This is a genomic window from Actinacidiphila yeochonensis CN732 (assembly GCF_000745345.1).
Taxonomy (GTDB): domain Bacteria; phylum Actinomycetota; class Actinomycetes; order Streptomycetales; family Streptomycetaceae; genus Actinacidiphila; species Actinacidiphila yeochonensis.
Genome location: NZ_JQNR01000004.1, coordinates 922,394 through 1,037,736 on the forward strand (window position 1 = coordinate 922,394; position 115,343 = coordinate 1,037,736).

At 73.6% G+C, this 115,343-nt stretch carries 84 protein-coding genes and 5 pseudogenes (1 of these 89 cut by a window edge); 44 read left to right on the plus strand and 45 right to left on the minus strand.

What is annotated here, in order from left to right; all coding sequences use genetic code 11:
• From BS72_RS10510 to BS72_RS40150, 3 genes and pseudogenes are all read right to left on the minus strand, one after another.
• Positions 1-136 carry the start of a discoidin domain-containing protein gene (locus BS72_RS10510; protein WP_037908870.1) on the minus strand. Its footprint begins 3,980 nt before the window's first position, so 136 of the gene's 4,116 nt are visible here — the first part of the coding sequence; the start codon lies at positions 134-136; the stop codon falls past the left edge of the window.
• 809 nt (positions 137-945) lie between these two features.
• Positions 946-1,890, minus strand: a pseudogene (locus BS72_RS38060) (slipin family protein); the annotation flags it as partial.
• A gap of 68 nt (positions 1,891-1,958) precedes the next feature.
• The gene (locus BS72_RS40150; protein WP_456049133.1) at positions 1,959-3,248 is read right to left on the minus strand and encodes an SCO2400 family protein; all 1,290 of its coding nucleotides are present in this window, start codon (positions 3,246-3,248) and stop codon (positions 1,959-1,961) included.
• 330 nt (positions 3,249-3,578) lie between these two features.
• On the opposite strand from BS72_RS40150, the gene BS72_RS10525 reads away from it, so the two are divergent.
• Positions 3,579-3,776 carry a DUF6381 family protein gene (locus tag BS72_RS10525; RefSeq protein ID WP_037909998.1) on the plus strand — a complete coding sequence of 66 codons (198 nt, stop codon included), beginning with the start codon at positions 3,579-3,581 and terminating at the stop codon, positions 3,774-3,776.
• Between the two features lie 584 nt (positions 3,777-4,360).
• Here BS72_RS10525 and BS72_RS10530 read toward each other — a convergent pair.
• Both BS72_RS10530 and BS72_RS39830 read right to left on the minus strand, forming a co-directional pair.
• The gene (locus BS72_RS10530; RefSeq protein ID WP_037908875.1) at positions 4,361-5,491 is read right to left on the minus strand and encodes a peptidoglycan recognition protein family protein; all 1,131 of its coding nucleotides are present in this window, start codon (positions 5,489-5,491) and stop codon (positions 4,361-4,363) included.
• 502 nt (positions 5,492-5,993) lie between these two features.
• A pseudogene (locus BS72_RS39830) lies at positions 5,994-7,052 on the minus strand (MFS transporter); the annotation flags it as partial.
• A gap of 485 nt (positions 7,053-7,537) precedes the next feature.
• On the opposite strand from BS72_RS39830, the gene BS72_RS10555 reads away from it, so the two are divergent.
• The gene (locus BS72_RS10555; RefSeq protein ID WP_037908886.1) at positions 7,538-9,100 is read left to right on the plus strand and encodes a glutamate synthase subunit beta; all 1,563 of its coding nucleotides are present in this window, start codon (positions 7,538-7,540) and stop codon (positions 9,098-9,100) included.
• Positions 9,101-9,205: 105 nt separating this feature from the next.
• On the opposite strand, the gene BS72_RS32175 is transcribed toward BS72_RS10555, so the two are convergent.
• The 4 genes from BS72_RS32175 to BS72_RS10575 all read right to left on the minus strand — a co-directional run bounded on the left by BS72_RS32175 (position 9,206) and on the right by BS72_RS10575 (position 15,805).
• Positions 9,206-11,884 (minus strand): alpha-L-rhamnosidase C-terminal domain-containing protein, encoded by a 2,679-nt coding sequence (locus BS72_RS32175; RefSeq protein ID WP_107498726.1) that lies wholly within the window; start codon positions 11,882-11,884, stop codon positions 9,206-9,208.
• Positions 11,885-12,330: 446 nt separating this feature from the next.
• A complete protein-coding gene (locus BS72_RS10565; RefSeq protein ID WP_037908888.1) occupies positions 12,331-13,275 on the minus strand; it encodes an NAD-dependent epimerase/dehydratase family protein in 945 nt (314 codons plus the stop codon).
• Between the two features lie 160 nt (positions 13,276-13,435).
• Positions 13,436-14,458, minus strand: coding sequence for an aldo/keto reductase (locus BS72_RS10570; protein ID WP_037908890.1), 1,023 nt, complete (start codon positions 14,456-14,458; stop codon positions 13,436-13,438).
• A 756-nt stretch (positions 14,459-15,214) separates the two neighbouring features.
• Positions 15,215-15,805, minus strand: coding sequence for a TetR/AcrR family transcriptional regulator (locus BS72_RS10575; RefSeq protein WP_037908892.1), 591 nt, complete (start codon positions 15,803-15,805; stop codon positions 15,215-15,217).
• A gap of 477 nt (positions 15,806-16,282) precedes the next feature.
• Here BS72_RS10575 and BS72_RS38075 point away from each other — a divergent pair.
• From BS72_RS38075 to BS72_RS10585, 3 genes and pseudogenes are all read left to right on the plus strand, one after another.
• Positions 16,283-17,149, plus strand: a pseudogene (locus BS72_RS38075) (DUF4139 domain-containing protein); the annotation flags it as partial.
• Positions 17,150-17,274: 125 nt separating this feature from the next.
• On the plus strand, positions 17,275-18,444 hold the full coding sequence (locus BS72_RS38080) for a DUF4139 domain-containing protein (protein WP_051950919.1): 1,170 nt from the start codon (positions 17,275-17,277) through the stop codon (positions 18,442-18,444).
• Between the two features lie 112 nt (positions 18,445-18,556).
• A complete protein-coding gene (locus BS72_RS10585; RefSeq protein ID WP_456049134.1) occupies positions 18,557-20,320 on the plus strand; it encodes a DUF4139 domain-containing protein in 1,764 nt (587 codons plus the stop codon).
• Positions 20,321-20,401: 81 nt separating this feature from the next.
• On the opposite strand, the gene BS72_RS38085 is transcribed toward BS72_RS10585, so the two are convergent.
• The 3 genes from BS72_RS38085 to BS72_RS10600 all read right to left on the minus strand — a co-directional run bounded on the left by BS72_RS38085 (position 20,402) and on the right by BS72_RS10600 (position 22,778).
• Positions 20,402-21,184: a PGPGW domain-containing protein gene (locus tag BS72_RS38085; RefSeq protein WP_232792317.1), complete on the minus strand. Its 783-nt coding sequence runs from the start codon at positions 21,182-21,184 to the stop codon at positions 20,402-20,404.
• 101 nt (positions 21,185-21,285) lie between these two features.
• Positions 21,286-22,146, minus strand: a complete 861-nt coding sequence (locus tag BS72_RS10595) for an SURF1 family cytochrome oxidase biogenesis protein (protein WP_037908894.1) — start codon at positions 22,144-22,146, stop codon at positions 21,286-21,288.
• 68 nt (positions 22,147-22,214) lie between these two features.
• Positions 22,215-22,778 carry a helix-turn-helix domain-containing protein gene (locus BS72_RS10600; RefSeq protein ID WP_037908896.1) on the minus strand — a complete coding sequence of 188 codons (564 nt, stop codon included), beginning with the start codon at positions 22,776-22,778 and terminating at the stop codon, positions 22,215-22,217.
• 299 nt (positions 22,779-23,077) lie between these two features.
• Between BS72_RS10600 and BS72_RS10605 the strand changes: the two genes are divergently transcribed.
• A complete protein-coding gene (locus BS72_RS10605) occupies positions 23,078-24,400 on the plus strand; it encodes a benzoate/H(+) symporter BenE family transporter (RefSeq protein WP_078901217.1) in 1,323 nt (440 codons plus the stop codon).
• 1,010 nt (positions 24,401-25,410) lie between these two features.
• Here the strand turns inward: BS72_RS10605 and BS72_RS10610 are convergent.
• The 4 genes from BS72_RS10610 to BS72_RS32195 form a co-directional block, all read right to left on the minus strand.
• Positions 25,411-25,731, minus strand: coding sequence for a hypothetical protein (locus tag BS72_RS10610; protein ID WP_037908899.1), 321 nt, complete (start codon positions 25,729-25,731; stop codon positions 25,411-25,413).
• Between the two features lie 92 nt (positions 25,732-25,823).
• Complete coding sequence (locus BS72_RS10615; RefSeq protein WP_037908901.1) at positions 25,824-26,420, minus strand: AAA family ATPase; 597 nt, start codon at positions 26,418-26,420, stop codon at positions 25,824-25,826.
• Positions 26,414-27,016, minus strand: a complete 603-nt coding sequence (locus BS72_RS10620) for a 3'-5' exonuclease (RefSeq protein ID WP_037908903.1) — start codon at positions 27,014-27,016, stop codon at positions 26,414-26,416. Before BS72_RS10620 ends, BS72_RS10615 begins: the two co-directional genes overlap by 7 nt.
• Positions 27,013-27,423, minus strand: coding sequence for a hypothetical protein (locus BS72_RS32195; protein WP_198545847.1), 411 nt, complete (start codon positions 27,421-27,423; stop codon positions 27,013-27,015). Before BS72_RS32195 ends, BS72_RS10620 begins: the two co-directional genes overlap by 4 nt.
• Positions 27,424-27,579: 156 nt before the next feature.
• On the opposite strand from BS72_RS32195, the gene BS72_RS10630 reads away from it, so the two are divergent.
• A complete protein-coding gene (locus BS72_RS10630) occupies positions 27,580-28,458 on the plus strand; it encodes a hypothetical protein (protein ID WP_232792318.1) in 879 nt (292 codons plus the stop codon).
• Positions 28,459-29,124: 666 nt separating this feature from the next.
• A complete protein-coding gene (locus BS72_RS10640; protein ID WP_232792319.1) occupies positions 29,125-29,631 on the plus strand; it encodes a suppressor of fused domain protein in 507 nt (168 codons plus the stop codon).
• Between the two features lie 1,176 nt (positions 29,632-30,807).
• Here the strand turns inward: BS72_RS10640 and BS72_RS33905 are convergent.
• The 3 genes from BS72_RS33905 to BS72_RS10660 all read right to left on the minus strand — a co-directional run bounded on the left by BS72_RS33905 (position 30,808) and on the right by BS72_RS10660 (position 35,891).
• A complete protein-coding gene (locus BS72_RS33905; protein WP_198545878.1) occupies positions 30,808-31,479 on the minus strand; it encodes a hypothetical protein in 672 nt (223 codons plus the stop codon).
• 48 nt (positions 31,480-31,527) lie between these two features.
• A complete protein-coding gene (locus BS72_RS10650) occupies positions 31,528-31,839 on the minus strand; it encodes a transposase (RefSeq protein ID WP_037908911.1) in 312 nt (103 codons plus the stop codon).
• A gap of 482 nt (positions 31,840-32,321) precedes the next feature.
• Positions 32,322-35,891 carry a choice-of-anchor D domain-containing protein gene (locus BS72_RS10660; RefSeq protein ID WP_037908913.1) on the minus strand — a complete coding sequence of 1,190 codons (3,570 nt, stop codon included), beginning with the start codon at positions 35,889-35,891 and terminating at the stop codon, positions 32,322-32,324.
• 862 nt (positions 35,892-36,753) lie between these two features.
• Between BS72_RS10660 and BS72_RS10665 the strand changes: the two genes are divergently transcribed.
• The 3 genes from BS72_RS10665 (at position 36,754) to BS72_RS10675 (ending at position 40,798) form a co-directional block, all read left to right on the plus strand.
• Complete coding sequence (locus BS72_RS10665) at positions 36,754-38,256, plus strand: SDR family oxidoreductase (protein ID WP_051950922.1); 1,503 nt, start codon at positions 36,754-36,756, stop codon at positions 38,254-38,256.
• 74 nt (positions 38,257-38,330) lie between these two features.
• A complete protein-coding gene (locus tag BS72_RS10670; protein WP_037908915.1) occupies positions 38,331-39,710 on the plus strand; it encodes a cryptochrome/photolyase family protein in 1,380 nt (459 codons plus the stop codon).
• Positions 39,711-39,835: 125 nt separating this feature from the next.
• Complete coding sequence (locus BS72_RS10675) at positions 39,836-40,798, plus strand: SDR family NAD(P)-dependent oxidoreductase (protein ID WP_037908918.1); 963 nt, start codon at positions 39,836-39,838, stop codon at positions 40,796-40,798.
• 106 nt (positions 40,799-40,904) lie between these two features.
• On the opposite strand, the gene BS72_RS10680 is transcribed toward BS72_RS10675, so the two are convergent.
• The 3 genes from BS72_RS10680 to BS72_RS10690 all read right to left on the minus strand — a co-directional run bounded on the left by BS72_RS10680 (position 40,905) and on the right by BS72_RS10690 (position 45,734).
• Complete coding sequence (locus tag BS72_RS10680) at positions 40,905-41,747, minus strand: hypothetical protein (protein WP_232792320.1); 843 nt, start codon at positions 41,745-41,747, stop codon at positions 40,905-40,907.
• Between the two features lie 1,555 nt (positions 41,748-43,302).
• Complete coding sequence (locus BS72_RS10685; RefSeq protein ID WP_037908921.1) at positions 43,303-43,713, minus strand: hypothetical protein; 411 nt, start codon at positions 43,711-43,713, stop codon at positions 43,303-43,305.
• Positions 43,710-45,734, minus strand: a complete 2,025-nt coding sequence (locus BS72_RS10690) for a heavy metal translocating P-type ATPase (RefSeq protein WP_037908923.1) — start codon at positions 45,732-45,734, stop codon at positions 43,710-43,712. Before BS72_RS10690 ends, BS72_RS10685 begins: the two co-directional genes overlap by 4 nt.
• 93 nt (positions 45,735-45,827) lie before the next feature.
• Here BS72_RS10690 and BS72_RS10695 point away from each other — a divergent pair, with 93 nt between their 5' ends.
• On the plus strand, positions 45,828-46,214 hold the full coding sequence (locus BS72_RS10695; RefSeq protein ID WP_037910020.1) for an ArsR/SmtB family transcription factor: 387 nt from the start codon (positions 45,828-45,830) through the stop codon (positions 46,212-46,214).
• A gap of 207 nt (positions 46,215-46,421) precedes the next feature.
• Here BS72_RS10695 and BS72_RS10700 read toward each other — a convergent pair whose 3' ends face one another.
• Positions 46,422-47,699: a DUF4032 domain-containing protein gene (locus BS72_RS10700; RefSeq protein ID WP_037908926.1), complete on the minus strand. Its 1,278-nt coding sequence runs from the start codon at positions 47,697-47,699 to the stop codon at positions 46,422-46,424.
• Positions 47,700-47,934: 235 nt separating this feature from the next.
• Positions 47,935-48,870, minus strand: coding sequence for a LysR family transcriptional regulator (locus BS72_RS10705; RefSeq protein WP_063836023.1), 936 nt, complete (start codon positions 48,868-48,870; stop codon positions 47,935-47,937).
• A gap of 119 nt (positions 48,871-48,989) precedes the next feature.
• Here BS72_RS10705 and BS72_RS10710 point away from each other — a divergent pair, with 119 nt between their 5' ends.
• The 5 genes from BS72_RS10710 to BS72_RS10730 all read left to right on the plus strand — a co-directional run bounded on the left by BS72_RS10710 (position 48,990) and on the right by BS72_RS10730 (position 53,582).
• Entirely contained in the window at positions 48,990-49,787 is a 798-nt protein-coding gene (locus BS72_RS10710) for an amino acid ABC transporter ATP-binding protein (RefSeq protein WP_407638954.1), read from the plus strand.
• A gap of 211 nt (positions 49,788-49,998) precedes the next feature.
• Entirely contained in the window at positions 49,999-50,964 is a 966-nt protein-coding gene (locus BS72_RS10715) for a glutamate ABC transporter substrate-binding protein (RefSeq protein ID WP_037908927.1), read from the plus strand.
• 6 nt (positions 50,965-50,970) lie between these two features.
• On the plus strand, positions 50,971-51,618 hold the full coding sequence (locus BS72_RS10720) for an amino acid ABC transporter permease (RefSeq protein ID WP_037908930.1): 648 nt from the start codon (positions 50,971-50,973) through the stop codon (positions 51,616-51,618).
• A complete protein-coding gene (locus tag BS72_RS10725) occupies positions 51,615-52,559 on the plus strand; it encodes an amino acid ABC transporter permease (RefSeq protein WP_107498728.1) in 945 nt (314 codons plus the stop codon). The genes BS72_RS10720 and BS72_RS10725 overlap by 4 nt, the downstream gene beginning before the upstream one ends.
• Before the next feature lie 270 nt (positions 52,560-52,829).
• Entirely contained in the window at positions 52,830-53,582 is a 753-nt protein-coding gene (locus BS72_RS10730; protein ID WP_051950924.1) for a class II glutamine amidotransferase, read from the plus strand.
• A gap of 49 nt (positions 53,583-53,631) precedes the next feature.
• Here the strand turns inward: BS72_RS10730 and BS72_RS37155 are convergent, their stop codons facing one another.
• The 4 genes from BS72_RS37155 to BS72_RS10750 form a co-directional block, all read right to left on the minus strand.
• Positions 53,632-54,057 (minus strand): helix-turn-helix domain-containing protein, encoded by a 426-nt coding sequence (locus BS72_RS37155; protein WP_037908933.1) that lies wholly within the window; start codon positions 54,055-54,057, stop codon positions 53,632-53,634.
• Positions 54,058-54,154: 97 nt separating this feature from the next.
• The gene (locus BS72_RS10740) at positions 54,155-55,102 is read right to left on the minus strand and encodes an aldo/keto reductase (protein WP_037910026.1); all 948 of its coding nucleotides are present in this window, start codon (positions 55,100-55,102) and stop codon (positions 54,155-54,157) included.
• 235 nt (positions 55,103-55,337) lie between these two features.
• On the minus strand, positions 55,338-56,333 hold the full coding sequence (locus BS72_RS10745) for a L,D-transpeptidase (protein ID WP_037908936.1): 996 nt from the start codon (positions 56,331-56,333) through the stop codon (positions 55,338-55,340).
• 531 nt (positions 56,334-56,864) lie between these two features.
• The gene (locus BS72_RS10750; protein ID WP_157856200.1) at positions 56,865-58,232 is read right to left on the minus strand and encodes a glycosyl hydrolase family 8; all 1,368 of its coding nucleotides are present in this window, start codon (positions 58,230-58,232) and stop codon (positions 56,865-56,867) included.
• Between the two features lie 681 nt (positions 58,233-58,913).
• Between BS72_RS10750 and BS72_RS10755 the strand changes: the two genes are divergently transcribed.
• From BS72_RS10755 to BS72_RS10765, 3 genes are all read left to right on the plus strand, one after another.
• Positions 58,914-59,117 carry a cold-shock protein gene (locus BS72_RS10755; protein ID WP_037908938.1) on the plus strand — a complete coding sequence of 68 codons (204 nt, stop codon included), beginning with the start codon at positions 58,914-58,916 and terminating at the stop codon, positions 59,115-59,117.
• A gap of 577 nt (positions 59,118-59,694) precedes the next feature.
• A complete protein-coding gene (locus tag BS72_RS10760) occupies positions 59,695-61,227 on the plus strand; it encodes a DEAD/DEAH box helicase (RefSeq protein ID WP_051950926.1) in 1,533 nt (510 codons plus the stop codon).
• On the plus strand, positions 61,224-62,267 hold the full coding sequence (locus tag BS72_RS10765; RefSeq protein WP_232792321.1) for a fatty acid desaturase family protein: 1,044 nt from the start codon (positions 61,224-61,226) through the stop codon (positions 62,265-62,267). Before BS72_RS10760 ends, BS72_RS10765 begins: the two co-directional genes overlap by 4 nt.
• Positions 62,268-62,346: 79 nt before the next feature.
• Here BS72_RS10765 and BS72_RS10770 read toward each other — a convergent pair whose 3' ends face one another.
• A complete protein-coding gene (locus BS72_RS10770) occupies positions 62,347-62,718 on the minus strand; it encodes a MerR family transcriptional regulator (RefSeq protein WP_037908941.1) in 372 nt (123 codons plus the stop codon).
• A gap of 83 nt (positions 62,719-62,801) precedes the next feature.
• Between BS72_RS10770 and BS72_RS10775 the strand changes: the two genes are divergently transcribed.
• The 5 genes from BS72_RS10775 to BS72_RS10795 all read left to right on the plus strand — a co-directional run bounded on the left by BS72_RS10775 (position 62,802) and on the right by BS72_RS10795 (position 70,852).
• Entirely contained in the window at positions 62,802-63,458 is a 657-nt protein-coding gene (locus tag BS72_RS10775) for an SDR family NAD(P)-dependent oxidoreductase (RefSeq protein WP_037908944.1), read from the plus strand.
• Between the two features lie 357 nt (positions 63,459-63,815).
• Positions 63,816-65,288 carry a rifampin monooxygenase gene (gene rox / locus BS72_RS10780; RefSeq protein WP_037908947.1) on the plus strand — a complete coding sequence of 491 codons (1,473 nt, stop codon included), beginning with the start codon at positions 63,816-63,818 and terminating at the stop codon, positions 65,286-65,288.
• 488 nt (positions 65,289-65,776) lie between these two features.
• Complete coding sequence (locus BS72_RS10785; protein WP_037908950.1) at positions 65,777-66,715, plus strand: ABC transporter ATP-binding protein; 939 nt, start codon at positions 65,777-65,779, stop codon at positions 66,713-66,715.
• Entirely contained in the window at positions 66,712-68,091 is a 1,380-nt protein-coding gene (locus BS72_RS10790) for an ABC transporter permease (protein WP_037908953.1), read from the plus strand. Before BS72_RS10785 ends, BS72_RS10790 begins: the two co-directional genes overlap by 4 nt.
• Positions 68,092-68,095: 4 nt before the next feature.
• Positions 68,096-70,852: a bifunctional YncE family protein/alkaline phosphatase family protein gene (locus BS72_RS10795; protein WP_037908955.1), complete on the plus strand. Its 2,757-nt coding sequence runs from the start codon at positions 68,096-68,098 to the stop codon at positions 70,850-70,852.
• 216 nt (positions 70,853-71,068) lie between these two features.
• Here BS72_RS10795 and BS72_RS10800 read toward each other — a convergent pair whose 3' ends face one another.
• From BS72_RS10800 to BS72_RS10815, 4 genes are all read right to left on the minus strand, one after another.
• Positions 71,069-71,953, minus strand: coding sequence for a class I SAM-dependent methyltransferase (locus BS72_RS10800; RefSeq protein ID WP_051950927.1), 885 nt, complete (start codon positions 71,951-71,953; stop codon positions 71,069-71,071).
• A gap of 140 nt (positions 71,954-72,093) precedes the next feature.
• Positions 72,094-73,500 carry a Re/Si-specific NAD(P)(+) transhydrogenase subunit beta gene (pntB, locus tag BS72_RS10805; protein WP_037908957.1) on the minus strand — a complete coding sequence of 469 codons (1,407 nt, stop codon included), beginning with the start codon at positions 73,498-73,500 and terminating at the stop codon, positions 72,094-72,096.
• A 7-nt stretch (positions 73,501-73,507) separates the two neighbouring features.
• Positions 73,508-75,076 (minus strand): Re/Si-specific NAD(P)(+) transhydrogenase subunit alpha, encoded by a 1,569-nt coding sequence (locus tag BS72_RS10810; protein WP_037908959.1) that lies wholly within the window; start codon positions 75,074-75,076, stop codon positions 73,508-73,510.
• A gap of 173 nt (positions 75,077-75,249) precedes the next feature.
• Positions 75,250-75,846: a DUF1349 domain-containing protein gene (locus BS72_RS10815; protein ID WP_037908961.1), complete on the minus strand. Its 597-nt coding sequence runs from the start codon at positions 75,844-75,846 to the stop codon at positions 75,250-75,252.
• Between the two features lie 359 nt (positions 75,847-76,205).
• Here BS72_RS10815 and BS72_RS10820 point away from each other — a divergent pair, with 359 nt between their 5' ends.
• The 6 genes and pseudogenes from BS72_RS10820 (at position 76,206) to BS72_RS10850 (ending at position 82,996) form a co-directional block, all read left to right on the plus strand.
• Entirely contained in the window at positions 76,206-78,053 is a 1,848-nt protein-coding gene (locus BS72_RS10820) for a peptide ABC transporter substrate-binding protein (RefSeq protein ID WP_037908963.1), read from the plus strand.
• A gap of 61 nt (positions 78,054-78,114) precedes the next feature.
• Entirely contained in the window at positions 78,115-79,068 is a 954-nt protein-coding gene (locus tag BS72_RS10825; protein ID WP_037908965.1) for an ABC transporter permease, read from the plus strand.
• Positions 79,055-80,005, plus strand: a complete 951-nt coding sequence (locus BS72_RS10830; protein WP_078901221.1) for an ABC transporter permease — start codon at positions 79,055-79,057, stop codon at positions 80,003-80,005. The genes BS72_RS10825 and BS72_RS10830 overlap by 14 nt, the downstream gene beginning before the upstream one ends.
• Positions 80,006-80,211: 206 nt before the next feature.
• Positions 80,212-81,050: pseudogene (locus BS72_RS38090) on the plus strand (ABC transporter ATP-binding protein); the annotation flags it as partial.
• A gap of 279 nt (positions 81,051-81,329) precedes the next feature.
• A complete protein-coding gene (locus BS72_RS38095) occupies positions 81,330-82,451 on the plus strand; it encodes an ABC transporter ATP-binding protein (protein ID WP_232792365.1) in 1,122 nt (373 codons plus the stop codon).
• Between the two features lie 134 nt (positions 82,452-82,585).
• Complete coding sequence (locus BS72_RS10850; RefSeq protein WP_037908970.1) at positions 82,586-82,996, plus strand: cold-shock protein; 411 nt, start codon at positions 82,586-82,588, stop codon at positions 82,994-82,996.
• A 31-nt stretch (positions 82,997-83,027) separates the two neighbouring features.
• On the opposite strand, the gene BS72_RS10855 is transcribed toward BS72_RS10850, so the two are convergent.
• Positions 83,028-83,561: a mycothiol transferase gene (locus BS72_RS10855; protein ID WP_037908972.1), complete on the minus strand. Its 534-nt coding sequence runs from the start codon at positions 83,559-83,561 to the stop codon at positions 83,028-83,030.
• A 777-nt stretch (positions 83,562-84,338) separates the two neighbouring features.
• Here BS72_RS10855 and BS72_RS10860 point away from each other — a divergent pair.
• The 4 genes from BS72_RS10860 (at position 84,339) to araA (ending at position 89,470) form a co-directional block, all read left to right on the plus strand.
• Entirely contained in the window at positions 84,339-85,403 is a 1,065-nt protein-coding gene (locus BS72_RS10860; protein ID WP_037908975.1) for a LacI family DNA-binding transcriptional regulator, read from the plus strand.
• A 97-nt stretch (positions 85,404-85,500) separates the two neighbouring features.
• A complete protein-coding gene (gene araB, locus BS72_RS10865; protein ID WP_037908977.1) occupies positions 85,501-87,162 on the plus strand; it encodes a ribulokinase in 1,662 nt (553 codons plus the stop codon).
• Between the two features lie 87 nt (positions 87,163-87,249).
• Positions 87,250-87,951 carry an L-ribulose-5-phosphate 4-epimerase gene (locus BS72_RS10870; RefSeq protein WP_037910045.1) on the plus strand — a complete coding sequence of 234 codons (702 nt, stop codon included), beginning with the start codon at positions 87,250-87,252 and terminating at the stop codon, positions 87,949-87,951.
• 13 nt (positions 87,952-87,964) lie between these two features.
• Positions 87,965-89,470: an L-arabinose isomerase gene (gene araA, locus BS72_RS10875; RefSeq protein ID WP_037908980.1), complete on the plus strand. Its 1,506-nt coding sequence runs from the start codon at positions 87,965-87,967 to the stop codon at positions 89,468-89,470.
• A 764-nt stretch (positions 89,471-90,234) separates the two neighbouring features.
• Here the strand turns inward: araA and BS72_RS38100 are convergent.
• Positions 90,235-90,414 (minus strand): hypothetical protein, encoded by a 180-nt coding sequence (locus BS72_RS38100; protein WP_232792322.1) that lies wholly within the window; start codon positions 90,412-90,414, stop codon positions 90,235-90,237.
• On the opposite strand from BS72_RS38100, the gene BS72_RS10880 reads away from it, so the two are divergent.
• The 4 genes from BS72_RS10880 (at position 90,404) to BS72_RS10895 (ending at position 95,768) form a co-directional block, all read left to right on the plus strand.
• A complete protein-coding gene (locus BS72_RS10880) occupies positions 90,404-91,402 on the plus strand; it encodes a substrate-binding domain-containing protein (RefSeq protein ID WP_232792323.1) in 999 nt (332 codons plus the stop codon). The two genes, BS72_RS38100 and BS72_RS10880, sit on opposite strands and share 11 nt — an antisense overlap.
• A complete protein-coding gene (locus tag BS72_RS10885) occupies positions 91,399-92,955 on the plus strand; it encodes a sugar ABC transporter ATP-binding protein (protein WP_037908984.1) in 1,557 nt (518 codons plus the stop codon). Before BS72_RS10880 ends, BS72_RS10885 begins: the two co-directional genes overlap by 4 nt.
• Entirely contained in the window at positions 92,952-93,968 is a 1,017-nt protein-coding gene (locus BS72_RS10890) for an ABC transporter permease (protein ID WP_037908987.1), read from the plus strand. The genes BS72_RS10885 and BS72_RS10890 overlap by 4 nt, the downstream gene beginning before the upstream one ends.
• A 234-nt stretch (positions 93,969-94,202) precedes the next feature.
• The gene (locus BS72_RS10895; RefSeq protein WP_407638955.1) at positions 94,203-95,768 is read left to right on the plus strand and encodes an alpha-L-arabinofuranosidase B; all 1,566 of its coding nucleotides are present in this window, start codon (positions 94,203-94,205) and stop codon (positions 95,766-95,768) included.
• Between the two features lie 228 nt (positions 95,769-95,996).
• Here BS72_RS10895 and BS72_RS10900 read toward each other — a convergent pair whose 3' ends face one another.
• Together BS72_RS10900 and BS72_RS10905 are read right to left on the minus strand one after the other, a co-directional pair.
• Positions 95,997-96,830: a M55 family metallopeptidase gene (locus BS72_RS10900; protein WP_037908989.1), complete on the minus strand. Its 834-nt coding sequence runs from the start codon at positions 96,828-96,830 to the stop codon at positions 95,997-95,999.
• Positions 96,827-97,774, minus strand: coding sequence for a N(4)-(beta-N-acetylglucosaminyl)-L-asparaginase (locus BS72_RS10905; protein ID WP_051950928.1), 948 nt, complete (start codon positions 97,772-97,774; stop codon positions 96,827-96,829). The genes BS72_RS10900 and BS72_RS10905 overlap by 4 nt, the downstream gene beginning before the upstream one ends.
• A 296-nt stretch (positions 97,775-98,070) precedes the next feature.
• Between BS72_RS10905 and BS72_RS10910 the strand changes: the two genes are divergently transcribed.
• Positions 98,071-99,765: a galactose-binding domain-containing protein gene (locus BS72_RS10910; protein WP_037908991.1), complete on the plus strand. Its 1,695-nt coding sequence runs from the start codon at positions 98,071-98,073 to the stop codon at positions 99,763-99,765.
• Positions 99,766-99,850: 85 nt separating this feature from the next.
• Here the strand turns inward: BS72_RS10910 and BS72_RS10915 are convergent, their stop codons facing one another.
• Complete coding sequence (locus tag BS72_RS10915) at positions 99,851-102,226, minus strand: GH92 family glycosyl hydrolase (RefSeq protein WP_051950929.1); 2,376 nt, start codon at positions 102,224-102,226, stop codon at positions 99,851-99,853.
• Positions 102,227-102,654: 428 nt separating this feature from the next.
• Between BS72_RS10915 and BS72_RS39835 the strand changes: the two are divergent.
• A pseudogene (locus tag BS72_RS39835) lies at positions 102,655-103,002 on the plus strand (glycoside hydrolase N-terminal domain-containing protein); the annotation flags it as partial.
• A 182-nt stretch (positions 103,003-103,184) separates the two neighbouring features.
• Entirely contained in the window at positions 103,185-104,864 is a 1,680-nt protein-coding gene (locus tag BS72_RS10920) for a glycosyl hydrolase family 95 catalytic domain-containing protein (RefSeq protein WP_407638956.1), read from the plus strand.
• 139 nt (positions 104,865-105,003) lie between these two features.
• Here BS72_RS10920 and BS72_RS10925 read toward each other — a convergent pair whose 3' ends face one another.
• Both BS72_RS10925 and BS72_RS10930 read right to left on the minus strand, forming a co-directional pair.
• Positions 105,004-105,255, minus strand: a complete 252-nt coding sequence (locus BS72_RS10925; RefSeq protein WP_037908993.1) for a DUF6126 family protein — start codon at positions 105,253-105,255, stop codon at positions 105,004-105,006.
• Positions 105,252-105,923, minus strand: a complete 672-nt coding sequence (locus BS72_RS10930) for a helix-turn-helix domain-containing protein (RefSeq protein ID WP_051951029.1) — start codon at positions 105,921-105,923, stop codon at positions 105,252-105,254. Before BS72_RS10930 ends, BS72_RS10925 begins: the two co-directional genes overlap by 4 nt.
• A gap of 181 nt (positions 105,924-106,104) precedes the next feature.
• Between BS72_RS10930 and BS72_RS10935 the strand changes: the two genes are divergently transcribed.
• A complete protein-coding gene (locus BS72_RS10935) occupies positions 106,105-107,025 on the plus strand; it encodes a GNAT family N-acetyltransferase (protein WP_037908996.1) in 921 nt (306 codons plus the stop codon).
• Between the two features lie 213 nt (positions 107,026-107,238).
• Here BS72_RS10935 and BS72_RS10940 read toward each other — a convergent pair whose 3' ends face one another.
• The 4 genes from BS72_RS10940 to BS72_RS10955 form a co-directional block, all read right to left on the minus strand.
• The gene (locus BS72_RS10940) at positions 107,239-108,528 is read right to left on the minus strand and encodes a cation:proton antiporter (RefSeq protein WP_037910057.1); all 1,290 of its coding nucleotides are present in this window, start codon (positions 108,526-108,528) and stop codon (positions 107,239-107,241) included.
• A gap of 177 nt (positions 108,529-108,705) precedes the next feature.
• Positions 108,706-110,172: a cytochrome P450 gene (locus BS72_RS10945; protein WP_037908997.1), complete on the minus strand. Its 1,467-nt coding sequence runs from the start codon at positions 110,170-110,172 to the stop codon at positions 108,706-108,708.
• A 27-nt stretch (positions 110,173-110,199) separates the two neighbouring features.
• Positions 110,200-111,408 (minus strand): alpha-hydroxy acid oxidase, encoded by a 1,209-nt coding sequence (locus BS72_RS10950; RefSeq protein WP_232792324.1) that lies wholly within the window; start codon positions 111,406-111,408, stop codon positions 110,200-110,202.
• A 158-nt stretch (positions 111,409-111,566) separates the two neighbouring features.
• Positions 111,567-113,195 (minus strand): NAD(P)-binding domain-containing protein, encoded by a 1,629-nt coding sequence (locus tag BS72_RS10955; protein WP_037908999.1) that lies wholly within the window; start codon positions 113,193-113,195, stop codon positions 111,567-111,569.
• A 257-nt stretch (positions 113,196-113,452) separates the two neighbouring features.
• On the opposite strand from BS72_RS10955, the gene BS72_RS10960 reads away from it, so the two are divergent.
• Positions 113,453-115,042 (plus strand): class I adenylate-forming enzyme family protein, encoded by a 1,590-nt coding sequence (locus BS72_RS10960; protein WP_107498732.1) that lies wholly within the window; start codon positions 113,453-113,455, stop codon positions 115,040-115,042.
• A 79-nt stretch (positions 115,043-115,121) separates the two neighbouring features.
• On the opposite strand, the gene BS72_RS10965 is transcribed toward BS72_RS10960, so the two are convergent.
• A complete protein-coding gene (locus BS72_RS10965; protein ID WP_037909002.1) occupies positions 115,122-115,319 on the minus strand; it encodes a ferredoxin in 198 nt (65 codons plus the stop codon).
• Positions 115,320-115,343: the final 24 nt, after the last annotated feature.

Below are 115,343 nucleotides of genomic sequence, written 5' to 3' on the forward strand. Positions count from 1 at the left end.
CCGCCCGCCCGCCGGCCGGCGCCGGGGCGGCCTCGGCGGTCGAGGGCAGCAGGGCGCCGAGGCCCAGCCCGGCCAGCAGCGTCGATCCGGTGGTGACGACCGTACGGCGCGACGGCTGCGAGGAATGGTGGTGCATGTGCGCGGAGTCCGTTCCCGAGAAGGTGGCCCGCCAGCCGGACGGGTTGGCGCGCGACGGCTTGACAACGTTGCCAAAGGCTGTAGTTTCAGGCTTGTCGTGTCAAGACCCTCGGCACTTCGTGGGGCGTCCGTCTCCGGTCAGGCGGACGGCGGCCGTCCCACGAAGGACCGGGTGCGCGTGGCGGAGCCCTGGCCGGGCGCCGCCCCGGGTTGGTACCGCTGCAGGCTGCGCACAGCGGGCCCGGCCGGGCTCACCGCGCACCCGCCGCATGCCGGACGGGTCGCGGCACGGCACCGGCGGGCGGTCCGTCCGGGCCTCTCGGGTGCCTGGACGGGCAGTTCGTCCCCGTCCGTGCGGCCGCCCCGGCCGGGGCTTCAGGGAGCCCTCCGACCGGGGCGGCCGGACGGCCGCATGCCGACCCGCCGTTCGGCGGCCGACAAAGGGCCCCGCCGGAACCCGAGGGCGAAGCGGCTCCGGCGGGACCGAGGCGGATCGGTTCAGTGCCTCCCCCCGCTGCCGGCGGAGCTGGGCCAGCGGGCGGCAGTCGCGCCCCCGGACCGGCCGGACGCACGGTCGGCGTCGTCGCTGCGCCGGTCGTCGCGCCGGTCGTCCTTCGACGCCTTCGTCCCCTGCCGCGCCTTTTCGTCCCGCCGCACCTTCGCCGCGGGGCGGTCCGGAGCCCGGACCGAACCCGGACCCGGTCCGTTCCGGGGCGCGGAGTCGGGTACGACCACCGCAGGCGACGGGCCGAGCGAGTCCAGCAGCGAACGGGCGTCGAGCTCGGCGGGTTCGAGGCCGCCGGGCCCCGACCCGGTCCCGGACGCGGTGGGCCCGGCCGCTACCTCCGGCAGCGGCTCCTGGTACGGCGTGGCGCCGGTGCTGCCGGAAGCCTCGTCCGGGGCGCGCGCGGCTCCTGGAGCGGAGCCCTCCGTATGGCCGGAAGGGGTCGGCGCGTGGCCGTCCGCCGGGGCGGTCGGCCTGTCGTTGCCGGGCTGCTGGGCCCGTTCCAGGAAGCGCAGCAGCTCGACCGGGAAGGGCAGGACCAGGGTGGAGTTCTTCTCCGCGGCCACGGCCACCACCGTCTGCAGCAGCCTCAGCTGGAGCGCGGCCGGCTCACGCGCCATCTCGTGCGCGGCCTCGGCCAGCTTCTGGGACGCCTGGAACTCGGCGTCGGCGTTGATCACCCGGGCCCGGCGCTCACGGTCGGCCTCCGCCTGCCGCGCCATCGAGCGCTTCATCGTCTCCGGCAGCGACACGTCCTTGATCTCGACGCGGTCCACCTGCACGCCCCAGCCGACGGCCGGGCTGTCGATCATCAGCTCCAGCCCCTGGTTGAGCTTCTCCCGGTTGGAGAGCAGGTCGTCCAGCTCGCTCTTGCCGATGATGGAACGCAGCGAGGTCTGGGCCATCTGCGAGACGGCGAACTGGTAGTCGGCGACGTCGATCACCGCGCTGGCCGGATCGACCACCTTGAAGTAGACGACCGCGTCCACCCGGACCGTCACGTTGTCCCGGGTGATGCCCTCCTGCGCGGGTATCGGCATCGTGACGATCTGCATGTTGACCTTGCGCAGCCGGTCGAGCAGGGGAACCAGCATCACGAACCCCGGATCTCGGACCACCTTGCGCAGGCGTCCGAGGCGCAGCACCACACCGCGCTCGTACTGCTTCACCACGCGTGCCGACGACGCCACGCCGATGAGGGCCAACGCCAGGAGTACGCACACCACCGTCACGACGACAGCAACCATGACGGCCCCCAATCACCCGAAATACCGCCTGTACGGCGAAATGCCGTACACGTCAAAAGTAGTGCATGTCACACCCGCGCGGACCGGGAGCTCGGAGCCTGTGGACAACTCGTCACGAGGACCGTTCGGCGGCACGCGGGGCGGCGGGTGGCGGGCCGGGGCGGCCGGTGACGGGCTGGGGCGGGCGGGAGCCTGTGGGGCCCTCGGGTGGAGGGAGGCCCCCGCCCGGTCCGTGGTCCTCCGCGCGGCCTCCGGGGCGGGGAAGTCGGCGGAGGGTGCGGGGAGGAGCTTGTGGGGAGCGGCGGGTCAGCGCAGGCAGAGGATGAGAACGCACAGGCCCTGCTGGGAGGGCGGGGTGCTCGGCGAGGCGGTGGCCGTCGGGGCCGAGGTGGCCGTGGCCGACGGGGCGGGGCTGGCGGACGTCGAACCGCTCCCGGCGGACCCGGCGACGGACGAGGTGGAGCCGGCCGGCGCGGTCTGCGCGCCGGTTCCCGAAGCTGTTCCCGCGCCGGTTCCCGAAGCGCTCCCCGAGCTGGCTCCGGCGGTGGAGCCCGTGCCCGTGCCGGTGGCCGCCACGGCGGCCGCGCCGGAGGTCCGCCGCGCCGTCCCGGCGCCTCCGCTGGGCGAGGCCGTCCCGGTGGGCTGGGGAGCGGCAGCCAGCCGCGACGTGACACCGCCGTCGGTGCCGGCCCGGGTGGCGCCGGCGGCGGGCGAGGCCGCCGGGCGGGGCGGGTGGTGCGCGAGTCCGGCGCGGAGCGCGCGGTGCCGTCGCCCGCCGCGGCCGAGCCGCCGGAACCGTCGTCGTCACCGCCTTCGTGCAGTGTGACGGGGGTGACCGTGTCGTAAGAGGAGGCGCTCGTGCCGCGCCCCGAGCCGTGGCCCTGCCAGGACGCCACGGCCACACCGCCGCCGAAGAGCGCGACGGCCGTGGCGACACCCGCGCGGCGCCGGCTCTTGCGCCAGCGAGCCTGCTGGCGGCGGCGCGCTGCCCGGCCCCGGTGCAGCGTGGGCGCGATCGCCGCGGGGCCCAGAGTGGACGCCTCGTCGCCGTCCTCTCGCGGCTCACTCGCCGCGGCCGCGTCGCCGGGCCGGCCGTACGCGGGGAAGGCGCCGTGGCCGAGGTCCGCGCCGGGGACCGGCTCGGGGCCGCCTGGCCAGGGGATGCCCGGGAGGCCGCCGGGTCCGGGCAGGTCGGACCCGGCGGCCTCCCGGACCGGTCGGCCGTCTCCCGTGGGGAGGAGGGTCGACCGCGTCCGGGGGGATACCGCCCACGCGGCGGACTCCGGTGCGCACGCGCCGCAACCCGGGCACACCAGAGCGCCGTTGAGGGTGCGTCGGCACGTGTGGCAGTAGTCCATGCGCGGTCTTTCCGTTGGCGGCGGGGGAGGGAGCGGCCGCGGATGGCCGGTGGCATGTCCACGATCTCCTGGGGCAGCAGGCTCAAGCTAACACCCGTTCCAGGAGAGGTTGCGGGCGACGTGTGAGGCTATTGAAAAGGTCCGTGCCGTCCGCCGCGCGAAGGGCGGGACGCCACCGACGTATCAGCCCGCCCGACTCGTTGAGGCGGCCCAGGCGACCGGTGAGACCGGAGCGGCCAGGTGGGGTCCGGGTGGCAGCGGGCCGAGGGCTCTGCTTCGCTGGAAGGGGGACGGCTGAGCGCACCCGAGTGGGGCTTGATCATGGACGACATGGGCCGGGGAAACGCGGACGGCATGCACGACCGCCTGGAGCGGATGCGGGCCCGCGCACGCGAGCTGGAGGCCGACGCCGAGCAGGCGGGCAGCGCGGAGGAGCGCCGCCGTCTCCAGGGCGAGGTGGAGAAGCTGGAAATGGACAGTGAGCAGGAGAGCATGATGGCGGCGGGCGACATCTACCCCTGCGAGTAGCCCGAGCCGGCCGGCCGGCGGCCCCGCCCGCCCGGCGCCCCGGCCCGACCGCGTCGGTTCCTCGGCGACCGGTGGGGCCGCTGCCGCAGTGGGCGGGCAGGTGATGACCGGTCCGGGAGCCGTGATGGCGGGCGGGGACGACATCCCCGGATGCGTGCCGGAGCCCCGAGGCCGCCGGCGGGTGCCTGACGAAGGTGCGGGGCGGGTGGCCGGCTCGGCGTTCCCCCACCTTCTCCCGGCCCGATGTGCTTCTCCTCGACGCTCACGCCAACGACCTGGAGCTCCTCGGCGTCGGCTGGCTGGGGCGGGCGTCCATCGCCTACCAGGGCGCCCGTCGCCTACCAGGGCGCCCTCGCCGTGGTAGGCCAGGACGAGCGGCCCCTCGCCGGGACCGGGCGGTGCGTCGGCTCCGCCCTGGTGGACGGCGGCCGGCCGCGCGGGGAGGCGGCGCTCCGGACCAGAGGTGACGCGGGGCGGAGGTCATGCTGCGCACCGTGATCCGGGGCATGGGTGATCCGGTGCGGGCGGCCCGGGGCGGCGGGCCCCCATGACCCGCCGCCCCCGGCTCCGGTCCCGGCCGGGTGTCAGCCCTTCAGGGCCTCGCGGACGGTGCCGCCCACCACGGCGCACCACGTGCTGAGGTCGACCTTGCCGTCGGGTGTCAGCCCGTGCAGCCGCTGCATGTCCTGCACGGCCTTCATCGTGGCGTGGTCGAACTCGCCGGTGACCGCCACGTCGCCGTACCCCTTGCGGGAGAGCATGAACTGCACGGCGCTGACCGGCTGGCCGGCGGCGTGCTTGTCCAGCACCGGCGCCAGGGCCTCCCAGGTGGCGGTGTCGAAGGTGCAGTCCGCGGTGACCGGGATGCCGTGGGTGGTCTGGAAGTCGGCCACGGCCGCGTTCATGTCGGTGCCGAAGACGCCGTCCGCCGCCAGGTCGTAGCCGGCGGCGTCGAGCAGGTACTGCGCCACCTGCACCACCGGGCTGTCCACGAACCGCCAGATGTCCGGCCAGCGCCGCTCCGGGGCGTCCGCGGCGCTCTCGCCCAGGGCCTTCAGCACCCGTGTGCGGATCTGCGGGAAGAGGGCGTAGAAGGCGATGCCGGGGCAGTCGGTGACGCGGAAGTCCCAGTGGCCGAAGATGTCCCACGCGTGCAGGCCGAACTGCGTGCACACCGTCGTGCACAGCTCCACCAGGGAGTCCAGCAGCGCCTGTGGCGGGGTCTCCGTTATGTACGTGCCCTCGTTCTCGATGCCGATCGCGTTGCCGTTCTCGCCGGGGCAGTGGGCCGCGATCACCTGGTGTTCGCCGGCCACCAGGGTGTCCAGGCTCTGGTGTCGGCCCTCCAGCACGTAGCCGCCGCGGCTGACGGTGAAGTGCTGGCCGGTGTCCGCCCACCCGTCGGTGTCCATGTGCAGGTTCTGGCAGTCCCGAGCCAGTTGGAGGGCGTGGTCGCGCGAGTAGTCCGTGACGTTCGGGAACGCCATGTGGTGCAGGATGATCTTGTTGGTCGTGTTGCCGGTGATCTGGATCGGGCTGGACGGCGGGCGGGCGCCCCAGGTGTCGCAGTCGATGATCCAGGGGAACTCCGGCGACGGCGCGGCGGAGGCCGGCCCGGCCAGCGCCAGTTCGGTGCCGACGACGGCGGCTACCGCCCCGCCCAGGCCGACCTTGAAGAGCGTGCGGCGGTCGACCTCGTGCTCGTGGATGGCCATTCATGCTCCGGGTGACATGTGGCAGCTTCTTTCCAGCCGCCACTGGCGCGTGAAGGATATTTGCAGAACTGGCGCGGGACCAGAGTGGATTGTCAAATTGACGTATCGTCGGTTTTGCGGGGGTGCGGCGAATATGCCCTGAAGGGCGGCCTGGGCTGTCCGGACCAGCTCGGCAGCCAGGCGCCGTGTCCGTGCCGCGCGGCTCGTTCCCGTCCGAGCGCGTGGTCGAGGCGCGCCCCGCCGGTACGGCCCTTCCCGTCCGAGCGCGCTTCCGCGACGTCCGGCGACCGGCCGGGTGCCTACGGGGTCGGCCGGTCCGGCGGTACGGGGCTGCCCGGCGCGGGCTCCGCGCGGAGGTGGGCCGCGTCGGGGGCCGGGTCGCGGGCGGCTTCGGGGCGCGGCCGGGCTCCGGGGCGGTGCCGCCGGCCACCCGCAGGCTGGCCCGACGGGTGCCCTTCGTGGCGAACTCGGAGTAGCGCGGCACCCACCGCAGCAGCGCGGCCGCGGCCGCGATCCCCACCGCGCCCATCACGCTGATCCCGGCCGCCAGGCTGCCGAGGGAGGCCGCCGCCGACACCACGAGCGGGCCGCCCGCGCTGCCGGAGTCCGCGCACAGCCGCCACACCCCGAGGAACTGTGAGCGGGTGGCGGGCGGGGCCACGTCGGCGCCGAGGGTCATGAGGATGCCGCTGCCGATCCCGTTGCCGAAGCCCATCATCATCGCCACCACCGTCAGTGACGCCAGCCCGTGGGTCAGCGGCAGCACCGCCTGGCCGGCGCCCAGCACCAGCATCGACGGGACGGCGATCCACAGCCGGCCGAAGCGGTCCATGATCTGGCCCGACGGGTAGAACGTCAGCGTGTCGATCAGTCCGGCGACGCCGAAGACGAGGCTGGTCGAGGAGGGGGACTGCCCCAGGTGCTCGGCCCACAGCGGCAGCACCGTCTGGCGGGTGGCCCGGACCGAGCCGACCAGCAGCACCGCCATGCCGAGGGTGAGGAAGACGTGGTGGTGCGAGCGCAGCACCGACCTGACCGAGGCCGCCTGCCGGCCGGGCGGCGGCGCCGGGTCGCCCACGTCCCGCCCGGTGAGCAGCACCACCACCGTCAGGGCCGTACAGCCCAGCGCCAGCCAGTAGACGTCGTGCACCGGCCGCCCGGCCAGCACCGCGGCGCCCAGGAACGGCCCGACGAACGTGCCCACCCGGGTCATCCCGCCCAGCGTGGACAGCGCCCGGGCGCGCAGCCCCGGCGGTACGGCCTCCGTCAGGTACGCCTGCCGGGCGAGCGAGAAGACGGCGTTGGAGGCGCCGGTGACGATCACCGCGAGGGCCAGCATCCACACGCTGCGGGAGAGGGCGCAGGCGCTCAGCGTCACCGCGGTCACACCGGAGGCGACCAGCATCGCCCGCCGGTCGCCGAACCGTGCGGCGAGGGCCCCGGCCGGCACGTCGCCGAGGATCTGCCCGACCCCGAGCAGCGCCAGGACCAGTCCGGCGGTGCCCACCCCCGCGCCCAGCGCCCGCGCGGACAGCGCCAGCACCGGGGCCAGCGCCCCCATCCCCGTCTCGAAGACCAGCACCGGCAGGAAGACGGCCGGGATCAGGCTCCTCAGCGATGTGGGGCGGGAACTCACTACGGCGGTGCCTGACCTTCTCCACGGGCGGCCTGTGGAGCGGGCCCGCCCCTCGCGGTCGCGCGCGGGCGGTGCGCCGGGGCCGGCGGCGCCACAGCGTCGCGCGGGTACCCCCGCGGCGTGGCCCGAACTCCCTGGACGGCCTCCATTGAACCCCACCGCCCGCCGGGCGCAGACGCCGGGGCCGTTCCCCTGCCCGGCCGCCGGGTGTCCGGGCGGGTGCGTTGCGACAGGTACCGGAGGCGTGGCCGGCCTCGGGCACGTCCCGAAGGTCGGGTATGCGGCATATCGGGCGTAAGCTGGCTCAAAGGCTTTATGCCGACCATGAGGTTCGTCCCAACGGCGCCCGGCTCACCGCTCGTCCGCCGCCTGCCGGGCACCGCGCTCCCGTTCCGACGGAAGGCGGCGCCATGACCGATCCGCACGGCTTCCTGAAGACCCCGCGCCGGCCCGTGCCGCGCCGCCCGGTGGAGGAGCGCCTCGGCGACTGGGCGGAGGTGCACGACGGCCAGGCGCTGCTGCCCGTGGTCTCCGAGCAGGCCGGCCGGTGCATGGACTGCGGTATCCCCTTCTGCCACCAGGGCTGCCCGCTGGGCAACCTCATCCCGGAGTGGAACACCTACGCCGCGCACGGCGACTGGCGCACCGCCTGCGAACGCCTGCACGCCACCGACAACTTCCCCGAGTTCACCGGGCGGATCTGCCCCGCGCCCTGCGAGGAGGCGTGCGTGCTGGCGATCAACTCCGACCCGGTGACGATCAGGGACGTCGAGCAGGCCGTCGTCGACGAGGGGTGGCAGCGCGGCTACGTGCGGCCCTGCCCGCCGACGCGGCACACCGGCATGGCGGTCGCCGTGGTGGGCTCCGGCCCGGCCGGTCTGGCCGCCGCCCAGCAGCTCACCCGGGCCGGCCACGCCGTCACCGTCTACGAGCGCGCCGACCGGCTCGGCGGGCTGCTCCGCTACGGCATCCCCGCCTTCAAGCTCGGCAAGGACCAGCTGGAGCGGCGGCTGGACCAGATGCGGGCCGAGGGCACCGAGTTCCGCACCGGCGTCGACGTGGGCCCCGACCTCGACGCGGCCGGACTCGCCCGCGGCCACGACGCGGTGGTGCTCGCCGTGGGGGCCCGGGAACGGCGCGAACTGCCCGTGCCGGGGCGCGGCCTGCGCGGCATCCACCAGGCGATGGAGTACCTGGTGCAGGCCAACCGGGTCGCCGAGGGCGACTACCCGGTGCCGCCGGTCACCGCCGAGGGGCGCCACGTGGTGATCATCGGCGGGGGCGACACCGCGTCGGACTGCATGGGCACCGCGCTGCGCCAGCACGCCGCCTCGGTGGTGCAGCTGGACATCAACCCGCGCCCCGAACCATCCCGCGGCGACGCCCAGCCGTGGCCGGTCTACCCGCGCGTGTACCGGATATCGCACGCCCACGAGGAGGCCGCCGGCTGGGGCGGCCGCGACCCGCGGGTCTTCGCCACCGCCACACTCGGCTTCGAGGGCGGCGAGGACGGCGCGGTCAGCGGGCTGCGGCTCACCGAGGTGGACCCGGCCGCCCGCAGCCCCCGGCCGGGCACCGAACGGGTGCTTCCCGCAGAGCTGGTCCTGCTGGCACTGGGCTTCTCCGGCGCCCAGTGGCACACCCCGCTCGCCCGCCAGCTCCGCCTGGTGCGGGACCCGCACGGCACGATCGCGCGCGACGACTCCTTCGCCGCCCTGGCCGTGGACGCCGCGCCCGCCTCCCCGCCGGAGCCGGGGCCCGCGCCCGGGGGAGGGCCTGAGTCCGGCGGCGTCGCGGAGCAGGGCGGGCCCGAGGGGGTCTTCGTGGCCGGGGACGCCGGGCGCGGCCAGTCCCTCGTGGTGTGGGCCATCGCCGAGGGCCGCGCCGCCGCGGCGGCGGCCGACCGCTACCTGACCGGCGCCACGGAGCTGCCCGCGCCGATCGCCCCCGGGGACCACCCCCTCGCGGTGTGACGCCGCGACCCGGCCGGGAAGCCCCCTCCTGACACGTCTCCGTCGCGTCCACCGGGTGGGGTGCGCCGCCGCGTACCGGACGGCGCGCCCCACCGCCGTGGCGGGTCAGCGCACCGGACCCACCGTGATCGTGTAGGTCCCCGCCCGGTTCACCGTCACGTCCACCACACCCGAGCCGGCGCGGGAGGCGGTTCGCACCGACGCGACCCCGCTCGGGCGGCCGGCGCCCGATCCCGTCGTCCGGACGCTGTGCCCGTTGACGGTCACGGCCGTGCCGCCCGACCTGCCGGCCGGTACGGCGATGGTGCCGCTGGTGCCCTGCGGGACGGTCACGGTGACGCTGAAGCGGCCGCTCGCGCGGGTCCAGTCCACGGCGATCGCGCCGTGCGGGGTCGGGACGCGCCCCTTGGCCCAGGTGAGGCTGCCGGGGGTCGGCTGGACGGTCCAGGTGCGGTATCCGGCGGTCTGCGGACGGACGCCCAGGACGTACGCCGACAGGGCGGAGGTCGGCGCGGTGGACCAGCCGTGCGAGAGGCTCGCCTGCGAGCCCAGCCCCGGCGTGCCGTCGGTGCCGGAGACGTTCTCCCACAGGGTCCCGGTCAGGTCCGGGCCGGGGCTGAGCATGTGGCCCCACTCGGTGTCCATGAGCGCCTCGGCGTCGCCGGTGTCGCCGGTGGCCAGCCGCGCCTGGAGTTCGAAGCCGCTGACGAACGGGCTGACCAGGTCGCGGTAGCCGGTGCCCGCGGAGAACGGCAGCGGGCCGTAGGGGGTGGTCCACAGGCCGGACTTGAGCGCGGCCAGGATGCCCGCCGTCCGGGACGCCGGGGCGACCCCGTACAGCACGGCCAGGGCGTTGGCGTCCTGCGCGATCCCCTGGGTCTGCGTGTCGCTGATGCGGTACAGGCCGGTGGCGGGGTCGAGGAGGCGGTCGTTGACGGCGGTCCGCAGCGCCGCGGCCCGCGAGGTCCAGTCGGTCGCCGTGGCGGCGTCGCCGGTCGCCGTGGCCAGCGCGGCGCCGTCCAGCAGGGTCTTGTAGTAGAGCATGTTGTAGGCGGAGACCTCGCCGCCCTTGTCGCCGTCGTAGAAGTCCCAGTCGGCCCCGTCGACGCCCGGCGTGGTCGCGAACAGGCCGTCGGCGTCCACCTGCGAGGCGTTCCAGGCCAGTTCACGCTGGACGATCGGCCACTCCTGCCGGACGAACGCGGTGTCGCCGGTGTAGAGGTAGTAACTCGCCAGCGCGGTCACGAAGTACATCGAGTACGTCGCCGAGTACAGGCCCGTGCTGCCCGGGATGAGCGGCCCCAGGTGCGGGACCGTCGCCGGGTGCAGGGCCCCGGTGACGAACCCGCTGGACAGCTGGTGGCTGCCCAGCAGCAGGAGGGAGTCCTTGATGTACGCGGGGTTCCCGACGGAGTAGAAGTCGGTCAGACCTTCGGTGTTGACGTCACCGGACCAGATCGCGCGGTCGCGCCGGGCGCCGTCGAGCACGGAGGGGAGGACGTTCGAGCCGGGCGGCGTGAAGCCGTCGACGCTCGACGCGGTCGTCAGGGCGTCGCCGAACAGCCGCGTTCCGGACGGGCCGGTCACCGTCAGGTCCTTGAACTGCGCCTCCTCGCCGTCGTACTCGCGGAAGCCCACGGTGCCCGACGGGTAGGCGACGGCGTCGGCGGGCAGCGATCCGGTGTCCACCGAGGCGACGGGCGCGCCGTCGAGGGAGACGGTGATCGAGCCGTCCGACACGGACGTGGCGACGGTGTGCCAGCTGCCCTCGTCGACGGCGAACGGCAGCGCGGCGGTGCCGAGCGAGGTGTACGCGCCGGCGTGGACGTCGAACTCCTGGAGCGTGTTCGGCGTGCCGGTGGCGTCGCCGCTGTCGTCGAGGATGAACAGGTAGCCGTCCTGCGAGGTCTGCGCGTGGACCAGCCAGCCGGCCTGGTTGTGCGTGATCCGGGTCTGGAAGGTGCTGGTGTAGTCGCCCCAGGAGGTGCCCTGGTCGAGGACGCCGGCGCCGTCGTTCACCGCCGCCCCGCCCGCGTCGAGACCGGCCGCGGAGGCGGTCCAGCTGCCGGGGAGGGTTTGGGCCGGTACGAGGTCGGTCTGGAGGGTGTAGGCCCCGGCGTACCAGATCCTGTTCAACTCGTCGGAGCTGGACTGGAAGTAGCCGGCGTAGTCGTCCGCCTGGGTGCGGTCGGCGATGTAGCGGATGCCGGCCGCGCCGAGCGTCACGGTGCCCGGCGTGGTCAGCGTGATCCGCTCGTAGCGCTCACCGCCCTGGACGTAGCGGTTGGTGACCGTGCCCGGGCCGGTGACCTGGTAGGAGTCCGAGCGGGACGGGTCGCCGTCCGCCCACGGCGGTGAACCGTCACCGGACGGGCCGAGGTACTGCGACCCCTCGCTGTACGCGGCGCCCAGGGTCGGGGAGCCGCTCTCGGCGGACACCGAGAAGTACGGCAGGCCGCCGACCTCCTGCCCGTAGTCCAGCACGACCACGGGGGCCGGACCGCCGAGGGGCATCGTCAGCGTGGCCGAACCCCGCCCGCCGCACAGGAGGTTGGCCGCTCCGGCCACCGTGCCCGAGGTGCTCACCACGGTTCTCGCGCACACGTCCGCGCTGGTCGGGGTCTCGACGTAGTCCCGCCAGTCGGAGAGCGGGTGCGCCGCGGCCCCGGCCGCCAGGGCCGCCGGCTGTGCCAGCGCGGCCATCAGGAGGGCGAGCGCGAGGACCAGGAGGGTCGCGAACGGACCTCCCCTGGCGACGGGTTGAGGTCTGCGACGACGGTGCATGGGTCCTCCGGGGGTGGGAGGCGCCGGCGGCCACCGGGGACCGCACGACGACGGCGCGGCACCGGTCGGGGCCGCGGAGAACAGGGGTGGGGCGGCGGCAGCAGCGATTAAAACGTTTCAATCGGCTGCTGCGACATGCAAGTTAGGGGCGCCCCGACGCGGTGTCAATGCTCCCGGCAGCCTCGGCCCGGACCGGATTCCCCCCCAACCGGCCCTCCGGAGGCGGCGGTTCCCGCCCCGTCCGGAGGCCCCCGCCCCGTCCGGAGGCGCCCCGCCGCCGGTGGCCACGGCCCGGCACCCGGGGGTGGCTCGTCCCCTCCCGGGCCCCGGACCCCGACCCCGCGGCGGCGCTCAGCGCGAACGCCGCCGCGGAGGAACGCGTGGCCTTCCCCGGTGCCCGCCGCCGTCGGGCGGCCGGTCCCGGGCAGGCGCGTCACGCCGGACGGTCAGTCCCTGTTGCCCGCGCGCAGCCACGCGATGTAGTCGGCGGCGGCCCGCTCGGTGTCGTACTCGGGCTGGTAGCCGGTGTCCTCCCTCAGCCGGCTGATGTCGAGGACCATGTGAGCGGCCCCGCCCCTGCTGGGGAGGTCGACCTGGGCGTCGGGGACCACGCTCCTGATCGCCTCGGCGAGCCGGGCGTTGGTCGTGGCCCGGCCGGAGCCGACGTTGTACGTGCGGTGGTTCAGGCGGTCCGCGAGCTGGAGAAGGGCGATCGCCCGCCCGGTGTCCTTCACGTAGGTGAGGTCGAGCCCGTCCTCGGCGAAGACCGGCCCCGCCAGGTGCGAGAGGTCCGGGGCGGTGCCGCGGACCGCGGCGTGGACGAGGGCGGGTGCGGCGAAGAACGGATCGAGGTGGCCGAGCGGGCCCCAGGTGCCGGAGACGCGGTAGTTCACGATGTCGATGCCCGCGGTATCGGCGAGGAATCCGCCCAGCAGCTCGCCGACCTTCTTGAAGGCGGGGATCGAGAACGACGCGCCCATCGACAGCGGAGCGTCCTCGCGGGCCGGTCCCTCGTGCGCCACGCCGAAGTAGACCCCGATGGTGCTGGCGATGCCCAGCCGCCGTACGCCCCACTCCTGGGCCGCCTCCGCGATGTTCAGCAGCCCGTCGAGCGCCTTGCGGGTCGCCTCGACCGGCCCGGCGGGGAAGGGAGGCCAGGGATAGGAACCGGCCAGGTGCACGATGCCCGTGATCTCGTGGCGGCGGCCGATCGCGAGCAGGGCCTCGCGGTCGGTGACGTCGGCCGGCTCCACCGCCACCCGCGCTCCGTCGAGGAAGGCGGGGAGTCCGCGCGCACGGCGCTGGACCACGAGGCACTCCTCGCCCAGGTCGAGCAGTGCCCGCACGGTGTGCGATCCGATGAAGCCGAGGCCTCCGGTGACCAGGATCATTGCTCGCCCTTTCTGTGCCGCTTCGTCTTCTCCGGGACGGCGGCCGCTTCCCGAGGCGTCCGCGCGAGGACGGCGGACCCGGAGCCGGAGGGAGCCGTCGCGACTCCGGACCGCGTCCGGCCGGCGTCCGGGCCGCCGGCCGGACGCGGGGCTCGCCGGGTCACCCGCGCCGTCGCAGCGCGGGGTCGAGCAGGGCCGGCGGCGTGGCGTTCTTCTCGCCCGGGGCGAGGTCGAGGCCGGGCGCCACGATCTCGTCGACGGCGTCGAGCACGTCCGCGGGAAGGACGGTGTCGGCCGCGGCGAGCTGGGAGTCGAGGTGGTCGAGCGTGCGCGGGCCGATGAGCGCGCTGGTGACGGCCGGGTGCGCCGTGACGAAGCCGAGGGCGAGCTGGATCATGCTGAGGCCGGCGCCCTCGGCCACCTTCGCCAGCTTCTCCACCGCGTCGAGCTTCGCGCGGTTGGCGGGGACGCTCGTGTCGAAGCGGGCGGGCATGAAGGCGGAGCGGCTGGTGGTGACCTCGCGGCCCTCGCGGACGGCGCCGGAGAGCCAGCCCGAGGCGAGCGGGCTCCAGACCAGCACGCCGAGCCCGTACTCCTCCGCCACCGGCAGGACGTCGCTCTCGACGCCGCGCTGCAGGATCGAGTAGTTGGGCTGCTCGGTGGCGTACGGGCTCAGGTGGTTGGCGCGGGCGGACCACTGCGCCTGGACGACGCGGTAGGCGGGGAAGGTCGAGGAGCCGAAGGAGCGGATCTTCCCGGCGCGCTGAAGGTCGGTCAGGGCGGCCAGCGTCTCCTCGTCGCTGGTGCGCGGGTCCCAGCGGTGGACCTGGAAGAGGTCGACGTGGTCGACGCCGAGACGGCGCAGGCTGTCCTCCAGGGCGGTGACCAGCCAGCGGCGTGAGGCGCCCTGGCGGTTGCGGTCCTTCCCCATCGGCAGGCTCGCCTTGGTGGCCAGCACGATGTCGTCGCGGCGGCCGGCGATGGCCTTGCCGACCATCGTCTCCGACTCGCCGCCGCTGTAGACGTCCGCGGTGTCGATGAGGTTGACGCCGCTCGCCAGGGCCGCGTCGACGATGGCCGTCACGTCCTCCTGTGTCGTCCGGCCGATCGCGCCGAAGTTCATCGCGCCGAGCGCCAGCGCGCTGACCTGGACACCGGTGCGTCCGAGGGTGCGGTACTGCATGGAGTTCCTCCGTCTGGGGGTGGGCTGCGGCCAGCCGAGGCGCTGGAACCGGCAGGCGGCTCCAGCCGTGAAACCGGAACCGTGCTCCGTAACGTAGCACAATCGGAACTGTGTTCCGGCACTAAACGGAACGTTGCTCCGACGGCTTGGCACCGGTGCGGTGCTGGGAGGGGGTGGAGGCGCGCGTGTCCGCCGGGGGATGCCGAGATGCCCCTGCCGCGGTCGCGACGACGCCTGCGCTGTCTCCGTCGGGGTGTGGTGTCTGCGTATTGGTGGAGGCAGGTGGGTGATCGGCGGGCTGATCTCCGGTCCGGGTGCGGGAAGGGAGCCGCTCCCCGTCCCGTGTTCCGAACTCCTGGCCGGGGCCTGCCGGTGGACCGTCGGGGTCTGTCGCCGCCGGGGTGTGGGGTCCAGGGAGTATCTTAAGCGGAGCTGTGTTCCGTCATGATACGGAACGTTTATCCGGATCGACGATCCCGGTGCCGCGCTCGACCACCACCAGCGCTCCGAGCGTGGAAGGAAGACCGTTCCATGAACGCGTCAGCGGCGGGCGCGAAGATCACGGCAGCCCCGGCCGGCGACGCCTGGGCCGAGGCCGTCGCCGTACCGGCCGCCGCCGCGCGTCCGATCGGCAGGATCGAGTCCAAGGAGCGCGCCGAACGGCGCCGAACGGCGCCGCGCGGGTCCTGCCCGGAACCGGCGGCGCCGGGGAGGCTCACGCGCGGTCGTCCAGGCCGGAGGATCGACCGAGCGCGCTCAGTCGACCGGCGCGCGGAGCCCCGCGATCAGCAGGCCGACCATGCGCCTGGCGTCGTAGCGCGGATCGACACCGATGCACAGGTTGCCGATGCCGCGCATCAACTCGTAGGCGTCCACGTCCGAGCGGATCTCCCCGGCCCGCGCGGCGGCGGCGAGCAACCGCGCGCACACCGGGACCAGGCGGTCGACGAAGTAGGTGTGCAGGGTGGCGAAGTTGTCGTTGCCGGACTGCAGCGCCGCCGGGAGTCCGTGCTTCGTGACGAGGAAGTCGACGAAGAGGTTCACCCAGCGGGACAACGCGGCGTACGGCGTCGCGGCGGCCTCCAGCAGCGTCGACCCCGCCTCCGCGCAGCTCTCGACCTGGTGCCGGTACACGGCGACCACCAGATCCGCCCGGGTCGGGAAGTGGCGGTAGATCGTTCCCACGCCCACGCCGGCCCGAGACGCGATCTCCCGGACCGGTGCCTCGACCCCGGAGACCACGAACGTGGCAGCCGCGGCATCCAGCAGGATCTGCTCGTTGCGCCGCGCGTCCGCCCGCTTCCGCGTCGACGACGAGCCGTCGTTCTTCCCGCCCGTCGCTGTCACGCTCGCTCCTCCCGGGGACGTCGCCGCAGTCACCGCACTCTTCGAAGCCGTTTCTGGAGCGAAGTTCCGTTTTGTTCATGATGCCAGAGCGGAAGCCCGACATCCAAGCCACCCGTCGTCAGCCACCGCGTTCCGTCCGCGTCAGCCACCGCGTTCCGTCCGCGACGGCGAGGCTCCTGCACACCCGCGCCCGCACCGGCGCCCTTCGCCCGCGCCCGGCGCGTCGGCCTCCGGGCTTCGGCCGGGGCGGGGCCGCCACCCCGCACGCGCCGGGGACGGGCGGCCTCGACCGTCACCCGGAGGCGGCCGTGGCACTAGGGTACGGAGGGTTCCGGCGCGGAAGGGCGCACGCCGGAACCGCCGGCAGGGTGGACCGTGAGGGGGAGCGGCGTGAGCGCAGACGCGACGGCGGCGGCCTCGGAGCTGACGTCCGTGGTCGTGTACGCCTCGGGGGCGGTGTGCACGCGGGCCGCCACGGTGGCGCTGCCCGCCGCCGGGCCCGGGTTGGGCGGACCGGCCGCGGTGGTACGGGTGGGCGGGCTGCCGTGGGGCCTCCAACCGGGGTCGCTGCGCGCCCGGGTGGTCTCCGGCTCGGCCGGGCTGCGGGTCGCCGACGTGCGGGCCGAGGCCGCCGCCGTACTGCGCCGGGACGAGGAACTACCGGGCCTGCGGCTCGACATGGAGGACGCCGAGGACCGGCTGGCCCGGTTGCGGGACCGCGCGGAACGGCTCGCCGCGGAGGTCGCCGAGGTCGCCGCCCTGCGGGCCGAACCCCCGCAGCCGCGCCGCGGCGACCCGCCCCGCTGGGCGCCGGTGGAGTCGATCCTCGCCCTCGCCGGGTTCGTCGACGCCCGGCTCGCGGTCCTGCACGCGGCCCAGCGCAGCACCGACGAGGAGCTGGAGAAGGCCGAGTACGAGGCCGACGTGCTGCGCCACCGCCTCGGTGCCGCCTCCACTGCCGACTCCGGCGCCCGCGTGCTGCCGACCCTGACCGCCGTCCTCACTCTCGTCCGCGACGAGCCGCCCGCAGCGGACGGCCCCGACGGCCCCGACGGCCCCGCAGACCCCGGCAACGGCCCCGACGGCTCCTCCGACGGCGCGGCGGTCTCCGCGACGGCTTCCGCCGCCGAGGCGCGGGTCGAGGTGGAGTACCAGGTGGCCGATGCCGGCTGGGCGCCCGTCTACCAGCTGCGGCTGGACGGCGCGGGCGGCACCGGCACCCTCGCCATGCGGGCCTGCGTGGCCCAGCGCGCAGGCGAGGACTGGACGTCCGTCCGGCTCGGCCTGTCCACCGCGGACCTGCTCCGCCGAAGCGACCTGCCGGAGCTGCGGTCCCTGCGCATCGGCCGGGCCCAGCCCCCGCCGCCCGGCACCGGCTGGCGGCAGCCGCCGGCAGGACTGGCCGAGCTGTTCGCCGACTACGACGCCGCCCCCCGGCCGCAGCCCGCCCCGCTGCCGGCCCGCTGCCGTTGCCCGCGCCCGCCGTCCCGGCGCTGCCCGCGCCCTCCGGTGGCCCGCTCCCGCCGCCCGTCCCCACCTCCGGGGTCCTCGCCGAGGCGGCGCCGCAGATCGGCGGCGGCTGGGCGCCGGCCCCCGGCCAGCGGTCCGCCGAGGTCCCGGGCGGCGCCTTCGTCGCCCGGTCGCGCGCCGGCGCCGCCCACCCCCGGTCCGCTCCGGCTCCCGGCGCCGCACCTGTCGGTCCCGGCTCCTACGGCGCGGCCGAGGCAGGCTCCCCCGACGCCCCTGGCCCTGCCGGCCCCGCCATCGCCACGCCGCCCCGGCCCGCCGAAGCCCTGCTGGACTACGCGGCGCTCTCGCTGGCCGGTCCCGACGACGCGGCCCGCGGCACGCTGCGCCCCGGCCCGGGGCAGTCCGGCCCGGGGGAGTCCCGCCCGGGGGAGTCCCGCCCGGGCGGTGCCGGCCGGCGGAAGGAACCCTGGCCCGGCAGACCCGCGCACACCGCCGATGTGCGGACCGCCGCCGGCTCCTTCGACTACCGCTTCGACGCCGCCGCCCCCGTGGACATCGCCTCCGACGGCCGGTGGCACACCGTCCCGGTCGGCGAGGCCGACGTGCGCACCGAGTCCGGCCACGTCTGCGTGCCGGCCCTGGACACCGCCGTCTACGCCACCGTGGACCTCACCAACACCTCCCCGCACGCGCTGCTGGCCGGGCCCGTCGACGTCCTCGTGGACGGCCGGTTCGTGCTCACCGCGCCGCTGCCGACCCTCGCCCCCGGCCAGCGCGAGTCGGTCGGCCTGGGCGTCGCCGAGAGCGTCCAGGCGGTACGGCGCGCCCGGGTCCACGAGTCCACGGCCGGGCTGCGCGGCGGCACCACCGTGCTGGACCACCGGGTGGAGGTCGAGCTCGCCAACCGGCTGCCGTACCCGGTGGTGGTCGAGGTGCGCGAGCGGGTGCCGGTCTCCACCGACAAGGACGTCCGGATCGAGCCGCACCGCGCCGAACCCGCGTGGGAGCAGCCGTCCGAACAGCTGCTCGGCCCCGACGGCACGCCGGTGCTGGGCGCCCGCGTCTGGCGGGTCCCGCTCGAACCCGGCCGTACCGCCGTCCTCAAGGGCGGCTACGAGCTGCGTGTTCCGGCCGCCAAGCAGGTCGACGGCGGCAACCGCAGGACCTGAGGCCCTGCCGTGCCCCGGGCGCCCCGGACCCGTCCGGTACGAACTGCGCGGGCCGGACCGTACGGCGGCGGACGACACACCAGCGCGACGCAGAGGAAGACGAGGAGCAGACGTGATCGCCGACCCGGCCGTGCCCGACACCGTGCCCGCCGCCGTGCCCGTGGACCCCGCCGGCCCGCCGGAACCGGCCGGCCCGGTGCCGCTGCCGCTGCCGGTCACCGCCGTCACCTGCCTGGAGGACCGGGCGCAGGTCGAGCGGACCGCCGTCGTCGAACTCTCGGTAGGCGTCCAGCGGTTGCGGCTCGGCCCGGTCACCCCGCTGGCGGTGGACCGCTCGCTGCGCGCGGAGGCGGTACTCACCGGGCCCGGACCGGCGGGAGAAGTCGGAGCCGCCGCGCAGGCGGGCGCTCACGTGGCGGGCGCTCAGGTGGCGGACGTGCGTGTGGTGGACGCGCGCGTGGTCCGCGCCTACGCACCCGTGCCGCCCGGCGAGCCCGGCCGGGACGCCTCCGTGCCGCGCCGCGAGGTCCACGCGCTGGAACGGGAACAGCGGGAGGCGCGGCAGCAGCGGCAGCGGCTGGAGAGCGCGCTGGCCGTCGTCGAGCAGGCCCGGACGGACCTCTACCGCGACATCCGGCAGGGCGCCGGCGCCGGCGACGCCGACCCCGAGCGGTGGGCCGACCGGCTGGAACGGGTCGGCGAGGCGGCCGAGGCGCGCACCGGCGAGCTGCACCGGCTGCGCCGCCGCCTGCACGACATCGCCGAGGAGCTGGCCGAGGCCCGCGAGGCGCTGGCCGCCGCCGAGAGCGAGCCGCAGGTGCTCACCGCCCACCTCGAACTCGTCGTGGAGGCCGCCGCGGCGGGCCCGGCGGAGCTGCGGGTGGCCCATCTGGTGCCGTGCGCGCTGTGGCGCCCCGCCTACCGGGCCGCGCTCGCCGCAGGAGGGGACGAGGTACGGCTGGAGACCGACGCGTTCGTGTGGCAGGCGACGGGGGAGGACTGGCACGACGTCAGGCTGGCGCTGTCCACCGCCCGGCCCACCCTGGCCGCCGGGCCGCCCGGACTGGAGGACGACGTGCTCACCCTGCGCGAACGTGCCCCCGAGGAGCGGCGCGCCATCGAGGTCGGCCTGCGCGAGGAGGAGATCGCCGCCCTCGGCGGTGACTCGCCGGAGGCCGACGGGGCGCACCCGCCGGCCCCGCCGTCCGCGTCGGAGCTGCCGGGGGTGGACGACGGCGGCACCGTGCGCACCCTGGCCGCCCCCGACCCCGTCTCCGTACCGTCGGACGGCCGCCCGCACCGGGTGGTCCTGTCGGCGTTCACCGCGCCGTGCCGCACCGAGCACACCTGCGCCCCGGAGCTGTCCCCGCTGGTGGTGGCCGCCGCCCGGTTCACCAACCAGGCCGGGCACGTGCTGCTGGCCGGCCCGGTGGACCTGGTGCGCGGCAGCGGCTGCACCGGCCGCGGCCGGCTGGCCTTCCACGGCGCCGGAGAGGAGGTGCGGCTCGCCTTCGGCAGCGAGGACACCTTCCGGGTGGTGCGCGAGGTCGAGGAGACCCGGGACACGGTGGGCCTGGCCGGTATCAACCAGCGCACCGTCGTGGAACGCGAGGTGCGGCTGTTCGTATCCCGGCTGGACGCCCCCGGCGACGGCGCCACCCGCCAGGTCGTGGTCCGCGAGCGCGTGCCGGTCTCCGAGGTGTCGGCGGTCGAGGTGCGGGTCGGCCATGGCCGGGGCCGCTCGGACGCGCCCGGCCCGGACGGTGTGGACGCCGACGGCATCGCCACCTGGACACTGGACCTCGCCCCCGGCGAGCGGCGCGAGCTCTCCCTGCGCTGCACGATCACGGCCTCGGCGGCGGTCACCGGTCTGTGAGGCCGCGGGCTGTCCGGGAGGCGCCCGTGGTCCGTCCGGAAGGCGTCCTTGGTCCGTCCGGGGAGGGCGCGGCGCGACCGGTCAGCCCCGGGGGCGGTGTACCCGGCGGTGGCTCCAGATCAGCAGGGCGATGATCACGCAGCCGGAGAGGATCAGACTCACGCCGGTGCTCCAGCCGAGGAACGGCAGCCAGGACAGCAGGCGCAGCCCCCAGACCAGCCCGGCGCCGACGAGGGCCAGTCCGGCCAGCGCCGTTCCGGTGACCCGCCACCAGGCCGACACACTCGCCGTGGCGGCCTGGAGCGCCTGCTTCCGGACCGGCTCCACCAGATGGGCGACCGCGGGAACGGCGCGGGAGAGCAGGATCAGCCCGGCCAGCACCAGCAGCAGCCCCGGCCCGGGCAGCACCAGCAGGACGACGCCGACGACGATGAGCAGGCCGCCGGCGGCGGCGAGGAGGACCCGCTTGGCCGGGTGCGGCAGGTCCTGCTGGGCGTCCTCGTGCGCGCCGGTGTCCTCCCGCGCGGCGGGACGAGCGGGGGCCGCCGAGCCGGGCGCCGACGGCTCTTCCGGCTCGGACGGTTCTCCCGGGTGCGGCTTTTCCGAGGCGGACGGCTCTCCCGGGCTCGACGGCCTTCCCGGGCTCGACGGCCTTCCCGGGGTCGACGGGTCCTCCTTGCCCGACGGGCCTCCGGGGCGCACGGCATGGGAGCCCGTGCCGGAAGCGGTCCCGGAGCCGTCCCACGGGCCGCTCGTACCGGGGGGCGGGGAGCCCGTCCGGCCGCGGTCGGCCCGGGCGTCCGGCGCGGTGCCGCCCCGTGGCGCCGGGGGTTCGCCGGGGCCCGGCCGGCGGCTTGCGTTCACCTGTCCACCGTAAGGGCGCGGGCGGCCGCGTGCCCGCGCGGCCAGGGCCGTCTCCCCGCGCCTCGGCGCGCCGCGCGCCCGGGCCGCCCGGGGCGGCGGGGTCAGCCGCGCGGCGTGGCGGGCTCGGCCGCGGCGGCCTCGCCCTCGGCCCGCGCCCGCGCCTGGGCGGCCGCCTTCTTCCGCCGTTCCTTGAGGTCCTGCCGCAGCAGCACCACCCAGCCGGCCGGCACCATCAGCGCGAACAGCCACCACTGGACCGCGTACGGCAGGTGGACGCCCTTGCCGACGATCGCCTCGTCGCTGCCGGTCTGGCTGTCGCTGTCCGGGCCGGGGACCAGTTCGGCTGAGTCCGCCTTCGTCAGCGGCGGGCGGGACGACACCAGCTCCAGGTAGCCGCCGAGCACCGGTTCGGCCAGCACCTTCGCCTGCTCGGCGCTGTTGATCAGCATGTACTGCCGGGGCGGCAGCCCGGAGACGTCGCGGATGCCGCTGAGCTTCGAGGTCTCGTCGGGCATCAGCCGGCCGGTGAGGGTGACCGCGCCCGACGGGGTCGAGGGCACCGGCGGGAAGGCCGCGTCGTCGGTCTGGCTCGGTGCCACCCAGCCCCGGTTGACCAGCACCGCCTGGTGGTCGGCGGTGACCAGCGGGGTGACGAGGAAGTAGCCGAGGTTCCCGTCGGAGTCGGTACGGCGGCGCACCACGAACTGGTGCGCGGTGTCGTACCGGCCCGTCACCGTCACCGGCCGGTACCGCTCGGACTCCGGCACCTTCGCGCCCGGCGCGGTCAGCGTCCCGATGGCGACCGGCGCGGTGTGCACGGCCCGCGAGATCCGGTGGTCCTGCCGCTTGGTCTGCTGGTAGCGGTGGAACTGCCACAGGCCGAGCCGGTACATCACGAGGACCAGCGCGACGAAGACCACCGTCAGGATGATCCAGCGGCGGGTGAGCAGAACACGAAGCACAGGTGCGACGGTACCGGTCGGCCGTCGGCGCGCTGACCCCGGGGCCCGTGCCGCCCGGCCCGGGCGGGTCAGCGCGGGCTGCGCGGGTAGCGGATGAAGAGCACGCCCTCCACCTCGCCGTGCGGGGCCTCGTACACGTGCGGGACGTCGGCGGCCCACCGCGCGTGCTCGCCCGGGCCGGCCGTCGTCCCGTCCGCGGGGGCGCCGACGCGCGCGGTACCGCGCAGGACGTAGAGGTGCTCCACGGTGCCGGGCAGGTGGGCGCTGGAGTGCTGGACGGCGCCGGCCCGGACGCGCACCCGGAACACCTCCGTGACCGCGTCCGCGCCCTCGTACCGCTCCAGCAGCACCGCGGTGACCGCGTCGCCGTCGGCGGAGGGCCCCGTCGCGCCGCCGGGCGCGTCCACGGCGGGCGAGGGGGCCGCCGGGTCGGTGAGGACGGTGCTGAGCGGCACCCCGAGCGCGGTCGTCACCGCGTACAGCGTCTCCAGCGTCGGGTTGCGCTGCCCGGCCTCCAGCTCCGACAGGGTCGCCTTGCCGAGCCGGGAGCGGCGGGCCAGCTCCGACAGTGACAGCCGGCGCTCCTCGCGCAGCGTCCTCAGCCGCTGGCCGACCTGCTCGTTGAGCCGCATCGCCGACACTCCGCCCTCTCCGCCGCTCCGGGCGGCGAGCCCGTCTTCGGCGCCTCCCGTTGACGGACGCCCGGCGCCCACCCTACCGTTCCGTATGCGGAACGTTCGGTTTGCGGAACGACGCCGCCCGCCTGTTCGCGCTCACGACCCGGCATCGGCGGCAGGCGCGCCCAGCAGGCCCACGGGCAGGTACACGCGCCTGCGGGGCCTTGTCCATCCGCCGTCCTGCCGCCGTCCTGGCGATCCGCTGCCCTGTACCCCCTACCTCCCCGCCCATCCGCGATTCACCGGGACGAGTGATGAGACCCGCCGTGCTGCTCCGCTCCGCCGCTCCGCTCTCCGCCGTCACCGCCGGGCTCGTCACCGTCCTGGTCGGCGTCACCAGCTCGGCCGCCGTGGTGCTCACCGCGGCTCGCGCGGCCGGCGCCGACCAGGCCGAACTGGCCTCCTGGATGTGCGCCCTCGGCGTCGGCGTCGGGGCCACCGGCATCGGCCTTTCGCTGCGCTACCGAGCCCCGGTGGTGACGGCCTGGTCCACACCGGGCGCCGCGCTCCTGGCCACCGGGCTGGCCGGGGTGCCGATGGGCAAGGCGGTCGGCGCGTTCCTCGTCTCGGCGGTGCTGATCCTGCTGAGCGGGGTCACCGGCTGGTTCGCGCGGGCCATGGCGTCGATACCGGTGTCGCTGGCGTCGGCGCTGCTCGCCGGGGTGCTGCTGGAGTTCGGCACCGGCCTCTTCCGGGAGATGCACGGCGGCTTCGCCGTCACCTTCCCGGTCTTCGCCGCGTACCTCCTCGCCCGGCGGCTGCTGCCCCGCTACGCCGTCCTGGCCGGGCTGCTCGCCGGGATCGTCGCGGCGGCGCTGGCCGGGAGGTTCGACGCCGTGAGCGTCAGCCTGACGCCGGCCGCGCCGGTGTGGACGACGCCGCGGTTCGACCCGCGGATCGCGCTCGGCGTGGGCGTACCGCTGTTCGTGGTGACCATGGCCTCGCAGAACCTGCCGGGTGTCGCCGTGCTGCGCGGCAACGGGTACGACCTGCCGGTCTCGCCGCTGGTCGGCTGGACCGGTGCGGCCAACGCGGTGCTGGCGCCGTTCGGGGCGTTCGGGCTGAACCTCGCCGCGATCACCGCGGCGATCTGCGCCGGCGAGGACGCCCACCCCGACCGGGGCCGCCGCTACGTCGCGGCCGTCTGGGCCGGGTGCGGCTACCTGGTCTGCCTGGGCCTGTTCGGCGGGACACTCGGGACGCTGCTGACGGCCATGCCGCAGGAGCTGGTGCTGGGGGTGGCGGGCGTCGGCCTGCTCAGCACGATCGGGGGCGCCCTGCACAGCGCCCTCGCCGACGACGGCGGCCGGGAGGCGGCCGTCGTCGCCTTCCTCGCCACCGCCTCGGGGGTGACGCTGCTCGGCGTCGGCTCGGCGTTCTGGGGGCTGGCCGCGGGGGCGCTCACCCTGCTGGCGACCCGGGCCCGGCCGGGATGGCCGCGCGGCCGGCGCGGCGCGGGAGGCCATCCCGGTGCGGGAGGTGCGGGAGGCGCGCCGGGGGAAGGTGCGGAGGCGGCCCGGGCGGTGGACGCGGCCGCGCGGCAGCCGCCGACCGAACCGGAGAACCGGGTGCGGTAGTCGCCGGACTGCCGGCCCCGGAAGGATCCGGGGCCGGCGGCGGTGCGGCCGCGGCGGGCGCGGACGCGGTGGGTCACCGTGGCACCGCGCTGTGGCGTGCCGTGGCGCCACGGGGCCGTGGTGCCGTGGTGGTGTGGCGTGTCAGACGTTCCAGAAGAGACCACACGGCCCTCTGACCTGCCGCGATTGGTCCCGAAGCGCCCTGACCTGCATAGATGATCTTTCGGTTGTTTCGGTGCCGTGCAGGCTGATGCAGCCGAAAGTCCCAGAAAAGTCCCAGGGACTCCAACCGAGGGCGGCAGCTCTTTCGGCTCCGTCATGGGGTGCCAGCGGGTGTGCCTGCGCGGGGCGAGGGTAAGCCGGGTTTTGGCATCGCAACTGGGGTAGTACTGCAGTCCGGAGTCTGCAAGGCACGAGCCCATGGGCGCTGACGCATACGCTGTGCTACGGGAGATGGGACGGAGGTGCCACGCTTTAGCAGCCTGGCCCGACGTTGCCGAGACCACTGGTGGCTTCAACAGCAGTCGCCCAGCTGTCGGGAACGCAGCGACTGCTTCGGAACCCCAAGCACGCACGGGACACGCGGATCGCACCCAAGCACAATGCCCGAGTCCTCCTGGTTCGGTAGCTGTGAACTCGCACTCAGGTCTACTTTCGATGCATGCTTGTGCTGCTCAACTGGAGTGGCCGTCGCCTTCCGGGGCGGCGGAGGATCGCAACCGTTTGATCGCGACGTCGGTGATCAGGCCCTGGCCGGGTGGCCGTCGCCTTCCGGGGCGGCGGAGGATCGCAACTTCATCGGCTACGAGCACCAGCGCGCCGACGACCTTGTGGCCGTCGCCTTCCGGGGCGGCGGAGGGGATCGCAGGCGGGACGGTCGGCTCCGCTGCTACAAAGGCCCCGCTCAGCCTGTCACGGGAGCCCTGGGGGGATCGGTGGGCCGGGTTGGTGTCGCCACTCTATGAGCGCGGTTTCTTCCGACTCCAACGCGGCCAATGAGATCCGCGCCCTCATGCCCACGCGGAGGGGGAGCAGGCCCAGCGCTTTCCGGCGGGAACGATCAGCGGGCTGGATCGGCCGTCACGTGGGTTGAGTTCGTCAGCCCTGCCTCGGGTGATCGGGAGCGTGACGAAGGTGTGGACGATGACCTTGCGGCGGGCCAGTTGCCTCTGGTCGGTGAGCGCTGGTCGAAGGATCATGTGGCCGCTGCCTGGCCCTTGCAGGGTCTCCTGGGCGGCTTCCATGGGAGTCTGACCGTCGTGGACCGGGCCGCCGGGCAGCAGCACCGCGTGGCCACCGAAGTCCCGCAGGAGCACGTGATCGGGCTCCACCAGCGTTACCAGAGCCGTCCATACCAGTGGGGGCCGCCAGTTCGTGTAAGGCGCCGGGACTGCCGGGGTTTCTGTCTGCGGCAGCGTGTTCGTCATCTGGGCACCAGCTGCTGGGCGAGTCGCACCGCCGCGTTCACGGCCTGGCTCTCGTTGTGGGGGTCGTGGAGGACCCGGTGGTGCTCGATGCTGTCCTCTGCGAGCAGGCTGTGGACGTGGTGGTCGACGAGCTCGCGGTAGCGCGGGTCGTAGGCGTGCCGTTGGGGTTCGGCCGGCGTGGCCGGGTCGAGGACGGTGGCCAGGAGGAGGTCGTACTTCGCCTGCTGCGTGGCAGCCAGGAGTCGCAGGCGTTCGTCGTCGGCGAGGTCGATGGCCTCGCCGCGGAGCTCCAGGGCGGCGTGCCAGTAGGCCAGGGCGTCGATGACGGCGCGGTCGGCCAGGACGACGTCGGCGCCCTGTGCGGAAGCGGCGATCTCGTCGGCGATGCCTTGGGCGATGATCCATTCGGTGGACTGCGCGGTGTGCTCGTGCATCTTCGGCAGCCCGATGTCGGCGGCCCGGCGGCCGAGACGGCCGGTGCGGGCGACGCGGATGCCCTCGGCGCGCAGTTCCCTCTCGATCCGGCGCAGCAGCACGGTCTTGCCGGTGGAGTGGGCGCCGGTGATGCCGATGCGGATAGGGGTCTTCACCACAGGGTTGGGTCCTCTTCTGGTTGGGGGGAGCCGGGCAGGCCGGGCGGTACGGCGGCCGCGGCGAGCTGGTCCCAAGTCGGGTAGTTCCCGGCCATGTCGAGCAGCATGAGCGCCGTCGCGTAGGCGTCGAAGCGGGCCCGGTGTCGCTGGTCGGGGGCGTTGCCGAGGTCGATCCCGAGGTGGGTGATGAGGCTGTCGAGCCGGTAGGACGGGAGCCCGGGGCAGGCGGCTCGGGCGAGGCGGAGGGTGTCGACGACGCCGACCGGGGTCCAGCCGGGCAGGTGCGCGGACAGCACGCGGTAGTCGACGTGCGCGTTGTGCGCCGCGATCCACGCACCGTCCAGGAGCCGGCGCACCTGCCCGGCGACGTCCGGCCACGGCGGGCTGGAGGTCAGAATCTCGTTCGTCAAGCCGTGCACCCGGGCCGCGAACGGCGTGACCGGCCGGGGCGGGCGGATCAGCCACGCCCCGGCCGTGCTCGTGTCCGGCCTGCCGTCGCGGATGGGCAGCGCGGCGACCTCCACCAGGTCCGGCGGGTTCGCTCCGTTGCCCTCGACGTCGACGACGAGCAGGTGCGGCCAGGTGCTGAAATTCATGGCGTGGTGGGTCCGTTCTGCGTCGGCCAGCCGATCGGGGCCCGGCCGTGCTGGCGGTGGTGGTGGGGCTTGCTCCGGTCGTGGCACTGGAAGCCGTAGCCGTGCTGGAGGAAGTAGCGCGGCGGCTCGTCCAGGCCCTCCACGATGATGGCGCGTTCGCCGATCTCCACGGGGCCGGTCGCGCCCAGCCGGCGCGCCGCCGCGGTCACCTCGTCGATGCCGGGCCGCACCCAGGCTGCCCGGCACCGCTGGACCTGCTCGGCCGGGCAGATGTCGCAGAGCTCCTCGATGCCGATGTGCCCGTTGTAGTCGGCCTCGCCGTGGGCGTAGGCGACCGCGCAGGATGAGTGAACGAGAACACGTCGCTCAACAGCCCGCAGTCCAGGTCGTTCGCGCGCATCGAGCACACCATGTGCAGCCGCCCGTCACGGGGCAGGAAGTGCAGGCCGGCCAGGCACGCCACGTCCGGGTTGTCCTCGACGGCCAGCTCGTCCGCGGAGAACACCGGGATCAGCGCGCGCCTGGTGTAGCGCCGGATCGCGGGTGTGGTGGCGCCAACAGCCGTGCCCGCAGTTGACGGTGGTGCTGCGGGCACGGCTGAACGCTGGACCCGCGTCCTGCACGAGGGCGGCCCGCGCAGCCTGCCTCGCCGAGAGGGAACGGTCCGGCTCTACCTCAACGGAGTCCGCCCGGCCCTGCTGGAGTGGTTGGACCGTTACGACCACCTAGGGGAAGTGACCCGCGACGATGTCCTCACCTGCCTCAAGGCTCTGCACGGGCGCCACAGCCACAGCCAACTCGTCGCCTTTCATTCGCTGTTCGGCTGGGCCAAGCGGAACGGGCTCGTCTTCCGGAACCCCACCAGCCGGATCAAGGTCGGGCAGTACGAGTACGCCGTGCTGCAGCCACTCGTCCCCGAACCGGTCGACCGGGCCGTCGCGGCGGCCAGGACCCCAGCGACACGACTCATCCTCGCCTTCGCCGCGGTCCACGCCGCCCGAGTTGCCCAGATCGGCACCCTCATGCTCAATGGCGTCGACATCGGCAACCGGCGGCTGACCATCGCCGGCCGCGTTCACCCCCTCGACGACCTGACCCTGAAGCTGCTGCTGGACTGGCTGGAGAACCGGCGCACCCGCTGGCCGAACACGGCGAACCTCCACCTGCTGATCAACAACCAGACCGCGAACCGGACCACCCGGCCCAGCAACCACTGCATCGGCGCGGCGATGCGCGGACAGGCCGCAACGCTGGAGCGGCTCCGCGTCGACCGACAGCTCGAAGAGGCCATGGTCCATGGCCTCGACCCGCTCCACCTCGCCGAGGTCTTCGGGCTCGACGAGAAGACCGCCATGCGGTACGCGGACTCGGCCCGGCGCCTCCTGGAAACCAGTACCGAATCGCGGAGCGTCGTGGCAGCATCCCCGGATGATCAACGCTGAGGATCTGGTCGGCAGGCACCTGCTGATGGTGACGACGTCCTGGCACCACTACCAGGAGGCCGAGCCCTCCCTCCTGCACATGTGACTGCACACGGACGGCCTCGGCCCCGTCCGGTTCCACACACCGGGCGACGGGTTGTCCCTGGAGATCGACCAGCCTCACGGCCCCTACGACATGGACGAATACGGCCAGACCACGGTCGGGGACGACCTACTACGACTTCGTCGTCGGCAGCACCGTCCAATTTCCCGGTGGCGCCTTCCGCATCCTCAACCTCGCGGACGAGATCGTCCTGGCTCATGACCAGCACCTGGTCCGGTTGAGGGGCATCTCCGCGCGGCGACGACGCCCACGAGCCGGGACGTCTCGCCGTGAGTCGGGACGAACTCGGGGGGCGGTCCCTGCAGAGCACAGCTTCCGACCCTCGGGTTCCCACTGAAGAGCCTTCAGTTTCCCTGAACCTGCGGGGCTCCCCGGCCTCGGGACTGGTAGGCCCGCATGTTGGGGTGTCGCGTATTCGAGGCTGATGCCCACGAGTCATGACGCTAAGTGAGAGGTCGGGCTGGTTGGCTGTGGTCTGGGATGATCGCGCGGTGAGTGATGCGAGGCTGCTGGCCGCGGAGGCTGTTGAGTCACATGTTCGGGCGTACTTCGAGGGGCATTCCGTGGAGGTCGTCGTCTGCGACCTTGGGTCGGAACGGCGCGAGGCTGTGCCCGACCTGCGAGTTCTCGTTGTAGGCCCCGGTCGGCGCAGCGATAGTTGGGCCTATGTGACCGCCGGGTGCTGGGCCGCGATGGAGAAGGACGGTCGCGGGCTTGAGTTCGTCATGACCGCCCACGTCCGCGACCAGCGGTTCATCGACCTCATGGCCATGATCGCCTACTACCACTGCGGAGGGCATCAGCTCGATCTGGAGCACAGCATGCCGATCGGTGAACCGTGGGTGCCGGGCTCGACCTGCGACCACCTGCTGATCAGCCTGCCCTATCTCCACGAGCCTGACCTTGAGCACTGTCCGCTGCCCGGAGGGCACGCCCGCATCTTGTGGGCCTTGCCCGTGACGGCCGCCGAAATCGACTTCCGCAGGCACGAGGGTCATGAGGCGTTGGAGCAACTCTTCGACGATATGGAGATCATTCCCACTGATCCTTTCCGGGCCTCGGTGGTGTGAGGCGTCGGCTGAACGGTTCCTGGAGATCACCGCGTGTGATCTCCAGGGGCGTATCGGCTCCAGGTTCCGCCAGCTTCGGTGACAAGGCGGATGGCGGTTTTGTCGTGGTAGCTGAGTGCCTTCGCGATGACGGGCGCCGGGGCACGGCGCGTACGTCGTCGGTCTTCGCGGCCGTCACGGCGGGGCGGAATCCACCTTTGTTGGGGTCTGGCCGAGGTACGCGACAATGGGGCAATGAGTTGATCTTGATGCGACTCCACGCGTGGTCAGCGCAGTGATGCCGCAGTAAATGCGTACGCCTCGCCCTGGTAGCCGGATCGGTCCGCCGCAGGTCGCACCGACCACGGTCGGGCCTCCGTCGCAGTAAATCCGGCATTTACTGCGGCCGCTCGGCTCCCAAGATCATCCCGTTGCCCCTTTGGCGGGTATCTCGGTCACGCCCCATCTTCTACGGCGGCCAGCTCCCGCACCTTCCGGTAGTGCCACAGGGAATCAAAGGGACGACGGCGCCCCTACCTTGTCCGTTGGGGCGCCGTCGTCGGCCAAGTCTGAAGCTAGTGTATGTCGGCGCACTCCTCGTTCGCGTAATCGGCCTGGGCTTTGCTCGGCTCAACGCCACCGCAAATGTCAGTGCCGCTGGAGTAGTCCCGGTTTCCGAGCGTGGTGAAACCCACGACCCGAGCGCCGGTCTGATACGCGGTCCAAGTCCAATGCTCAGTGCCGTTGTACACCCACTTCGCGAAGTAGTAACCGGCATGCTTACCATTCACGGTGACGCCACCAACATGCAGTCCCGATCCTGCAACTTCGAGACAAAGGTCGTCGTTGCATTTTGTGGCAGATGCATTGGCCACACCGCCCCCCAGGAAGACGAGTGCCGCCGTCACTGAAACCGTGGCCAGCAAAGAGCCTGAACGAAATCGCATAGCCCACCCCATCTAGTGAAACGACTACCATCGTATTTCGGTGGCGATTGTACGCTATCCCGGAATTAGAAATTCCGGAAGGGTGGCGGTGGCATCAATTTCACGCCATCAGCATGGCCGGAATCACCCGTTACATATCGGGCGTTGATACTGGTGAGCTCGCATATTCAACCGTCGCGAGTTGGCCCACCTCGTTCCGGCATTGCTACTGAACGTGACAGCCTTCTGGGGTCCGACCGGGCGAGGTGCGTCAGAGAGGAAACGCCCCACCGACCAGGGCTTTCAGGTCTGCTGGCAGATCAGGCGAGTCCCGCCAGCGCTGGGCGATCAACAAGAGCGCAACCCACGAGTAACACGCCTCGTCGTTCGGCTGCCCGGAATACACCGCGTCCAGCACCTTCAAGTGCTCGGGATCGGCGATGCCTGCCAGGTGGCCGGGCAGCCATCGTTGGAAGGAGCAGATGTACTTGTCGACAGCGGGCAGGACTCCGCTGGCCATCAGGAGTTCTTCCAGATTAGCCGCTGCCCGCCAGGGCTGGAGCTCGTGGAATGCGTCGTGGGTCAGAGGGATCTCGCCGAGCCCGACCCGCCGCAGCAGCTGGGAGGCGTTTCCGGGATGACCGCGGCGCATCGCCAGCCAGGACAGGCCGCTCCTGGGCTCGTCCATCGCCACCAGCAGGTTGAACAAGGGTGTCAGCGCGGGCTGGACACGGCCGGTGCCGTCATCCAGGAGGGCGGTCAGCCGGTCGGTGAGCGTGCAACGTGCGCAGAGCCGGCCGCCGAGGAGTTTGCCCTCGAAGCCGCAGCGCGAGCAGTCGAAGGTCTGCGAGAAGCCGGCGCAGGTCGTGCAGATCGCGGAGCCGTCGGCGGGGTGACTTCGGCCGCTTCTTGCGGGCGAAGTACGTCGACGGTCACAGCTCAAGAACCCGGCAGACGGGATCGACCCCGAAGCCGCCGCGCAGGTGGTCGATCACCTGCTCGGCCTCGTCCGGGGACGGTCGATCTCCTGGGCAAAAAACACCGAGGCGGCTTTCAGGATCTCATTCGCCCGCCTCAACTCCGCTACTTCCCTGCGCAGCTGCCTGAGCTCGTCCTGCTCAGCACTGGTCAGCCGGTCTTCGCGCTCGCCACGGTCGGCCTCGGCCTGGCGGACCCAGCCACGCAGGGCCTCCTTGCGGATGCCCAGGTCCTTCGCAACGTGTGCGATCGGCCGGCCCGTGGCGCGGACCTCGCGAATCGCGCGCTCGCGGAGCTCATCAGGGTACTTACGGGGTGCTGGCATGGTGCTGGTGGTTCTCCTTCGCCAGGACCGTAACCCTGGCATCAGGGACTCCACAAATCCCAGTACAGCTCATTCCTTCAACTCGCACGTTTGGAAGCCTGCGCTTGCCCAAGCAGGGGTGATCGCGCCGCCGTCCAAGAGCCCTGCCAGCGGACTCCGCGTGTGGGAGCCCTCCCGGGAGCACGGCTTCCACGCTCTGGGGCACTTCTACGCTTCCGAGGAGTTGGAGGCTGGCGAGTCGATCGTGTCGCTGTCGCGGTGGCTTGGGCACACCGACCCTGGCTTCACCCTTCGGACGTATTCGCACTTCCTGCCCCGTGCGGGTGAACATGGAGGCGCAGCCATCGACGCGGTCTTCGAGGAGTAGTAGGCCCGGGGACTCGATGCGGGCCCGAAGCACCGGAGAAGACCCGGAGCTGCCGCCGCGCCCCTCCCGGCCCGCGGACGCGCGGGCCGGGAGGGGCGCGGACAGGGCTTTTCGGTCAGACGTTCCAGACCTGGAACTCCGAGACCTGGCCGGCGGGCCAGCCGGTGTTGTTGGTGAAGTTCAGCCGGAAGTAGCGCTGGCTGGTGGCGGTGAAGGTGATGGTGACGGTGTTGTTGCCGCTGTTCGGGTCGAAGGTGTAGTCCGCCGAGGACTTCACCGTGCTGAAGTTGGTGCCGTCGGTGCTGGCCAGCAGCGACAGCGTCTCGGTGCGCGCCCCCCAGCCGGCGGGCAGCTGGAGCACCACCCGGCTCGCGCTCTGCGCCGAGCCGAGGTCGACCTGGACCCACTGCGGGAAGGCGTTGTTGGCGCTCTCCCAGTAGGTCGACTGGTTGCCGTCCGTCACGTTCGCGGACGGGTAGACGTCGTTGTGGCTGGACTCGCTGGTGGACTTGCCGAGCGCCAGGTTGGTGCTCACCGTGCCCGTACCGGTGCCCGAGAGGGCCACCGTGGTGGGGCTGTTGGAGGCGTTGCTGGTGACGGTGAGGGTGCCGGTGTGCGCGCCCGAGGCCAGCGGCGCGAAGGTCACGCTCACCGTGCAGGAGCCGCCCGCGGCGATGGACGTGCCGCAGGTGTTGGTCTGCTTGAAGTCACCGGTCACCGCGACCGAGGAGACCGCCGCGGCGGCGCTGCCGGAGTTGGAGACGGTGACGGTCTTGGCGGCGCTGGTGCTGCCGGGCGCCTGGTCGCTGAAGCTCAGCGACGTCGGGTTGGCGGCCAGCGTGGCCGAGGACGGTGTGGTGCCGCCGGCGGCCGGGAAGACCTCCAGGTCGGAGAGCTGCGCCTGGCTCCAGCCGGTGTTGGCGGTGATGTTGATCCGCACGTAACGGGCGGTGGCGGCGGTGAAGTTGATGGTCACCGTGTTGCCGGAGGCCGGATCGAAGGTGTAGTTGGCGGAGCCGGCGAGGTTGCTGAAGCTGTTGCCGTCGGTGGAGCCCTGGACGGACAGCGTCTGGGTGCGGGCCGCCCACGCGGTGGCCGGCGGCAGCTTGAGCACCACCTTGCCCACGGAGAAGTTCTGCCCGAGGTCGACCTGTGCCCACTGCGGGAAGGCTCCGGTGCTCTCCCAGTACGACGAGGCGTCGGCATCGGTGACGTTGGAGGACGGGTAGAGGCTGTTGGCGGAGCTGGCCGAAGTGGTCTTGCCCGCAGCGAGGTTGGTGTTGCTGTCGATGCCCGATCCGCTCAACCCCACGGTCAGCGGGCTGTTGTTGGCGTTGCTGGTGACGGTGAGCGTGCCGGTGCGGGAGCCGCCCGAGGTGGGCTTGAAGGTGACGCTGACGGTGCAGGTGGCGCCGACGGCCACGCTGGAGCAGGTGTTGGTCTGGGTGAAGTCGCCGGTCGCCGCCGCCGAGGAGACGGTCGCGGTGGTGGTGCCGGTGTTGGTGAGGGTGACCGTCTTGGCGGTGGCGCTGCTGCCCACCAGCGTGGCCGGGAAGGAGAGCGCGGACGGGTCGGCGCTGAGCACCGGGCCCGGCGCGGTGCCGGTGCCGGTCAGGGCGACCGTGCTGGTGGTGCCGCCGGCGTTGACGGTCAGGGTGCCGGTGCGGGCACCGGTGGCCGTCGGCTTGAAGGTGACGTTGACGGTGCAGCTGCCGTTCGCCGCGATCGACGAGCCGCAGGTGCTGGTCTGGGTGAAGTCACCGGTCGCGGTGATCGAGGAGACCGCAGCGGCCGAGCCGGTCGGGTTGGAGACGGTGACGGCCTTGGCCGCGCTGGCCGAACCCGAGGCGACGGAGCCGAAGTCGAGCGCGCCGGGGGTGGCCGTCACGCCGGTCGGCGGGTAGGGCGGGAAGACCGGCGTGGGCCAGGCGCCGCAGAGCGGCGTCCCGCTGATCCCCGAGTTGCCGCCGCCGTCGGTGACCGCGAAGTTGCCGCCCTCGCAGCTGTAGACGGGTGAGGAGGCGCCGACGCCGGTCGCGGTCACGTTGGTGAACGACGCGGCGCCGCCGGTCTGCTCCTGGAGGGCGAACGTCCCGGTGCCTGCGATGGTGACGTTGTTGAGGTTCACCCCGCTGACGGTGCCCTCCACCCACTGCACGGCCTCGTACGGACTCTGCTCGATCAGCGCGTTGGAGACGTTGATCGGTCCGGTGATGGAGCCCTGGCTGCCGTCGAACCACAACGCGCCCACCCCGAACTGCCAGTTGGGGTCGAGGCTGCCGTCGCGGATCAGCGTGTTGTTGCTGATCGTGGTGGTGCCGGTCGGCGTCGAGGTGAAGCGCTGGCCGACCTGGATGCCGCCGCCCTGGGCGAGGCCGGTGTCCTGCACGAGGTTGCCGCTCACCGTGTTGTCGTGGCCGCCGTAGATCGCGATGCCGTTGGCCAGGATCTGCTCCTGGACGGTGTTGTTGGTGATGGTGTCGTTGGCGTCGGCCCCCAGGCCGGAGTCCGCCCAGGTGGCGATGCCGTCGTCACCGGTGTTGCGGATGTCGCTGTTGGTCACCGAGGAGTTGGTGACCCCGCCGTGGAAGTTGATGCCGTCGGCGGTGGTGTCGCGGATGCGCATCCCGGAGAACGAGAGCTTGTCCATGGGGCCGTCCATCCAGGCGCCGACCTTCATGTGGTCGATCCAGAGGTTGGACACCGTGGAGTTGCTGAGCGCGCCGCCGATGCCGTTCACCTGCGCGCTGTCGTCGCGCTCCTGGACGTTGCCGAAGATGGCGAAGTTCTGCAGGTGCACGTTGGTGCTGGGGTTGGGGGCGGAGTTGCCGTAGAAGCCGGGCGCGGTGCCGGTGACGGTCGAGTACCACATGCCGGCGCCCGCGATCGTCACGTTGTTGACCGCAATGTGCCCGGGGACGTTGTACGTGCCCGGCGGGATCCACACGGTGCCGCCCGAACCGGCCGCGCTGATCGCGGCGTTGAACGCGGCGGTGGAGTCGCCCGCGCCGGTCGCGTCGGCGCCCTCGCTGGTCACCGAGACCGAGCCGGACGGCTGCGACAGGGCCGAGCCGACGTTCTCGAAGTCGGCGAAGTCGACGGTGTACGAGGACGCCGTGTCCTCGGAGTCGACCTGGAGCGTGAAGGTGGTGCCGGCCGGATACGTGGTGGAGAAGAGCCGGTGCGCCTCGTCGTAGAAGTGGTGCTGGTTGCTGCCCGGCGAGTTGGTGAACGGGTAGCTGCCGTAGTACCAGCTGTAGGCGTTGGTGAGGTTGAAGTCGGTCTGCTTGGTGCCGTTGACATACAGCGACAGCGGGGCGGTGTAGACCGAACCGCCGGACGTGTCGGGGATGCTGTAGCGGAAGTCGATCGAGTTGGTCGCCACCGGGGTGGTGAACGTGACGTACTTGCCGCCCCCCTGGAGGGTGACCGCCTTGCGGTACGAGGCTTCGTCGGCGAGCTGTCCGTAGGCGAAACTCGGCCCGATCACCGTTCCGTTGGTGGCCGAGTTCTCCGCCTGCACCTCGACGTAGGGCAGGCTCGCGCCGCTTCCGCCGGTGGCCACCGCCGGGGTCGCCGCGGTGGCGGGCTGGCCGGTCAGCGCGAGTACACCGCCCGCGGCGAGCACCGCGGTGGTCCCGCCCACCGCGACTGCTCGTCTGAGCGCTCTCAGGGCCTGGAACATCTGCTGCTCCTCTCGACACGGAGGGCCTCGGGCCGTCCGGATGCCGTCAGGTGTCCGATGTGCGTATGCCGGCGGGCCCGTCGTGGCGCCCGCCCGCGCGAGCCGGCGTGGCGGCCGGTGCGCGCGGCGGCTGGTGCCGGCCCGGGTACCGCCGGGATGGCGTGGCGGTACCCGGGCCGGTGCTGGAGGTGGGCGCCGCACCCGCGTGGAGGGCGGATGCGTGCCGGGGTGCTGAGCCGTGGGCGGGCGCGGCCGCGGGTGCCGCGGCGGCGCGGTTCCGGGACGGAAGCCGTCCGGGGTGTGGGCCTTGGGGATGTGGGGGGCTTTCGGGGTCTCGCGGGGTGGGGCCGGCGAGATGTGGGTGGGGGTGAGGCGGCGACGCAAGGGGAACCGTAGCCACCTCGACACGCGTACGCAATATTCAGACGCATCTCTGTTACATCCAAACTTTCCACTGAAAGTTCCGGAGTTCCTGCCCTCGGCGGTGGTCCTCGCCGCCACCCGGCGCGCCGCGGGCGGTCCGCGCCGACCCGTGCGGTAGACGTGGGATGACGCGCGGCCGCCCGCGGTGCAGACGGCGTCCCCGTCGCGTCGCCTGCCGGTACAGGGCGGTAGGTGCCGGTATGCGCCGCCACGCAGGGGTACACGGGCGGTACGGGCGGTACGGGCAGGACGGGTGGTACGCGGGGGAGCAGGCGGGTCCGAGGAGCGGGAGGCAGGTCCATGAGCAGCGGTTCGGCCGGCCGCGACGGCGGCACGCCCCCGGAGCCGGAGGGTCGGCGGGACGGGCCCACGCCGCCCCGGAGCCGGGCCCGGCGCGGGCGGCGGCGCGGGTTCCGGCGCGGACCCCGGCGGCCGGTCGCTGTGCCTGGTCACCGGCGCCACCGGGTACATCGGCGGGCGGCTGGTCCCCGAACTGCTCGACCGCGGCCACCGGGTGCGCTGCCTGGCCCGCACCCCCGCCAAACTGCGCGACCACCCCTGGGCCGGCCGGATCGACGTGGCCGCCGGCGACGTGACCGACCCGGCGGCCGTGGCCGAGGCGATGCGGGGCGTCGACACCGCCTACTACCTCGTGCACACCCTCGGCGGCGGCCCCGACTTCGAGGAGACCGACCGCCGTGCCGCCCGGATCTTCGGCGAGCAGGCCAGAGCCGCCGGGGTGCGCCGTATCGTCTACCTCGGCGGCCTGACCCCGCCCGGCGTCCCCGAAGCCGACCTCTCCCCGCACCTGCGCTCGCGCGCCCAGGTGGGCGAGATCCTGCTGGGCTCCGGCGTGCCCACCGCCGTGCTGCGCGCCGCCGTCGTCATCGGCTCCGGCTCGGCCTCCTTCGAGATGCTGCGCTACCTCACCGAGCGGCTGCCGGTCATGGTCACCCCCCGCTGGGTGCGCACCCGCATCCAGCCCATCGCCGTCCGCGACGTGCTGCGCATCCTCGCCGGCTGCGCCCACCTGCCGTCCGAGGTCAGCCGCGCCTTCGACATCGGCGGTCCGGACATCCTGACGTACCGTCAGATGATGTTGCGGTACGCCGCCGTGGCCGGACTGCGCCGCCGGGTCATCATCCCGCTGCCGGTGCTCACCCCGGGCCTGTCCAGCCTGTGGGTCGGCCTGGTCACCCCCGTGCCCAGCTCCCTAGCCCGGCCGCTGGCCGAGTCGCTGCGGTACGAAGTGGTCAGCCACGACCGCGACATCACCGCCTACGTGCCCGACCCGCCCGGCCACCCGATCGGCTTCGACGACTCGGTACGCCTCGCCCTCCAGCGCATCCGCGAGGCCCAGGTCGTCACCCGCTGGTCCTCCGCCGCCGTGCCCGGCGCGCCCAGCGACCCGCTGCCCACCGACCCGGACTGGGCCGGCGGCAGCCTCTACACCGACACGCGCGAACAGCTCGTCGACGCCTCCCCCGACGCGCTGTGGCGGGTCGTCGAGGGCATCGGCGGCGACAACGGCTGGTACTCCATGGAGCCGGCGTGGGCGGTGCGCGGCCTGCTCGACCGGCTCGCCGGCGGCGTCGGACTGCGCCGCGGCCGGCGCGACGCCGTCCGGCTGCGGGTCGGGGACTCCCTCGACTTCTGGCGGGTGGAGGAGATCGAGCCGGGCCGGCTGCTGCGGCTGCGGGCCGAGATGCGGCTGCCGGGTCTGGCCTGGCTGGAGATGTGCGTCGACCCCGCCCCCGGCGGCCGGTCCCGCTACCACCAGCGCGCGGTCTTCCACCCGCGCGGCCTGGCCGGACACGCCTACTGGTGGAGCGTCGCCCCCTTCCACGCCTTCGTCTTCGGCGGCATGGCGCGCAACATCGCCCGCGCCGCCGCCGATCCCGCCGTCCGGCCGGCCGCCCCGCCCCCCGGAGCACACCCGTGAGCCCCCGTGACCCCCCGTAGCCCTGTGTACCCCGTCATCCACGAACCCCCAGCGAGCCCCCTGTGAGCCCCCCCATGACCACCGCAGTCGTCCTGTTCACCGCCGACCTGCGGCTGCACGACCACCCGCCGCTGAGCACCGCCCTGCGCCACTGCGACGAGGTGCTGCCGCTGTTCGTCCGCGATCCGGCCGTGGACTCCGCCGGGTTCGCCGCCCCCAACCGGCTGGCCTTCCTCGCCGACTGCCTCGCCGACCTCGACGCCGGGCTGCGCGAGCGCGGCGGCCGGCTCGTGCTGCGCCACGGCGACACCGTCGAGGAGACCGCCAGGGCCGCCGCCGAGACGGGCGCCGCCGCCGTCTACACCGCCGCCGGCACCAGCGCCTACGCCCACCGCAGAGAGCGGCGGCTGCGGGCCGCGCTGGAGGGCGACGGGCGGCGGCTGGAGGTGCTGGACGCCGTCACCACCGCCCTCGCGCCCGGCGCCGTCACCCCCGCCTCCTCCGACCACTTCGCCGTCTTCACGCCCTACTTCCGCCAGTGGTCGGCGGCGCCGCAGCGGTCACCGGGGGGCGCTCCGCGCCGCGTCCCGGTCCCCGACGGGCCCGGCTCCGCGCCGCTGCCCGACCGCGCGAAGACCGCCGGCGCCTCGCCCGCGCTGGCCCGCGGCGGCGAGAGGGAGGCCCGCCGGCGGCTCACCGCCTGGCTGCGCTCGGCCGCCGACTCCTACGAGGACCGCCACGACGACCTCGCCGGCGACGCCACCTCCCGGCTCTCCCCGCACCTGCACTTCGGCACCCTCTCGGCCGCCGAGACCGTGGCCCGGGCCCGTGCCCGGGGCGGCCCCGGCGCCGAGGCGTTCGTCCGCCAGGTCGCCTGGCGCGACTTCAACCAGCAGCTCCTGGACGCCCGTCCGGCCGCCGCCCACGACGACTACCGCACCCGGGAGGACCGTTGGCGTCCCCCCTCCGGCGCGGCCGCCGCCGACCTCGAAGCGTGGCGGGCGGGCCGGACCGGCTACCCGGTCGTCGACGCGGCCATGCGGCAACTGCGCCACGAGGGGTGGATGCACAACCGGGGACGGCTGCTGACCGCGAGCTTCCTCACCAAGACCCTCTACATCGAATGGCGCGCGGGCGCCCGCCACTTCCTCGACCTGCTGGTCGACGGCGACGTGGCCAACAACCAGCTGAACTGGCAGTGGGTGGCCGGCACCGGAACCGACACCCGGCCCAACCGGGTGCTCAACCCGATCCGGCAGGCCCGCCGCTTCGACCCCGACGGCGGCTACGTACGACGCTGGGTACCCGAACTCGCCGGTGTGGCCGGGGCGGCCGTCCACGAGCCGTGGCGGCTGCCGGCGGGGGAGCGGTCCGGGCTGGACTACCCGGAGCCGGTGGTGGACCTCGCCGAGGGGCTCGCCCGGTTCCGCACGGCCCGGGGGCTGCGCACCTGACGGTCGTGGACCGCGCGGGCCCCTCGCGCGGCGCGGGGACGTCACGGGCCCGTCCGGGGGAAGGCGGCTCGCCCGGTGGGAGCCGCACTTGCGCTGGAGTCCACTCCAGCTCCTAGCCTCGTCGCATGACGACACCACAACGCCCCATCAACTCCGGTTTCGGCGCCACCAGCACGGCCACCGAGGTGCTGGACGGTATCGACCTCTCCGGCCGCCTCGCCCTGGTCACGGGCGGCTACTCGGGCCTCGGTCTGGAGACCACCCGCGCGCTGGCCGCCGCCGGCGCGCACGTCGTCGTGCCCGCCCGCCGGCCGGACACTGCCAAGGAGGCGCTGGCCGCCATCCCCGACACCGAGGTGGACGAGCTGGACCTCGCCGACCTCGACAGCGTGGCCCGCTTCGCCGACCGGTTCCTCGCCTCCGGCCGCGACCTCGACATCGTCATCGACTCGGCCGCCGTCATGGCCTGCCCGGAAACCCGCGTCGGCCCGGGCTGGGAGGCCCAGTTCGCCACCAACCACCTGGGCCACTTCGCCCTGGTGAACCGCCTCCTCCCGGCGATCGAGCGGAACGGCGGCGGCCGCGTCGTCTCCGTCTCCTCCATCGGCCACCACAACTCGGCCATTCGCTGGGACGACCTCCACTTCACCACCGGCTACGACAAGTGGGTCGCCTACGGGCAGGCCAAGACCGCCAACGCGCTCTTCGCCCGGCAGCTCGACACCCTCGCCGCCGACCGGGGCGTGCGGGCCTTCTCGCTCCACCCCGGCGGCATCCTCACCCCGCTCCAGCGCCACCTGCCCAAGCAGGAGATGGTCGACCGCGGCTGGATCGACGCCGACGGCAAGCCGCTGAACCCGGCCGGCTTCAAGACCCCGGAGCAGGGCGCCGCCACCCAGGTGTGGGCCGCCACCTCACCGCGGCTGGACGGCCTGGGCGGCGTCTACCTGGAGGACTGCGAGATCGCCCTGCCCACGGCGCCGGGCGAGCGGACGGGCGTCAGGGAATGGGCCACCGACCCGGAGCAGGCCGCCCGGCTGTGGGCGCTGTCCGCCGAGCTGACCGGCGTGGACGCCTTCGCCGCGTGACCTGGCGCGGCCGGGGGCGCGGCCGGCGCCGCCCGAGCGCCGCGCCGCCCGCCCTCCCACCGGACCGATCCGGCCGGAGGGCGGGCGGCGCGCGGGGAGCCGCGGCTCAGGAGGTCGGGCGGTAGGAGTAGACGGTCGTGGCCACCTCGCACACGCTCGGCGGCACGATCTCCACCCGCAGCACCTTCGCCGCGGTGTCGTAGTCGACGCCCTCCGTCTCGAACGTGCCGGAGCACAGGCTCTGCTGGGGGAGCTGGAAGAGGCCGGTGACGTGCCCGGTGACCGGTGTGCCGTCGAGGGCGTGCGGCAGGTCGACCTCGAAGACGTCCTTCGTGGCGTCGTCGGAGGCGCAGACCAGGCTGGTCGGGCCGGTGAAGTCGCAGCCCTGCACGTCGTCCACGGCCGTGTCCAGTGTGATCTGCCCGGCCTGTGCCAGCGTGCCGCCGGTGGACGGGGTGGCGGGGTTGGTCAGCGGCGCGGGGAACACCTGGAGCCGGTCCATCTGCCCCCACTCGCCGGCCACCAGCCACTGGGCGTCCGGCGAGACGGTGGCGAAGGAGTTGTTCAGCATCTCTCCCGCGTCCAGCGGATGGGTGTAGTCGTAACTCTGCCCGGACGGCGTGGTGACCTCGAACATCTTGGACGTGGCGCTGTCGCCGCCCTGGTAGGCGTCGAAGACGTAGCCGCCGGCGATGTCGGGGTCGCCCACGTGGTTCCAGCCCTGGACCCGCAGGCGCAGCGGGACGGAGCCCAGCCCCCGGGTGAGCAGGGAGCCGTCGGCGCGGGTGGCGATGCCCTCGCCGCCGGTGAGCGAGTCGACGGTGGAGCTGCCGGCGGCCGTCCACCCGGCGGGCGCGGCGGCGTGCGAGGCGGTGGTGCCGGCCGCGACGAGGGCGGCGGCCGCGGCGAGGGTGAGTGCGGCGCGGCTGAGCAGGGCGTGAGCGGTCAACGCGACCTCCAGAAAGCGGAATTCGGGGTGAGGTGCGGACGGTGCGTGAACGGTCCGGCCGTCGGGGTCCGGCCACCGGACTGCGAGCACGCTATTCCCACCCACCCCTCCGGCACCACTGACACCCGGTCAACACCCGGTGGCCGGAGGGGAGACGAGGGGAAGCCGCCGGGGCGGAAGGCGCTCGTCCGCCCAGAGGGACCCTCGGGGCTGTGGTGAACTGGTGCCAGAGCAGGCGAGGTTCGCCCGCTGGTGACGCGTTCTGCGCGGGTGACCGCACGGCGGCCGGAAGCCGCGTGGCGGGCCTGCCCGGCTCCTTCGGCCGGCGCGGCGGGCGCGGGTGCCGGGGCGGCGAGCGGGGCAGACCTCGCCGGGAGCCGTACTAGCCTTGTGACTCATGGGAAACGGGAGCACGGTGAATCCGAAGGGCGAGCAGAAGCCGGCGGCCGCCGCGCCGGTTGTACCGCACCGGGCGAGTCCCGGCCGGAGAAGCCCGCGCATGGACTGCTGCGGCACCTGCCGCCGCCCGCTCGGCGGTGCCTTCATTTGCCCGGAGTGCGGCGCCTACGCGCCCGACATCGACCCCCGGGGTCCCGGCGCCGCGCCTGCCGGGGCCGACCAGGAGGCGGCCGCGAAGGACGACGACCGGCACTCGCGGTCCGCCGCTCCAGCCGCGAGGTACCGTCTCGAAAGGCGATCTGGCGGTGCGTCAGCGATCGGGTCGGAAGCCGGAGACCCGAAGGCCCTGTCACAGGCGCCGCAGACGCCTCAGGCCCCGCAGGTCCAGCGAACCCCGCAGGCCCCGCTGATACGCGTGCGGAGCGTGCCCCGGCGGACCTCCGGGACATCATCCCGGCCGGCGGAAGGAGCCGGTGCACCCGAGCCCGGCTCCCGCCCGGGACGCCCGCGGCACCTCCTCCGGGCGCCGCCGGCGAAGCGCCCGCCCCGCCGGAGGGCGCTGAGGGCGCCGAGCGGGCCGTCGCCCCGCTGAGCGGCGCCGTCACGGCCGCCGGGCCGCCGCCGCGTTCGCCACCCTCGCCGTCCTGGGCGCGGGCACCGCCACACTCGTCGCCACCTCCGGCTCCTCCGCCGAGCCGCACACCGCCACAGCGCCCGGCTCCGCTCCGCCCGGCACCACCGCCCCGGCTCCAGCGCCTCCGCGTCCACCGCTCCGGCCGCGCCCGCCGTGCCGGCCACGCCTGCCGAGCGCGCCCGGCCGCCCGCCCCTCGGCCACTGGCGCCGCCACCGCCCGGACCACGCGGCCAGGGGCCGCGTCACCGAAGCCGCCGGCCCCGACGGGCACCGCCACGGCCACCACAGCCACTCCCAGCGGGTCGACCGCGCCGTCCACCCCCTCCACCGGCCCGACGGGCACACCGAGCACCGGCGCCCCGAGCACTTCGCCCTCCGCCTCGCGGAGCCCGTTCTGCCTCCTCGGCCTCTGCCTGCACTGACCCGGGTCCCGGCGCGGAGGTCGCGACTGGTTCGCTTCCTCGCTGACCGTCCGACCTGCTGACCGGCCCCGTACCGATCGTCCCCGCCGTCGGCGGCGGGTCAGCGTTCGACTTCCTGGCGGATGCGCCGGGCCGGGCGGAAGACGTACAGGTCGAGGACGTCGGGCGGATCGGCGAGTCCGGGGCCGCCGGCCTCGACCCATGCGGTGATGTCGGCTGCCGCGTCGGGGTCGTTGACCAGGCCCAGCCAGACGGGCCGGCCGCCGGCTCCGCGTCCCTCGGCGGAGGGCTGGACGACGATGACGTCGGCCTGCTCGCAGACGTCCAGGCAGCCGACGGTCCGGACGGTGGCGACGGAGGCCAGGGACTGCCGGAGGCCGGTGAGCTGGGCGGCGTGGTCGAGGCCGGGGACCTTGGGGGTGCCGCAGCAGCAGCCGCGGCAGACCGTGACCGTGCAGCGGGCCGCCCCCGCCGTGGCGCTGGAGGCGGCCCGGCGGCTCCGCGCACTCACCTGGCGCCTTCCGCGTCTCCCGTGCCTTCTGTGCCTTCTGTGCCCTCGGTGCCGGCCCGCCTCCACGCGCTCTCCCGCAGCAGCCGCAGGCCGTTGAGGCCGACGATGACGGTCGAGCCCTCGTGGCCGAGGACGCCGAGCGGCAGCGGCAGGTGGCCGACCAGGTCCCAGACCACCAGGCCGGAGATGAACACCGAGGCGATCAGCAGGTTCTGCGCCACGAACCGGCGGGCCCGGCGCGACAGGGCGACCACGGTCGGGACGGTGGCGAGCTCGTCGCGCACGACGACCACGTCCGCGGTCTCCAGTGCGAGGTCGGAGCCGGCCCGTCCCATGGCGACGCCGGTGTGGGCCGCGGCCAGCGCGGGGGCGTCGTTGACTCCGTCGCCGATCACCAGCACCCTGCGGCCGGCCCGCTCCTGCTCCCGGACGGCGGCGACCTTGTCCTGGGGCAGCAGCCCGGCGCGGACATCGGTGATGCCGACCTCGGCGGCCAGGCGGGCGGCGGCGCGCGGGTTGTCGCCGGTCAGCAGCATCGGTGTGCCGCCGGTCAGCGTCGCCAGCGCGCTGACGGTGGCGGCGGCGTCCGGCCGCAGCCGGTCCGCGATGCCCAGAACGCCGACCGGCGTACCGTCCCGCCCGACCAGCACGGCGGTGCGGCCGCCGTGCTCCAGCTCCTCGGTGACAGCCGCGGCCTGGAGGGAAGGGGCGTCGTCGGCGCCGTCGGCCGACCGGGCCGGGGCGCCGACCGTCATGGCGGCACCGCGCACGGTGGCGGTCACACCGACGCCCGGGGCCGAGGCGAAGTCCGCGGCGACCGGCAGGTCCAGGCCCCGTTCGCGGGCGGCGCCCACGACGGCCCGGGCCAGCGGGTGCTCGCTGGGATGCTCGGCGGCGGCCGCGAGTACCAGCAGGTCCTCCTCCGACAGGCCGGAACCGGTCAGGGGGCGGATGTCGGTGACGCGCGGAGTGCCTTCGGTGAGGGTGCCGGTCTTGTCCAGCGCCACCGCGTCGGCCTGGCCCAGGCGCTCCATGACGACCGCGGACTTCACCAGGACGCCGTGGCGTCCGGCGTTGGCGATCGCCGACAGCAGCGGCGGCATGGTCGCCAGCACCACGGCGCACGGGGAGGCGACGATCATGAAGGTCATCGCGCGCAGCAGCGAGCCGGTCGCCGACGCGCCGAACGCCGGCGGGATCAGGAAGACGGCCAGGGTGGCGAGGACCATGCCCAGGGAGTACCGCTGCTCGACCTTCTCGATGAACAACTGCGTGGGCGCCTTGGTCCCGGACGCCTCCTCGACCATCCTGACGATCCTGGCGATCACCGAGTCGGAGGCGTCGCGCCCGACCCGGACCCGCAGTGCGCCGGTGCCGTTCAGGGTGCCCGCGAAGACCTCGTCCCCGGCCCGTTTGGCGACCGGCAGCGGCTCACCGGTGATGGTCGCCTGGTCGACCTCGCCGACGCCGTCCACCACCCGGCCGTCGGCACCCACGCGCTCTCCGGGCCGGATCAGGACGGTGTCGCCGACCACCAGGTCCCCGGTCGCGACGGTCTCCTCGCCGCCGCCGTCCAGCAGCCGGGTGGCGGTGGTGGGCGCGAGGTCGAGCAGGCCGCGCACCGAGTCCCGGGTGCGGGCGGTGGCCAGCGCCTCCAGGGCGCCGGAGGTGGCGAAGATGACGATCAGCAGCGCGCCGTCCATCACCTGCCCGATGGAGGCCGCGCCGACCGCGGCGACGATCATCAGCAGGTCGACGTCGAGGGTCTTCTCGCGCAGCGCCCGCAGGCCGGCCCATCCGGGTTCCCAGCCGCCGGTGGCGTAGGCGATCGCGTACACCGGCGCCCAGGCCCAGGCCGGGGCGCCGGCCAGTTGCAACGGCAGGGCGATCAGGAAGGCCACGGTGGCGGCGGCGGCCCAGCGGGCCTCGGCCAGCGCGAGGACGCGCGTACGACGCCTGGGAGGGGTGCTCCCGCGTGCGGCCGTGGCGGGAGCCGGGCGCTCGGTGAGGGTCGTGGACATGGCTGTGCTGTTCCTTCGCGCAGGCAGGGCGGGGCGTCCACCATACAGGAATACATGAACAGCTCTTCATCTGTCTTTTGTAGGATGGACGCCATGGGCCATGGAGCAGTCACCGCCGCCGAGAACGAGAACACCGTCCCGCGCACCCTGCTGGACGCGTCCAACGCGACCAAGGTCGCGGCCACCCTGCAGGCCCTGGCCACCCCCTCCCGGCTGCTGATCCTGGCCCGGCTGCGCGAGGGCCCGCTGGCGGCCACCGAACTGGCCAAGGCCGTCGGCATGGAGCAGTCCGCCTGCTCCCACCAGCTGCGGCTCCTGCGCAACCTCGGCCTCGTCGTCGGTGAGCGGCACGGCCGCTCGATCGTCTACGCGCTGCACGACCACCACGTCGCCGAACTCCTCGACCAGGCCGTCTACCACGTCGAGCACCTCCGCCTGGGCATCAGCGACGCACCCGAGGACACGGCCGAGACCGGCTGACCGCCCCCCGCCCGGTCGACGCCGCGCCCCGGGCGGCACGAACGGCCCCTCCTGGGCCGCGACTCCGGCCGCCGACCGACGTTGACGCCGCGCTCCGGGGCGGCACGAACCGCGGCCCGAGGACGATGGCGCCCCGGAACCCGGCCAGGACGGGAGCCGACGGGCGGAGAGGGCGAGGGGGCGAGGGGAGCGCGTGAGGTCGGGCCGTCAGTCCTCTGTCGGGGCCGGCTCCTCGACGGGAGCCTGGGACGGGTCCGGCCCGCGCGGTGCGAGCACGTCCTCGACGTAGCTCGCCACCGTGGCCTCCAGGCCGACGTCGTGCTGGGCCCGCTCGGACAGGTACCAGCGGTGCTCCAGCAGCTCGTGGTAGACCTGCGCCGGGTCCATGCCGCGCCGCAGCTCCAGGGGCACCGCGCGCACCGTCGGCCGGAACACGTCCCGCACCCAGCGGTGGGCCAGCACCTCCGGGCGCGCGCCCAGGGCGTGGTCGGCGCTGCGCGGGCCGGTCGGCGGGACGTAGTCGTCCTGCGTGGCCATCCACTGGTCCAGGTCGTTGAGCAGGCTGCGGGCCTGGTTCTCCTCGGTGTCCAGGCCGGTCAGGCGCAGCAGTTGGCGCTGGTGGTGGCCGGCGTCGACGACCTTCGGCAGGAACGTGACGGAGTCGCCGCCGGGGGAGCGCTGGATCTGCATCTCGGCGACGTCGAAGCCGAGGCCGTTGAGGCGGCGGATGCGGCGGTCGATGTAGTGCCGCTTGCTCGCCGGGTAGACGGACTCGCGGGTCAGCTCGTGCCACAGCTCCTCGTACCGGGCGCAGATCGCCTCGGCGAAGGTCAGGGGGTCCACCGAGGGGTGGAGCGAGCCGCCCGCCTCCAGGTCCATCAGCTCGCCGGCGATGTTCACCCGGGCCAGCTCGATGTCGTAGTCGCGCTGCCCGTCGCTGAGCTTCGGGTGGAGCTGGCCGGTCTCGGCGTCCACCAGGTAGGCCGCGTAGGCCCCGGCGTCGCGGCGGAAGAGGGTGTTGGACAGCGAGCAGTCGCCCCAGGCGAAGCCCGCCAGGTGCAGCCGCACCAGCAGCACCGCGAGCGCGTCCAGCAGCCGGCTCACGGTCCCCGGGCGCATCGTCGTCTCGAAGAGCGAGCGGTAGGGGAGCGAGCCGCCCAGGTGGCGGGTGATCAGCGCCGGTTCCAGGGGGGTGCCGTCGTCGGCGACCCGGCCGGTGACCACGGCGATCGGGTCGACCGCGGGTATCGCCAGCCGGTCCAGGTCGCGCAGCAGCCCGTACTCGCGGTCGGCCGCCCACTCGGAGACCTCCTTGACCGCCACCACCTCCTCGCCGGCCCGGGCGAACCGCACCACGTGCCGGGAGATGCCGCGCGGCAGCGCGACCAGCGACTCGGCGGGCCACTCCTCCAGCGGCAGCTGCCACGCGAGGTCGAGCAGGGCCGACGGGTGCTCGGCGTCGGTGGCTCTGATCTGGAGCGGCATGGTGCGGGTCCTCGGTCTCGGCTCGGCGGGCTCCGGAGGCCGGAGCACGGTTGCGTCCAGGCAATCTACCGTCCGGGACGGCCGGGCCCGCTGTCCCGGGTGTCCGCCGGGCCGCACGCGACGGCGCCCGAGCCGCGCCGCCGGCCGCCGGCGAGCCGCCCGGACGCCGCCCGGTCGAACGGCCCCCGGACCTCGGCGCGGCCCGCCCCCCGTGCGCGCAGCCGGCCCGCCCCCCTCAGTGCTCCCCGGGCACCGCCCCGCCGATCGCCGGGGCGGCCGCCATCAGCTGCTCGGCGCAGGCGCGGATCACCCGCACCGCCGCCGCCACCGCCCCGACCTGGAGCATGTCCGGCCACATCAGCAGGTAGGTGCGGCGCAGCGGCCAGTTGCTCAGCGGGCGGCACACCAGGCCGGGCAGCAGGTGGGCGTGCAGACCCAGCTCGCTCACCAGGCTCACCCCCAGTCCGGAGGCGACGAGGGCCTGCGTGGCCAGCGCGTCGTCCACCGTGGCCACCACGCGCGGGACGAAGCCGAGATGCGTGCAGGCCGCGACGAACCGGTCCCGGAAGCTCTCCATCACCCAGTTGCTGTCGGCCAGCTCGGCCAGGCCCACGGCCGGCCGGCCGGCCAGCGGGTGGTCCTCGCGCATCACGACGAAGCGCCGGTCGGTCATCAACTCCAGCCGCAGCATCGTCTCCTCGCCCTCGGGGAGCTCCTCGTTCTCCCAGTTGCACAGCAGGCCCACGTCCGCCTCGCCGGACCGGACCACCCGCCGCGCCTCCACCGGTTCGGCCTGCGCCACGGTCACCCGAACGCCTGGATGGGCCGCGGCCAGCCGTTCGACGGCCCGCGGCACCAGCGTCATGCAACTGCTCTGGAACGCCACCATGCGCACCAGGCCGCCGCCGTGCGCGACCGACGCGGCCACCTCCTGGTCGGCCGCGCGCAGCGCCGAGAAGATCCCGTTCGCGTGCCGGACCAGCACCTGCCCGACCTCGGTGAGCCGCAGGCCGCGGCCGACGCGCACCACCAGCGGCGCGCCGACGGACTGTTGCAGCCGCCGCATCTGGTAGCTGACGGCGGGCTGGGTGTAGCCGAGCGCCTGTGCGGCGGCGGTGTACGAGCCGGTCCGCGCCACCTCCGTCAGCACGCGCAGCCCCTGTACTTCCATCCAGGCATCATAAAAGCAACTGATGGATGGCCGAAAAAACCCTCGCTGGACGGAGGGAAGGGCGATCCGATGGAATGTCCGGCAACCGCAACTCGGCGCCTCGCCGCAGGAGTCATGCCTTGACCTCTTCTGACGCCCTGGCCGCCGCCGCGGACGACACACCGTCCGGGCCCGGCCCCAGCACCCCTCTCGTCCGCATCCGCGGTCTCAACAAGCACTTCGGCGGTGTCCAGGTGCTCCACGGCGTCGACCTCGACGTGCACCGCGGCGAGGTCGTGGCAGTGATCGGCCCGTCCGGGTCCGGCAAGTCCACACTCTGCCGCTGCGTCAACCGCCTGGAGACCATCACCTCGGGAACGATCGAGATCGACGGCGTGCCGCTGCCGGCCGAGGGGCGCGAGCTGTCCCGGCTGCGCGCCGAGGCGGGCATGGTCTTCCAGTCGTTCAACCTCTTCGCGCACATGACGGCCCTGCAGAACATCGCGCTCGCCCCGGTCAGGGTGCGCGGACTGTCCCGGGCCGAGGCGCAGGAGCGCGGCCGTCGGCTGCTGGCCCGGGTGGGCCTGGCCGACAAGGCCGACGTGCACCCGGCCCGGCTGTCCGGCGGCCAGCAGCAGCGCGTGGCCATCGCCCGGGCACTGGCGATGGAGCCCTCGGTCCTGCTGTGCGACGAGCCCACCTCCGCGCTCGACCCGGAGATGATCCAGGAGGTGCTGGACGTCCTCGCCGAACTCGCCGCCGAGGGGATGACCATGATCGTGGTGACCCACGAGATGGGCTTCGCCCGCAAGGTCGCCGACCGGGTGGTGTTCATGGACGCCGGCCGCATCCTGACCAGCGCCCCGCCCGCGGAGTTCTTCGCCGACCCCGGACACGAACGCGCCGCCGACTTCCTGTCCAAGGTGCTCCAGCACTGACCGTCCCGGCGCAGCCGGAAGCAGCCCGAACCAGCCCGAACCAGCCGGAACCAGCACGGCCCGCTTGAACCGGCCCGGACCGGACCGGCCCGCGCCCAGTGCACCGCGCGGGCGGGCTGCCGGCCGGCGCCGCCCACCGCCAGATCGCTCCGCAGATAGCTCCGCAGACTCCCGGACTCCCGGACTCCCCAGACAAGGAAACCCTCATCCAATGAACGCCGCCGTATCACCAAAGCGCCGCACCGCCCGGAGCACCGCCCTCGTCGCCGGTGTGCTCGCCGCCACCGCGTTCTTCGCGACCGCCTGCTCCTCCTCCGACTCCTCGGGCTCCTCGGCGGTGCCCGGCAACGGCGGCGGCAAGGCCACGGTCAAGAGCGACACGGACGCGGTCAGCGCCCTCATCGCCGCCGAGAAGCCGGCCGCGGACATCGCCCCGGGCTCCACCGCGGCGAAGATCAAGGCCCAGGGCTATCTGCGGGTCGGCGGGACCCAGACCGCCGCGCTGTTCTCGCTGCTCAACCCCACCACCGGCAAGGTGCAGGGCTTCGACGCGGCCATGTCGCAGCTGCTGGCGAAGTACATCATCGGCAAGCCCTCCACCAAGCTCACCAACGTCACCTCCGAGACCCGCGAGGCGCTGCTCAAGAGCCACCAGGTGGACACCGTCTTCGCCACCTACACCATCACCCCCGAGCGCGAGAAGCAGGTGGCCTTCGCCGGCCCCTACTACGAGGACGGCCTGGCCATCCAGGTCCGCAAGGGCACCACCGGGATCTCCTCCATGGCCGACCTCAACGGCAAGACGGTCATCACCGAGTCCGGTTCCACGGTGCCCGCCGCCGTCAAGCAGGCCGCCCCGCAGGCCAAGATCCAGCTGTTCGACACCAACACCGAGTGCGTGCAGGCCCTCAGCCAGAAGCGCGGTGACGCCTACGTCCTCGACCAGAGCCTGCTCGCCGGCAACGCGGTCACCAACAAGGACCTGGAGGTCCTGCCCGGCCTGTACACGAAGGAGGAGTACGGCGTCGGAGTCGCCCTGGACGAGCCGGACTTCAAGCAGTTCGTGAACACCTGGCTCCAGCAGGTGGAGGCCGACGGCACCTGGGCGAAGGTGTGGCAGGCCACCGTCGGCACCGAGGTGCCCGGCGCGGTCCCGACCCCGCCGACCGTGGGCTGATCCGCCGTGGGACTCATCGCCGACCACATCGGGGTCTTCGGCAGCGGACTGCTCGTCTCCGCCGAGATCAGCGCCTGCACGTTCGTCCTGGCCACCCTGCTCGGCGCCGTGCTCGCGGTCTGCCGGATCAGCCCGGTGCCGCCCCTGCGGATCTTCTCCCGGCTGTACGTCGCGGTGGTGCGCAGCGTCCCGCTGCTGGTGCTGCTCACCCTGTTCGTCTTCGGGCTGCCGGAAATCGGGGTCGTCTACTCGCTGCAGTGGACCGCGGTGACGGCGATGAGTCTGTACTGGGCGGCCTTCCTCTGCGAGGTGCTGCGGGCGGGCGTGCGGGCGGTGCCCCGCGGCCAGATCGAGGCCGCCCGCGCGCTCGGCCTGAGCTTCGGCCAGACCCTGCGGCTGGTCGTCCTGCCCCAGGCGGCGCGCTCGGTCATCCAGCCGGCCGCCTCCCTGTTCATCGCGGTGACCCTCAGCTCCTCGCTCGCCGCGGCGGTGGGGGTCACCCAGGAGCTGACCGGCCAGACCGAACTGCTCGACCAGAAGTACGCCCAGCCGCTGGTCACGTTCGGCGCCGCCGCCGTCATCTACGTCGCCATCGCGCTGTGCGTCGGCCGGCTGGCCGGCTACCTGGACCGCAAGTTGGAGGTGGCCCGATGAGCCTGCTGGACAAGGGCCGGTCCGGCCCCACCGACGAAGCCGGGGACGCGGCGCCGACGGCGCCCGCCGGCCGCGGCCGGGCAGCCGCGCTGCTGGAGCGCCTCGGCGGCGCGGACGAGGGCCTCTTCGACCAGCCCGGACCGCGCGGCCGCCGCCGTATCGCGGTGGCGAGCGCGGTCTCGCTCCTGGCGCTGGCCGCCCTGGTCTGGCTGGTGCTCCACCAGTTCGCGGCGCACGGCCAGTTGCACGCCGCGCAGTGGCGGATCTTCGGCCAGTGGCCGGTGCTGCACTACCTGCTCACCGCGCTGTGGGCGACGGTGCGCGCCACCCTGGTCAGCGGTGCCATCGCGCTGCCGCTGGGCGCGCTGCTCGCCCTCGGCCGGCTCGCCCGCACCCCGCTGCTGCGCTGGCCGGCCACCGTCTACGTGGAGGCCCTGCGCGCGGTCCCGCTGCTGCTGCTCATCTACGCCTTCCTGTTCGGCCTGCCCGAAGCCGGCGTGCGCGTCCCGCTGTTCTGGCAGCTGGTGTGGCCGGTCGCGCTCACCAACGCGGCCGTCTTCGCCGAGATCTTCCGCGCCGGGGTGCGCGCCCTGCCCCGCGGCCAGACCGAGGCCGCCCACGCGCTCGGCCTGAGCCACTGGACGACCATGCGCCTGGTGGTGCTGCCCCAGGCGATCCGGCAGACCGCGCCCGCCCTGGTCAGCCAGGTCGTCCGGCTGCTGAAGGACAGCTCGCTCGGCTACGTCGTCAGCTTCCTCGAACTCCTCAACGCCGCCAAGGTGCTCGGCGAGTTCGACCACACCATCGTCCAGGCGTACCTCGTCGTCGCGCTGATCTACGTCGTCGTCAACAACGCGCTCGCCGCCGTCGCCGGACAGATGGAGCGGCGCCTCGGCGGCGCCCCGGCGGCGCCGAAGGGCGACGGCGGACTGGCCGTCTGACCCCGCCACCTCCCACGCTCGCCGCTCGTCCTCCCGCCTCTCCGCCTCTCCGCCTCTCCGCCTCTCGCCCTGGCCACCCGCCTGCCCCTGACCGCCCGCCCTCCCGCATGCCCGCCGGACGGCTCCCCGCCGTCCGACGGCGGACTCCGGTGACCTTCTTCTCCCCGTCGGCCGCCGCTTCCGCCGTCCCCCGGGCGGGCGACGCGTGCGGCCGTGCCCGTCGAAGGACACGGCCGCACGCCGTCACGCCAGCACAGAAATGAGACCCGCATGTGTCGCTTCGTCGGAGTCGTCGCAGACGAGCCCGCCCCCGTCAGCCGCCTGATCGGCGACGACCTGGAACCGTTCCTCAGCCTCGCCTGCGAGCACGAGCACGGCTGGGGGGTGGCCCACCGCACCCCGGACGGAGCGATCCGCGTCACCAAGGCCCCCGAGCGCGCGGACCGCAGCGAGCGGCTGCGCGCCTGGCTGGACTCCTGCGTGACCGACATGGCCGTGGTGCACCTGCGGATGGCCAGCCCCGGACTGGCCCTCTCACCCGGGAACACCCACCCCTTCGGCGACACCCGCGCCGCCTTCGTCCACAACGGCGACTTCCGGCCCCGCGACTGCCTCGACGCCGTCATCGACCGGCAGCTGCTGGACGCCGCCGAGGGCCAGACCGACAGCGAGCGCTACTACCTGGCGGTGCGCACCCGGATGGACGCCGGCGCGCCCCCCGCCAAGGCCGTCGCCCAGGTCGCCGACGAGATCCGGATGCTCGCCGACGGCTACGTGGCCCTCAACTGCCTGCTGCTCACACCCGAGTCGCTCTACGTCTACCGCGACCACGACCCGGCCTCCGAGGTCATCACACGGCGCGGGGGCGCGTTCTTCGACCTGTACCGCCGCACCGGGGACGGCCGCACGCTGGTCGCCTCCGAGGGCTGGCCGCACCCCGAGCCGCTCTGGCAGCGGGTTCCGCGGCGGACCGTGCTGGAGATCCCCGAGGGCGGCCGCCAGACCGTCCTGCACAGCGCCTGACACCTGCCGCCGCCACGGCGGGTGTCAGGCCCGGTCCCGGCGCCGCGTCTCAACGCGCCGGGGCGGGCATGCCCCGGGCCTGGTGGCGCGCCCTCGGCCGGGCGGGCGGCGTCGGCTCCGGTGCCCGCCTCCCGTGCCCGGGCGGCGGTGGGACGGCCGCCACCGCGAAAGCGCCGTCGGTCAGCCGCCGGGCGCACCCGTCCGGGTGCCGGTCCACGAAGGTCTCCCCGACCAGGGCCCGGGGCGCCTCGCCCAGCGGCGCCCGCCCCGCTCCGGCCGGCTCGACGCTGCGGGCCGACGCTGCGGGTCGACGCTGCGGGTGGCGCTCAACGAACAGCGCCGAGCCCGACTCCCGCTCCAGCGCCCGCACCGACGCGGACGGACCCGACGGGGAGAGCACCAGCCGCTGGGCCGCCTCGGTGACGTGGCGCTCCCCGGCGACGGCGACGAAGTACTCAAGCCGGCGCAGTCCCACAGCCGGGTGATCCAACGGCTCACCCGGCACCTCGTCCGCGAGCAGCCGCTCGGCTCCCGCACCGTCCCGGACCGTCCCGCCGCCCCGCGCACCGCCCCTACGACCAGGGCAGCTCAGCGCGGTGCCGCCAGTACGCGCCCGGCTCCTCCGCCGCCTCCGCCAGCGCCTCCAGGACCTGAGGGGCCAGCCGGACGTCCCGGGCGGCGAGGTTGGACTCCAGCTGGGCCGTGGTGGCCGCCCCCGACAGGACGACGTCGGCCCAGGGCTGGTGGAGCGCCGCGGCCAGGGCGAACGCGTCCGGCGTGGCGCCGGCCGCCTCGGCCGGCGGTCCCAGCACCGCGGCGGCGGCGCCCCGCGGAGCCGACAGCCGGCCGTTGGCCATGGCCTCCTTGACCATCACCCGCAGCCCGGCCGCGTGCGCCTCGGCGAGCGCCGGCCCGACCGAGGGCTCCAGCGGGTTCCAGGTGGACTGCACGCAGCGGAACAGCGGCTCGCCCGCCACCTCGACCTCCAGCGCCGCCCGGACCGCGTCGCCCTGCGCCGGGCCGCTGGTGGACAGCCCCACCAGCACCCCCCGCTCGGCCAGGGCGGCCAGCGCGCGAAGCAGGGCGGGATCGGTGAGCGCCGGACTGTCCGGCGTGACCGAGTGGATCTGGTAGACGTCGAGCCGGTCGCCCAGCAGAGCCTTGGTCTCGGCCCGCTGCCGCTCGAAGGTGGCCAGCGAGTGGTCCTTCACCTCGTGCGCCTCGGCCTCCACCCGCCACCCCGCGGTGTAGGTGTAGCCCCACTTGCTGGAGACCACCGCGCCCCGCCGCGGGGCGTCGTCCAGCCAGCCGGCGAGGAACTCCTCGGCCCGGCCGTAGGAGCGGGCGGTGTCGAAGTGCCGCACCCCGCGCTCCCAGGCGAGGTCGAGCAGTTCACGGGTGCGCCGGCGCAGGTCGTCGACGCCGCGCCCGGGCGGCAGGTCGCGGTCCCGGCCCAGGTTGATGTAGCCGGGCCGGCCCACCGCGGCGAGCCCCAGACCCAGCACCGCGCGGCCGCTCAGGGCGGCGTCCTCACCGGGCGGGCGGGCGGGGTCGGCGGAGGCGGCGGGGGAGTGCGGTCGGTCGGCCACGGGGGCGGCTCCCTGCGGTGGTTCGGGCCGGACGGCGGGCCGGCCGCGGGATCGTACCCGGCCGGACACGCCGGGGCGCGGCGGCCGGTGCGGCCGCCGCCAGCAGCACCGTAGCGCCGCCTCGGCCCGCCGCCCCACCGCCGCGCCCTGGGGTGGTCCCGCGTGCTCAGGCCGCCGGGTTCGTGGTGATCTGTCCCTCGCCGCTGGCGCCCAGCCAGGTCGACCAGTCGACGTTGTAGTCCGCGTACCCGTTGTCGCCGGCCGCCTTGCCGCGCGGGGAGCCGGTGATGGTGATCGGGTCGCCCTGCTTGACGAAGTCGTAGAACCACTCCGCGTCGGAGAGCGACAGGTGCACGCAGCCGTGCGAGCCGTAGCTGTGGCCCGGGGTCGGGTCGCCGGTCGAGTAGTGCACGTAGGTGCCCGAGGTGGTCAGGTGCACGTCCCACGGCAGCGTCAGGTCGTAGTAGTTCGGGCTGCTCTTGTCGCAGCTGATGCCGACGCTGCAGGAGGTCATCCGGACCTCCTTCTGCTTGTCGATGACGGCCATGGTGCCGTCCCAGGACGGCCAGTCCGGGCTGCCCGCGTCGATCGGCAGGGTCTTGACCACGGTCCCGTTGTGCTTCACCTGCATCGTGTGCGCGCTGACGGAGACGGTCGCCTCGTTGTCGTCGCCGATGGTGAAGCTGTGGTGGTAGCTGTGCACGCCGTACCGGCCGTTGCCGTTGGGCACGTTGGTCATGTCGGCGTCCACCGTGACCTTGGTGCCCGCCTGCCAGTACCCCTGCGGGCGGAAGTCGACCCGCTTGTCACTGAACCAGTGCCAGGCCCCGGTGACCGGCACCGACGTCGATATCTTGATCGCCTTCTCGACGCCGGCCCGCGCCGAGGTGGCCACCGAGTCGGTGAACACCACCGATATCGGCATGGCCACGCCGACCGTGGCCCCGGTGACCGGGGTGATGGTGTCGAGCAGCATGGGCGGGCCGAGCGGCTTGGGCGTGGTCGGCTTGGGGCTCCCGGTCGTCTTCCCCGCCGTGGCCGAGGATGCCGCCTTGCCGTCCGTCGTCGACTGTGCCGAAGTGTTGCCGCCGCACGCGCTCGTCCCGGCGAGCACCGCTCCCGCCGCGAGTGCGATCCCTACCGTGGTCCTGACCCGACCCATGTACTGTTGCTCCACTCGTATCAATGCCCTGGCCTGCGTCGTCTGTAGGTGAGACTCCCGGCCGGCCCACTCGGTTCCACCCTCCGCGTAAAGCCGCGACCAAGATTGCGCCGGGCTCACCTCGCGAATGGCCGGGGCCCGCGGAACGTACCCCCTGCGCCTTCCCCGCTCCGCGCCCCGGCATCCCCGGGACGCCTCGGCCGCGCCCTCCGCCAGCCGCTCGGGTGGCGGCCAAGAACGTGGAGTCGAAGGCGAGTTCGGAGCATACACCGCATACAGGGTGAACGCGGGTGCGGGTGGTTCTGTTCCCGGGGCGGAGGGAGGGGGTGGCATTCGGGAGATTTCGGGCGTATTGCGCACCTGGTTCGTGGCAGGAGCATGTCGCCCGGTTTTCTTGTGAGTTCGCTGTGCGGGGTGCGGGGCGCGGGGGTGGGGCTCGCGCGGGCACGGCGGAGACCGGACGGGGCCGGGACGGCGGCGGCCCGGCCCGCGCAGGTGCGGGCCGGGCCGTGGGTTCACAGGTTCAGCGGTTCAGTGGTCCGGGTGGTGCCGCGGGGCCGTGTGCGTCCAGTCGCGGAACTGGCCGCTGTCGTAGAGCAGGCCCAGCATGTAGAGCATGCCGTCGTAGTAGCGCGCCTGTCCCGACGGGACGGCGGTGTTCCACATGTCCCGGACGAAGGCCGTGCGCCCCGGGTCGGTCGCCGAGATCGCGGAGGCGGAGTTCATCGCCACCAGGCCCTGGGCGTGTGCGGGTTCGTACGTGTTCTGCCCGGTGGACAGCGGCGTGCCGTCCAGGTGGTAGCGGCTGACGTAGGTGGAGACGCCCTGGCCCTCGAAGAACTTCTCCAGGGTGTTGGAGTACTCGGTCTCCCAGGGCTGCACGCCGTCCCAGGCGGCGTCCACGTTCGCGTTGGCGACGGCCCGCCAGGCGTCCTCCTGGAAGTTGTGGTCGTAGGCGTTGTCGTCGGCGGTCTCGAAGGGCCACATGAACGGCGTGCCGTCGAAGTTCGCGTAGCACGGCGCGAGACCGGTCCGCGGGTCCGCCGCCTTCCGCAGCAGCTGCTCGCCGGCGGTGTACGCCTTGTTCCACAGGGAGCTGTCCGCCGGGTCGGCCTTCGCGAAGACCCGGTAGAAGGCGGGCAGGCTGTAGGAGGGGTCGGTGAAGCCGACGGCGCCGGGCGGGGAGAACGTCGGCAGGTCGCTGGCCTGGTCGAACATGTTCACCCCGCCGTTGTCGGAGGCGTGCCACATCGCGTGCAGGATCTGCTCGGACTGCCGGCCGTAGGACTGCGCCCCGGTGCCGTTCCCCCAGCGGCCCGACGCCTCGGCCAGCGCCGCCGCGATCCACTGGTCGCCGTCGGGCGCGACGCCGGTGTCGATCACCTTGCCGGTGGTGTCGGTGTGCCAGGCGAAGTAGTACTTCTCGCCGCCGCTCCTGATCTGCATGTTGGTCCGCGCGAAGTTCCACAGCGAGTCGAACTCGTGCTTGTGGCCGAGCTGCACGGCGATCATCATCGCGTAGCCCATGCCCTCGGTGCGCACGTCCTGGTTGCCGATGTCCTCGACGTACGCCGTGTCCGGGGTCAGCTGGTAGTAGATGCTCTGCCCGTCGCCGTGCGTCGGGGCGGTACCCGGATCGCCGTGGAAGAGCTGCTGCCAGGCGGCCTGGATCTTCCCGTCGACGGCCTTCGACGAGTAGCCGGCGCGGGCGAACACGTCCGGCAGCGGGTCCCGCGGTCCGTCCGGCCGCTGGATCGACGGGCTGTGCCCGCCGGGGCTGCTGTGTCCGCCGGGGCCGTCGGCTCCGGGCCGGCCGGCCGCGAGCGCGGTGGTCGGCACGGCCGCCACGAGTGCGGCGGCGGACAGCAGGGCCACGGTCAGTCTGCGTGCTCTGGTCACACGACACCTCCATGTGTCACGCGCGGGTGCCGGCGGCGGGCACCGATGGTGTGCGGGGCGGGATCGCGGCGGGGCGTGCACCGTCCGCCGGGTACGGCGCCGCCGCCGTACGCCCGCGGACCCGGGGGGACGGGCCCTCGCGGGGAGAGCGCTACGGTCCGGCCGGCCGTCAAGAGGGGCATCCACACCTCGCGCCGCCCCGCCGGACCCGCGGCCCAGCCCCGTGCGGACCGCCCCGGCGAGGACAGCCGCCAAAGCTAGTCGACCCCCGAAATATCGTCAACGGTTTGACAAATAGCGCGACCTGGGTGCTTGTCAGGTGCCGCGGCCGTCTCAGGGGTGCTCGCCCGGCCATCGTGTCCTGACGATCCGTGCGCTCGCGTGGGCGGAGCCGGGTCCGGCTGCCCGCCGGTCCGGGGAACCCTGTCCGGAGCGTCGGCCACGGCACTGGGCGTGCCCGCACGGCCGCCGTTGCCACGGGTCGGTGATCCGGTTCGCGGCGGCCGGATCTGTGCTACCTTCGCCAGCGTTGCAGTTTTGGTACCCATGAGTTCTGTGTGCGCCTGACGGGATGTGACCCTCGGGCGCATTTTGTGTTCTGGCCTCCAGTTGGGGTCATCGCGGCGACACCGGCCCGCAAGCAGCGGGTTCGGCACTGCCCCCCGTCAAGGGAGTTCAGACATGGCCAGCGGCACCGTCAAGTGGTTCAACGCGGAAAAGGGCTTCGGCTTCATCGAGCAGGACGGCGGCGGCCCGGACGTCTTCGCCCACTACTCGAACATCGCGGCTCAGGGTTTCCGTGAGCTCCAGGAGGGCCAGAAGGTCAACTTCGACGTCACGCAGGGTCAGAAGGGCCCGCAGGCGGAGAACATCACCCCGGCCTGACCCGGCACGGCACCACCTCGGGCCGGAGCCCCGCACCATCTGCGCGCGCGGGCTCCGGCCTTTGCCACCTCGGCGCAACCGCCGCCTCGGCACCGCCGTCGCCTTCGCGTTCTCCGCCACCTTCGCGTCTCCGCGACCTCTGCCGCCTCCGCACCTCTGCCCGGGCGCACGGAGCGACCCCGCACGGCGCGGGCGCCCGTCCCCTCCAGCCCGCTCCCGGACCCGCCGCGCCAGCCGGCCGCCGCCAGGGGCTCTCCCGTCCGGCGCGCAGCCGCCGCCGTACTTCCGACTCCCGCCGTCCGCGCTCCTCCCGAGCGTGCCGCGCACACCCCGCGGCCGCCCTCGCGCGCCGCACCCCTCGTGGACAGCGGTGCCCGTTCCGGAGGCGCGACGCCGCACTCTCTCCCCCCACGGCACCACCCCTCGGGGGCCGTTGCCCCTCGCGTACCGCGTTCCCGCCCGTGCCGGCACCCGTCGTGCACGCCGCGCTCATCCCGGCTCGTATCGCGGGTCTCCGCCCGTCGTGTTCCCCGCGGAGTCCTTCCGGCACGCGCCGCCTTCACGGAAGGCCCCCCGCATGTCACAGGACACACCCCGCAGCCGGCCCGCCCGCGCACGCCGCTCCGACGGCTCCCGGCAGGGTTCCGGCCGCGCCGCCGGCCGTGCCGGCCGCCGTGGTGACGGGCAGGCACTCGCCGTGGCGGGCACCCCCGGGCCGCCGCCCGTCGAGCACTTCGCCGACCTCGCCCTCCCGGCCCCGCTGCTGGCCGAGCTGACCCGGCAGGGCGTCACCGTGCCGTTCCCCATCCAGGGCGCGACGCTGCCGAGTTCGCTGGCCGGGCGGGACGTCCTCGGGCGGGGGCGCACCGGCTCGGGGAAGACCCTCGCCTTCGGGCTGGCCGTACTGGGCCGCGTCGCCGGCCGCCGCGCGGAGCCGCGGCAGCCGCTCGCGCTGGTCCTCGTCCCCACCCGCGAGCTGGCCCAGCAGGTCACGGACGCGCTGACGCCCTACGCGCGGGCGACCCGGTTGCGGCTGGCCACGGTCGTCGGCGGGCTCTCGGCCGGCCGCCAGGCAGCCGCGCTGCGGGGCGGCGCCGAGATCGTCGTCGCCACCCCCGGCCGGCTGCGCGACCTGGTCGAGCGCGGCGACTGCCGGCTGGACCAGGTCGTGGTCTCCGTACTGGACGAAGCCGACCAGATGGCCGACATGGGCTTCCTGCCGCAGGTCACCGCACTGCTCCGGCAGGTGGCCCCGGGCGGGCAGCGGCTGCTGTTCTCCGCGACGCTCGACCGGGACGTGGACACGCTGGTCCGCCGGTTCCTGTCCGACCCGGTGGTGCACGCGGTGGACCCTCCGGCCGGGGTGGTGGCCGCCATGGAGCACCACGTGCTGCACGTCGACGACGAGGACAAGGCCGAGGCGGCGGTGCGGATCGCCGCCCGCGAGGGCCGCGTGCTGCTCTTCCTGGACAGCAAGCGCGGCGCCGACCGGCTCACCAAGAGCCTGCTCGCCCGCGGGGTCCGCGCCGCGGCGCTGCACGGTGGGAAGAGCCAGCCGCAGCGCACCCGCGCGCTCGCCCAGTTCAAGAACGGCGAGGTGACGGTCCTGGTCGCCACCGACATCGCGGCGCGCGGCATCCACATCGACGACCTGGACCTGGTGGTCAACGTCGATCCGCCCGCCGACCACAAGGACTACCTGCACCGCGGCGGACGCACCGCCCGGGCCGGCGCCTCCGGCAGCGTCGTCACCCTCGTGACCCCCGACCAGCGCCGGGACGTGGTCCGGCTGCTGGCCCGGGCCGGCATCACCCCGCGTACGGCGAAGGTGCGCCCCGCGGACGCCGAACTGGCCCGGATCACCGGCGCGCGGCTGCCGTCCGGAGTGCCGGTCGTCGTGGCCCAGCCCCCGGCCGCCGTGCCCCGCCCCGCGCGGGCCCGCGCCCGAGGGGCCGTTCGCGGCGGCCGCCCGGCGGCCGCCGGCGCCCCGCAGACGGGCGCCCAGCACGTCGGCCGGGACACCGGCCAAGGGACCGCCGCGGCCCCGCGCTCCGGCGTCCGGGCCGGCAGCCCCCGCTCCTCGGCCCGTCCCCACCGGCGGGCGGCGTGAGGCCCCCGGCGGTCACCCCGCCGTCCGAGCCGCTGTCGGCGCCCGCGGCCGAGGGCAGCGACTTCTCGGCGCTGTACCGGCGGGTCGCCGCCTCCGGGCTGATGCGCCGCCGCCCGGGCTACTACACGGCGCGCATCGGCGGCGTCGCCGTCCTCTACGGCGCCGCGTGGACGGCGTTCGCCCTGCTGGGCCACTCGTGGTGGCAGCTGGGAATCGCCGCCGCGCTCGGCGTGCTGTTCGCTCAGATCGCCCTGGTCGCCCACGACATCGCCCACCGGCAGGTCTTCCGGCTGCGCCGGCCCAGCGAGGCGGCCGGCCGGATAGCGGGCAACCTGTGCGTCGGCATGAGCTACAGCTGGTGGCAGGACAAGCACACCCGGCACCACGCCAACCCCAACCACGAGGAGCTCGACCCGGACGTCAACCCCGAGGTCCTGGTCTGGTCGCGCGGCCAGGCCCGCGAGGCGCGAGGCGTGGCCAGGTGGATCGGCCGCCGCCAGGCCTACCTGTTCTTCCCGCTGCTCACCCTGGAGGGGATGAACCTCCACGTGGCCGGGGTGCGGGCGCTGCTGCGGCCCGGCTGCCGCAGGCGCGGCCTCGAAGCGGTGCTGCTCGGCCTGCACATAGCCGGCTACCTCACCGCGCTGCTGGTGGTGCTCGGCCCCCTCCAGGCGCTGGCCTTCCTCGGCGTCCACCAGGCGGTCTTCGGCGTCTACATGGGCTGCACGTTCGCGCCCAACCACAAGGGCATGCCGACCCTCACCGGCTCCGAGCGCCCGGACTTCCTCCGCCGCCAGGTGCTGACCTCGCGCAACGTCCGCGGCGGCCTGCTGATCGACGTGGCACTCGGCGGCCTCAACCACCAGATCGAGCACCACCTCTTCCCCAGCATGCCGACCCCCCACCTGCGCCGGGCCCGGCCGATCGTGCGGGCGTACTGCGCCGAACTGGGCATCCCCTACGCCGAGAGCGGCCTGCTGTCCTCCTACGCCCAGGCCCTGCGGCACCTGCACGCGGTCGGCGCCCCTCTGCGCTCCTGAGCCCGACCGGTCGCTGACGGGCGGCGGGGAGGGGCCCTCGTCAGGGCACGCCGCTTCCGCGCGCCGTGACGCGACAGGATCAGCGACCCTCCCCGTCCCCCGGCGCCGTGTCGAGAACGGCGTCCAGCACGCGCCGGGAACTCTCGAGTCGGCTGATCGCCTCGGTGATGCGGGTGCGTTCACGCCGCAACTCCCCGACGAAGGCCGGACAGCCCGACGGCACCCTCAGCTCGTCCTCGTCGCGCACACAGTGCACGACCTTGGCGATGACAGCGGTGGAGAGTCCGGCGGCGAGCAGGGCCCGGATGCGGTGCACCACCGCGACGTCCGCCTCGACGTACTCGCGGTAGCCGTTCTCCAACCGGACCGGCTGGAGCAGGCCCTGCTCCTCGTAGTAGCGCAACAGCCTCCTGTTCACGCCGGTTTCGTGAGCGAGGTCGCCGATTCGCATCCAGCCCTCTCCTTGACCTTCACACCGGTGTGACGCCTTACCGTCCGAAGTATCACTGATCGTGAGTCAAAGGGGAGGCGATCATGCCAGGTGCGGTGATCATTGGTGCGGGACCGGGAATCGGCCAGGCGGTCGCCCGCCGGTTCGCCCGGGAGGGAATGCCGATCACGCTCATCGCCAGGGGCGGTCGGACGCTGAGCGCCGCGGCGGACGCGGTCGCGCCGCACGGCGTTCCGGTCGTCACGTTGCGGGCCGACAGCACCGACCGGGCCGCGTTGGACGCGGCCCTGGACCAGGCCGTCGGCGAGCACGGCGTGCCGGAGGTCGCCGTGTACAACGCCGCGCTCGTCCGCGCGGACGCGCCGGGTGAGCTCTCGGTGCGCGAACACATGGAGGCGTGGGCGGTCAACGTGGTCGGCGCGCTCAACGCCGCGGCGCGCCTCGCGCCGGCGATGGCGGCGCGAGGCAGCGGAACGATCCTCGTCACCGGCGGCATGCCCGAGCCCAGAGCGCAGTACGTGAGCCTCTCCCTGGGCAAGGCGGGCGTGCGGACCCTGGTCGCGCTGCTCGATCAGCAGTACGGCTCCTCCGGAGTGCACGTGGCGAGCGTCACCGTGGACGGCCCGGTCGCCCCCGGCACCGACTTCGACCCCGACGACATCGCCGAGCACTACTGGCAACTGCACACGCAGCCCCGCCACATGTGGGACCACGAGGCGCTGCACACCGGCCGCTCCTGACGGCGCGCCGCCCCATGCCCGAGGCCGGTGGCCCCAGCCCGGTACCGGTACGCGTCTGCCGGGCTGGGTCCACCGGCTTTACCTGGGCTGTGAAGAACCGGCGGCCTGCCAGCCGTTCAGGCCCGGGCGGAGAGCCGATGCGCGACCTGGGGCGGCGCGGCGCGCGGACCACGCGCACACTCCTCCGCCACTCTTAACGTATACCGCGCCCGGGGGCTTGCGGCAAGGCCCCGGTCATGCCGGAGAATCGGCGGCCTCGGCGGGAAACGATGGAAATGGGCTGAGACGCGGTCTTCGCCCGGTATCGCCGGCGCGGGGGGCGCGGGAGCACGTACAAGCGGGTGGATCGGGGTAGCGATGATTGACGTGATCGTGGTCGGCAGCGGGCCGACCGGGCTGATGCTGGCCGGTGAGCTGCGGCTGCACGGTGTGCGCACGGTGGTGGTGGAGAGGGACGCGGAGCCGACGCGGATCGTCCGCGCGCTCGGGCTGCACGCCCGCAGCATCGAGGTGATGGACCAGCGCGGGCTGGCGGAGCGGTTCCTCGCGCTCGGCACGAAGCACGCGGTCGGCGGGTTCTTCGCCGGCCTCGGCACGTCGTGGCCGGAGCGGCTGGACACCACCCACTCCTACGTCCTCGGGATCCCCCAGCCCACCACCGACCGGCTGCTCGCCGAGCACGCCGTCGCGGCGGGGGCGGAGATCCGGCGCGGCTGCGAGCTGGTCGGGCTCAGCCAGGACGAGCAGGGGGTGACCGCCGAACTGGCGGACGGTACGCGGCTGCGCTCCCGGTACCTCGTCGGCTGCGACGGCGGCCGCAGCACGGTGCGCAAGCTGCTCGGGGTCGGGTTCCCGGGCGAGCCCAGCAGGGTCGAGACGCTGCTGGGCGAGATGGAGGTGGGCGTGCCGCCGGAGACGCTGGCGGCCGTGGGGGCCGAGGTCCGCAAGACCCAGCGGCGGTTCGGCGCCATGCCCCTCGGCGACGGGGTCTACCGCGTCGTCGTGCCCGCCGAGGGGGTGACCGAGGGCCGTGCGGTGCCGCCGACGCTGGAGGAGTTCAAGCAGCGGCTGCGGGCGATCTCCGGCACCGACTTCGGCGTGCACTCGCCGCGCTGGCTCTCCCGCTTCGGGGACGCCACCCGGCTTGCCGAGCGGTACCGCGTCGGCCGGGTGCTGCTGGCCGGCGACGCGGCGCACATCCACCCGCCCACCGGCGGGCAGGGGCTCAACCTCGGCATCCAGGACGCGTTCAACCTCGGCTGGAAGCTGGCCGCCGAGGTCAACGGATGGGCGCCGGAGGGGCTGTTGGACAGCTACCACGACGAGCGCCGCCCGGTGGCCGCCGACGTGCTGGACAACACCCGCGCGCAGATGCAGCTGATGTCCCTGGAACCGGGTGCCCAGGCGGTACGCCGGCTGCTGGCGGAGCTGGTGCGGTACGAGGAGGTGAACCGCCACCTGGTCGAGAAGCTGACCGCGACCGCCATCCGCTACGACGTCGGCCAGGAGTCCGAAGGCGGCGCCCCCGGAGGCGAGGACGCCGGAGGCGGCGGCCGCGAACTGCTCGGTCGGCGGATGCGGGACGTACGGCTGAAGCGCGGCCGCCTCTACGAGCTGACGCACGGCGGCCGCGGGCTGCTGCTCGACCAGACCGGCGGGCTCTCGGCCGGGGGGTGGACGGATCGGGTCGACCACGTCGTCGACGTCAGCGAGGAACTGGACGTACCCGCCGTCCTGTTGCGGCCGGACGGCCACGTGGTGTGGGCCGGCGAGGACCAGCGGGAGCTGGCCGACCGGCTGCGGAGGTGGTTCGGCGCGCCGCTCGGCTGAGCCTGCGTGCCCAGGCTCCGGTCGCGGTCGCGGTCGCGGTCCCGGCCCGAGCCCCGGCTCCGGTCGCGCTGACGGGCGGCGAGGTGGGCGTGGCCGGATCCCAGCGGCCAGGTGGTGGCGATGATGTCTCCAACTGCCTTACAAAACAGACCTGTTGGCGGGGAGGGTGCTACTCTGCCCACCTGTCGGCGGGCTGCCGGCCGGTTGCCGTCGGGCTGAGCCGAGCCGGGGCCGGGCGGGCGGGGCCGGGTGGATGGTGGCGCCGGACGGCGGATGTCCCGGAAGCTCGGAAATCCCGCCCTTCACGGCCCTTGTCGCGCCGTGTCGGCCGAAGGACCGTCATGTCCCCTCATCCGCGGCCGGGATGCGGCCGTTCGCCGCGGTGATTGCGGGCTCGTCATCTCCCGTTCCACCGGTATTCAATCCCGTGTCCATGCCAGGGCTGTGTGCTGTCCCTAGGTTCCCTGAGGGTTTCGAAGGAAGGGAATATGGACACACTCGCAGTCCGGGCTCGTGGGATCACCAAATGCTTCGACGAGGTCGTCGCCCTCGACGGCATCGATCTCGACGTGGCCCGGGGACAGATCCACGGGCTGGTCGGACCGAACGGCGCCGGCAAGACGACCCTGCTCGGCCTGCTGCTGGGCCTGGCGGTCGCCGACGGCGGGCGGCTGGAGGTCCTGGGGACGCCGGTGGGGCGGGCGCTCGCGGCCCCCGAGGGTGTCGCCGGATTCGTCGACGGCCCCGGCCTCTACCCCTCGCTCACCGCCCGGCAGAACCTGGCCGCGCTCGCCGCGCTGCGCGGCGCCGACGCGCGGACGGCGGGGATCGACGACGTACTCCACCAGGTCGGGCTCACCGACGTCGCCGACGACAAGGCCCGCGGATTCTCGCTCGGTATGCGCCAGCGCCTCGGGCTCGCCGCCGCCCTGCTCACCCGGCCCCGGCTGCTCGTGCTCGACGAACCGGTCAACGGCCTCGACCCGGCCGGGAGCAGGCACGTCCACGGTGTCCTCAACCGGCTGGCGGCGGACGGTACGAGCGTCGTGCTGTCGAGCCACCGCATGGACGACCTTGAGGCGCTGTGCTCCGAGGTCACCATCATCGCCACCGGACGGGTGGTCTTCTCCGGCCCGCTGGGCAAGCTCGCCGCGGAGAACCGCGATCTCGACTACCGGCTGCTCACCTCCGACCCGCGGGCCGCCCGCCGGCTGGCCGACGCCACGGACGGAGTACGCGTCGTCGAGAGCGCCGGAGTGTGGCGCGGCTCCGAGCCGCTGGTGGTGCGGGCGCAGGTGCCCGCCGTCGACGCGCTGGTGGCGGCGCTGGTCCGCGCCGACGTCGCGGTGCGTGAACTCGCCCCCGTCGTATCGCCGTTGGAAGCGGCGTTCCTCGCCCTCACCGAACCGCAGGAGACCGACCGATGACCGCGACGGAGACCCCGCCCGTCACCGACGCCCCGGCCGGCGACTCCGCCGCCGTCCACCGCGTCTCCGTGGCCCGCACCTACCGCTTCGAGCTGGTCAAGCTGGTCTCGCAGTGGCGGATCCGGCTGGTGGTCCTGGCGTGCTGGCTCGCGCCGGCGCTCTTCGTCGCCGCGGTGAGCGAGCAGAGCACGCTGCCCTCCGACACCCTGTTCGGCCGCTGGATGCACGCCACCGGCTGGGCCGGGTCGCTGGTGATCCTCGGCTTCGCCGGCACCTGGGCGCTGCCGCTGCTGACCTCGCTGGTGGCCGGCGACGTGTTCGCCGCCGAGGACCGGCTCGGCACCTGGCGCCACCTGCTGGTGGCGGTCCGCTCGCCGCGCCGGATCTTCGCCGCCAAGGCGCTGGCCAGCCTCACCGTCATCCTGCTGATGGTGGCCGGGCTGACCCTCTCCAGCGTGGCCGGCGGGCTCCTCGCGGTCGGCGACCACCCGCTGGTCGGACTCGACGGCCACCTGCTGTCCTCCTCGGACGCGGCCGGGCGGGTGCTGCTCGCGTGGGCCTGCGCCCTCGCCCCGACGCTGGCCCTGGCCGGGATCGGGCTGCTCGGCTCCGTCGCGCTCGGGCGGTCGCCGATGGGCCTGCTGCTGCCGGCGCTGGTCGCGCTCGCCATGCAGCTCGCCCAGATGCTGCCGCTGCCGGTGGCGCTGCGCGTCGCCCTGCCCGGCTACGCCTTCATCTCCTGGAACGGGCTGTTCACCGCCCCGGGCCAGCTCCGCCCGCTGCTGATCGGCGTCGTGGTGGCCCTGGTGTGGGCGGTGGTCGCCACCCTCCTCGCGTATCTGCTCTTCCTGCGGCGCGACTTCACCAACCCCACGCACGACACCGCCGGGCGGCGCGGGATCACGGTCGGAGTGGTACCGCTGGCGGCGCTGCTCGCGGCCACGTTCGGGGTGATCGCCCTGGCGACGCCGTCGAGCGGCTCCGGCATCTCCCAGGCCAAGATCCAGCGGTCGGTGTCCACCGCGTTCGCGCACCTCTACCGCATCCAGACGAGGGAGCTCAACCGCCCCGACGTCACGGAAGCGCAGCTGCGGGCCACCACGGCCTGCACCAAGGGGGAGGACAAGGTCGCGCAGGAGGGGCCGGGCAACGACTGGCGCTGCGTCGTGACCTGGCACCTCCCCGGCGTCGAGGCCGCGGGTACGGCCATCTACCAACTCGACGTCACCTCAGACGGGCGGTACGTCGCCGACGGCGACGGGCCGAAGGAAGTGAACGGCTACTTCCTGGTGCGGACCTCCACCGGAGACGCACCGAACCCTCTCTGGCAGTTCGACGGCAACGTCGAGCTGCTCCACACCTCCCCGAAGGGATGACTCCATGCAGGTAACACGCCGCCGCAGGCGTGTCGAGAAGGAGCCTTTCGTCTTTCTCGGTAGGCGTCCCGGGCGCCGCGTGACCCTGGTCACGGCGGGTGTCACCGCCGTCGGCCTGGCCGCGACCGGCACCGCTTTCGCCCAGACGCACCAGTTCGGGACCCAGCAGGTCGGCCAGACCACCGCTCAGGGCCAGGTCATCTCCAGCGACCAGTACCTCAACCCGTTCGGTGCCCGCACCGTCATCAACGACGGCAAGCTCATGTCGTCCGCGGTCAGCCCGGACGGCACCCACCTCGCCGCCGCGGTGACCGACGGCGATGCCGCGCTGGACATCGTCGACCTGAAGACCTGGAAGGTCCAGCAGCTCGTCGGCAACTCCTCCGCCGCGAACCTGAAGATCAAGGGCAACGACGTGGGCCAGGAAGGCCCCACGTACTCGCCCGACGGCAGCCAGCTCTGGCTGGGCCAGACCGACGGCTACACCAGGTTCACGGTGAACGCCGACGGCACCCTGGCCAACCCGACCACCGTCTCCATCCCGGCCGACGGCGCCAAGCACGCGCTGGTCGGCGCCGCGGTCTTCTCGGCCGACGGCTCCACCGTGTACTCCGCGGTCAACGGCCAGAACCGGGTCGTCGCCATCAACGCGGCCACCGGCGCCATCGAGCAGAGCTGGAACGTGGGCAACGCCCCGCGCGACATCGTCCAGGTCGGCGGCAAGCTGTACGTGAGCAACGAGGGCGGCCGCACGGCGAAGACCGGCGACACCACCCTCAACTCGTACAACACCCAGGTCCCGGCCAGCTCGCTGACCGGCGCCACCACGACGGGCACCGTCAGCGTCATCGACCTGGCCAAGCCGACGGCCGCCCCGGCGAGCATCAGCGTCGGCCTGCACCCGACCGCGCTGTACGCGAAGAAGAACACCGTCTTCGTGGCCAACACCTCCACGAACACCGTGTCGGTCATCGACGCCGGCCGCGGGAAGGTCGTCCAGACCATCTCCACGCAGCCGTGGCCCGAGGCGTCCGTCGGCTACGAGCCCGACGCGATCACCCTCACCAACGACGGCCACCTGCTGGTGACGCTCGGCCGCGCCAACGCCGTCGCCGTCTACCGCTACACCTCCGCGCAGCAGCCGGTCTCCTACGTGGGCCTGCTCCCGACGGACTACTTCCCGGCGGACATCGCGACGGTCGGCAACCAGGTCGTGGTCTCCAACACCCGTGGCATCGACTCCCTCCGCCCCACCACGGCGGCCGGCCACGGCACCCACGACACGACGTCCAGCCTCACGCACTTCGCGCTGCCGAACGACCAGGTGATCCGCTCGGAGACCGCCAAGGTCTTCAAGCAGAACGGCTGGAGCGACAACGACGTCACCGTGGCCAAGGGCAAGAGCAACGCCAAGCCCGTGGCCGTGCCGGCGAAGATCGGCGACCCGTCGACGATCAAGCACGTCTTCCTGATCGTCAAGGAGAACCGCACCTACGACCAGCTCTTCGGTGACATCCCGCAGGGCAACGGCGACCCGTCCCTCGCCCAGTTCGGCGAGAACGTGACGCCGAACCAGCACGCGCTGGCCGAGCAGTTCGGGCTGTACGACAACACGTACGACGTCGGCACGAACTCCGCCGAGGGCCACAACTGGCTCATGCAGGCCGACGACCCGGAGTACACCGAGTCCTCCGCCGGCGAGTACCTGCGCAGCTACGACACCGAGGACGACGCCCTCGGCCACCAGGCGAGCGGCACCCTCTGGAGCGGCGCCGAGACGGCCGGCAAGACGGTCCGCGACTACGGCGAGTTCCAGCAGTTCCTGGACAAGCCGGCGGACGCGAGCTGGCAGAACCTGTACTGCGACGCGAAGACGATGGACACCACCGGGGCGAAGAGCGCCTACACGCTGGACTCGTCCTCGCCGATCCCGTCGCTGAACAACGTCTCGGACTCCGCCTTCCCGAAGTTCGACACCAGCGTCCCGGACCAGTACCGGTACGAGATCTGGAAGCAGGAGTTCGAGAAGAACGGTCCGGCCAACCTGAACATGTTCTGGCTGTCCAGCGACCACACCGGCGGTCCGGCCAGCCCGGCCGCCCAGGTCGCCGACAACGACCTCGCGGTCGGCAAGATGGTCGACACGATCTCGCACAGCAAGTACTGGAAGGACTCGGCGATCTTCGTCGTCGAGGACGACTCCCAGGCCGGCCTCGACCACGTCGACGGCCACCGCGCGCCGATCCAGATCATCAGCCCGTACGCGCAGCACGGGACGGTGGACGACCGCTACTACTCGCAGATCACGATGGTCCGCACCATCGAGCAGATCCTGGGCATCCACCCGATGAACCAGGAGGACAGCGCGGCCACCCCGATGACGACCGCGTTCAGCAACAAGCCGAACTACACGCCGTTCACCGCGGTGCCCAACCGCACCTCGCTGACCGACGGCCTGGCCACCGCGCCCTCCTGCGGTGTGGACACCCCGGCCGCGCAGGACCCGACCGCGGCGGCCGTCCCGGCCACCAAGCCGGTGCCCGCGGCCGAGAAGACGGTCGCGGCGAAGTGGAACACCTGGAAGTCGCACCAGAGGCTGACCGGTGCCACCGCGGTGCCGGACTACGCCAACCCGGCGCAGATGAACCACCTCACCTGGTACGAGACCAGCAACTGGACCAAGCCCTACCCGGGTGAGGCCAGGATCTACGCTCCCGACGACGTCCCGGGCGCGTACATCCCGTCCTCGGACGACGACTGACGCGGACCGGAGCACGGCGGGCTGACGCGGGCGGAGCTGGACGGGTCTGAACAGGAACTGGCCTGAACCGGGCAGGGACTGGACAGGGACCGGGCAGCACCGACCCCGAGGGGCCCGCGGGACCGCAGCGGAATCGGAGGCCCCTGGCCGGCGGCAACGCCGGCCGGGGGCCGCTTCCGTGCGCTCAGCGGCTCGGTAGCCGAGCGGATCAGTAGCTCAGCGCCGGGTCGCGGCGAAGGCCAGGGTGCGGAACGGCATCTCGACCACCGGGGGTTCGGCGCCCTCGGGGTCCCGCGCGGGCAGGCCCAGCCGCTCCCGCAAGGCCACCTCGGCGAGGGCGGTGAAACGGCGCCGCTCCTCCTCCGGCAGCACCAGGAGACGGCTGTAGGTGCCCAGCAGGGCGGCCGCGTCGGCGGGGGTGGTGGCCCGGACGCAGTGGAACACCTCGGCCGTGAAGTCCCCGAACGGCGAGCCCTCGAAGTCCAGTTGGGGCCTCAGCAGTTCACCGCGGCGCCAGTGGTTGCTGCCGGAGCCGGCGCCGTCGGACGGACTCGCCGCGTCGCCGGCGCCCGCCGCGTCGCGCGCCGGGCCGCCGAACTGCCCGCGTGCCGCGTCCCGCAGCGCGTTCCGCCAGTCGGCGACCCACTCCACCTCGTTGTCGGTGCTGTTCCAGACCACGGCCAGCCGTCCGCCCGGCCGCAGCACCCGTGCCGTCTCGGCGCGGGCCCGGTCCGGGTCGAACCAGTGCCAGGCCGAGGAGACGACCACGGCGTCCACCGACGCGTCGGGCAGCGGTACCCGCTCGGCGGTGCCCTCCAGCACCCGCACCCCGGGGTTGCGCGCGGCCAGCACCGCCCGCATCCGCTCGTCCGGGTCGACCGCGACCACCTCGTGGCCGCGCTCCACCAGCATCATCGTCAGCGTCCCCGCGCCGGCCGCCAGGTCCAGCACCCGGTGGTGCCCGCCCGCCATCCAGTCCACCGCCTCCGGGCAGGGCCCCGGCCGCAGCCGCCCGTACTCCTCGGCGGCCGACCCGAAGACGGTCGCGCGCGCGGGGTCCTGCCCGAAGACGTTCACGGGGGCGGGGTCCTGTCCGGTCATGGCGGCGGCTCCTTCGGCGGCACGGGGTGGTCACGGGGCTGTCCGGGGAGCGGTCCCGGGGGCTCGGGGCGAGCCTAGGCGATCCTCCTGTCAACGCCCGGGCGGCCCGCCCCGCCCCGGCTGCCGTCCCCCCGCACCGCTCACAGCGCCTGGAGGATGTCCTCCACCCGCTGCTTCGCGTCGCCGAAGAGCATCTGGCTGTTCTCCCGGAAGAACAGCGGGTTCTGCACGCCCGCGTACCCGGTGCTCATCGAGCGTTTGAAGACGACGACGTTCTCCGCCTCCCAGACCCGCAGCACCGGCATGCCCGCGATCGGGCTGGCCGGGTCCTCCTGCGCGGCCGGGTTGACCGTGTCGTTGGCGCCGATCACCAGCACCACCGAGGTCGCGGCGAGGTCGTCGTTGATCTCGTCCATCTCCAGCACGATGTCGTAGGGCACCTTCGCCTCGGCCAGCAGGACGTTCATGTGGCCGGGCAGCCGGCCCGCGACCGGATGGATGCCGAAGCGCACCGCCACCCCGCGCTCACGCAGCCGCCGCGTCAGCTCGGCCACCGGGTACTGCGCCTGGGCCACCGCCATGCCGTAGCCGGGTGTGATCACCACCGAGGAGGCGGCGCGCAGCAGGTCGGCCGTCTCCTGGGCGGTCGTCTCGCGGTGCTCGCCGTACTCCCGGTCGTCCGCGGGGGCCGCCTCCAGGCCGAAGCCGCCGGCGATCACCGAGAGGAACGACCGGTTCATCGCCGCGCACATGATGTACGACAGGTAGGCGCCGGAGGAGCCGACCAGCGCGCCCGTGACGATCAGCAGGTTGTTGTCGAGCAGGAAGCCGGAGGCCGCGGCCGCCCATCCCGAGTAGCTGTTGAGCATGGAGACGACGACCGGCATGTCGCCGCCGCCGATCGACGCCACCAGGTGCAGTCCGAGCGCCAGCGCGACCACGGTCACCGCGATCAGCAGCCCCTCGTCCGGCGAGACGACGAAGGCGACGGTCAGGGCGGCGAACGCGGCCAGCCCGCCCAGGTTGAGGTGGTTGCGGCCCGGCAGCATCAGCGGGCTGGAGCGGATGCGGGCCGAGAGCTTCAGGAAGGCGACGATCGAGCCGGTGAACGTCACCGCGCCGATGAAGATCCCGATGAAGACCTCGGCGTGGTGGATGCGCAGCAGGGCGTGGGCGATCTCGGTCTGCCCGGCGCCGCGGGCCTCGACGTCCAGGTAGCCGTTCCAGCCGACGAGCACCGCGGCCAGGCCGACGAAGCTGTGCAGGACGGCGATCAGCTCGGGCATGCCGGTCATCTCGACCCGCCGGGCCCGCCACAGGCCGATGCCGGCGCCGACGACCATCGCGGCCACCAGCAGGGCCACTCCGGTCGCGGCGATGCTGCGGGTGGCCAGGCCGATGGTCGCGGCCAGGGCGATGGCCATGCCGGCCATGCCGAACACCACGCCCGAGCGGGAGGTCTCGTGCCGGGACAGTCCGGCCAGGCTCAGGACGAACAGGAGCGCGGCGACGATGTACGCCGCCTGCGCGGCGGAGGAGGCGGTCACGGCGGCATCAGTCCTTCGAGAACATGCTGAGCATGCGCCGGGTCACCGCGAAGCCGCCGAAGATGTTCACCGACGCCAGCAGGATCGCGACGAAGGAGAGCACCGTCACGGCCGTGTGGGCGTGGCCGATCTGGAGCAGCGCGCCGACCACGATGATGCCCGAGATGGCGTTGGTCACCGACATCAGCGGCGTGTGCAGGGCGTGGTGGACGTGTCCGATGACGTAGTAGCCGATCACCACGGCCAGCACGAAGACGGTGAGGTTGCCGATCAGCTGGCTCGGCGCGAAACCGGCCAGCACGAAGAGCAACGCCGAGGTGAGGCCCGCCAGTTCGTAGCGGCGCCGGGTCGCCATGGGCTGCCCGGCCGCCCTGGGCGCGGGCGCCGGGGCGGCCGGGCTCGCGGCCGCGGCCGGGCCTCCGGGGGACGCCGCCGACACCTGGACCGGGGGCGGCGGCCACGTCACCTCGCCCTCCCGGGCCACCGTGACCGACCGCTGCACCACGTCGTCGAGGTCCAGCACCGCCCGGCCGTCCTTGCCGGGGGTGAGCAGCTTGAGGAGGTTCACCAGGTTGGTGCCGTACAGCTGGGACGCCTGGCCGGGCAGCCGGCCGGCCAGGTCGGTGTAGCCGATGATCGAGACCTGGTTGGCGGTGACGACGACCTCGTCGGCGACCGTGCCGGCCACGTTGCCGCCCTGGGCGGCGGCCATGTCCACGATGACGCTGCCGGGGCGCATCGAGGCCACCATCTCCTCGGTGATGAGCCGCGGCGCGGGGCGCCCCGGGATCAGCGCGGTGGTGATGACGATGTCCACCTCCGGCGCCTGCCGGGCGTAGAGGGCCGCCGCGCGGGTGGTGTAGTCGTCCGACATCTCCTTGGCGTAGCCGGTGGCGCTCACCTCCACCTCGGCCGACTCCACCGAGAGGTACTCGCCGCCCAACGACCGCACCTGGTCGGCTACTTCGGGACGCGGGTCGGTGGCCAGGACGACCGCGCCCAGGCTGCCCGCCGCGCCGATCGCGGCCAGCCCGGCCACCCCGGCGCCGGCCACCAGCACCCTGGCCGGCGGCACCTTCCCGGCGGCGGTGACCTGTCCGGTGAAGAACCGGCCGAACCGGTGGGCGGCCTCCACCACCGCCCGGTAGCCGGCGATGTTCGCCATGGAGCTGAGCACGTCCAGCGACTGGGCCCGGGAGATCCGCGGCACCGCGTCCATGGCCAGCGCGGTGACGCCCTGCCCGGCCAGGGCCGCCAGCAGCTCCGGGCTGGTCGCCGGGGCGAGCAGGGCCACCAGCACGGCGCCCTCCCGCAGCAGTGCGATCTCCTCCGGGGCGGGCGGGTTGACGGCGAGGACCACGTCGGCCCCCCAGGCCGCGACCCGGTCCGCAACGGCCGCCCCGGCCGCCGTGTACGCCTCGTCCGACAGGCTCGACCCCAGGCCCGCACCGGACTCCACCATGATCTCGTAGCCGAGCTTGCGGAGTTGGGCGACGGTCGCGGGCGTGGCCGCCACCCGTGTTTCGCCTGGCCGCGACTCCGAGACGACACCCACTCGTTGCGCAGACTGACTCATGCTGGTCCCTTCTGCCTTGGACGGGTGCGCATAGCGTGGCATAGCGGCGCCCAGCCGCAAGCAGAAGTGAACGGTCCGGATCCCGAAGGACCCCGGGCCGCGAAGCCGCGTCAACTCGCCCCAACCGCCTTCCGGTAGGGGCGCCTGTCGGTGCGTCAGCCGCGGGGACGGGCTCAGCCGTGCAGGTCGCGCGGGATGGGCTCGCCGACACGCAGGTCGTGGAAGCGGGCGTGGAAGCCGGCGCGCTGCGGGGAGCACGCCATGACGCCCACCCGGCAGGTCCGCGGCAGATCGAGGTACGCCAGCCGCAGCAGCTGCCAGGTTCCGCCGGCGTCGCGGAACTGGACGCGCACCGCCTCGGCGTGGCGGGTCACCCGCAGGTCCAGCGGTCCGCTGTGGCCGGCCAGCCGGAGCACGGACCAGTCCGAACGGCCGTTGGTGACCACGGCGCTGAGGTGCGGGTCGCCGTCGGTGTGCTCGATGCCGGTCTTCATCCAGGTGTGCTCGTCGGCTCGGACCATGAGCCCGAGCTGGTCGTAGAGCTCCTCGAAGTCGCCCTCGACGGTCACGGACGCGGTGAAGTCGCCGCTGACCTCGGCGGAGAGGAAGTGGCCGTCGTCGCGGGCGAAGCCGTAGAACGTGTGCTGCCAGAAGTCCGTCCGGTCGCCGGTGACCACGTGCAGGGAGGTCCCCTCGACGGTCCAGCCCGGCGGCTCGTTGTACCAGTCCATGGCGGTGAGGTCGGCGGGCTCGGTGGCGGGCGCGGTCATCGTGGGGCTCCTTCACCGGCCGCAGCGGCGGCCGTCGGTCCTGGGCGGCGCGGTCCGGCCGTACCCGGCCGTACGACACGACCCTACGCGGGGGCGGCCGGACGCACTCCGACGACAACAGGCCACCCTCCACACTCCCGCATCACTCCCGCAACATTTGCCGGGCAGGCTGGAGTTGATCGCACCGGCGACGGGCGACCGGCAGCGCCGTGCGCACGGCGCGCGGCGGGCGCGCGGACGGCGCAGGCGTGAAACGGACGGGGGCAGGGTAGATCCCTGTGGCTCATGGTCTGTCGTGCCCTCGTCATTGGTGGCCGGCGGCCGGACCCGGTGCCGGTGGTGTCGCGAAAGGGAGGGCGATGGCACGCAAGCGCGTGGTCGGACGGATGAGAGGTGCGGTCGTGGCCGCGCTGCTGGCGATGACCGCCGCGGCGTGCACGGGCGGCGGCGGATCGCACACGGCGATCAGCGACGGCCGGAGTGCCACCGCGTCCCACGGCCCGGTGAAGAAGGGCGGGACGGTCACCGTCGCCGAGGTCTCGGCGCAGCCCGACTTCGTCTTCCCGTTGGTCCCGGCGACCAACCAGAACGGCTACAACGTCAACCTGACGCAGGGCATGTGGCCCTTCCTGGTCTATGCCGGGGACGGCGGCTCGTCCGAGGTCAACAAGGACCGCAGCCTCTTCAGCTCGCTGGACTACTCGAACGGCGGAAAGCGGCTGACCATCCGGCTCAAGGACTGGAACTGGTCGGACGGCAAGCCGATCACCAGCCGGGACTTCACCTTCGTCTACAACCTGCTGAAGACGAACTACAAGAACTGGCAGGCCCACCTCCAGGGGCTCTTCCCCGAGGACGTGACCAAGGTGGCCACGCCCGACGCGCACACCGTGGTGCTCGACCTCGACCGCGCCTACAACCCCGACTTCTACACCGACGACGTGCTCAGCACGATCCCGCTGCTGCCGCAGCACGCCTGGGACAAGGAGTCCGCCACCGGCGCGGTCGGCGACTACGACACCACCGCCGCCGGGGCGAAGGCCGTCTACAGCTACCTCCAGAAGGAGGGCGCGAAGACCGGCTCGTTCGCCACGAACCCGCTGTGGCAGGTCGTCGACGGCCCGTGGAAGCTCAGCGAGTTCCGCTCCAACGGCTACTACTCCTACGTCCCCAACCCCGGCTACTCCGGGGCCAAGCCGGCCATCGACAAGCTGGTCGTCAGCCCGTTCACCACGGACACCCCCGAGATCAACGCGCTGCGCTCGGGCAGCACCCTCGACGTGGCCGGGCTCCCGCTCAACGACATCAAGCAGGCCCAGGCCCTCAAGTCGAGCGGCTACTCGATCGCCAGCGAGCCGATCCCCGGCGTGGCCGAGATCGTGCCCAACTTCTACAACGCCGACGTCGGCCCGCTGCTGCGCCCGTTGTACATCCGGCAGGCGCTGGAGTACCTCATCGACCGGACGCAGATCGTCTCCAAGGTCTACGACGGCTACGCCGATCCGGGCAACGGACCCGTCCCGGTGAAGGCCCAGGAGAGCTGGGCCACCCCGCTGGAGAAGTCCGGCGGCCCCTACCCGTACTCGCCGCAGAAGGCGACGGCGCTGCTCACCGCGCACGGCTGGAAGGTGGCGGCGCGCGGCACGACCACCTGCCAGAACCCCGGGACCGGGGCGAACCAGTGCGGCGCGGGCATCAAGGCCGGCCAGGCCCTGACCTTCCAGCTCCTCTACTCCTCCGGCCGGACCACCACCGACCAGCAGTTCGCCGCGATCAAGTCCTCCGAGGCGCAGGCCGGCATCACCCTGAACCTCAAGTCGGAGCCGTTCAACACCCTGATCGGCACCATGGGCACCTGCACCGCCGCCTCCCACCCGAAGTCGGGCTGCGGCTGGCAGCTGGCGAGCTACGGCTACGTGCCCTACCCGCTCTACCCCAACGGCTCCGGCCTCTTCGACACCGGCGGCAGCAACAACGCGGGCGGCTACTCCGACCCGACGATGGACAAGCTGATCAAGGAGACCCAGTACAGCACCTCCAGCTCGGCGTTCAACGAGTACGAGGACTACGCCGCCCAACAACTCCCCTGGCTGTGGCTGCCATTGCGCAGCGGCATCCTGGTCTACCGGACCAAGCTCCAAGGCGTCGTCCCGCTCAACCCGTTCTCCGGCGGCAACAACTTCGAGGACTGGTACTACACCTCATGACCGGACGCTCGACGGGCCCGGCAACGGGCCCAGGACGCACGGCGGTTGCCGGAGGTGCACGGTGACGGCCTACCTGCTGCGCCGCACCGGGCAGGCCGTGGTCGTGGTGATCGGCGTGATGGTGCTGACCTTCGCGCTGATCCACCTCGAACCCGGCAGCGCCGCCCGCGCCACCCTCGGCACCAGGGCCACCGCCGAGCGGATCGCGGTCTTCAACGCCGCCAACGGCCTCGACCGGCCGCTGGCGGCGCAGTTCGCGACCTTCGTCAAGCAGGCGTTCCAGGGGAACTTCGGCACCTCCTACTCGCTGCACCAGCCGGTCTCCACGCTGATCGCGCAGCGGCTGCCGAAGGACGTGCTGCTGCTGGGCCTGTCCGTCCTGCTCGCGCTGGCCGTCGCCCTGCCGATGGGCGTCTACCAGGCGGTGCGCCGCGACCGCCCCGCCGACCACGCCCTGACCGTCGTGGCGTTCACGCTCTACTCGATGCCGGACTTCTTCTTCGGCCTGCTCCTGGTGGCGCTCTTCTCCGTGCAGCTCCACCTGCTGCCCTCGCAGGCGCCGCAGGCGGCCACCGTCGGCGGCATCATCACCGACCCGCGCGGGCTGGTGCTGCCGGTGGTCACCCTGACCCTGGTCAGCCTGGCCGGGTTCAGCCGGTACGTGCGCTCCTCGGCGATCAGCACCCTCGGCCAGGACTACGTACTGGTGGCCCGCGCCAAGGGGCTGCCGGAGCACCTGGTGCTGCGGCGGCACGTGCTGCGCAACTCGCTGCTGCCCGTGGTGACCATCCTCGGGCTCGCCGCCCCCGGCATCGTCACCGGCGCGGTCATCGCCGAGTCGGTCTTCAACTACCCGGGAATGGGGCTGCTGTTCTACCAGGCCGCGACGAGCAAGGACTACCCGGTGCTGCTCGCCTCCACGCTGGTCGTCGGCGTCGCGACCGTCGTCGGCAGCCTCCTCGCGGACATCGCCTACGGCCTCCTCGACCCCCGGATCCGCTATGACCGCGACTGACCACGGCCCCGTCCCGGCCGGTGACCACAGCCCCGTCCCGGCCGGACCGCCCGCGACCGGCCGGGACGCCGAAGCAGGGCCGACCGCCACCCTGGGCGCCGGCCGGCTGACGGTTGCCACCCTGCTGCGCAACCGCCGGGCCCAGGCCGGGCTCTCCCTGATCCTCCTCGTCGTCCTCTTCTGCTTCCTCGGCCCGCTCCTCTACCGGACCGACCAGGTGACGGTCCACCTCGACCTCGCCGAACTCCCGCCCGGCGGCGGCCATCCGCTGGGCACCGACGCGGGAGGCTACGACGTGCTGGGCCGGCTGATGGCCGGCGGACGGTCCTCGCTGGAACTCGGCTTCGCGGTGGCCGTGGCCACCACCGTCATCGGCACCCTCTACGGCGCGTTCGCCGGATACCTCGGCGGCATCGTCGACTCGCTCATGATGCGGGCCGTCGACACCTTCCTCGCCGTCCCCGGCCTGGTACTGCTGCTGATCATGGTCAGCATGTTCACGCCCTCGCTGGGCGGGATCATCCTGCTGCTCTCACTGCTGTCCTGGCTGTCGCCCGCCCGCCTCGTCCGCGGTGAGGTACTCACCCTGCGCACCCGGGAGTTCGTGCAGGCCTCGCGGATGATGGGCGGGTCCGGAGCGCGGGTGGTGCTGCGCCACCTCGTGCCGAACGCCGCCGGGGTCGTCATCGTCAGCGCCACCTTCACCGTCGCGGACTCGATCCTCATGCTGTCCACCCTCAGCTTCCTCGGCCTGGGACTGCCGCCGCCGCACGCGGACTGGGGCACCATGCTCACCGGCGGCCTGGACTTCCTCTACGACGGCTACTGGTGGCTGGTGTACCCGCCCGCGGTGATCCTGATCATCACCGTGGTGGCGTTCAACCTGCTCGGCGACGCACTCCACGACGCCCTGGACGTCCGCTCCGACCGGACCTGAACGGACCGTGAGCCGGCCGGGCCCTGAACGGTCCGGGCCGTCTCCGGGCCGTCTCCGGGCCGTGAACGGCCCTGAACGGTCCGCCCGTCCCGTCTCAGCCGCACCCCACCCCTCCCGCCCCGCGCCCCCGCACCCGCTGCCCGCCGTCCCCGGCGGGCAGCGCCCAGCGCCCCGCCGCCTTCGTGCGCCGAACCCGAGGAACCGGCATGCCACCCCTGCTCGACGTCCGCCACCTCACCACCCGCATCACGACCAGCCGCGGCACCGTGCGGGCGGTCGAGGACGTGTCGTTCACCCTGGAGGCCGGCGAGACCCTGGGCCTGGTGGGCGAGTCCGGCTGCGGCAAGTCCATGACCGGCCTGTCGCTCATGGGCCTGCTGCCGCCGGGCGGCGCCGTCGCCGCGGGCTCCTCCGTCCTCCTGGACGGCCGGGAGCTCGTCGGGCTGCCGGCCCGCGAGATGCGGCGGGTGCGCGGCAACGACATCGCGATGGTCTTCCAGGACCCGATGACCTCCCTGGACCCCACCAAGACCATCGGCCACCAGGTCGCCGAGCCGGTGCTGCTGCACCAGGGCTGCGGCCGGGCCGAGGCGCGGGAGCGGGCCGTCGAGGTCCTCGGGCTGGTCGGGCTGCCGCAGCCCCGGCGCCGCCTGGACGACTACCCGCACCAGCTCTCCGGCGGGCAGCGGCAGCGCGCGCTGATCGCCATGGCGCTGGCCAACGAGCCCCGGGTGCTCATCGCCGACGAGCCGACCACGGCCCTGGACGTCACCATCCAGGCGCAGATCCTCGCCCTCCTCGCCGACGTCCGCGCCCGCCTGGGCATGGCGATGATCCTCATCACCCACGACATGGGCGTCACCGCCGGCAACACCGACCGGGTGCACGTCATGTACGCCGGCCGCATCGCGGAGAGCGCCGACACCGACCGGCTCTTCGACCGCATGCGCCACCCCTACACCCAGCGGCTGCTCGCCTCGGTGCCGCGGCTGGACCAGGACCCCGCCCGCGAACTGCCCGCGATCCCCGGCCTGCCCCCGACCTCGTCGACCCGCCCGCTGGGTGCCGCTTCGCCGACCGCTGCCCGTACGCCACCGCGCGCTGCCGGGAGCAGGAGCCCGTCCTCACCGGCACCGGCGGGCACCTGCACGCCTGCTGGCACCCGGTCGACGGCCCGGTGCCGCTGGTGGGCCCGGTGCCGACGGAGAGCCCGCTACCGCCGGACGCCGCGGGGCCGCTGGACGTCCCGCCGCCTGCGCCGTCCCCGCCCGGCCCTCGCGTCAGGGCCCGTCCGCGAGCAGCAGGGGACCCGGAGCACCCGTACGTGGAGAGTCCTGGGCGGGAAGACCCGGAACCGGAGCACCCGGACCCGGTCGGCGGCGGTCCGGGCGCCGGGGGAGGGGTGCCGCCGCTGCTCGAAGCGCGCGGTCTGGTCCGCGTGTACCCGCTGCGCGGCGCCCGGCTGCCCGGCCGGCCCCGACGGGCCGTGCACGCGGTCTCCGACGTCTCGTTCACGCTCGCGCCGGGCGAGACCTTCGGCCTGGTGGGCGAGTCCGGCTGCGGCAAGACCACCCTCGGCCGGCTGCTGGTCGGCCTGGACCGGCCCGACGCGGGCACCGTCGCCCTGGACGGCACCGACCTCGGCTCCCTGCGCGGACGCGAGCTGCGCCGGCGCCGCCGCGACCTCCAGATGGTCTTCCAGGACCCCTTCTCCTCGCTCGACCCGCGCATGCGGGTCAGCGCGATCCTGCGCGAGCCGCTGGCCATCCAGGGCATCGGCACCGCCCGCGAGCAGCACGCCCGGGTGGCCGACCTCATGGCCGAGGTGGGCCTGCCGAAGCGCGGCCTCGACCTCTTCCCGCACGAGTTCTCCGGCGGCCAGCGCCAACGCGTCGGCCTGGCCCGGGCGCTGGCGCTCACCCCCAAGGTGATCGTCGCCGACGAGCCCGTCTCCGCCCTGGACGTGTCGGTCCGGGCCCAGGTGCTCAACCTGATGAAGCGCCTGCAGGCCGCGCACGGGCTGTCGTACGTGGTCATCTCGCACGACCTGGCCGTGGTGCGGCACCTGGCCGACCGGATCGGCGTGATGTACCTGGGCCGGCTGGTCGAGTCCGGCACGGCGGAGGACGTCTGCGTGCGGCCCGCGCACCCGTACACCGCCGGGCTGCTGGCCGCCGTGCCCGTCCCGGACCCGGCCGCCGAGCGGGCCAAGCGCGGGCAGGCCCCCGGCGGGGAACTCCCCGATCCGGCGGCGCCGCCGAGCGGGTGCCGGTTCCGTACCCGCTGCCCGCTCGCCCAGGAGCGCTGCGCCCGCGAGGAGCCGCTGCCGCGCGCCTTCGGCCCCGGCCACACCGCGGCCTGCCACTTCCCGCTGCGCACCCCCCTTGAGGACCACGCGGACGGGGCCGGTGCCGACCGGGTCCGGCCGGAGGGGCTCAGCCGCTGACCGGCTGTCCTCGGGTCCGCAGCCGGGCTCCCCCGGGCGTTCCGCGCGCCTCCTGCCCGCCCGGAACGGCCGACCGATATCATCGGGTCAGGTCGTGCGGGCATGGGGCCCGTGGTTGCGGTTGGGGGTCTGGCATGGTTGCCGGTCGGGTCGTGCGGTTCGACGGTGCGCGCGGTTACGGGTTCATCGCACCGGAGACCGGTGGGGAGGACGTCTTCCTGCACGTCAACGATCTGCTGATCCCGGAGTCGTTCGTCCGCTCCGGAGTGCAGGTCGAGTTCGAGGTCGAGGACGGCGAGCGGGGGCTGAAGGCCTCCTCGGTCCGGTTGGCGCACGACGCCGACCCCGTCAGCCGGACGCCGCGTCCCGTCGGCGGCGGCGACCTGGAGGACCCGATGTGCGACGTGCTCAGCGAGGACGAGTACACCCGGGACGTCACGGAGCTGCTGATCAAGTCGGCGCCCTGGCTGACGGGTGAGCAGATCGTGCAGATCCGGGGCCAGTTCGTCCGCTTCGGCAAGGGCCACGGCTGGATCGAGGACTGAGCGCGCCGGGCGTGCCCGGGCCTCGGCCCGGCTACTCGCCCGTCGTGCCGTCGAGCAGCTCGCGGACGATGTCGAGCTGCCCGACGTGGCGGGCGTACTCCTGGAGCAGGTGGAAGAGGATGCGCCCGAGAGTGGGCGCGTCCTCCGGGGTCCGGAAGCGTCCGCCGAGCCGGGCCCGGTCGTCCAGCGCGGCGGCGGCCGCGACCGCGGTCGCCGCCGCCACCTCCGCTCGGTAGCCGGCCAGCACCTCCTGGCTGCTCCGGCCCGCCGGCACGCCCCACTCCTCGGCGTCGCCCCCGGCCGGGTACGCGATGACGTCCTCGGCGGCGAACCCCCAGCGCATCCAGCGGCGTTCGACCCAGCCGAGGTGCTGCACCAGGCCGAGCGGCGACCAGCCCATCGGCTCGACCGGAGCCCGCAGCAGCGTGTCGGGGAGCCCGGCGAGCTTCCGCTCCAGCGTCTCGCGGTACCAGTCCAGGTACCCCAGGAGGAGTTCACGCGGGTCCACCGCCGCGGTGGCCGGACCGTCCAGGGGCGCGGGCGTCTGCTCGGGCGGCTGAGGCACCCTCCGACCCTAGCGCTGCTCCGGACGTCGGCGCGGCACGCCAGGACGGGACGCGCCGGGACGGGACGGGCGGGGACGGCGCGGGCCTCCGGTGCGGTGCCCTCCCGCGGGCGGGTGGCGGAGCTGTCGGCGGTCCGGATCAACGTGGCGCCGCCCTCGGCGGCGGACTGTTTCTGGCGTGTTAACGCTCACAGGCAGAGCTGCGCCAGCGTGCCGGAGCCGTGTGCTGGTCGCGCGCCTGCCGAGGGAGCCGGAGTCCGCAGCCGGCGCGCCCGGTGTCCCGCGCCCGACGTCCGAGGACGTCCGCCGCGCCGCGCCGCGTTGGACGATGGGCCGACCGCTGCCGGGTTCGCGGTGCCAGGCGGGCCCGGTCGGGCCTCGGTGCGGTTCGGCCCGTACGTCCTGCCGGGCGCCGGGCGCCGGGGACGGGCGCCGGCCGGCCCATCGTCCGACGCGGCGCGCCGCGCGTGGCGACGCGGTCCGCGGTGCGCCACTCCGTCCGGACGCCGCCGGTCGACGGGTTGGACGACGTGGCTGCCGCCGTTCGGCGCACCCGGGCGCGTGCGGCACCGTCGCGACGGCGCCTCGCCGAACGGCGGGCCGGCCGTCTCCGCGTCGGCCCCGCCGAGGCCCGGCGGGTCGCGCCTCCGTCGGTGGCCAGGCCCCGCAGAGCGTCCCCGAGCACGGCTCCGCGGCTTTCCTTCCGGTTTGGCGCAGCTCCCTTGACGCCCCTGCCTGTGAACGCTAACAATGATGCCCATCACGGATCGGAGCCCCATGTCGCAGACCGCTGACCGTACCGGCGGCCCCCGGAAGGCGCCCACCATGGCGGACGTCGCCCAGGTCGCGGGCGTGTCGCACCAGACGGTGTCGCGGGTGCTGAGCAACCACCCCAACGTGCGCGAATCGACCCGGGCCGAGGTCCTGCGGGCGATCGAGCAGCTGGGGTACCGGCGGAACTCCTCGGCACGGGCGCTGGTCACCCGGCGCACCCTCACCCTGGGCGTGGTGGCCTGCAACCCCACGCTGTTCGGCCCCTCCAGCACGCTCTTCGGCCTGGAGGAGGCGGCCCGTGACGAGGGGTACATGGTCTCCGCGGTCACGCTGCGCAGCTACTCGGCCGCCGCCCTGAAGGAGGCGATCGACCACCTCAGCGACTGGGGGGTGGAGGGCATCGTGGTGATCGTCCCGCACCGGGAGGCGGTCAGCGCACTGGCCGAACTGCGTCTGCCCTTCCCCGTGGTGACCGTGGAGGGCGGCCACAGCCTGCCGATACCCGGCGTGTCGGTCGACCAGCGACTGGGCGCGCGGATGGTCACGAGCCATCTGCTGGCGGCCGGCCACAAGACGGTCTGGCACGTCGCCGGGCCGCCGAGCTGGCTGGAGGCCGAGGCCCGGATCGGCGGCTGGCGCTCGGTACTGGAGGAGGCCGGCGCGGTCGTGCCGCCGCCGCTCCAGGGCGACTGGACACCGCTGTCGGGCTACCGCGCCGGCCAGGAGCTGGCCGGCCGGGTGGCGGCGGGCACCGCGGGCCGCGGGGCCCCGGAGGTGACCGCCGTCTTCGTCGCCAACGACCAGATGGCCCTCGGGGTGCTGCGCGCCTTCCGCGAGGCGGGTCTGTCCGTCCCCGGCCAGGTGGCCATCGCGGGCTTCGACGACATCCCCGAGGCCGAGTTCTTCATGCCCCCGCTGACCACCGTCCGGCAGGACTTCGCCGCGGTCGGCCAGGCGAGCATCCGCCTGCTGGTCAGCCGCCTGGAGTCCGGCGGCACCGAGGGCGACGACGAGCGCGTGGTGATCGAGCCGCGGCTGATCGTCCGAGGCAGCAGCACCCCTTCCTGACGGACGCACCCGTCCCGACGGACGCACCGCATCCGCAGGCGAACGCGGCGGCGCCCCAGCGGGCCGCCGCGCGCGCCGCCCACGACTGGAGGAGACCATGACCACCGATCCGCCCGCCGTCACCGTCGGCATCGACTTCGGCACGCTCTCGGGGCGCGCCCTGGTCGTCGCCGTCGAGGACGGCCGGGAGCTGGGCAGCGCGGTGCACGAGTACACCCACGCGGTGGTGGACCGCAGGCTGCCGGGCGGGACGCCGCTGCCACCGGACTGGGCGCTCCAGGTGCCCCAGGACTGGCGCGACGTGCTCCGCGTCGCCGTGCCCCGGGCGCTGGCCGCCGCGGGGGTGCGGCCCGAGCAGGTGGTCGGCGTCGCCACCGACTTCACCGCCTGCACGGTGCTCCCCACCACCTGGGACGGCACCCCGCTGTGCGAGCTGCCCGAGTTCTCGGGGCGCCCGCACGCGTACCCCAAGCTGTGGCGCCACCATGCCGCGCAGCCCGAGGCCGACCTCATCGTCGCCCGGGCCGAGGAGAGCGGACAGCCGTGGCTGGCCCGCTACGGCGGGAAGATCTCCAGCGAGTGGCAGTACGCCAAGGCGCTCCAGGTGCTGCGCGAGGACCCGGCCGTCTACGCCGCCGCCGACCGCTGGATCGAGGCCGCCGACTGGATCGTGTGGCAGCTCACCGGCGCCGAGAGCCGCAACCCGTGCACCGCCGGCTACAAGGGCATCCACCAGAACGGCCGCTACCCGGACGAGGGCTTCCTCGCCTCGCTGCACCCGGGGTTCGCCGGCTTCACCGCCAAGCTGGAGCACCCGCTGACGCCGCTGGGCGCCCCCGCCGGCAAGGTCACCGCCCAGGCGGCCGAGCTGACCGGGCTGCGCGCGGGCACCGTGGTGGCCGCCGGGAACGTCGACGCGCACGTGACCAGCGCGGCCGCCCAGGCCCTCGACCCCGGCCGGATGCTGGCCATCATGGGCACCTCCACCTGCCACATCATGAACTCCGACGTGCTCGCCGAGGTCCCCGGCATGTGCGGGGCGGTCCGTGACGGCGTGGTGCCGGGACTGTGGGGGTACGAGGCGGGACAGAGCGGCGTGGGCGACATCTTCGCGTGGGCCGCCCGTACGGCCGTGCCGGAGGAGTACGCGGTGGAGGCGCGCCGCCGCGGGATCGGCGTCCACGAGCTGCTGACGGAGCGGGCGGCGGCCCAACCGGTCGGCGGCCACGGGCTGCTGGCGTTGGACTGGCACAGCGGCAACCGCTCGGTGCTGGTCGACCACCACCTGTCCGGGCTGGTCGTGGGGCTGACGCTGGATACGCGGCCCGAGGACGTCTACCGGGCCCTGGTGGAGGCCACCGCGTTCGGCACCCGCACCATCGTCGACGCCTTCGAGGCGGCCGGCGTCCCGGTGGCCGACCTCACCGCGGCCGGGGGGCTGCTGAGGAACCGCTTCCTGATGCAGGTCTACAGCGACGTGCTGAACCGCCCGATCCACCTGCTCTCCTCCGAGCAGGGCCCGGCCCTCGGGTCGGCGATCCACGCCGCGGTGGCCGCCGGGGTCCACCCCGACATCCGCGCCGCCTCGGCCGCCATGGGCCGCCGCGAGGAGCGCGCCTACACCCCCGACCCCGCCCGCGCGGCGGCGTACGAGCCCCTGTACGCCGAGTACCGCGCACTGCACGACCACTTCGGTCGGGGCGGCAGCGATGTCATGCACCGGCTGCGAGAGCTGCGCTCGGCCGCACTCTCCCGCTAGCGGTGTGAGCGCTCACCCTTGGTGTTGTGAGCGCTCACATCCACCCACCCCACCCTCCTCCCACCTTCTTCGAGGTCGGCAATGGTCATGAACGCAGGTTCCCTCCCCCCGGGCACGGCGGCCGCGGTCGCCGCGCTCCGCGAGGAGGTGAGCGCCCTGCACCAGGAACTGGTCCGCTACAACCTGGTCGTGTGGACCGGCGGCAACGTCTCCGGGCGGGTCCCCGGGCACGACCTGTTCGTCATCAAGCCCAGCGGCGTGCCGTACGACCGGCTGACCGCCGCGTCGATGATCGTCTGCGACCTGGACGGCGAGGTGGTCGACGGCGACCTGTCGCCGTCCTCCGACACCGCCGCCCACGCCTACGTCTACCGGCACATGCCCGAGGTCGGCGGTGTCGTCCACACCCACTCCACCTACGCCTGCGCCTGGGCGGCCCGCGGTGAGCCGGTGCCGTGCGTACTGACCGCCATGGCCGACGAGTTCGGCGCCGAGATACCCGTCGGACCGTTCGCGGTGATCGGCGACGACTCGATCGGCCGGGGCATCGTGGAGACCCTCGCCGGGCACCGCTCGCCGGCCGTGCTCATGCAGAACCACGGCCCGTTCACCATCGGCGAGGACCCGCGCGCCGCCGTGAAGGCCGCGGTGATGTGCGAGGACGTCGCCCGCAGCGTGCACATCTCCCGCCAGCTCGGCCGACCGCTGCCGATCGACCCCGACGCGGTCGACCGGCTGCACGACCGCTACCGGAACGTCTACGGCCAGCCCGGGCCGTCCGCCCAGTGAGGAGCCTGCCAGCATGACACCGCCCGCCGCACCCGAGGTCTGGTTCCTCACCGGCAGCCAGGGACTCTACGGAGCGGACACCCTCCGCCAGGTCGCCGAGCAGTCCCGCGCCATCAGCGACCAGCTCGCCGCCGCCCCGGACGCCCCGGCCCGGGTCGTGTGGAAACCCGTGCTCACCGACTCGTCGTCCATCCTCGCCCTCGTCCTCGCGGCCAACGCCGACCCGGCCTGCGTCGGGCTGATCGCGTGGATGCACACCTTCTCCCCGGCCAAGATGTGGATCGCCGGCCTCGACGCGCTCCGCAAGCCGCTGCTGCACCTGCACACGCAGGCCAACACCGCGCTGCCCTGGGCCACCATCGACATGGACTTCATGAACCTCAACCAGGCCGCCCACGGCGACCGGGAGTTCGGGTACATCCAGTCCAGGACCGGCGTCGCCCGCAAGACCGTCGCCGGCCACGTCTCGGACCCCCGGACGGCGCCCCGCATCCACGGCTGGATGCGCGCCGCCCTCGGCCACGACGCGCTGCGCCGGCTGCGGCTGGCCCGCTTCGGCGACAACATGCGCGACGTCGCCGTCACCGAGGGCGACAAGGTCGAGGCGCAACTGCGGTTCGGGGTGTCCGTCAACACCTACGGGGTCAACGACCTGGTGGCCGTGGTGGACGCCGTCGAGGACGCGGCCGTGGGCGCCCTCGTCAAGGAGTACGCCGACGCCTACCGGCTGGCCCCCGAACTGCTCCACGACGGCGGCCGGCACGAGGCCCTGCGCTACGCCGCCCGGATCGAACTGGGCCTGCGGGCCTTCCTCGACGACGGCGGCTTCGGCGCCTTCACCACCAACTTCGAGGACCTCGGCGGCCTTCGGCAGCTCCCCGGCATCGCCGTGCAGCGGCTGATGGCCGACGGCTACGGCTTCGGCGGCGAGGGCGACTGGAAGACCTCCGCGCTGCTGGCCGCCCTCAAGGCGGCCGGCGCGGGCGCGCCTGGCGGCACCTCCTTCATGGAGGACTACACCTACCACCTGGTGCCCGGCGAGGAGCTCATCCTCGGCGCGCACATGCTGGAGGTGTGCCCCAGCATCGCGGCGGACCGGCCCAGGTGCGAGATCCACCCGCTGGGCATCGGCGGGCGCGAGGACCCGGTCCGGCTGGTCTTCGACGCCGCGCCCGGCCCGGCCGTCGTGGTCGGCCTCGCCGACATCGGCGACCGGTTCCGGCTGGTCGCCAACAGGATCGACGTCGTCCCGCCGCTGGAGGAGCTGCCCAGCCTCCCCGTCGCCCGCGCCGTCTGGCGGCCCAGCCCCGACCTCGGCACCTCGACGGAGGCGTGGCTGACCGCGGGCGGCCCGCACCACACGGTGCTCACCTCGGCGGTGGGCCCGGAGGTGCTCGGCGACTTCGCCGACATGCTCCGCACGGAGCTGCTGCTCATCGACGAGACCACCGACATACGGCAGTTCGCGAAGGAGATCCGCTGGAACCAGGCGTACTACCGGCTCGCCGGCGGCCTCTGAGCCGACGGCCCCGCGCCCGGGGTCCCGGGCCCGCCGGGGCCCTGGCCCCCGGGCTCCGGGACCGGCTCCGGCCCGGGCCGTGCGGCGCGTGGGCACGGCCGGCCGCTGGGCCGGCGCGGCGGGCCGGACCGGGCCGGCAGCGGTGCTTCCGCCCGGTCTCGACCCGGGCCGGGCGCCGCTTTCGGCGCGAACAGCCCCTGTGCGGTGCGGGCGTCCGGCGATCGACGGCATTGATGAGCCGTCAGATTCAGGGCGACATTCGCATGCTCTGACGCGTCGTCATATACAGCCATTTCCACCCGAACGCGCCTACCGGAGAGGTGATTTGGGCGGACCGGCGACGGTTCGGGTGTAGTGGAGGCGCCATCGCGGACGGCTCTTTTCTTCGCCCCGACGCCTTGACGCCATGCCGGTGAACGCTAACACTCTCTGCCATGCGAAGGAGCGCCGACGCGGCAGCGGTGCCGTCGCCGCGTTCAGGCGTGTCAGGTCCATGACATAAGTGGCGCGGTGTCCCGGTTCCGGTCCCGTCGGCGCGGCGGTGCGGGTGTCCGGCCGTCCGGATCGGCCGCCGGCCGGGAAGGGCGGGCGCCAACGGCGCTCGCGTGCCGGCGTCCCCTCGCGGGTGCCGCAGGTGGGCGCTTGCGCGGCAGTCCTTCCGTCTTGATGTGAGCGCTAACAGGCCGCGAGGCCCTTCTGAAGAGGATGTCGATCATGCGTGGTGTTCGGTCCAGCGGTTGGTCCGGCGGACGGTCGGGATCGGGTCAGGGCGCGGGCCGGCGGGTGCGGCCGGTGCGGTGGGGCGTCGCCGGGGTGGCGGTGGTGGCGGTCTTGGCGGCCGGCGCGTGCAGCAAGAGCGGCGCCGGCGGCGGGTCCACGTCCTCGGGCTCCGGGGCGGGCTCCGGCTCCCGTTCGAGCGCGTCCGCGCCGGCGGTGACGATCAAGGGCGACATCACCTTCAACGACGCGAACCTGGCCAAGCTCGACGCCGCCCTCAAGGCGGCCCTGGCGGGCAAGGACCTGTCCAAGCAGGATCTCGCGATGGTGGTGAACGTCGCGACCGACTACTGGAACGCGGGCAAGACCGGCTTCGACAAGGGGGTGTCCGACCTCGGCGTGAAGGGCACCTACCAGGCGCCGGCGAACGGGCGGCTGGACCAGCAGCTGTCCATCATCCAGACGCTCCGCGGCCAGGGGATCACCGGCATGAGCGTGTCGGCCATCGACCCGACGGCGATCAAGGCGCCCATCTCGTCCGCGAACAAGGCGGGCATCCCGGTGCTGGCCATCGACTCCCCGCTGCCCAAGGAGGACGGCGCGGCGCTGTACCTGGGGACGCCGAACTACGAGGCCGGGCAGAAGGCCGGTGAGGCGATGAAGGAGGCGCTCGGCGGCAAGGGCCAGGTGGCCGTACTCGTCGGGTCGTTGACCACCTCCAACGCGGTGGAGCGGATCTCCGGGTTCGAGGACGCGTTGAAGGGCTCGGGGGTGAAGGTGGTGCAGAAGCTGAGCGACGCGATGGACGCGTCGAAGGCGCTGTCCAACGCGCAGACCGTGATCCAGACGAACCCGAACGTCAACGGCCTGTACGGGGTGTACTCGTACGACGGACCGTCGGCCGGCCAGGCGGTGCAGTCGGCCGGCAAGGCCGGCAAGGTGAAGATCATCTCCGACGACAGCGACCCGCAGACGCTGAAGTTCGTCCAGTCCGGGGTGATCCAGGCCACCGTGCTGCAGCAGCCCTACCAGCAGGGGTACACCGGGGCGTACCTGCTGGCCGCGCTGAAGGTGCTGGGCAAGGACGCCACGATGAGGATCGTCCAGCCCTACCTGGAGTCCGACGGGACGACGCTCAGCTCCGGGGTGGGGCTGGTCACGCAGGGCAACCTCGCGGACTACCAGGCCAAGCTCACCCAACTGGGCATCGGATGACGGCCGTCGGGAGCGAGATCGCCGCGTCGCTGCGCGGGGTCACCAAGTCCTACGGCCCCGTGAAGGTGCTGGACATCCCGCGCCTGGACCTGACACGTGGCCAGATCGTCGCGGTGGTCGGTGAGAACGGGGCCGGAAAGTCCACGCTGATGGGCGTGCTGTCGGGGACGGTCACCCCCACCACCGGCGCCGTCGAGGTCGCCGGGCGGGCGCTGACCCCCGGCCGGCCCGACCACGCGCGGGAGCTCGGGGTGGCGCTGGTCGCCCAGGAGTTCCCGCTGGTGGGGAAGGTGAGCGTGGCGGAGAACCTGCTGCTGGGCCGGCGCCCGGCACGGGCCGCGGGCGGACCGGTCGGCCGGTTCGTCGTCGACCGCTCCGCCACCCGGGCCGAGGCACGGGCGCTGCTGGCCGAGGTCGGCATCGGACAGGTGGACGTCGACCGGCCGGTGGAGCGCTTCCCGGTGCCGGTCCGGCAGATGATCGAGATCGCCAAGGCGTGGGGCCACCACCCGGTGGTGCTCATCCTGGACGAGCCGACCTCCTCGCTCGGCCCGGTCGAGGCCGGCCGGGTGCTGGAGCTCGCCCGGCGGCACGCCGCCGCCGGGGGAGCGGTGCTCTTCATCGGGCACCGCCTGGACGAGGTGCGGGCGGTCGCCGACCGGGTCGTCGTCCTGCGCGGCGGCAGGCTCGTGGCCGACCTCGCTCCGGAGGAGGCATCCGAGGAGCGGATGATCCGCGAGATGGTCGGCAGCGAGCTGGCCCGTGCCGACCTCGCCCCGCCCTCCTCCGTCGAGCGGGCCACCACCCTGTCCGTGCGCGGCCTGACGGCCGACGGCCTGGGGCCGGTGGACCTCGACGTCAGGGCGGGCGAGATCGTCGGCGTGGCCGGGCTGATGGGCTCCGGCCGAAGCCGGCTGCTGCACACCGTGATGGGCGCCCAGCCGCGGACCGGCGGCGAGGTCCTCTTCGACGGGGCGGCGTTCCACCCGCGCCATCCGGCCGACGCGGTCCGGGCCGGCATCGGCCTGGTGCCCGAGGACCGCAAGGCGCAGTCGCTGCTGCCGTCGCACTCCGTGCGGTGGAACGTCACACTGGCGACCCTGCGCCGGATCAGCCGGCGCGGCGTGCTCCGGCCGCGCGCGGACAGGGAGCACGCGGCGCGGATCGTCAAGGACCTCGGCGTTCGGCTGCGCAGCCAGGAGCAGCCGATCGCGGACCTGTCCGGCGGCAACCAGCAGAAGGCGGTCTTCGGCCGCTGGCTGGCCGCGGAGCCCAGGCTGCTGCTCCTGGACGAGCCCACCCGCGGGGTGGACGTCGGAGCCAAGGCGGAGATCTACGCGCTGATCGACGCCGCCGCGCAGGACGGCCTGGCGGTCCTGGTGGCCTCCTCCGAACTGGAGGAGCTGCTGTGGATCTGCCACCGGATCGTGGTCATGTCGCACGGCGAGATCGTCGCGGACCTGCCGCGGGAGCGGTTCGGCAAGGAAGTGATCATGACGGCGGCGGCCGGCACGCGGACCGGTGCGGCCAGGCAGGGGAAGGCGAGCGCATGAAGACCAGTACGGCCGCGGTGCCGGCCGAGGCGGTGGCCGGCGGCGGCGGACGCGGGCCGCTCGCCCGCCGGCTGCTGGAGACGCCCGAGGTGGGGGTGGTCGCCGCCTGCGTGATCGTGTTCGTCGCGCTGGCACTGGACAAGTCCTCGTTCGCCGGCGCCGTCAACCTCCAGGGCATGGGCTTCGACCTGGCCCAGTACGGGCTGATCGCGATCGGCGAGTCGCTGGTGATCCTCACCGGCGGCATCGACCTGTCGGTCGGCGCGCTGCTGGGCACCAGCGTCATCCTGATGTCCTGGTTCAACGTCCGGGCCGGGCTGCCCCCGGTCGTCGCGATCCTGCTGACGCTGCTGATCGCCGGCGCCGTCGGGCTGGTGCACGGACTGGCGGTCACCCGGCTGAAGATGGCCCCCTTCGTGGTGACCCTGGTGACGTACACCGTCGCCCAGGGCGTCACGCTCGCCATCACCTCCGGCACCTCGATCACCGGCATCGGCGGCACGTTCAGCGACCTGGGGCAGACCTACGTCGCCCAGGTGCCGCTGCCGCTCATCCTGTTCGTCGTCGTCGCGGTCGTCGCCTGGTTCTTCCTGGAGCGCACCTACGCCGGCCGGCAGGTGTACGCCGTCGGCGGCAACCCCGAGGCGGCGCGGCTGGCCGGAATCCGCGGCGACCGGCGGGTGGTGTCCATGTACGTCACCAGCTCCCTGCTGTCGGCGTTCGCCGGAATCCTGGTGCTCGGCCGGATGGGGGTCGGCTCCGCGAGCGGGGTGGGCGTCGGCTGGGAGCTCTCGGCCATCGCCGCCGCGGTGATCGGAGGCGTCAGCCTGGTCGGCGGGCAGGGCCGCATCCTGGGCATCGTCGCCGGCACGATCCTGCTCGAACTCATCAACAACGGTCTGACGACTCTTCAGATCAACCCCAACTACACCGACATCGTGCTCGGTTGCGTGCTCGGCCTGGCCATCACCGCCGACCGGCTGCGAGCCAGAAGCATCGCCCGGCGCGGCTGACCCGCACGACCCGAACCGTCGTTTCCGGACGGGCCGCCACCCCGACGGGAGCCCCCCGACCGTCCGAACGCGCCTGACCGCGCCGTCGCCTCCCGGCGGCGCGGGGCAGCCGTCGGCGTGCCCGCGACATGCCGCCCCTCCCTCCGTGCGCTCCGGCCGTCCTGACAGCGGCCGGAGCGCTCCCCCCACACGCCCGAGCACCTGCTCGGCATCCCCACACACAGAGGAGGACCCGTGTCCGCACCCGCACCGTCCCGACTGCTGCGCCGGCTCAGAAAGTGGGCGCTGTCCGCCGCCGCCGCCGGGACACTCGTCGCCGGCGTCCTGGTCGGCGGCACCCAGGCGTCGCAGGCGGCCGGCTCGCTGCCCTGCGACCTGTACGCCTCCGGCGGTACCCCCTGCGTGGCCGCGCACAGCACCACGCGCGCGCTGTACTCGGCGTACAACGGCTCGCTCTACCAGGTCCGGCGCGCCTCGGACAACACCACCAAGGACATCGGGGTGCTGAGCGCCGGCGGCTACGCCAACGCCGCCGCGCAGGACTCCTTCTGCTCCGGCACGACCTGCGTCATCACCGTCATCTACGACCAGTCCGGCAAGGGCAACAACCTCACCCAGGCCCCCGCGGGCGGCGCGGCCGGCGGCCCGGACGCCCTCGCCAACGCCACGGCCGCCCCCACCACGGTCGCCGGCCACAAGGCGTACGGCGTGTTCGTGGCCCCCGGCACCGGCTACCGCGACGACCGGACCTCGGGCATCGCGACCGGCGACGCCGCCGAGGGCATGTACGCGGTGCTGGACGGCACGCACTACAACGGCGGCTGCTGCTTCGACTACGGCAACGCCGAGACCAGCAACAACGACACCGGCAACGGCCACATGGAGGCGATCTACTTCGGCAACATCAAGGTCTGGGGCTACGGTTCCGGCAACGGGCCGTGGGTGATGGCCGACCTGGAGAACGGCCTGTTCTCCGGCGTCAACGCCGGCTACAACGCCAACGACCCGAGCGTCAGCAACCGCTACCAGACCGCGATGGTCAAGGGCCAGCCGAACCAGTGGGCGATCCGGGGCGGCAACGCCCAGTCCGGCGGCCTGTCGACGTACTACAGCGGCGCGCGGCCCAACGTCTCGGGGTACAACCCGATGCACAAGGAGGGTGCGATCATCCTCGGCATCGGCGGTGACAACAGCAAGAGTTCGGCCGGCACCTTCTACGAGGGCGTGATGACCTCCGGCTACCCCTCGGACGCCACCGAGAACGCCGTCCAGGCCAACATCACCTCCGTCGGCTACGCCACCTCCTCCTCCACCGGCTCCGGAGCGCTGACGCCCGGCACGAAGATCTCCCTGCGCGCCACCACCTCGTGCTGCACCACCGACTACGTCCGGCACGACGACGCCGACAGCAACGTCGTCATCTCCGCCGTCTCCTCGTCCAGTTCCGCCACCGACAAGGCCGACGCCAGCTGGATCGTCCGGGCGGGCCTGGCCAACAGCTCCTGCGTCTCCTTCGAGTCGGCCAACGACTCGGGCCAGTACCTGCGCCACTACAACTACGCGCTCCAACTCAACGCCGACGACGGTACGTCGCAGTTCGCGCAGGACGCCACGTTCTGCCCGCAGACCGGCCAGAACGGGCAGGGGTACTCGTTCCAGTCGGTCAACTACACCAACAAGTACCTGCGCCACTACAACTACTCCGTGTACATCGCCAGCGACGGCGGCTCCAACGCGTGGGACAGCGCCACGTCCTGGAGCGACGACACCAGCTGGGTGGTTGCCGCCTCCTGGGCCTGACCCCGGCCGCGCGACCCCTACCCGGAGCAAAGGGGTGCCGCCCTCCAGGGGCGGCACCCCCCCGGCCCGCCCCGCCCGCCCCGCCCGCCCCGCCCGCCCGGCCCGCCCCGCCCGCCCCGGCCGGTGCCGGGCCGACACGGCTCGGCAGGTCTCCACGCGGGCGGCGGGGAGAACGCCCGCAGGGGGCCGGGGCGACACCGGGCGAACCGCGTCGGCGGTCCGCCGGGGCTACTCGGCGATGCCCCGGGTGAGCAGCACCACCGTGACGAAGGTGCGGTACAGCCGGATCGGGTCGTCGTCGGTGATCGACACCGCCACCGGGTCGGCCGGGTCCGGGCGGACGCCCTGCACCCAGGTGGCCATCTCGGCCAGATCCGGGTTGCGCATCCGCACCGTCAGCGTCGCCGGCAGCTCGATCGCCGGCAGCGGAGCCCCCGCGGCCAGGGACTGCACCGCGCGGCGGGCGGCGCCCCGGATCACCTCGCGGGCGTCGTGCGGGTGCAGGCTGTCGGCGGCGAAGCGGGACACCGAGGTCTTCACCACCGCCGCGGCGGCTCCCGGGCAGAACGGCCGCAGCTCGCGGGCGGTCGTCTCGTCGCCGGTGACGAGCACCACCGGCACCCCGTGGCCGAGCGCCACCAGCGCGTTGATCCCGCTCTCCCCGGCCACCACGCCGTTCAGCCGCACCTCGCTGATCGCCGCCGGGTTGTAGGTGTGCGACAGCGTGGCGGGGGAGCCCGACATGGAGCCGTGGTAGGAGACGAAGAAGACCGCGTCGAAGGACGGGTCGAGCCCCTGCATCATGTACAGCGGCTTGTGCCGTCCCGACAGGTAGCGGGCCCGCCCGCCCAGTTCCGCCGGCCGCAGGTTCGCCATCGTCGAGTGCGAGTCGTTGACCAGGAACTCCCGCGCCCCGGCGGCCTGCGCGCCCTCGATGGCCGCGTTCACCTCGGCCTGGAGCAGGCCGCGGTAGTGCTCGTACTCGGGCTGCCCGGGGCGGCACTGCGCCCAGTCGACGACGCCGGCGGTGCCCTCCATGTCGGAGGAGACGAAGACCTTCACAGCACGCTCCTGGGCCGGAACTCCGGCTCGGTGGAGGCGTCCGTCATCAGCGCGTAGACGCTGCCCTGCTGGCCGGCCGCGCCGCCGTGCCGCCCGTCCGGGGTCAGCGCCAGCGCGCGCAGCTCGGCGCGGAAGTCGTCGGGCAGGGTGGCCGCGTCGGCCAGTGCGGCCCGGCAGGCGTCGGCCGGGTCCTGGCCGGCCGCGAGCAGGTCCACGATGGTGCGGGCGGTGCCGCCGCGCATGCTCAGCTCGCCGCGGCCGGTGCAGGCCGCGCCGCCGGCCCGCAGGTCGCACCAGTTGCCCGCGCCCGGCAGCGCCGAGTCGCCCACCCGGCCGGGGTACTTGTACGGGTAGCCCGAGGTGGACACGCCCACGCACATCTCGCCGGTGGCGTCCAGCGCGATGATGTTGATGGTGCCCCACGGGCCGTCGTGCGGGGCCAGCCGGCGGATCAGGGCGAGCGCGCTCTCCCGGTAGCGGGCGTCGCCGTCGGTGGCCGCGGTGTTCTCGCCCTCGACCGACCCGCGCGAGTCGGCGACCTGCTTGCGCCACAGCTCCCGCGACTCCTCGGTGAGCAGGTCGGCGGTGGTGAAACCGTTCTCCTCGGCGAAGAGCGCGGCGCCCTCACCCACCAGCAGGCTGTGCTGCGGCAGCTTCTCCAGCACGGCGCGGGCCACCGAGATGGGGTTCGGGTAGTTCTTCAGCGCCGCCACCGCGCCGAAGCGGCGGTCGCTGCCGGTCATGAGGGAGGCGTCCAGCTCCACCACGCCCCGCGCGTTGGGCAGGCCGGCGGTGCCGACGTAGTGGTCGGCCGGGTTGTCCTCGCAGCGCCGCATGGCCGCCTCGACCGCGTCGAGCGCGGAGCCGCCGCGCCGCAGCACCTCCATGCCGGTGGGCAGCCCGGCCTCGCTGCGCTCGCTGCCGATGATGATCGCTTCCGCCACGTCGTACCTCCTCGTACTCGCCGCGACCTGCGCGTACGTCGGGCGCCGGCCGCCGCGGGCAGTCTCGCACCCGGGAGGCCCGGCGGCACGGTCGGGGCGCTGTGGCCCTCGCCACGGTTGAGGGTCGGCCTGACACTCCGCGTTCTTGCGTGAGTTCTGTCAAATATTTCGCCTGATGCGCCGTCTATTGCGGTGTCGTGTCGACCTCGTTACCATCCGGCGCAGGCCGCCGGACGGGTGCCGGCACACGGAACGGCCCGCGGCGCCGGGAGACGACGACCGATCGGAGAATCCGCATGGGTGTCACGCGTCGGGTGTTCCTGCAGGCGGCGGTGGCCGCCACCGCGGTCGGGGCGACCGCCGGAGTCCAGACCGCCGGGGCCGGGGCCGCGAGCGCGGCCAGCGCCGCCGGCGACGTCGTCGGCAAGGTGACGGTCGGCTACCAGGGCTGGTTCGCCTGCGTCGGCGACGGCGCGCCGATCAACGCCTGGTGGCACTGGAGCGCCAACTCCGGCCAGGCGCCCTCCCCGTCCAACACCACCATCGTGGCCTGGCCGGACGTCCGCGAGTACACCCACACCTACCAGACCGGCTACGCCGCCCTCGGCAACGGCCAGCCCGCCACCCTCTTCTCCTCCTACGACCAGCAGACGGTCGACACGCACTTCCTGTGGCTCCAGCAGAACGGCATCGACACCGCCGCCCTCCAGCGCTTCAACCCCAACGGCTCCGAGGGCCCCACCCGCGACGCGATGGCACAGAAGGTGCGCAGCTCCGCCGAGAAGTACGGGCGGAAGTTCCACATCATGTACGACGTCTCGGACTGGACCAACATGCAGTCCGAGATCAAGACCGACTGGACGAACAAGATGCAGGCCCACACCGCCAGTTCGGCCTACGCCGTGCAGAACGGCAAGCCGGTGGTGTGCATCTGGGGCTTCGGCTTCAACGACAACCAGCGGCCGTTCGCCGCCGACGCCTGCCTGGACGTGGTCAACTGGTTCAAGGCGCAGGGATGTTACGTGATCGGCGGGGTGCCCACCTGGTGGCGCACCGGAGACCGCGACTCCCGGGCCGGGTTCTCGGACGTCTACCACGCCTTCCACATGCTCTCGCCGTGGATGGTCGGCCGGATCGGCAGCGTCGCGGACGCCGACAATTTCTACACCGTCGCCACCGTGCCGGACCTGGCCGAGTGCGCCGCCTACGGCATCGACTACCAGCCGTGCGTGCTGCCCGGCTCGGTGACGGGGCGCCAGCGCGCCCACGGCGACTTCATGTGGCGGCAGTTCTACGACCACGTGCGGGCCGGGGTGAAAAGCGTCTACATTTCCATGTTCGACGAGTTCAACGAGGGCAACCAGATCTGCAAGACCGCCGAGTCCCAGGCGTGGGTGCCCACCAACTCCGGCTTCCTGGCGCTCGACGAGGACGGCACCGCCTGCTCCTCCGACTACTACCTGCGGCTCACCGGCGACGGCGGCCGGATGCTCAAGGGCCAGCTCGCGCTCACCGCCACCCGGCCCACCCAGCCGGTGGTGAGCGGTTCGGGGACCGGCGGCAGCCCCAACACCGACCTGGCCCTGCACAAGTCCACCTCCGAGAGCGGCCACACCCAGGTCTACGCCTCCGGCAACGCGGTGGACGGCGACCCGAACAGCTACTGGGAGTCCACGGACAACGCCTTCCCGCAGTGGTTCCAGGTGGACCTCGGCTCGGCGGCGCAGGTCAGGCGGCTGGTGCTGACCCTCCCGCCGTCCACCGCCTGGGGCGCCCGCACCCAGACGCTCGGCGTGACGGGCGGCACCGACCCCGGGCAGCTCGGCCAGCTCGCCGCCTCGGCCGGCTACACCTTCGACCCGGCGACCGGGAACACCGCGACGATCACCCTGCCGTCCACGGCCACCGCCCGCTACCTGCGGCTGACCTTCACCGCCAACACCGGCTGGCCGGCCGGGCAGCTCTCCGGCCTCCAGGTCTACAGCGGCTGACCGCACCCCGGACCTCCCGGACCCGGGCCGCACCTCCCGCGCCGGACCGGCGACGCGCGGAGGTGCGGCCTCGGCCGGCCTGGGATCACACCGCGGACGGCGGCGCCCACTTCGGGTCGCTGCCCCAGGCGGTGTTCGGCTCCGCCCCCATCCGCAGGGTGAGCCGTCCGCCGGCCAGCACCTCCTCGTGGCGCAGCCACGCCCGGTGCAGGGGGCGGCCGTTGAGCTCGGCGGAGCGCACGTAGAGGTTGTCCGCGGAGTTGTCGCGGGCCTCGACGGTGAACCGGGTGCGGCGGCTGGTGGTGAAGGCGACCTCGTCGAAGACCGGGCTGCCGATGACGTACACGCCGCTGGCCGGCGCGACCGGGTAGAGGCCGGAGGCGGCCAGCACGTACCAGGCGGACATCTGGCCGCAGTCGTCGTTGCCGATCAGCCCCGAGGGCCCGGTGCCGTAGGCGTACTGGCACACGTACCGCGACCACTTCTGCGTCAGCCAGGGCGCGCCGGTGTACACGAACATGAACGCCAGGTGGTGCACCGGCTCGTTGGAGTGGTTGTACTTGTCGTTCCAGGTGCGCATCGCCTCCGGCGGCGTCTGCTCGAACAGCTCGTTCAGCCGGGTGTTGAAGGCGTCGCGCCCGCCGATCAGGCCGGCCAGGCCGTCGATGTCGTGCGGGACGAACCAGCCCTGCTGCTCCGGGGTGGACTCCACGCAGCCGTCCTGGTCGCCCATCCAGCTGCCGTCGGCGTTGCGGCCGCGGAACCAGCCGGCGTCCGCGTCGAACAGGTTGCGGTAGTTCTGGGAGGTGCCCTCCAGCGTGCGGGCGTCGGCGTGCTTGCCGAGGGCCCGGGCGAACCGGGCCAGGGCGTAGTCGGAGTAGCAGTTCTCCAGCGTCGTGGACAGGCTGGTGTCGACGCAGTACCCGAGCTTCGACCAGTTCCCGAAGTCGTTGCGGTTGGACGACTCGGCCGGCCCCAGGGCCACGTCACGGCAGTACTGGTACGCCGTCTCCGCGTCGAAGCCGCGCACGCCCTTGAGGTAGGCCTCCGCTATGACGTTGATCCCCGGGTCGCCGACCATCGTGTTGGTGTCGGTGCCCAGCAGCTCCCAGCGGGCCAGGCCCTTGACGGCACCCGAACCGGTCAGCGCCAGCAGCGTGTTGACCTGGTCGGCGACGACCTGCTCGTCGATGATCGTCAACAGCGGGAACTGCGCCCGGAAGACGTCCCAGCCGCTGAACACGGTGCGGTGGGTGAAGTCGTCGTGGCGGACGGGGCCGTCGCCGAAGCGGCCGGAGCCGTCGGAGTCGCTGGAGATCCGCGGGTCGATCATGGTGTGGTAGAGCGCGGAGTAGAAGATCTCCCGCTGCTCGTCGGTGCCGCCGCTGGCCGCCACCTTGCCGACGGCGGTCGACCACGTCCGCCGGGCCGCGTTCCGCGTGCCGTCGAAGTCCCACCCCGGGATGTCCGCCGCGAGGTTCGCCCGGGCACCGGCGATGCTGGTGTACGACAGCCCGGCCTTGAGGAGCACCTGCTGGCCGGCGGTGACCGGGAACTCGACGAAGAACCCGGCGTCGTCGCTCGCGCCGGCCAGTCCCGTCGCCCCCTGGGTGACGGTGCCGCCGTCCCAGGTGTCGAGCCGGGTGATCGGCAGCTCGAAGCACATCGTGAAGTACACCGTGTACACCGGGCCGTTGCCGCAGATCCAGCCGCCGCCGGAGCGGTCGGCCGTCAAGGTGCCCTCCACGGTGTGCGCGTCGACCAGGGTGAGCGCCTGGGTGACGGTGTGGGTGCCGTCGAAGCCGATGCGCCGTGACAGGTCCACCTTCAGCCGGCCGGTGCCGGCGTCGTGGAAGGTGCAGCGCAGGATGCCGGCGCGCTCGGCCGCGGTCAGCTCGACCCGTACGCCGTAGCGGTCGAGTTCCACCGCGTAGTACCCGGCCTCGGCGGTCTCGGTGGCCTTGTCGAACGGGCTCTTGGCGGCGTCGCGCCCGGTCACCAGGTCGCCGGTCTGCGGCATCACCTGGAGCTCGCCGAGGTCGCCGTAGCAGCCGATGCCGCTCAGGTGCAGGAAGCTGAACCCCTCGATGGTGGTCATGTCGGCGGAGTAGCCGCTGCCGTTGTCGCCGCCGCTGACGGTGTCCGGGCTGAGCTGGACCAAGCCGAAGGGCACCACCGCGCCGGGGAAGGTCTTGCCGCAGGCGGTGTCCGCGGAGGTGGTGAGGGCCCCTGTCAGCGGGTTGATCCAGTCCACCGCGGCGCGCCGGGCGGACGTGCCGGCGGCCGTCGCGGCGCCGGCCGGCTCGGCGACCGGACCCCTGGCGGCTGCCGCCTCCGACGCCCCGTCGGCCGCCGCCGCGGTGGGCGCCGCGGCGCCGAGCGCCGCCGCTGCCGCCGCGCCGCCTCCGGCGAGCAGAAATCCCCGCCTGCTGAACGCGTCACCGTGCTCGGATGTGGACATGCTCCTCCAGACATCGGATGTCGCGCTGGGCGACACGGTTGTCAACTTGGCCGTCCCTGGCTGTCCCTGATCGCTCAAGGTCTTGAAACCATTAATTAACAGTTTTATGTTGCTCCTGCACCGCTGGCAAGTGATCAGCAGAAACAGCAGGAACTGGCAGAAACCAGAAGACTTCACCGGACTTCGCAGGTCATCCTCCAGGAGACGCCACCCTTATGACTGCCTCTCAGCCAGGCCCCCGCCGGTCGCCCAGTCGTCGGAGCTTTATCGCCCTCGCGGGTGCCGGAGCCGCCGGCTCGATCGCCGCGATGGGCCTGCCGGCCTTCACCGCGGCCGCTGCCGAACCGCGGCGCCCGGCCGGCGATCCGCGCACTCCGGACGCCGAGGCGCTGCGGCTGTGGTGGAGCACGCCCGCCGCCGAGGACGTGATGATCCAGCAGGCCGTTCCGGTCGGCAACGGTCGGCTCGGCGCCCTCACCGGCGGCGACCCCGCGCGCGAGACGCTCTACGTCACCGACAGCACCCTGTGGACCGGCGGCCTCAACGACGTCCTCGACGACGACGGCCAGTTCCCCTACGAGCGGGTGGAGTTCGGATCGCTCACCCAACTCGCACACCTGACACTGGAGTTGCCGGACCACACGCCGGAGACCGTCACCGGCTACCGGCGCACCCTGGACCTCAGCAACGCCCTGGCCGCCGTCGAGTACCGGCAGCGCGGCGCCGCCCACCGCCGCGAGGTCTACGCCAGCCACCCCGACGACGCCGTCGTGCTCCGCCTCACCCAGCCCGGAGGCGGCCTGACCGGCACCATCGCGCTGGCCGGCACCCACGGCGAGGCCGCGGCGACCGCGGCCCCGGCCGGCCCTCGGGCGGCGCCACCCTCTCCTTCTCCGCGGCCCTCGACAACGGCCTGCGCTACGCCGCCGCCGTCACCGCCGTCAGCCGCACCGGCACGGTGCGGGCCACCGCAGACGGACTGGCCTTCACCGGCTGCTCCGACCTGCTGGTGGTGCTCAGCGGCGGCACCGACTACGCCCCCGACCCGGCACGCGGCTACCGCGACCCGGGCGCCGACCCGCTCGCGCTGTCCCGCCGCAAGGCGCGGGCCGCCGCCGCGACCGACCCCGACGCCCTGCGCTCCACCCATGTGGCGGACTACCAGCGGCTGTTCGGGACGATGTCGGTGGACCTCGGTCCGTCGAGTGCTGCCCAGCGCGCCGCCGACACCTGGACCCGGCTCACCGACCGGGCCCGGGACGGCGCCGCCCCGGACCCCGAACTGGAAGCCGCCTACCTCCAGTTCGGCCGCTACCTGATGATCAGCGGCTCCCGCGACAGCGTGCCCATGGGGTTGCAGGGGCCCTGGCTGGACGGCAACGACCCGGACTGGATGGGCGACTACCACACCGACATCAACGTCCAGATGAACTACTGGATGGCCGACCGCACCGGCCTGCCCGGCTGCTTCGACGCGTTCACCAGGTACTGCCTGGCCCAGCTCCCCTCCTGGACCGACACCACCCGCCGCCTCTACAACGACCCGCGCAACCGCTTCCGCAACTCCTCCGGGAAGGTGGCCGGATGGGCCGTCGCCTTCTCCACCAACCTCTACGGCGGATCGGGCTGGTGGTGGCACCCGGCGGCCAACGCCTGGATCGCCAACTCCCTCTTCGCGCACTGGGAGTACACCCAGGACACCGCCGTCCTGGCCGAGATCTACCCGCTGCTCAAGGGCGCCTGCGAGTTCTGGCAGGCCCGACTGGTGTCCATGACCGTCACCGATCCGGCCACCGGCCAGGACCGCGAGGTCCTCGTCGACGACAAGGACTGGTCACCCGAGCAGGGCCCGCAGGACGCCGTGGGCAACACCTACGCGCAGGAGCTGGTGTGGGCGCTGTTCGGCAACTTCCACACCGCCAGCGCGGCCCTCGGCCGCGACGCGCCGCTGCGCGCCACCCTCGACGGGCTGCGCGCCCGCCTCTACCTGCCCCAGGTCAGCCCCACCAGCGGGTGGCTGGAGGAGTGGATGTCCCCCGACAACCTCGGCGAGGACCAGCACCGCCACCTCTCGCCGCTGATCGGCTTCTTCCCCGGGGACCGGATCACCCTCGACGGCTCACCCGCCGAGCTGCTCTCCGGCGTGCGCGCCCTGCTCGTCGCGCGCGGCATGGACAGCTACGGCTGGGCCAACGCCTGGCGCGCGCTGTGCTGGGCCCGGCTGAAGGACGCCGACCGCGCCTACCAGCTGGTGACCACGAACCTGCGCCCGTCCACCGCCAACAGCAACGGCTCGGCGATGAACCTGCTGGACATCTACCAGGTGGAGGACGACCGCAGCATCTTCCAGATCGACGCCAACTTCGGCACCCCGTCGGCGATGGTGGAGATGCTGCTGTACTCCCGGCCCGGCCGGATCGAGCTGCTGCCCGCGCTGCCCGCCGCCTGGGCGGGGGAGGGGCGGATCACCGGCGTCGGCGCCCGCGGCGGCTTCACCGTCGACCTGGCCTGGCGGGACGGCGCGGTGACCGAGGCCACCGTGCGCAGCACCGGCGGCCGGACCACCGAGGTGGTCGCCAACGGCACCACCCGCGCCGTGCGGCTGGCCCCCGGCCGCGAGACGGTACTGCGCTGGTGAGGCACGCGGCCCCGGCCGGATGAGCGCCCCGGCGGGCCCGCCCCTTCGGGAGGGCGGGCCCGCCGGGGCGCCAGGTGGGCGGCGGCGGCTTCGGCCGGGCCCCGTCCGGGCTCACCGCCTGCCCATCACTGCCTGCCGATCACCGCTTGCCGATCACGGCGAACATCAGCCACAGGAAGAACGCCATGAAGTGGGCCACCGCCACGTAGACGAGGACCCGCAGGACGACCCCGCGCTCCCTGCGGTGCTCGGTGCCGTTGGTGGTGGGCTTCACACCCGCCGCCGGGGCGGTGGCGGAGGCCCCCGCGCCTGCGGCCTGAGCGGGCTCAGCGGCCCGGGTGGGCTCTGTGGGCTGCGAAGTCCCGACGGTCTGAGCGGTCTCAGTGGTCACGGTCTGCCTCCTTGGCGGGTCGGCGGCTGCGGGGTAACGCACAGCGCCGACACCTCGCTCTGGATCAGGGTGTGGACGAAGAGCAGGTCGACGCCGGCCGGCCCGCCGGCTGCCAGCTGGTGCGGGACGAGGGAGTCGAAGTGCGCGGAGTCTCCGACCGCCAGGGTGTGCGTCTGCTCGCCCAGGGTCAGCACCAGCTCACCGCCGGTGACGTACAGCCACTCCTCGCCCGGGTGGACGCGTACCAGGCCGCCCTGCGCGTGTGCCGGTACGTGCACCCGCAGGGCCTGCATGGCGCGCCCGGTGCCGCCCGCCCGCCAGTACGTCCAGCCGCCGGCGGGCACCGCCGGCATGGCCCCGGAGCGTACAATGGGGTCCGACTCGGCGGTCGTCTCCCCGAGCAGGTCGGAGACGGTCGTCCCGTACAGCCGGGCCAGGCCCAGCAGCACGGGCAGCGAGGGCTGGCGCAGCCCGGACTCCAGCCGCGACAGGTGCGCGGCGGACAGTCCGACGCGTCGCGCCGCGGCCTCCAGGGTGAGGCCGGCGGAGCGCCGCCGCTCCCGCAGACGCGGGGCGAGGACGGGGTTGTCGCCGCCTTCGACGCCGCCCGCGGGCGCTGTGCCGTCGGCGGGGTCGGTGCCCCGGCCGCCGGGCTGTGTGGGGTCCATGGCGTCCATGGAACACCCGGAGATGCCTCTGAGGCAAAAAGTTTGCCCCAGAGGCAAATGGTCCCGGGTGGCGATCCCGTGGGGGACCGGACCGCGACCGCCTCAACCCTCCGGGGCCGGACCGGCCCGTGGCGCGAAAACCGTTGGACAGCAGGGGAGTTGGCCTCCCTACCCTGCCCGGGTGACTGACTTCGCCTTCCTGGACACCCCCTCCGACTGGCAGCCCGGCTACCGGCAGCGCCTCGTCGACGCCTACCGGGCGAGCGGCCTGCCGGGGCCGGCCGCCACCGAACTCGCCGCCGAGGCGGTGAAGCAGAGCGGCAGCTGGACGGCCGCGGCGATCCTCGACGACGACGGCCACCGGATCGGGCAGGTCGTCGTCGGCTTGTCCGAGCGCCAGGGCACCTCCACCGGCCGGATCGGCGAGCTGTGGACCGACCCTGCCCGGGACGTACAGGGCGTCCACCGCCGCGCGGCCCACGCCTGGGCGCGCCGCTGGTGTGCGGAGCGCGGGACGCGGCAGCTGGTCGTCCGGCTGGCCGCGCCGGACGAGGTCTTCGCCGACTACCCGGTACGCGCCCAGAACCGGATCAAGGTCCTCACCGCCCCGGCCGAGCCGCCCGCCGGGGTGACGTACCGGCCGATGACGGAGGACGAGTACCCGGCCTGGCTGGCTGCCGGGGAGAAACGTTACGCCGCCGACATGGTGCGGGCCGGCTCCTGGACGCCCGAGCAGGCGCGTCAGAAGGCCGGAGAGGACTACCGCACGCTGCTTCCCGAGGGCGTGGCCACCCCCGACACCACCCTCGTGGTGCTCCAGGCCGGCGGCGAGCCGATCGGCAACGGCTGGCTCAGGCACGGCTACCTTCCCGGAGTCACCTTCGGCTACTCGCTGCTGGTGCACCCGGAGTTCCGCGGCCGGGGCCACGGCCGCTCGGCCATGGCCGTCGGCGAGCAGATCACGGCAGCCGTCGGCGACGAGGCCCTGATGTTCAACGTCTTCGGCGGCAATGAGGTCGCGATGTCCCTCTACACCGCGGTCGGCTACTCCGTTCTGGAGGAGACGCGCGCGGACGAACTTCCCCCGAGCACCGAACACTAGTGCCGCTCCCGGCAGGGTTTGCCCCGCTCGCCGCCCTGGCACGGCCGTCCGCCGCGTTGCCGTACCGGCCGAGCAGGCCCGCTACGAGGCCGGGTCGGCGCCTTGCGGCCGACCGCACCAGGACACCTCGCCACCGGGCGAACCGCGCCGGTCGCGACACTGGGACCTGTCCGGGTTCGGCTCCTGGCACGCTCCGACCGGTAGCGAGCCGTGCTACGAAGCGCTGCCCGCCGGCTGGCCCTCCGGGAGGCCGGGCCGACTGCCCTCCGGCGCGTCGGGGATGCCGCCGTCGAGCCGGTCGAACAGCCGCAGCAGGGGCGTGGCCATGACCGTCGTCACCACCGCGACGACCACCAGGACGGTGAACATCGACCGGGTGACGATGCCCTCCGACAGGCCGACGTTGATCGCGATGAGCTGCATGAGCCCGCGGGCGTTCATCAGCACGCCGATCCGCAGGGCCACGGCCTGGGACTGGCCGGCCGCCCGTGACGCCGCCCAGCAGGCGCCGAACTTCCCCACCACCGCGACCACCGTGCAGCCGGCCGCGAAGAGCAGCAGGGCCGGATCGCCGAGCAGCCCGGTGTCGGTGTTGAGACCGGAGTAGGTGAAGAACAGGGGCAGCAGCAGCGTCCGGGACAGCGGTTCGGTGGCCGCCACCGCCTCGTCGATCCTGGGCCCCTTCGGCATGGCCACTCCCAGGCTGAACGCGCCGAAGACCGCGTACAGCCCGATCCGGTCGGTGTACCAGGCGGCCAGGCAGAGGGCGATCAGCAGGACGAGCTGGAGCTGCGGGGGACTGAGCCGGTCCGCCGCCTCCAGCAGCGGCGCGCGCAGGCGGAACAGCAGCGTGAGGGCCGCCACGAGCCCGACCCCGCCGGCGAGCGCCAGCACGATGGTGCCCGACGTGCCCCGCGCCATGCTGACCACCGCCGCCAGCAGCACCCACGCGACCACGTCGTCGATGGCGCCGGCCGCCAGCGAGATGCGGCCGAAGGCGGTGGCGCCCAGGCCGTTCTCGGTGATGATGCGGGCCAGCATCGGGAAGGCGGTGATGGCCAGGGTGACGCCGACGAACGCGACGAGCACGTGCACCGGCACGCCGGGCGGCGCGGCGTTCACCGAGCCGTGCGCGGCCCATGCCAGTGCGCAGCCCAGCAGCAGGGGCGTCACGCTGCCGAACGCCGAGACGACCACCGCCGAGCGGGCGACCTTCCCGGACCGGTCGAGGCGGAACTCGTAGCCGGTCTGGAACATGAACAGCGTCAGGCCCAACTGCCCCGTGACGTAGAGCATCGGGCGCATCTGCGCCGGGAAGAGGTGGTGTTCGGCCGACGGCAGCAGCAGTCCGAGGACGGACGGGCCGAGCAGCACTCCGGCGAGCATCTCGGCGACCACCGGGGGCTGTCCCAGTGGACGCAGTAACAGCGCGACGGCGCGGCAGACGAGCAGGATGGCGACGGTGGCGAGCAGGAAGGCGGTACCGAGTTCGGTCGTGGACACGATCGACAGCCCTTCGGAGGGGAGCGGCGCGGCGGTGTGGGCGCGGTGCCGGGCTACGGCCCGGTGCCGGTGGGGCCGTGGCCGGTTCACGGCGCGTGGAGGTGCCGCGGGTGCGGCGGCCCCGGCCGGTTGCGCGGGTGGTGCCGGTCGGTGCGGCCGGCGGGTCGGCGCGGCCGGTCAGCGGTGGTGGGGGCAGTGGGCGGGGGAGCCGGCGGTGCCGTCTCCCCCGGTGGACGCCCTCGGACGGCCCTGGCTGTCGTGGCGGGCGAAGTAGGACGAGGCCAGCCGCTGCCGCCGGGCGTCCGCCACCATCCAGGTGCCGAAGCCGAGTTGGAGGAGGCTGCGGCCCACGTCCTCCCAGCGGTCGCGCACCCGCAGCAGGACCAGCAGCGCGGCCGGCCGGGTGCGCGGACGGCGCCTTCCGCGACGGATCAGGACGCAGGGCGCCCGGTTCGGAAGGGACCGTGTGTGGGAGACGGGGGAGCGGAGGACGAAGCGGCCCAGCACCTCCCCGGTGGCCGCCCGCATCACCAGGGGCGCCAGCCGCCAGGCAGGGCAGGAGCGGTTCGCGGCGACCCCGAAGGGGATGTGGTGGGCGTCCTTCGCCGTGATGTGCTCCCACCGGTCCGGGTCGAAGACCTCGGGGTCGGTGACGCCGGTGGCGTGGAAGGCGGGGTAGTCGAAGCAGAGCACGGTGCCGGCCGGATACGCCGTTCCGTCGCCGAGGTCGATGTCGGCGGTGGTGATCCGGTGCGCGATGCCGAAGAGGGGGTAGCGGCGCAGCGCCTCGTTCAGCACGTGGCCGAGGTAGCGGCCGTCCCAAGCCTCGGCGGCCGCCCGCCGCTGTACGTCCGGGTGCTGGGCGAGCGCCAGCAGCAGGTGCGCCATGGCCTCCGACATCTGGACCACGGCGGTGTTGAAGAAGGTGCCCTGGAGGTAGTGCGCCTTGTCCAGGTCGTCGGACAGCTCGGCCGGAAGCTCGTGCGGCACCTCGCCCGCGGCCAGCCGGCCCAGCAGGTAGCGGGTGAGCCGGGTGCGCCGCCCCATGTGGCGCAGCCGGGTGTTCTTCAGCGAGTCGACGACGTCCCTGGCGTTGCCGGTGATCAGGTCCCGCACCTCGCGGGGACACGGCTCGCGGAAGACCAGCTCGTGGAAGAACTCCGCCCACACCGGCATCATCAGGTCGCGCAGCCGTACCACCGACAGGCTCCCGGGCACCTCCTCGTCCAGGACCCGCGCGGCACAGGCGGCGGCCCGCGCGGACAACTCGGCGCTGCTGCCGCCGAGTACGGCCAGGGTGGTGCGGGCCACGGCGTCGTAGCGCGGCCCGGGTTCCAGATGCTCCTGGTGGACCTCCGGGCCGGGGGAGAGCCAGTACCAGAACAGGTCCGACAGGCCGGCGCCCCGGCTGCGGCCGTTCGCGGCGGGATGGGCGTACAGCCGCTCGAACCCCTCGGGGCCCACACGGTCGTTGGGAACGATCACCCCCTCGGGTCCGTTGACGGCCGCGAACACCCGTCCGCGCAGGGCGACCAGGGCCCGGGGGAGCCAGTACGGGCTGGACAGCGCCGCCGCCAGCGCGGCGGCGCCCGCCGCGGCGCGCGGTCCGCCCGGCGCGGCGTCCGCCAGACGCTTCGTCACCATGCCTTCTCCCGGTCTCCGTTGCGCACCTCACCCCTCCGTTCGCCTCCCGCACGATCGGTTCGTGCCGGTCGTCCTCGTCCGGCTCGGAGTGGCCGGCGAGGCCGCCCCTCCCCTGGACGTCCAACCGTCAACGGCCTTACGGGGCAACGCCGTCGACGTCCCAGGCGGGTCCACCGCGGCGGGCCGCGGCGCCCGGGCCACCACCTGGTCGCGGCTCAGGCCCGCGCAGTCCGGTGCCCCGCACAGGGTGAGGACGTGCGCGGTCTCGTCGCGCAGCGCCTCCAGCACCCGGGCCACACCCCGTTCGCCCTCGGCGGCCAGGCCCCACAGCACCGGTCGGCCCACTCCGACCGCGGTGGCGCCCAGCGCCAGGGCGGTGGCCACGTCGGCGCCGGAGCGCACCCCGCCGTCGAGGAGTACCGGCACCCGTCCCGCCACCGCGTCGGCGACCGCCGGAAGCGCGTCCAACGACGCGGGAGCCGCGTCGAGTTGGCGCCCGCCGTGGTTGGAGACGATGACCCCGGCGGCGCCCTCGTCCACCGCGATCCGGGCGTCCGCCGGGTGGAGCACGCCCTTGACCAGCACCGGCAGCGCCGTCATGGCCCGCAGCGCGCGCAGGTCGGCCCAGGACAGCGCGGGGGACATCGCGATCGGCCGGGTGCCGCCGGGCGGGCCGCCGGGCAGGCCGCGCATGTTCTCGGCGGCGTGGCCGGGCGGCAGGTCGTGGAAGCCGTTGCGGTCGTCGCGCGGCCGGCGGCCGAAGACGGGCGAGTCGGCGGTCACCACCAGCGCCGTGCAGCCTGCCGCCTCCGCCCGCCGCACCAGCTCCCGGATGACCCGTTCCTCCGGCTGGAGGTAGAGCTGGAACCACACGGGGGCCGTCGGCCGCACCGAGCGAGCGGCGGCGGCCACCTCGCCGACCGCCGTGGTCGAGGCCATCGAGGTGACCATGACCGCGCCGGCCGCGGCCGCGGCCCGGGCGGTGGCCGGCTCGCCGGCGGGGTGGGCCAGCCGGTGGAAGGCGGTCGGGGCGACCACCACCGGCAGCGCCCCCGGCGCCCCGGGCAGGTCGACGGCGGTGGTGGCCGGACCCGAGCCGCGCAGCACCCGGGGCAGCAGGGCCAGCCGGCGGAAGGCCGCCTCGTTGTCGGCCAGGGCCGTCTCCCGGCCGGCGCCGCCCTCGTAGAAGTCCCGGTACACCGGGTCGAGCCGGGCCGCGGCCGCCTCCCGCAGCACGTCCAGTGGCCCCGGCGCCGGGCCCGCGGTGCGGCCGGGACCCTCGGCGGGCCCCCGGCCAGGGGCTCCAGCCGCGGGGTCCGGCGCCGGTCCGGCCGCGGCGGGGTCCGGGCAGCCCCGCTCCGGCGAGCGCGTCGCCGCCGGGACGGCCCGCTCCGTCACGCCGCCCCCGGCGCGGGTGCCGCCGGGAAGCCGTGCTCGGCGAGGAAGCGGACCAGCGGTGCCCGGTGGACGAGTTCGCTGTCCCACTCGTTCTCCAGGTTCTCCGTGACGTGGTGCTCGGCGAGCAGCGTGCCGTCGCGGAACAGCCGTACCACCGGGTGCAGGTAGCGGCCGTCGAGCCCGCCGGTGGACTGCTGCGACACCCGGACCACCGACACGTCGAACGGGTTCACCTTGTCGTGGTCCGCCCCGTACTCCAGGCTGACGGTCAGGTAGCGGTCGACAGGGCCGAACTCCCCCTTCCGCACGGCCTGGTGGAGATGGTCCAGCGGCACCTCCGGGTGGTGGCCGACCGTACCGTCGGAGCCGAGGACGACGGTGTCGGCGAGGAAGCCGAACAACTGCCACAGCGCCGAGGTGCGGTTGACCCGGGCGAGCACCGCGTCCGCCACCGCCTCGGGGCCCGGGGCCACCTCATCCCGGGGCCAACTCCGGTCGTGGTAGCGCTGTTCGAGAATGCGGTGCAGTGCGCGCACGCCGTAGCGGAACCCGTGGATGAAGCCGCTGGTGGACCTCTTGAAGTCGCGTACCTGGGTGATCGTGCCCGCGAAGTACAGGTCGGGTACGTTCGCCGACTCCCACGCCGGGGTCTGGGCCGGGAAGCGGTCCTTGATCGTCAGCTCGGGCCGGCAGCTGTCGTCGAAGATCGAGGCGTCGAAACGGAAACCGGTGGCAAGGACAACCCTGTCGTAAGGAATCTCCTTGACCACCTCGGCGACCCGTGAGAATTTGACGGCGACCCGGTAGGTTCCGTCGGCGGCCCTTTTGACGTACTGGATGTCGCCGTCCAGTATCGCGTTCTGCGACTTCAACTGGTAGGTGTCGAGGAAGTTGTTGTTGACCGCTCGGAGGTGTCCCACGAAATGTGTCTGCCAGGCGAGGCGCAGTGAACCCGGGCCGGCCACGTGGATGACCGCCGCATTCTCCACGAGGTTGTCCGCCGTTTCGAAGGCGGAATTCCCGCGACCGATCACCAGGACCCGCTTGCCGGTGAACTCCGCAGGGTCGACGGACACCTCGGTGTAGGGCTCGGCGAGCTCCGCGCCCTCGAACGGCGGGATGTACGGCCGCGTCACGCCGGTGGCCGCGATGATCCGGCGGGCCCGCAGCACGGTCCCGTCGGCGGTGTGCGCCAGGAAGTCGCCGCGCTCCGCGGGGTCGCCGGAGGCCGTCCCGGAGGTCTCGCGGCTGATCCTGTCGATGCGGGTGTTGAACCTGATGCGGATTCCGTGAGCGGCGGCGAAGTCTCCCAGGTACTCCGGCATGGCGTCGGCCGGCGGGAAGTACCGCGGGGTGACGGCGGTGAACAGCGGGGCGCCCTCCTCGGAGAGCAGCGAGTTCCAGTCCATCCGCAGGTTGAGCTCCGGATCGTCCCAACCGGTGTGCACCTTGTTGATGGAGATCAGCTGCCGGTGCCGGGGGTAGGTGCGGAAGAAGGTTCCCGGGGATTCCCCGGCCTCCACCACCAGGTAATTCCGGCCGGCCCGCTCCAGGTAATAGCCGGCTTGGATTCCCGCTGGTCCTGCGCCTACCACCAAGTAGTCGATCCGTTCTTCCGCGGACATCAGACCTCCCGGACTCGGACACGATGCCGGACACCCTAGTTGAGGATTCAAAAAGGTATCCAGGGGTGGGAAAGTGATCCATGTCACAGCTCTTCGGTGGATTGTCGAACCCTGCCTCCGGATAACTTCCCAGGCGGCTCGGGCCGACCGGCGGCCCCTCGCCGTGCGCCGTTCCTCCGTGAAAACGCCCCCTCGGACGGCGCGATTCACGCGGCCGGAAACCGACTCCGGCGGCCGTCGCGAATGGATGGACAAACGTGGCCGTTCCCACCCGACCGGTGTTCCCGCGCCCCCTGGTCGACGCCTTTCTGTGCGAACCGGACGCACCGGCCTTCGAGTTCCGGTCGCGCCCGGTGACCCGGGCGGCCGTGCTCGGGCTGGTGCGCGACGCCGTGCGGGGGCTGCGTGCGGCCGGCCTCCGGCCGGGCGGCGCGGTGGCTGTCGCCACCTCCGTCACGCCCGGGGCTTTCGCCGCCCAGATCGCGGCGCACCTGCTCGGCTGCCGTGTCGTCGGACTGCGTCCGGGCCTGACGTACCACCAACTCCGTGCCGTACTGGCCGACGCAGTGGACGTGCTCGTCACCGACCCCTCCACCTCGGACGAAGCGCTGACCGCCGCCGCCAAGGCCGCCGGCCCGACCGTGCTCGACCTCGCGCGCGACGTGCTGGGCACGGAAGGGGCCACGGGCGGCGCCGCGGCGGAGCCGGCACCGGACGCCCTCGCGGAGCTGGCCTGCGCGCCCGAACTCCTCCCGCACGGCCGCCCGGACGACATCGGCCTCGTCACGCTGACCAGCGGCAGCACCGGCCGCCCCAAGGGCTGCGCGCAGACCTACGAGGCCCTCAGCCGCCACTGGTCCTGGCAGCCCGCCGAGCGGTGGTCCGCGACGGCCCGCGAACTGGCCTCCGGATACCGCCGGTTCCTGCTCTTCGGGACCCTCAGCAGCGCCGTGATGCTCGAACACCTCGCGCTGTGCCTGCTCGGCGGCGGCACCGCCGTCATCCCCGAGGCGCCCGTCTCCTTCCCGCAGACCTGGGCGCGCCACCGGATCACCGGCTGCCTGTGCACGGTGCCACGCCTCTACCAGGCGCTCGACGCGCTCCGCGAGCGGGACGTCGACACCTCCTCGCTGCGGGCGCTGCTGGTGGCCGGCTCCCCGCTGCCGCCGCACCGGCTCGCCGAGGCCGTGGAGCTCCTCGGCACCGCGGTGTACCAGGGCTACGGCCAGACCGAGACCGGCATGCTCGCCCTGCTCACCCCCGCCGACATCGCCGCCCACGGGGCCGGCGTGCTCGACGCGGTGGGCCGCCCGCTGGCCGACGCCGGGCTCAGCCTGCGGGACCCCGAAGGGCGTCCGGTGCCGCCGGGGACCCCCGGCGAGGTCTGGGTGCGCACCGGCGGCCAGATGGCCGGGTACTGGCGGGAGCCCGAGCCGACCCGCGAGGTGCTGCGCGACGGCTGGATCAGGACCCGCGACCTGGCGACCCTGCGCGACGACGGCTTCCTGCGGCTGCTCGGACGGGCCCGCGAGGTGGTCTTCGTCAACGCGATCCTCTACTACTCCGGAGCGATCGAGGCCGCGCTCGCCACCCATCCGGACGTGGACCAGGCGTACGTCGTCGCCGCCCCGGACGAGCGCACCGGCGAGGCCCCGCACGCCTTCGTCGTGCCGGTCCCCGGACGTACCCCGGACCCGGCCGAACTGCGCGCCGCCGTCCGCGCCGAGCTCGGGGACGGCCCCGTACCGGCGAGCGTCACCCTGATCGACGCGGTGCCGACCGCGCCCGGTGGCAAGCCGGACAAGCAGGCGCTGCTGGCCCGGGTCACCGCCGCGCGGCGGCCGTAGCGGCGCGGAACCCCGCGCCCTCCCCGGCGGGCGGGGCTTCGCGGGGGCGGCCCGGAGCGGACCGCCCCCCGCGAGGGCGCTACTCCTCCGTGACCTCGATCGCCTGCGACGGGCAGCCGGACTCCGCGTCGCGGACGTCCCGCCACGCGTCCTCGGGCGGGCGCTCGGCGAGCAGCACGACGATCCCGTCGGTGTCGCGCTGGTCGAAGACGCCGGGCGCGGTCAGCACGCACATGCCCGAGCCGCAGCACCGGTCCTGGTCGACGTTCACTCGCACGGTTGGTTCCTTCCGGGTGGGGAC

Bases quoted from the DNA above. Each gene is read 5' to 3' on its own strand.
- BS72_RS40150 (WP_456049133.1), bottom strand. From the start codon at position 3,248: ATGGACTACTGCCACACGTGCCGACGCACCCTCAACGGCGCTCTGGTG.
- BS72_RS10525 (WP_037909998.1), top strand. From the start codon at position 3,579: ATGGGCCGGGGAAACGCGGACGGCATGCACGACCGCCTGGAGCGGATG.
- BS72_RS10530 (WP_037908875.1), bottom strand. From the start codon at position 5,491: ATGGCCATCCACGAGCACGAGGTCGACCGCCGCACGCTCTTCAAGGTC.
- BS72_RS10555 (WP_037908886.1), top strand. From the start codon at position 7,538: ATGACCGATCCGCACGGCTTCCTGAAGACCCCGCGCCGGCCCGTGCCG.
- BS72_RS32175 (WP_107498726.1), bottom strand. From the start codon at position 11,884: ATGCACCGTCGTCGCAGACCTCAACCCGTCGCCAGGGGAGGTCCGTTC.
- BS72_RS10565 (WP_037908888.1), bottom strand. From the start codon at position 13,275: ATGATCCTGGTCACCGGAGGCCTCGGCTTCATCGGATCGCACACCGTG.
- BS72_RS10570 (WP_037908890.1), bottom strand. From the start codon at position 14,458: ATGCAGTACCGCACCCTCGGACGCACCGGTGTCCAGGTCAGCGCGCTG.
- BS72_RS10600 (WP_037908896.1), bottom strand. From the start codon at position 22,778: ATGCGGCTCAACGAGCAGGTCGGCCAGCGGCTGAGGACGCTGCGCGAG.
- BS72_RS10605 (WP_078901217.1), top strand. From the start codon at position 23,078: ATGAGACCCGCCGTGCTGCTCCGCTCCGCCGCTCCGCTCTCCGCCGTC.
- BS72_RS10620 (WP_037908903.1), bottom strand. From the start codon at position 27,016: ATGAATTTCAGCACCTGGCCGCACCTGCTCGTCGTCGACGTCGAGGGC.
- BS72_RS10650 (WP_037908911.1), bottom strand. From the start codon at position 31,839: ATGCCAGCACCCCGTAAGTACCCTGATGAGCTCCGCGAGCGCGCGATT.
- BS72_RS10660 (WP_037908913.1), bottom strand. From the start codon at position 35,891: ATGTTCCAGGCCCTGAGAGCGCTCAGACGAGCAGTCGCGGTGGGCGGG.
- BS72_RS10670 (WP_037908915.1), top strand. From the start codon at position 38,331: ATGACCACCGCAGTCGTCCTGTTCACCGCCGACCTGCGGCTGCACGAC.
- BS72_RS10675 (WP_037908918.1), top strand. From the start codon at position 39,836: ATGACGACACCACAACGCCCCATCAACTCCGGTTTCGGCGCCACCAGC.
- BS72_RS10690 (WP_037908923.1), bottom strand. From the start codon at position 45,734: ATGTCCACGACCCTCACCGAGCGCCCGGCTCCCGCCACGGCCGCACGC.
- BS72_RS10695 (WP_037910020.1), top strand. From the start codon at position 45,828: ATGGGCCATGGAGCAGTCACCGCCGCCGAGAACGAGAACACCGTCCCG.
- BS72_RS10700 (WP_037908926.1), bottom strand. From the start codon at position 47,699: ATGCCGCTCCAGATCAGAGCCACCGACGCCGAGCACCCGTCGGCCCTG.
- BS72_RS10705 (WP_063836023.1), bottom strand. From the start codon at position 48,870: ATGGAAGTACAGGGGCTGCGCGTGCTGACGGAGGTGGCGCGGACCGGC.
- BS72_RS10715 (WP_037908927.1), top strand. From the start codon at position 49,999: ATGAACGCCGCCGTATCACCAAAGCGCCGCACCGCCCGGAGCACCGCC.
- BS72_RS10725 (WP_107498728.1), top strand. From the start codon at position 51,615: ATGAGCCTGCTGGACAAGGGCCGGTCCGGCCCCACCGACGAAGCCGGG.
- BS72_RS10730 (WP_051950924.1), top strand. From the start codon at position 52,830: ATGTGTCGCTTCGTCGGAGTCGTCGCAGACGAGCCCGCCCCCGTCAGC.
- BS72_RS10745 (WP_037908936.1), bottom strand. From the start codon at position 56,333: ATGGGTCGGGTCAGGACCACGGTAGGGATCGCACTCGCGGCGGGAGCG.
- BS72_RS10755 (WP_037908938.1), top strand. From the start codon at position 58,914: ATGGCCAGCGGCACCGTCAAGTGGTTCAACGCGGAAAAGGGCTTCGGC.
- BS72_RS10760 (WP_051950926.1), top strand. From the start codon at position 59,695: ATGTCACAGGACACACCCCGCAGCCGGCCCGCCCGCGCACGCCGCTCC.
- BS72_RS10770 (WP_037908941.1), bottom strand. From the start codon at position 62,718: ATGCGAATCGGCGACCTCGCTCACGAAACCGGCGTGAACAGGAGGCTG.
- BS72_RS10775 (WP_037908944.1), top strand. From the start codon at position 62,802: ATGCCAGGTGCGGTGATCATTGGTGCGGGACCGGGAATCGGCCAGGCG.
- rox (WP_037908947.1), top strand. From the start codon at position 63,816: ATGATTGACGTGATCGTGGTCGGCAGCGGGCCGACCGGGCTGATGCTG.
- BS72_RS10785 (WP_037908950.1), top strand. From the start codon at position 65,777: ATGGACACACTCGCAGTCCGGGCTCGTGGGATCACCAAATGCTTCGAC.
- BS72_RS10790 (WP_037908953.1), top strand. From the start codon at position 66,712: ATGACCGCGACGGAGACCCCGCCCGTCACCGACGCCCCGGCCGGCGAC.
- BS72_RS10795 (WP_037908955.1), top strand. From the start codon at position 68,096: ATGCAGGTAACACGCCGCCGCAGGCGTGTCGAGAAGGAGCCTTTCGTC.
- BS72_RS10800 (WP_051950927.1), bottom strand. From the start codon at position 71,953: ATGACCGGACAGGACCCCGCCCCCGTGAACGTCTTCGGGCAGGACCCC.
- BS72_RS10810 (WP_037908959.1), bottom strand. From the start codon at position 75,076: ATGAGTCAGTCTGCGCAACGAGTGGGTGTCGTCTCGGAGTCGCGGCCA.
- BS72_RS10815 (WP_037908961.1), bottom strand. From the start codon at position 75,846: ATGACCGCGCCCGCCACCGAGCCCGCCGACCTCACCGCCATGGACTGG.
- BS72_RS10820 (WP_037908963.1), top strand. From the start codon at position 76,206: ATGGCACGCAAGCGCGTGGTCGGACGGATGAGAGGTGCGGTCGTGGCC.
- BS72_RS10830 (WP_078901221.1), top strand. From the start codon at position 79,055: ATGACCGCGACTGACCACGGCCCCGTCCCGGCCGGTGACCACAGCCCC.
- BS72_RS10850 (WP_037908970.1), top strand. From the start codon at position 82,586: ATGGTTGCCGGTCGGGTCGTGCGGTTCGACGGTGCGCGCGGTTACGGG.
- BS72_RS10860 (WP_037908975.1), top strand. From the start codon at position 84,339: ATGTCGCAGACCGCTGACCGTACCGGCGGCCCCCGGAAGGCGCCCACC.
- araB (WP_037908977.1), top strand. From the start codon at position 85,501: ATGACCACCGATCCGCCCGCCGTCACCGTCGGCATCGACTTCGGCACG.
- BS72_RS10870 (WP_037910045.1), top strand. From the start codon at position 87,250: ATGAACGCAGGTTCCCTCCCCCCGGGCACGGCGGCCGCGGTCGCCGCG.
- araA (WP_037908980.1), top strand. From the start codon at position 87,965: ATGACACCGCCCGCCGCACCCGAGGTCTGGTTCCTCACCGGCAGCCAG.
- BS72_RS10885 (WP_037908984.1), top strand. From the start codon at position 91,399: ATGACGGCCGTCGGGAGCGAGATCGCCGCGTCGCTGCGCGGGGTCACC.
- BS72_RS10890 (WP_037908987.1), top strand. From the start codon at position 92,952: ATGAAGACCAGTACGGCCGCGGTGCCGGCCGAGGCGGTGGCCGGCGGC.
- BS72_RS10910 (WP_037908991.1), top strand. From the start codon at position 98,071: ATGGGTGTCACGCGTCGGGTGTTCCTGCAGGCGGCGGTGGCCGCCACC.
- BS72_RS10915 (WP_051950929.1), bottom strand. From the start codon at position 102,226: ATGTCCACATCCGAGCACGGTGACGCGTTCAGCAGGCGGGGATTTCTG.
- BS72_RS10930 (WP_051951029.1), bottom strand. From the start codon at position 105,923: ATGGACCCCACACAGCCCGGCGGCCGGGGCACCGACCCCGCCGACGGC.
- BS72_RS10945 (WP_037908997.1), bottom strand. From the start codon at position 110,172: ATGGTGACGAAGCGTCTGGCGGACGCCGCGCCGGGCGGACCGCGCGCC.
- BS72_RS10955 (WP_037908999.1), bottom strand. From the start codon at position 113,195: ATGTCCGCGGAAGAACGGATCGACTACTTGGTGGTAGGCGCAGGACCA.